This window comes from Agilicoccus flavus (genome assembly GCF_014857905.1).
GTDB classification, from domain to species: domain Bacteria; phylum Actinomycetota; class Actinomycetes; order Actinomycetales; family Dermatophilaceae; genus Agilicoccus; species Agilicoccus flavus.
This window is the reverse complement of record NZ_JACYXE010000003.1, coordinates 113,413-228,755: the sequence shown is the minus strand read 5'-3', so window position 1 is coordinate 228,755 and position 115,343 is coordinate 113,413. Positions and strand designations below refer to the sequence as shown.

The following is a 115,343-nucleotide window of genomic DNA, read 5'->3' as shown; positions in this document are numbered from 1 at the left end:
CGCTGACGACCATGACGCCGGGGGTGAACAGCAGCGCCGCCTTGAGCCGCAGGGCGCTCTGGTTGTGCAGGACGTGCTCCCACCAGTGGCCGACGACGTACTCGGGCACGTAGACGGTGAGCACGTCGCGCGGGTGCTCGGCCCGCAGCCCCTTCACGTACTCGAGCACGGGACGGATGATCTCGCGGTACGGCGAGTCGAGGGCCTTGAGCGGCACGGGGATGCCCCGGCGGTCCCAGTCGCGCAGCAGCTCGCGGGTGCCGTCGGGCTCGACCGCCACCGTCAGCGCCTCGAGGTAGGAGGGTCGTGAGGCGCGCGCGTACGCGAGGGCGCGCATCGTCGGCTTGTGGATCTTGCTCACAAGGACGATGGCGTGCACCCGCGAGGGCATCGCCCGTTCGTCGCGCGGGTCGTCCGACAGGGCCAGCTCGCGGGCGACGGCCGCGTAGTGGCGGCGGATCCCGAGCATGAGGAAGAAGAGCAGGATCATCGCCACGACCGCGTACCCGGCGCCGTGGGTGAACTTCGTGACGAGGACGACGAGCAGGACCGTCCCGCTCATCGTGGCGCCGACGGCGTTGACGGCGCGCGCCCGGGTCATGCGGCCTCGGGCCTTGGTGTCGTCCTCGGCCTCGAGCAGCCGGTTCCAGTGCCGGACCATGCCGATCTGGCTCAGGGTGAACGAGACGAACACCCCGACGATGTAGAGCTGGATCAGCTTGGTCACCTGGGCGTCGTAGGCGACGACGAGGATCATCGCCGCCCCGGCGAGGATGACGATGCCGTTGCTGTAGGCGAGCCGGTCGCCGCGCTGCGAGAGCTGCCGGGGCAGGTACCCGTCGCGGGCGAGCACGGAGGCGAGGACCGGGAAGCCGTTGAAGGCCGTGTTGGCCGCGAGGACGAGGATGATGCCGGTGACGGCGGCGATGAAGAGGACGCCGAGCGGGAAACCGTCGAAGACGGTGTGCGCGAGCTGGCCGATGACGGTCTCCTGGACGTAGCCGTCGCCCACGGGCACGCCGTCCCGGAAGAGCTGGGTGCCCGGGTCCTCCGCGAACTGCAGCCCGGTCACCTTGGCCAGCGCGATGATCGACAGGAGCATCGTCACCGACAGCGAGCCCATGAGCAGGAGCGTCGTGGCCGCGTTTCGGCTCTTGGGGGTCCGGAAGGCCGGCACCCCGTTCGAGATGGCCTCGACGCCGGTGAGGGCCGCGCAGCCCGAGGAGAACGCGCGCAGCAGCAGGAAGACGAGGGCGACGCCGGTGAGGGCCTCGTGACCGGGCTCGGGGGCGATCTCGAAGCCGGCGCTGGGGGCGGGGGGCAGGGTGCCGCTCAGGTGGCGCACCAGGCCCCACGCGGCCATGCCGAGGATGCCGATCATGAACGCGTACGTGGGGATGGCGAACGCGGCGCCGGACTCCCGCACGCCACGCAGGTTGACGGTCGTGAGGACGACGATGACGCCGACGGCGACGGGCATCTCGTGACCCCGGACGAACGGCAGCGCGGCCCCCGCGTTCTGGACCCCCGACGACACCGAGACGGCGACGGTGAGCACGTAGTCGACGAGCAGCGCGCTCGCGACCGTCACGCCGGCCCGGCCGCCGAGGTTCTCCGTCGCGACCTCGTAGTCGCCGCCGCCGGAGGGGTAGGCGTGGACGTTCTGCCGGTACGACGCGACGACGACGAGCATGACGACCGCGACGGCGACGCCGATCTGCCACGAGTGGATCGCCGCGAGGGCGCCGCCCGCGACCGCGAGGGTGAGCAGGATCTCGTCGGGGGCGTACGCCACCGACGACAGGGCGTCGCTGGCGAACACGGGGAGGGCGATCCGCTTGGGCAGGAGCGTCTCTCCGAGACGGTCGCTGCGCATCGCCCGGCCCACGAGCACGCGCTTCAGAGCGCGACTGACGTTCGGCACCCGCTCACTGTAGGACCCGTCGCCGACAAGATCGGACCGCCACCGTGCGCGCCCGCCGACCCGGTGGTCGTCGTCGCGGCGCGGGGGCCCACCGCGCGCCGCGGTGTAGCGTTTCGAGAGTGCATTTCGTGATCATGGGCTGCGGCCGCGTGGGGTCGACGCTGGCGCTCAGCCTGGAGGCGCGCGGCCACGACGTGGCCGTCGTCGACCGTGAACGGGAGTCGTTCCGCCGACTCGGTCCCGAGTTCGAGGGTCGCCGCGTCACCGGGGTGGGCTTCGACCGCGACACCCTCGTCCGGGCCGGCATCGAACACGCCTACGCGTTCGCTGCGGTGAGCAGCGGCGACAACTCGAACATCCTGGCCGCGCGCGTCGCGCGGGAGACGTACGGCGTGGCCAACGTCGTCGCCCGCATCTACGACCCCGGTCGCGCCGAGATCTACCAGCGCCTCGGCATCCCCACCGTCGGCACCGTCCGCTGGACCGCCGACCGTATGCTGCGCCGGCTGCTGCCCCACGGCGCCGTCCCGGCGTACACCGACCCGAGCGGCAACGTGGTCGTCGCCGAGGTGGCCACGCACGCCGAGTGGGTCGGGCGGTCGGTGACCGCCGTCGAGGAGGCCGCGGACACGCGCGTCGCCTTCCTGTCGCGCCTCGGCCAGGGCCTCGTACCCCAGCCCGGCACGATCCTGCAGGAATCCGACATCGTGCACGTCGTGACCGCCTCCGATCGGCTCACCGAGGTCGAGCGGATCCTCGAGCGCCCGCCCGCCCCGCTCGACTGACCGCGCCCGTCCGCACGACATCCAGAGCAGCCGCGAGAGGAAACCACCATGCGCGTCGTCATCGCCGGGGCCGGCAGCGTCGGCCGGTCCATCGCCCGCGAACTCCTCGGCAACGGGCACGAGGTGCTGCTCATCGACCGCGACGCCGACGACGTCCAGAGCAGCCGCGTCCCCGACGCGTCCTGGCTCCTGGCCGACGCGTGCGAGATCACGGCGCTGCACGAGGCCGGCCTCGAGAACTGCGACGTCGTCGTCGCCGCGACGGGCGACGACAAGGCCAATCTCGTCGTGTCGTTGCTCGCGAAGACGGAGTTCGGGGTGCCGCGCACGGTCGCGCGGGTCAACAACCCGAAGAACGAGTGGATGTTCGACGAGGGGTGGGGCGTCGACGTGGCCGTCTCGACCCCACGCCTCATCACGGCGCTGGTCGAGGAGGCCGTGAGCGTCGGCGAGCTGGTCCGGATCTTCGAGTTCCAGCAGTCGGAGGCCGTGCTCGTGGAGATGACCCTGCCGGCCGCGAGCCCCTGGGCGACCCGGCTCGTCGCCGACGTCCCCTGGCCGGCCGACACGGTGCTCACGTGCATCGTGCGCGAACAGCGGGCGCTCGCCCCCTCCCCCGACGACCTCCTCGAGCCCGGCGACGAACTCATCCTCGTGACCCACACCGAGACCGAGCGCGAACTCGAGCTGCTGCTCAACCCGGCTGCGCCCGCCCGTGAGGACGACGACGACGACTAGGGAGCCCACCGAGCCGCGGTGAGCTCGCCGGACCGGATCGGTGTCCTCGCGACCGGGTGTCCGCTCAGGCGACGGCCGACGCCTCGCCCGTGTCCGCACCGCCCGGCGCGCCACCCGATCCCTCGGGCAGCAGCTCGTAGGCGGGGTTGAAGACGGTGGGGCGCCCGCGGCGCAGGCAGACGCGCCCGCGGACCCGCAGCAGGGTGCCGGGCTCGATGCCGCGGATCGAGCGCCGTCCGAGCCACACGAGCACGAGCGTGCCCGTGCCGTCGGAGAGGTCGGCCACGAGTTCCGGCACCCGCTGGCGCGGCGGGAAGGTCAAGGCGCGCACCACCCCGACGACGTCGACGAGCGAGCGGTCCGCGAGGTCGCCGATGTTCGTGTGGGAGGCGCGGCACCGGTCGACGATCTCGTCGGTCTCGAGTTCCTCCGACGGCGCGGACAGCCGATGGAGCAGGCGGCTCACGAAGGACACGTCGCCACCGCCTACCGGGTCTCGGTCATCTCGGGGCCGCGCTCGAAGGGGCGCAGGTCGTCGGTCCCGGTGGCGGCGGAGGGGGCGGCCTCGTCCTGCCCGGCGGGCTCGGGGGCGGGCTCCTGCGCGGGAAGCTGCAGCGGGAGCAGCTCGCGCGGCGCCATCGGCTCGTCGCCGCGCACGACGACGACGAGGGAGAAGAGGTCGAGCAGGGGCGCGGCGACGGCCGGGTCGGAGGCCGCCGGCCCGGACAGGACGCCGCGCAGGAACCAGCGGGGCCCGTCGACGCCGACGAACCGCATCGGCTGCACGATCGTGCGGCCGTCGGCACCCCGGCCGGGGATGCGGGCGAGCACCTCGGTGCCGAACCGGCCGTCGGAGGTCTCGGCGCTGCCGCCCTGCCCGGTGACCCCCGCGACGAGCTCCTCGCGGATCTCGTCCCAGATGCCGGAGGACTTGGGGGCGGCGAAGGCCTGGAGCTGCAGGAGCGAGTCGCCGTGGTGGACGCGCACGGCCGTGACGTCGCCGGTCGTCTCGTCGACCTCCATCGTCAGCATGAGCCCCTCGAACCCGGGCACCCAGACGGCGCCGAGGTCGACGTAGCCGCCGTCGTCGTCGATCTGCGCGCGGTCGAAGGGGCCGAGCTCGGGGTCGGCCGATCCCGGGGCGCCCTGGGCGGGATCCGCCGACGTCGGGGCGGACGTGGCGTCGGCGCCCGTCGCGGGGGCCGGGGCCGGGGAACGCTCCGTCGTCGCGTCCGGGCGCTCCCCCGCCTCCGGGGCGGGCGCGGCGGCGTCGGCCCCGGTCCCGTCGGCGGCGGTCGAGGTCTGCCGCGGCGGGGTCGCCCCGTCGTCGCGTCGCTTGCGGCGGAACCATGCCATGACGTCTCGTGTCCTTCGTGTCGTCGTCGCGCCGCCGGGCGGCGGCGCCGGTCCGCGCGCGGGAGGAGTGCCCGCGCGGGTGGTGCGGTCGTGCCGCGGCCCTCAGGCCGGGGATGCGGCGGACCCGTCCGCGAGCCGGTCGGCGAACCCGCCGGTCGACCCGTGTCCAGTGTCCCCCCGGACGCTGTCGGGGAGCGAGTCGACCTCGACGAGCTCGACCCGGGCCACCTCCTGGACGAGGAGCTGGGCGATCCGGTCACCCCGGCTCACCTCGAAGGTCTGCGTCGGGTCGAGGTTGACGAGGTTGACGAGGATCTCGCCCCGGTACCCCGCGTCGACCGTGCCCGGCGCGTTGAGCACCGTGATCCCGTGCCGGGCGGCGAGGCCCGAGCGCGGATGGACGAGCCCGACGTACCCCGGCGGCAGGGCCAGCGCGACGCCGGTCGGGACGAGGGCCCGCTCCCCCGGCGTGAGGCGGACGGCCCGCGCCGCTCGCAGGTCGAGACCCGCGTCGCCGGGGTGGGCGTACGACGGCGGCTCGAGGTCCGGCTCGAGGCGCCGGATGGGTACGCGCACGCTCAGCTCGCGCACTCCGAGCAGATGAGCAGGCCGTGGTCCTCACGGGCCAACTGGCTGCGGTGGTGGACGAGGAAGCACTTGCCGCAGGTGAACTCGTCCGCCTGCTTGGGGATGACCCGGACGGAGAGCTCCTCCCCGGACAGGTCCGCGCCGGGCAGCTCGAAGCCCTCGGCCTGCTCCGCCTCGTCGACGTCGACGCTCGAGGTGGTGCGGTCGACCCGACGCGACTTCAGCTCCTCGATGGAGTCCTCGTTGAGGTCGTCGTCCTCGGTCTTTCGTGGCGCGTCGTAGTCAGTGGCCATCGATACTCTTCTCCTTGTCGAACCGGTCTGTGCTCCGCGTGACCCGCGGAGCGGTGACAACGCGCCGGGGCCCGAATATGTGCCCGCCGCGGGGATTGTGCCTCATCGGCGGGGTCGGATCGTGCAGCCGGCCCTTTCAACCCCCTCAGACCGCCTCGAAACCGCGCGAATTCGCGTGATTGTGGCCCACATCACCCCGAATGTCGAGTCGTGTCCGCCGAGCCGGTCGCTCGTCCACAGTGCGGGCGCCCGGACCCGCCGTGTCGGTGGTGGCCCGTAGGCTCGGGCGCAGGACGCCACCGGCTCGACGGGCGTCCGGTGGGGCCGTCCGCGAGGCGCTCGACCCGTCGCGGCGGGGTCGGTTCCTCGGGCCGGATCGTCCCCGCCCGTTCCACCGTGTCGCCGTCCGATCCGTTCCCAGGAGGTGCCCCCGTGCCCATGTTGACCGCCCAGCTCCGCGCCCGTACCCACGACGCCCTGTCGTCGTTGCGGACTGCCCACGACGAACACGACGACCACCTCGAGGGCATCCGCCTCGGCGAGCTCGAGTCCCTCGCCCGCACGGCGCTCGAGCACGACGTCGACATCCCCGAGCTCGAGCCGTTCCGTCCCCGGGCGGGCTGAGGACTCAGGGGCGGCCCACGGCCCGGTCCACGAGGGCCACGAGGTCGTTGAACACGGCCGGCCCGGCGGCGATGACGCCGTCGGCGTTGGGCCGGTGCGAACCCACCCCGGCCAGGCGCCCCCCGGCCTCGGTGACGACGAGCCAGCCCGCGGCGATGTCCCAGGCGTTCACGCCCCGCTCGTAGTAGGCGTCGAGCCGCCCGTCGGCGACGGCGCACAGGTCGAGCGCGGCGCTGCCGCCCCGGCGGATGTCGCGCACGACCGGCAGGAGCTCGAGCAGCACCTGCGCCTGCTCGCGTCGTCGCTGCGCCTGATAGCCGAAGCCCGTCCCGAGCAGGGTGAGGTCGAGGCGGTCGGTCCGGCCCACGTGCAGCGCGCGTCGCCCGTCGGGGCCCTCGCGCCACGCTCCCCCGCCCCGGCTCGCGTGGAAGACGACGCCGGTCGAGGGCTGTGCGACGGCGCCGGCGACGGGCTCCCAGGCGCCGTCCCGCGACGGGTCGCCGACGACCGCCGCCACCGACACGGCGAACTCGGGCGAGCCGTAGAGGTAGTTGACCGTGCCGTCGATGGGGTCGAGGACCCACGTGATCGGACCGTCGCCGCTCGTCGTGCCCCGCTCCTCGCCGAGGACACCGTCCCCGGGGCGCTCCGCCGCGAGCCGCGCCACGAGGTAGGCCTCCGCCCGGGCGTCCATCTCGGTGACGACGTCGGAGTCGCTCGACTTCGTCGACGTGGCGAGCCGCTCCGGGCGCTCGTCGACGACGAGTCGTCCGGCACTGCGCGCCAGGTCGGCGGCGAGCGCCTCGAGGGCGGCGAGGTCGCCCGCCGACGCGGCGCTCACGCCGTCACCCCGGCCGGGGCCGCCACGGGCTCGCTGCCGCACAGGGCGGGCCGGTCCCCGCGCAGGTTGGCGCAGCACCCCGGCAGGCAGCGCGGCGGCAGCGCGAGCACGTCGACGTCGCCGTCCCCGCTCGCGGCGTTCGCGGCGGACTGGGCAGGGCCCCCTGCTCCGAGGCGGCCCGGCGCGTCCTGCGCGCGCGCCAGCGCCGCCCGCTCGCGCATGAGCCGCACGAGGCCGGCGACGAACTCGGGGTCGTCGCGGACGGTGGGCACGCGCTCGAACGCGACCCCCGCCTCCTGCGCCGTCCCCGCGGCCTCGTCGTCGAGGTCGTGCACGACCTCCATGTGGTCGGCGACGAAGCCGATGGGCGCGACGACGACGCCGGCCACCCCCGCGTCGGCGAGCCGCCGGATCTCGTCGTTGACGTCGGGCTCGAGCCACGGCTGCGACGGCGGGCCCGACCTCGAGCAGTAGGCGAGGGTCCACGGCACCTCCGTCCCGACCTCGGCGGACACCCGCTGCGCGATCAGCGCGGCCACGTGCTCGTGCTGCGCGACGTAGGCGCCCGACGTGCCGGCCGGGCCCGACGCGTCGTTCATCGCGAGCGGGATCGAGTGGGTGACGAAGACGAGGTGGGCGGGCCCGGGGGTGCGCCGGGTGAGCCGCTCCCACGCCGCCGCCGCGAGTCGGGCGTTCGGGTCCACGAAGGCGGCGTCGGTGGCGTACGGCGCGAGCTTGTCGATCCGCATCCCGGCGGCGACCTCGAGCGGATCGGCCGGCGCGCCGCTGCCGGCCGGGCCGGACGCGTCCTGCCCGGCCGCCACGCCCTGCGTGGCGTCGGCCGCGACCGCCGCGGTGAGCGCATCGGCGAGGTTCTCGCGGTACTGCCGGCACGAGGAGTAGGAGGAGTAGGCGCTCGTCAGCAGGGCGAGCACGCGGTGCGCACCCCGGGCGCGGAGCTGCGCGAGGGTCTCGTCCAGCTCGGGCGGCCCGTTGCGGTTGCCCCACGCCAACGGCGTCGCGCTGCCCTCCTCGTCGAGCCGGGCGCGTAGGCCGGCGAGCAGGGCACGGCACTCGTCGTTGATCGGGCTGCGCCCGCCGCGGGCGTCGTAGTGCTCGGCGACCTCCGCGAGGCGCTCGTCGGGGATGTTCTTGCCGGCGGTGACACGCCGGAGGAACGGCATGACGTCCTGCGGCGCCTCGGGCCCGCCGAACGAGACGAGCACCACGGCGTCGTAGGGGTGCAGGGGGTCCTGGGGGGCGGTCATCGGCTCCTCTTCCTGGCGCCGGCGCGTGGGCGTCGTCCGGCGACGCCGGGGTCGTGCCGCACGACCCGCCGACGTCCACCATTGTCGACCTGCGTGGCCACGGTGAACACCGGGGGGAGGGTGGGGCCGATGGCGGGAGGGTGGCAGACGGCGGCGGGACGGGTGGCAGGGATAGCAGGGGTGGCGGGACGGGTGGCAGGGATAGCAGGGGTGGCGGGACGGGGCGGGAGCGGTCGCGACGGCGACGGAGCGGTGTCCGATACCCTGCCTTCCGACGGCGCGCCACCGGCGCGGCGCGCGCAGGGGTGGCAGAGTCGGCACTGCCGAGAGGTGGCACACGACCGATCACCCGGACCGCGTACGCAGACGAGGACGCCGCCGGGGGAACCAGGACGGACTCCCCGCGGCAGCCCAGACCGACGAACCGACGGAGCCCACGATGCCCGACCTGCACCTGATCGGCGTCCAGGAGGACGGTCGACACCTCCTCCTCCGCGCGGACGGGAGCGACACGGAGTATCGGCTCCCCCTCGACGACGCGCTGCGGGCGGCGCTGCGTCGCGACCACGGCGTGCGCTCCACCGGTTCGGCTCCCGACGAGCCCCTGCGGCCGCGGGACGTGCAGGCCATGATCCGCGCGGGCGCGAGCGCCCAGGAGACCGCCGAGCGGGCCGGCTGGCCCATCGAGAAGGTCCACCGCTACGAGGGCCCGATCCTCGCCGAACGGGCCCACGTCGCGACGATCGCCGGCGACTCCCACGTGCGGGGGCGTACCTCCGGCGGGCCGGTGACCACCCTGCGCGACCGCGTGGCCGACCGCCTCGAGGCCCGCGGCGTCGACCCCGACAGCGCCGAGTGGGACTCGTGGCGCAGCGAGGACGGTCGGTGGACCGTCGAGTTGCGCTTCGCCGCGGGCGGGCGTTCGCGGGTCGCCTCGTGGGCGTTCAGCCGCAGCGCGATGACGGCCGATCCCGTCGACGACGAGGCGAGGTGGCTCAGCGGAGACGACTCCCCGCCCGCCCGTCCGGCGACCGACCACGTCATCGCCCCGGCCACCGGCCCGCGCGGTCCGCTCCGGCCGCAGGGCCCGGCGACGCGCGGCGGGGACGACGATCGCCCTCGGGCCGCCGAGGTCGAGCCGGCGCGGGGCCCGCGGGGCGAGGACCGCGACCTCATGACCGACCTGCGCGAGCGCAGCGCCGCTCTCTCGCGGCGACGCGGCGCACGCCGTCTCGCCACCGGCGGGACCGGGCGGGGCGCGACGCCGTCGCTCGACCTGCCGGGATCGGCGGACCCCCGCCCCCTGGTCGACCCGGCCCTCGAACCGGGTGCCGCGCCGACGACGGTCCGGTCCCCCGCGCACGTGCCGACCGTGGGGGTCGAGCCGGACTCGGACACCGTCCCCCTCGAGCCCTTCGGCTACGACCCCGGCCGCGACGGCCCCCCGCCCGCGGCGCACGACGCCCCGCTCCCCGACGGGCCCGACGCGCACCCCGAGCCGGCCGCGCAGGCCGGTCGTGGCGAGGTCCGCCCGGGGGCGGTCGAGCGCGAGGACGTCGAGCGTGAGGACGTCGAGCACGAGCCGCACGTCGAGATCGACCCGCACGTCGAGCACGTGTCGGCGCGCCGGGTGACCGCGCCGCAGACCCATCTCGACCCCGTTCCCTCGGGATCCGATGCCGTGTCCGACGCCGCGTCCGGGCCCGGATCGTCGGGCGCCCGCCCTGAGCCCGGATCGGAGCCGGGGCCGCGGGTCGCCGCCGACGCGGCACCCGTCCGCGAACGCTCCGTCGCCTCCGCGAACGTGCACGAGCCGGAGCTGCCCCTCGGGCAGGAGTCCCACGTCACCGACGACACAGACGTCATGGACGACACCGACGTCACCGACGACACGGAGGTCGCCGACGCCGAGCCGCTCGACGCCGGTGACGATGCGGCGGTCGACCGTCCCGCCCCCGTCACGGGGACCCGCTCGCAGGCGGCGGGCACACCCGACCCCGAGGTCGTGGACCACGACCCGACGGTCGCCGCTCCGACCACGACGCCGCCCGCGGCACCGACACCGGCGCCGGGCCCACGCACCCGCAGGCGCACGGCGAAGAAGGCCGCCCCGGGCGGGACGACCCGCTCACGCTCCCGGTCGGGCTCACCCGCCGCGACGGGCTCCGCCCGGCCCGCCGCGACCCCCGCGGCGCCGACGCCGAACACGCCCTCGGCGCCGAACACGCCGTCGACGCCGCAGTCGCCGTCGTCGGCCACCCCCGGGCAGGCCGACGAGCCCACGGCGACGGCCACTCCGACCTCTCCGGCGACGACGTCGGCCCCGAACACCCGACCGGCCGCCCACGGCACGGCCGCCCCTGCCGCCCCCGCCCCGTCCACGACGTCGGACCCCGAGGCCGCCGCGGACCCGACCGACGCCACCTCCGCCCCGCGGCCGGCGCCGCGTCCGTCCTCCCGACGCAAGAGCCGGGCGAGCGTGCCGTCGTGGGACGACATCATGTTCGGCGCCAAGCACCCCGACGAGTGAGTCGGCCGCGCGCGGCAGGTGCAGACCTCAGCGCGCGGGCACGCTCAGCAGCGGCACCGACACCTCGTCGAGGCTGAGTGACCCGTGGACGCCGAGCAGCCGCAGCACCTGGGGGCGGTGGACGCGGGAGTCGACGACGGCGCGGGCGCCGCGCATCGCGACGACGACGTCGCCGATGCGGGGCCGCACCCGGTCCTCGAGACCGCCGAACCAGCCGAGGTCGGCGACCTCCTCGCGCGTGGAGACGAACGCGTCGGCGCCGAGCGTCTGCGCCCAGGCGGCGCGGACGTCGTCGGCGGCGCCCTCCTCGCAGTAGAGCTGCGGTGAGCGCGGCTCCCCACCCACGTGCCGCACCCCCGCGGCGAGGACCGGTTCGTGGGCCACGTCCAGGCGCGTCTCGGAGGGGGCGTCGATCATGCCGTGGTCGGCCGTGACGTGCAGGGCCGTGCCGCCGGGCAGGGACCGGGCGAGGCGGTGCAGCTCGGCGTCGACCGCCTCGAGCTCGTTCCCCCACTGCCACGAGGCGCACCCGTGCTCGTGCCCGATCTTGTCGACGTCGCCCCAGTACAGGTAGACGAGGTGGCCGCCCGGACGGCGCAGGACCGACAGCGTCGCGTCGACGCGGTCCGCGAGGGTCGATCCGGCGAGGAACGCCCCGCCGCGCAGCGCGGACTCGGTCAGGCCGGAGCCGTCGAAGAACCGCGGCCCGACGCGGGTCACGTGGATCCCCGCGGCGGCCGCGGACTCGAAGATCGTCCGGTGCGGCTGCCAGACGTGCGGTTCGGGCCCGTCCTTCCAGCTCAGCTCGTTGAAGACCCGGTCGGCGCCGGGGATGAGCACCTCGTACCCCACCAGCCCGTGGGCGCCCGGCGGACGCCCCGTCCCGAACGTCGCCATGCTCGTGGCGGTCGTCGTCGGGAACCCCGCGGTCAGACGCCGCCCGTCGGCCAGCAGGGAGCGCAGGAACGGGGCGTGGCCGCCGCGGCGGCGCAGCAGCTCGTCGCCGAGTCCGTCGACGAGGACGACGACCGCGCTGCGGGACGGCGCCAGGGGCAGGAGCCCGTCGGCGTCCCGCCCGAGCTCGGCCGGAGCGACCCCGAGGGCGGCCGCCACCGACGGCAGGACGGCGGCCAGGCCCCCGCGGTCGTAGGACGGGCCCTGCGGCGCGGAGGTCACCGGGCGATGGCGGCCTGGAGGGCGTGCGCGAAGGCGGTGGCCCGGGCGAGGGCGTCCTCGCCGTCGGCCACCGCGCTGACGCGCACGCTGATGTCGTCGGCCGTGAGCGTCCCCTCGTAGCCGTGGTCGGCGTCGCACTGCGGATCGCCGCACGTCGCGGGGAGCAGGTCGATGCGGCTCACCGAGCCCCATCCGATCGTCACGGTGAGCTCGTGCCCGAGCCGCCCCGGCTCGTAGCTCGACGGCTCGGCCACCACGTGGGTGAGCATGACCCCCCGCACGCCGCTGAGCGGGACGCTCTCGGAGGTGGCCGTCGCCGAGCCCACCCCGCCGTCGTCGTCGTCGGCGTGCACGACCACGAGCCGCGCCTGCGTGAGGGCGAGGACGGTGGCGTGACGCCGCACCGTGTCGTGGTCGAACGTCGTCTCCTGGTGCACGAGGTGCGCCGTGATGTCGTCGCCCGCGAGGGCCGTGGCGACGACGTCCCGGACGAGCGCGGGGTAGTACCCGGCGCGCTCGATGTCGCGGGTGAGCGACGCCGGCAGCGACGCGCGCTCACCGGAGCGGAAGGGGCTCATGCGGGGGTCCTCATGGCTCCATCATCCCCGACCGGGGCCGCCGGGCCGCGGGGGCGCGGCGCGGGGCGCGTCACGACAGGGCCCGCCGTCCGGCGTCGGTGCGGGCGTCCGCGGGGGCCACCTCGACCCTGGCGCCGAGGACGTCGGCGCCGCCGGGGTGGAGGTTGAGCCGCGCGAGGACCATCGAGCGCACGTCGGGGATCTCGTCGGCGAGCACGGAGGCGCGGGTGACGACGTCCTGCAGAGCGGGCAGGTCGACCGGGGGCTCCCCGTCGCGGCCGAGCAGCAGCGGGGCCGCCGCGATGGAGGTGACCAGGGAGTGCACGTCGACGTCGGTGAGCGGGGGGATCCGGTGCGCCACGTCGCCGAGGAGCTCCGACGGCGCCCCGGACAGCCCGAAGCTGACGACGGGTCCGAACAGGGGGTCCTCGGTCGTCCGCAGCACCGTGCCGACCCCGTGGGGCGGCATCTTCTGGACCCGGATGCGGGGGTCCCCGAACGCCGCGAGGTGGGTGCTCAGCGACGCGAACGCCTCCCGCACCGCGGCGCCCGAGTAGAGGTCGGCGCGCAGGCCGCCCGCCCCGGGACGCGACTGCACGCTCGGGATGGCCGAGGTGAGGACCACGGGAAACCCGAGCTCCTCCGCCGCGGCGACCGCGGCGTCGGCGTCAGCCACCGCGACGCGGGGCCAGACGTGCACCCCGTAGCAGCGCAGGAGGTCGCTCGCCTCGTCGTCGGTGAGCTCGCGTCCGTCGGGGGCCTCGGCGAGGACCCGGGCCACGAGGGCCTGCGCGGCGGCCCGGTCGATCCCCGTGGGTCGGATGCGTTCGCCGTGGTCGGCGTCCCGCCACGCCGCGTACGTCGCCGCCGCGGCGACGACCTCGACGAGCGAGTTGGGCGAGTCGTGGACGGGCACGACGCGGCGCCCCGCCTGGGAACCGGGCACGAGCCGACCCGTCCGGCGCATGACCGGGTTGACGTCGCGGGTGCCGATGAAGGCGCTGATGCACGGCTTGTCGTAGCCCCAGGACGCGTGCGACAACGCCGCCGCGACCTCCTCCTCGCCGGAGGCGAGGGGCGCGACGAAGCACGCGGCGACCGTGTCCACCTCGGGGTCGGCGAGGGCCTTCTCGACGGCGACGACGACGTCGCGGGCCCGGACGTCCGTGGGCAGGTCGACGGGCCCGTGGGTCACGCGCAGCCCGGCCTGGGCCGCCGAGTCGGCGATGATCGCCGCCAGCCCCGGCGAGTTGCCGACGACCGCGAGGCGCGACCCGGCGGGCAGGGGCTGGTGACTCATGAACTCGCAGACGTCGAGGAGCCGGTGGATCGACGCGGCGGGGATGACCCCCGCCTGCTCGAGCATCGCGTCGAAGGCGGCGGACCCGACCCGGGTGGCCCGGGCGCGGTGCCCCGGCGGGACGCGCCGGCCCGAGCCGGAGGTGACGCACACGACCGGCTTGCGCAGCGAGAGCTGGCGCGCGATGCGGCTGAACTTGCGCGCGTTGCCGACGGACTCGAGGAACATCCCGACGACCTCGGTGTGCTCGTCGTCGATCCAGAACTGCATGAGGTCGTTGCCGGAGACGTCGATGCGGTTGCCGCCGGCGGCGAACACGCTGACGCCCATCGACCGCCGCGAGGCCTGATCGAGCAGACCGACGCCGATGCCCCCGCTCTGCGCGTACAGGCCCACCGTCCCCGGCTGCGGCGCGATCCGCACCGTCGTCGCGTCGAGGCGCACGTCGGGTCGGGTGTTGACCAACCCGATCGAGTTGGGGCCCACGACGCGCATCCCGTGGGCGCGGGCCCGGCGCAGCAGCCCGGCCTGGCGCTCCTCCCCCTCCGGGCCGGTCTCGGCGAACCCGGAGGAGACGACGACGAGGGTCTTGACGCCGGCCGCGCCGCAGTCGTCGACGACGTCGAGGACGGCCTCGGCGGGCACGGCGACGACGGCGAGGTCGACCGTCTCGGGGATGTCGCTCACCCGCGGGACCGCCTTCAGCCCGCGGAAGGTCCTCGCCTCGGAGTTGACGACGTGGACGGTGCCGGTGAACCCGCCGTCGAGGATCGCGTCGAGGACGACCGAGCCGATGGCCTCCGGGCGGCGGCTCACGCCGACCACGGCGATGACCGAGGGGCTGAGCAGTGCGCCGATGCTGCGGGCCTCGGCGCGGTGCTCGCGCGCGAGCTGAACGGCCTGCGACTCCGCGGTGGGCTCGATCGTGAACGAGACCGAGATGACGCCGTCGTCGAAGTGGTGCTCGACCTGGTAGCCCGCGTCGGTGAAGACCTTCATCATCTTGCGGTTCTGCGGGAGCACGTCGGCGACGAACCGGCGTACGCCGCCCTCGTTGCCGATGGCGGCGAGGTGCTCGAGCAGCACCGATCCCACCCCGCGGCCGTGGAAGTGGTCGGAGATGTTGAAGGCGACCTCGGCGACGGTCGGGTCGTCGAGGCGGTCGTAGCGGGCGATCCCGATGATGTCGTCGCCGACGACGGCGACGAGCGCGACCCGCTGGTCGTGGTCGACGTGGGTGAAGCGGTGCACGTCGCGTTCGGAGAGGTGCTTGATCGGGGCGAAGAAGCGCAGGTAGACCGACTCCGCCGACTGCGCGTCGTGGAAGCGGTGGACCGCGGGCGCGTCGGCCGGGGTGATGGGACGCACGCGGGCCAGCGATCCGTCGCGCAGGACGACGTCGGCCTCCCACTCGCCCGGCGGGGTCGGATCGACCCGGACCGGCTCCGAGGCCGTCGGCGTTCCGGGCGGCGTCGCCGATCCGGGCGCCGGTTCCGGTCGGCCGCCGGCCGCGGGCGCCGTCTCCCCCGTTCCCGGCGACGCGGCGGGTGCATCGCCCGCGGCGGCCGCCCCCTGGCCGGCTCTGTCGGGCTGCTCGGACTGCCCGGTCCGCCTCGGCTGTTGCCCTGCCGGATCCCCCACCGGTCGCGCGTCGTCCATGCCGCCATGGTCCCACGACGGGTCCCTCACGACGGGGCAAGCCCGCCCCCGGCCCGATCCGCGCCGGGCGCCCGGGGGACCTCCCGGCCCCGCGCCGCCCCGTGCCGGGTGTCCCGGCCCGGGTGAGAAGGTGACCGGATGGAGTTCGAGGCGGTCGTGCGGCGCCGCCGGATGGTGCGCCGGTTCGACCCCGACGCCCCGCTCGACCCGGAGGCGCTCCGGCGGATCGTCGCGCGCGGACTGCGGGGGCCGAGCGCAGGCTTCAGCCAGGGCCTCGACCTGCTCGTGCTCCGCCACCCCGACGACCGGGCCCGATTCTGGGCGGCGGCCTCGGACCGGCCCGGACCGGCCGACGCGTGGCTGGCCGGTGTGAGCGCCGCGCCCGCCCTCGTGCTCGTCCTCGCCGACCCGGGCGCCTACCGCGACCGCTACGCGCGCCCCGACAAGGCCGACCGACCGCCGCCCTTCCCCTACTGGGACGTCGACGCGGGGATGGGCGCGTTGCTCGTGCTGCTCTCCGCCGTGGACGAGGGGTGGGGCGCGCTCTTCTTCGGCGTGCCGACGCGGCGGCACGCCCGCGTGCTCGCGGAGTTCGACGCCCCGGCCGACCGCCGCCTCGTGGGCGTGCTCGCCCTGGGACACCCGGCCGCCGACGCCCGGCGCGCGGGCGGCAGCTCCCACACGCGGCGGCGCCCCGACCGCGACCGACTCCACGTGGGCCGCTTCGGCCGCCCCCTGGCCGCGAGCGAGGGCCTGACCGGTCCCACCGGATCACCGGTCGAGGGCGCCGACGAACGTGACGGGTGACGTCGCCGGCGCTGCGGCCGGGGCGGGCGCGACGTCCGCAGACCCCCCACGCACGCGACCCTGCTCGGGTTTCCGCCTAAGCTGACCCGGTCCGGCCGTCACACCGTGGTGCGCACCATCCGTCGTCACCGCCCCGTCACCGCCCGTCCCGGGCCGGACGATCACCGTCGAAGGAAGCCGATGCCGCTCACCATTCCCGCCTTCGTGCACCTGGACCTCGCTGCCGGCGACCGCGTGCAGGCCACGCAGATCCTGGCGCAGTCCTTGCTCGACGACGACCGCCTCAGCGACCTCGACGCGTTCCTGGCGGACGTCCGCGACCGTGAGGAGAAGATGCTGACGGCGCTCCCCGGCGCGGTCGCGATCCCCCACAGCCGCAGCGCGCACGTCCGCAAGGCCGGGCTGGCGTTCGGGCGCAGCGCCGACGGCATCGACTGGGGCGGACCCGACGGGCCGACGCGGCTGGTGTTCCTCATCGCCGTCCCCGACTCCGGTCACACCGACCACCTCGCCGTGCTCGCCAAGCTCGCCCGGCGCCTGACCCGCCCCTCGTTCCGGCAGGCCCTGCTGACGCTCGACGACCCCGCCGCCGTGAGCGACCTCCTGACCGAGCAGCTCGGCGCCTGACCCGCGTCGGCCGACCGGCCTCCTGCCGACCGGCCCGCACGAGGATCGCACCGCGGTCCCGACGCCTCCGCCCCACCGCACCGCTCCCCCGACCGCGTCCCGAAAGGCCTGCGATGAAGCTGACCGCGACCGACGTCGCCCTCGTCACCGGTGGAGGCTCCGGCCTCGGCGCCGCGACCGCCCGCCGCCTCCACGAGGGCGGCGCGTCCGTCGTCCTCGTCGACCTCGAGTCGTCGAACGGTGCCGCCCTGGCGGCCGAGCTGGGCGAGCGCGCCCGGTTCGTCGCCGCCGACGTCCGCGACGAGGACCGGCTCGGGGCGGCCGTGACCGCCGCGACCGAGCTGGGCACCCTGCGGGTGGCCGTGGCGTGTGCCGGGATCGCCCCCGGCGCCCGCATCCTGGGCCGCAAGGGCCTGCACCCCCTGCAGCTGTTCAAGGACGTCGTCGACATCAACCTCGTCGGCACGTTCAACACGTTGCGCCTCGCCGCCCAGGCCATGGCGGAGAACGAGCCGGTCGACGGCGACCGCGGCGTCGTCGTCATGACGGCGTCGGTGGCGGCCTTCGAGGGCCAGCTCGGCCAGTCCGCCTACTCGGCGAGCAAGGGCGGCGTCGCCGCCCTGACCATCCAGGCCGCCCGCGACCTCGCCGACAAGGCGATCCGCGTCGACACCATCGCTCCCGGCACGATGGAGACGCCGATGATGGCCGGCATGTCGGACGCGGTGAAGGACTCGCTGGCCGCGGGCGTCCCCCACCCCTCGCGCCTGGGCAAGCCGGAGGAGTACGCCTCGCTCGTCGCGCACATCGTCGACAACCCCATGCTCAACGGCGAGGTCATCCGCCTCGACGGCGCACTGCGCATGCCGCCCCGCTGAGCGACGCGCCGGGTCGACCGGCCGCAGTGCCTCGAGCTCGACGTGATCGGCCTCGCGTCGCCGTCGTCCCCGGATCGACGCCCGGTGCGGTCCCGGTGAAGCGCCTCTGTTGTGTCTCGGCGCGTCCGCGTGCAACGGATGGGCCGTCGGCGACATTGAACGGGTATGGAGAGTGGCCTCCCGTCGGTCGCGGCACCTACCGCGACCCTCGACTTCGAGCAGTGGGCGCGCGAGCACGCCCCGCGCCTGCTGCGCTTCGCCACGCTCCTGACCGGCCGGCGTGAGCTCGCCGAGGACCTCACCCAGGACGCCCTGCTCGTCGCCTACCAGCGCTGGGACGCGATCGGCGCGATGGAGCATCCGTGGGCGTACGTCGTGCGGACCCTCGTCCATCGGCACCTGGCGGCCCGGCGCAGCGCGGGCCGCGAGACGAGGCGGCTGCGCCTGGCCGCGGCCCCGGAGTCCGTCGATCCCGGGCACGCCGTGGAGGACCGCTCCGAACTGCAGGCCGCGCTCGCCGGCCTCGGCGCCCGGCAGCGCGCCGTCGTCCTCCTGCGCCACGTCGACGACCTGTCCGACGCGCAGATCGCCGCCGCCCTCGGGTGTTCCGTCGCCACCGTGCGCTCCCAGTCCTCCCGAGCGCTGGCGCACCTGCGCGACGCGCTCACCGTCGAAGCGAGGCAGCCGTGATCCCCACCGATCCCCACCCGCGCGGCACCCGGGCCGACGCCCGCCTTCGGGCCGCCCTTCGTCCGACGGACGAGGACCGCGTCGACGCCGCGCGCCTCGTCGACCGCGTCCTGGAAGGGTCCGCGACGTCTCGCCCCCTCCCGGCGCGCGACGCCGCCGCGTCGACGCCGCGACGCCCCCGCTGGGCCGTGCCCCTCATGGCCGCCTCCGTCGCCGCCTGCCTGGCCCTGGCCGTCGGGGCGTTCGCGCAGCTGCAGGCTCGATCGCCCGAGCAGACGGCGGCCCCGACGGCCGCGAGCAGCGACCCGTCCTTCCCGTTGGCACCGGACGCCGACCGTCCCATGGCCCCCGGCAGGGTCAGCGGACCGGAGACGGGCGCGGTGACCTGCAGCTCCACCGGCAGGATCCGGGTGGCGACACCCGTCGTGCGGGCCCGACGCGACGGGGTGCACCTGCGGGTGACGGCCGCGGTGCCGGGCACGCTGTTCAACACGCCTGACGGCGGTGGGTCGGTCCCCGTGGGCACGAGCGACGTCGTCGTCGACGCGACGCCCGGGAAGGTGACCCTGAGCTGCAGCGTCACCGGCACCGCGCCGACGAGCTCGGCGGACCTGCAGGTCGTGGATCCGGGCGGCTCCTGGCTCGGCGGCGCCGGCAACCTCGTCTGCCTCGGCGGGATCGCGCAGCCGTCCTGGGTCGTCGGGCCCGCCACCGGCACGACCCGGCGGGGGGCGGTCGAGGCCCTCTCGGCCCGGATGAACACCGACAGGCCGGTCGCGGCCATCGGCCGCGCCCCCGTCGGCTACGTCGGATCGGCGACGCAGACGTGGACGATCGACGTCACCGGCGCGACCTCCGGCACCGTCGCGACCGTCGTGTCGGTCCGGCCCCTGGGGCCCAATCGGTACGAAGCGGCGCCCGATCGGATCTGCGACCGGGGGACGGCAGGATCGCGGGCCGCACCCGCCGACACCCCGGACGTCGTCGACACCGACGGGACGACGCTCGGGGGACCGCCGCAGCTGTGGTGCCCCGCCATGGCGAAGCTCGACACCGGCGCCGAAGGACGAGGGATGACGCCGCGCGTCGCCGTCCTGGACCTGGCCCGCCGCACCTCGCCGGGCACGCCGGTCGAGGTCGGGCGGGCGCCGATGGGCCCCGTCGAGACGGCATCGCAGGCCTGGACGCTGGCCCACGGCAGGACGAAGGTCACGGTGGTGCAGGTCACCCCGAAGGAGACCGCGTCCTCGCGCTTCGTCGCGAGGCCGGACTTCACCTGCGGCCGCTGACGACCCGGCGGCCGGCCGGCCGCGGTCCGATCGGAGCCCCCGGCGAGCCGTGCGCGGACCGACCGCGGGCATCGGCGAGGATGGGGGGTCGAGCACCGCCGCCCACCGAGAGGACGAGCACCGAGCATGGCGCGCAGGCGAACGAGCGAGCCCACCCTCCCCGACGACTTCGAGGAGCGGATCGTCGACATCGACGTCGAGGACGAGATGCAGGGCGCGTTCCTCGAGTACGCGTACTCCGTCATCTACTCGCGGGCGTTGCCCGACGCCCGCGACGGGCTCAAGCCGGTGCAGCGTCGCATCCTCTACGGGATGCACGACATGGGTCTGCGGCCGGACCGCGGGCACGTGAAGTCGAGCCGCATCGTCGGCGACGTCATGGGCAAGTACCACCCGCACGGCGACGGCGCCATCTACGACGCCCTCGTGCGCGTGGCGCAGCCGTTCACGATGCGCCTCCCGCTCGTCGACGGCCACGGCAACTTCGGCTCCCTCGACGACGGCCCGGCCGCCTCCCGGTACACGGAGGCGCGCATGGCGCCGGCCGCGCTGCAGATGGTCGCCGGACTCGACGAGGACACCGTCGACTTCGTCCCCAACTACGACGACCAGCTCACCCAGCCGGGCGTCCTGCCGGCGGCGTTCCCGAACCTGCTCGTCAACGGAGCCGCCGGCATCGCCGTCGGCATGGCGACGAACATGCCGCCGCACAACCTCGTCGAGGTCATCGGCGCCGCGCGGCACCTCATCGACCACCCCGACGCCGACCTCGACGCGATCATGCGCTTCGTGCCCGGCCCCGACCTGCCCGGCGGCGGGCGCATCATCGGGCTCGACGGCATCCGCGACGCCTACCGGACCGGCCGCGGCACGTTCCGCACGCGCGCGACGTGCCGCATCGAGAACATCACCCCGCGCAAGAAGGGCATCGTCGTCACCGAGCTGCCCTACCTCGTCGGCCCCGAGAAGGTGACGACGAAGATCCAGGAGCTCGTCCGCGCCAAGAAGCTCCAGGGCATCAGCGGGCTCGACGACTTCACCGACGGCAAGCAGGGGTTGCGCCTCGTCATCGAGGTCAAGAACGGGTTCAACCCCGAGGCCGTGCTCGAGAAGCTCTACCGCCTCACCCCGCTCGAGGACAGCTTCGGGATCAACAACGTCGCCCTCGTCGAGGGCCGACCCCAGACGCTGGGCCTGCTCGACCTGCTCCGGGTCTACGTCGACTTCCGCATCGCCGTCGTGCGTCGCCGGACGCAGTACCGCCTGCGGCGCAAGGAGAACCGGCTGCACCTCGTCGAAGGGCTCCTCGTCGCGATCCTCGACATCGACGAGGTCATCCAGCTCATCCGCGGCAGCGACGACGCCGGCGCCGCCAAGGCACGCCTCATCGAGGTGTTCGACCTCTCCGACGCCCAGGCCGAGTACATCCTCGAGCTGCAACTGCGCCGGCTGACGAAGTTCAGCCGCATCGAGCTCGAGAAGGAGCGCGACGACCTCGTCGAGCAGATCGTGCGGCTGCGCGAGATCCTCGGCGACGACGCCGTCCTGCGGGGCGTCGTCTCCGCCGAGCTCGCCGAGGTGGCCGCCGCCCACGGGACGCCCCGACGCACGGTGCTCCTCGAGTCCGCCGGCGGCCCGGCCGGCGACTCCCCCGCCTCGGCGGCGCTGCCGCTCGAGGTGGGCGACGACCCGTGCTGGGTCCTGCTCTCGAGCACGGGGCTGCTCGCCCGCACGAGCGACGGGGGGCCGCTGTCGAACGAGGGGGGCCGCGGCAAGCACGACGCCGTCGTCTCCGCGGTCCGCGCCACCGCCCGCGGCGAGGTCGGACTGCTCACGTCGGCGGGCCGCGTCGTGCGCCTGTCCGTGCTCGACCTGCCGGCCCTGCCGCCGACGAACGGGTCCCCGCACCTGTCGGGCGGCGCCCCACTCGGGCTGTTCACCGAGCTGGCCGGCGGGGAGCGCGCGCTCGGACTGACCACCCTGTCCCCCGATTCGATCGGCCTCGCGCTCGGCACCCGGGCGGGCGTCGTCAAGCGGGTCACCCCCGACGTGCCCGCCGGCCGCGACGACTGGGAGGTCATCGGCCTGCGGGCCGGCGACGAGGTCGTCGGGGCGGTCGAACTGGCCACCGGGAACGAGGAACTCGTCTTCGTCACGAGCGACGCGCAGCTCCTGCGGTTCGGCGCCGACAAGGTGCGCGCCCAGGGGCGGCCCGCGGGTGGGGTGGCCGGCATCAAGCTCGCCGCCGACGCCCACGTCGTGTTCTTCGGCGCCGTCGGGCCCGACGCCGAATACGTGGCCGTGGTCACCGGCGCCGGGCCCGACGCCCGATCGGCGGCGTCCTCCCTCAAGGTCACCCCGTTCGCCGAGTACCCGGCCAAGGGCCGCGCGACCGGGGGCGTGCGCTGCCACCGGTTCGTCCGCGGCGAGGTCGAGCTCGTCCTCGCGTGGGTGGGCCCACTGCCCGCCCGGGCTGCGTCCTCGAACGGCGTGCCCCGCACGTTGCCACCCGCGCAGGGTCGGCGCGACGGGTCGGGCGCGCCGCTCGACGCGCCGATCGCGGCCGTGGCGGGAGCCTTCTCGGCCGGGCAGACCTCCGCCGCCACGCCGGGCTCGCCGACGCCGGAGGACGACGACCCGGCGGGGGCCGACACGGGCGGAGCCGCCCACCCCGGGCCGGGCCTCGCGACCGACCCCGGCGGGCTGTTCGACCTGCCCCCCGCGACACCGCGCCGGCCGCGGCCTAAGGTCGATCGCGAGGACTACGACCCGGACTCGCTCGACGACGTCGTCCAGACCGGGGACGAGTAGGCGGCCCGGCCGCCGGAGAGGAAGACGTCGAATGGAGACCCGGAGACTCGGACGACTCGGCCACGAGAGCAGCGTGCTCGTCTTCGGCGCGGCGGCCCTGGCCGAGGTGTCCCAGGACGTGGCGGACGAGGCGCTCGACCTCGCCCTGGCGGCCGGCATCAACCACCTCGACGTCGCCGCCGACTACGGCGACGCCGAGCTGCGCCTCGGCCATCGGATGCGCCACATCCGGGACCGCGTCTTCCTCGCGACCAAGACCGGGCAGCGCGACCGTGACGCCGCGTGGGCGCAGATCAACCGTTCGCTGGAGCGACTCGACACGGACCACGTGGACCTGCTCCAGCTGCACGCCGTGTGCGACCTCGCCGACCTCGACCGGGTCACCGGGCCGGGGGGCGCGCTCGAGGCGGCCGTCCGGGCCCGCGACGAGGGCCTCGTGGGCGGCATCGGCATCACCGGCCACACCCACGACGCCCCGGTCGTCCACGCCGAGGCGCTCCGCCGCTTCGACTTCGACACGGTCCTCACGCCCCTCAACGTCGCCCTCGACGATCGCCCCGGCTACCGCGACGCCTACGAGGCCCTGGTCGCGGCCGTGCGGGCCGCCGACGTCGGCCTCATGACGATCAAGGCGTTCGCCCGCCGGAACTGGCCGGGCGAGCGCCGCCTGTCCACCTGGTACGAGCCGCTCACCGAGCAGGACCACCTCACCGCCGCCTGCTCCTGGGTCCTCGACGGCCATCCGGAGGTCACGGGCATCGCCACCGCCGGCGAGACGGGCCTGCTGCGGGAGATGATCGCGGCCGAGCGGGACCGCGCGGGCACGACGCCCGAGCGCTCGCGCGAGGTCCTGCGGGCCGTGGAGGGGTACAGCTCCCCCTTCCTGGCCATGCCCTTCTGAGCCGGCCCGTCACCCCGGCCCTGCCTGCCGGCCCCGGCCGGCGGGCCGCACGACGGTCCCTCGGCGGGCCCGCGACGCCGAGCGGCCCGGACCCCCACCGGCCGCCGGTCCCCCAAGAGACCGGCGGTCGGTGCGAGCCCGGGCCGTCCGCTCATCGGGCGCCGGCCCCCTCGCCCCGCCGCTCCCGCCACCACGCGGCCAGGCCCTGCGTGCGCGCCACGAGCCAGGCGTGGCACACGTGCCAGGCCCACTCGATCGGCCCGCGTCGGAAGAACCGCAGCCACAGCGCGCTGCCGAGCAGCAGGAGCGCGCTCACGACGAGCCAGCCGACGATGGTGTTCCACACCCCCACGTCATGTGGCGGGCCAGGCCGAACCCCCAGTCGTAGAAGAGGACCGAGGCGATGAGGTTCTGGCCGATGTAGCAGGTCAGGGCCATCGTGCCGACGTTGGAGACCGCCCGCCCCACGAGGCCCGGGCGGCGCCCGCCCGCGTAGAACGCGGCGACGACGGCGAGGAGGCCGAAGGAGACCAGGGTCGAGGTGAGGTAGCGGTTGAAGGTCATCGTGTACTCCGAGAGCCACAGCCGCGTGCCCCAGTCCAGCGGCAGCCCGACGCCGAACGCGAGGATCATGACCCACCGCCGCAACTGGGCCCCGCGCTCCTCGAACAGGCCGGCCCGATACAGGTGGGCGCCGACGAGGAACAGGCCGAGGCCCATGAGGATCATGATGGGGATCTCGCCGCGGCCCTCCCAGAAGTTGTCCACGCGCCCGGTGACCCCGGCCCAGTAGGAGTCGGTCGGAGTCGTCGTCCCGGCCCCGGGGCCGGGCAGACCGGCGCCCGCGGCGACCGCGCCCGGGTCGGTCCCCGCCGCGTTCCCGGCCGCTCCGGCGTTCTCCGCCGCGATGCGCAGGACCTCCTCCCGGGGCAGGCCGAGCTCCGCCGCGGCCTGCTGCACCTGCGCGGGGGTCAGGGAGGCCGGATCCCGGTGGAGGAGGTCGACCGTGCCGCGGGACACCACCGCAGACGCACCCCACATGGGCAGCGACATGTAGGTCAAGTAGGCGACGTGGGCGGCCAGCCCGAGCCCCATCACCCACGCCTGCACCCGCGGCGAGGCGACGAGCACGACGCAGACGATGAGTCCCGTGATCCCGTACCCCATGAGCACGTCGTACTCGACGAGGAAGACGTAGTTGAGCAGGCCGTCGAGGACGAGCAGGGCGGCCCGCCACGGGTAGCTGCCGAGCCACGTCTCGCCGCGCCGCACCGCCGACCGGCGCTGGATCTCCAGTCCGATGCCGAACATGATCGTCAGCAGCCCGATGAACTTGCCGTCGGTGACGAGGCCGAGGGCGGTGCCGATGGCGTCGTCGAACGGGGTGAGGGAACCGCCCGAGTCGCCGGAGAGGAACACCCCGACGTTCATGCCGAAGGTGCCGAGGATGGCGATGCCGCGCAGGACGTCGAGCGCGACGAGCCGGCGGCCCTCGCGCGCCGTCGACGTCGCGACGTCCGCCTCGGTCGGCGCCGGCCCGTCGACCGGCCGGTCCGCGGCCGCCGCTGGGCGGTCCGTGCCGACCCCGGTGCTCGTGCTCACGATGTGCTGCTCCCTCACGCTCTCGGGAGGGCACGCATGCTCCCCCTCGTCCGGGCTCCAGGTTCGCCCGCGGCGGGGCGGGGGCGCGTCGGCCCGGGGACGGAACGGCGTGGCTGCGCCTCAACCGAACGGTGGAGGCCCGGAGCGCGCCTAAGCTGACGGGGTGCGCCCGGCCCTTTCCCTCGCCGTGGTCGGGCCGATCCTTCTGCTCGCGTATCCCGTGCTGCGCGATCCCGAGCCGTCCCTCGTCCTCGACCTGCTCGCCGCCCTCCTCGCCGCGGGCTTCGTCGGCCTCGCCGTCCGACGCCGCGGCCGGGGTCGATCCGAGACGCCGTGGCTGGTCGCGGCGGCGCTCGTGTGGGTCGCCCTGGCCGCCGCGCTGCGCTCACCCGACGCCCTGACCCGCTGGCCCGTCGCGACCTCGTGGACGCTCGCGGTCGTCGCCGGCGTCGCGGCGAGCGGGATCGAGCCCCTGGGTCCGCGGCGGCGGGTCACCCCCCGCCTGCTCGCCACCGCGGCCCTCACCGTCGTGGCGGCCGCCTCACCCCTCCTCGAGGGCCCCGCGGCGGTCGAGCTCGTCCCGATCATGGTGTTGTTCTCCGCCGCGGCGGTCGGCGCCGGCCTGCTGCACCGCGCCCAGACCCACCGTCTCGCGCGCCAACGGCTCGACGTCCGGGACCGGGAGCGGGAGGCGATGGCGCGGGAACTGCACGACGTCATCGCGCACGAGGTGACGGGGATCGTCGTCCTCGCCCAGGCCGTGCGCCGGCAACCGGACGACCGGGCCGACGACGAGGCGATGGCCCGCATCGAGGCGGCCGGGCGTCGGGCCCTGCGCGACATCCGGGCGATCGTCGCGGCCTCCCGGGACGACACCCGCGGCACCGGCTCGACCTCGGTGCACCCGAGGGGTCTGGCCGACCTCGAGCGGCTCGTCGCGGACTTCGCCCCGACGACGGACGCGCGCACGCACCTCGACGTGCGCGGGGACGGCCAGGTGAGCGCCTCCACCGCGGGCGCGGCCTACCGGATCGTCGCCGAGGCGCTGAGCAACGCGCGCCGCCACGCCTCCGACGCGTCGCGGATCGACGTGGTCCTCGACACGACCGGCCCGGAGCTCGTCCTCGAGGTGCGCGACGACGGGAGCGGGACGACGTCGCCCCGGGACCCGGGCCGCGAGGCGTCGACCCCCGCCGGGCCGGCGCGCAGCGCCGGGTGGGGTCTGACGGGCATCGCCGAGCGGGCCGACCTCGTCGGCGGCACCGTGGAGACCGGGCCGGCCCCCGGGGGAGGCTGGCGGGTGCGGGCCGTCCTGCCGAGCGCGGGGCCGACGGCATGACCATCCGGGTGGTCGTCGCGGACGACCAGGAGATGGTGCGCCTCGGGCTGAGCATGATCCTGCGCGGCGAGGACGACATCGAGGTCGTCGCCGAGTGCGACGACGGCCCGTCCGCCGTCGAGGCGGTCCGCCGGCTGCGCCCCGACGTGGCGCTCCTCGACATCCGGATGCCCCGGCTCGACGGTCTCGAGGCCGCCCGCCTCGTGGCGCAGGACACCCGCGTCGTCATCGTCACGACGTTCGGCGACGACGACCTCGTCGACCGGGCCCTCGACGTCGGGGTCGCCGGCTTCGTCCTCAAGGACGCCGGCCCGCCCATCCTGCTCGCCGCGGTGCGGGCGGCCGCCGCCGGCGACGCGCTCATCAGCCCCGAGGTCACGGTGGCGTTGCTGAAGCGACGGGGCCCGACGGGTCGGCCGGCGACCGACCCGCGACTGGCGGGGTTGTCGGACCGCGAGCTCGACGTCGTCGCCCTCGTCGCCCGGGGGCGCACGAACGCCGAGATCGCCGCGGACCTGTCCCTCTCGGTCGCGACGGTCAAGACCCACCTGGTCAACGCCTCGCGCCGCCTCGGCGTGCGCAATCGGGTCGAGATCGCCGCCCTCGCGTGGTCGAGCGGCCTCGTGCGCTGAGCGGCGCGGCCGCGCCCCTGTCGGGGCGGTTCGACCTACGGCGCGCCTCAGCGCTGACCGTAGACGCGCCGCGCGAGCACGAGGCCGACGATGGAGAGGACGGCGACGCCGATGTAGTAGAAGCTCGGGGCCCGCAGGTCGTACGTGACGAGCCACGCGAGCACCGTCGGCGCGAACCCGCCGAGCAGCGTCACGCCGATGTTGTAGGCCAACGACATCCCCGTCGTCCGGATCTGCACGGGGAACATCGCCGCGAGCAGCGACGGCAGCGGCGCGAAGTACGCGGCCATGAGCGCGCCGAGGATGATCTCGGCGACGATGAGCGTGCTCACCCGGGGCGTGCCCGTGAGCAGCGCGAACATCGGGAACGCGACGACGAGGCCGACGAGCGCGGCCGTGAGCATGATCCGGGTCTGGCCGACCCGGTCGGCCAGCCGCCCCACGAACGGGGAGCCGACGAGGGCGATGAGCCCGGCCACGATCGCCCCGGCGTACCCGCTCCACGGCGGCAGCCCGAGGTTGCGCTGCGCGAACGTCGGCAGGTACGTGATGAGGTACACGCTCATCGTCGCCACGCCGACGCACATCGCCGCGACGAGCACCCGCGGCATGTGCCGCACGAAGGTCGTGCCCAGGGGGGAATCCACGGTCTCCGCCGCGAGAAACTCCGGGGTGTCGTCCATGTGCAACCGGATCCACAGGCCGATGGGGCCGATGAGCAGCCCGAAGACGAACGGCAGCCGCCACGCCCACGCGAGCAGCGTCTCCGGCGAGACGACCGTGTTGAGCAGGAAGCCCGCCGTCGCGGCGAGGAACATCGACGCGCCCTGCGTGGCCACCTGCCACGACGCGTAGAAGGCCTTGCGATCGGGTGAGTTCTCGGTCATGAACGCGGTCGCCGAGCCGAACTCGCCGCCCGCCGAGAACCCCTGGACGAGGCGGGAGACGACGATGAGCAGCGGCGCCGCGATGCCGATCGTCGCGTACGTGGGGGCAAAGGCCATGAGCGCGACGCCGAACGTCATGAGCGCGATGGTCAGCGTCAGGGCGGCCTTGCGGCCGCGCCGGTCGCCGTAGCTGCCGAGGACGATCGCCCCCAGCGGGCGGATGAGGTAGGAGACGCCGAAGAGGCCGAACGTGACGACGAGCCCGAGCGTGTCGCCCAACGCGGGGAAGAACAGCTTCTGGATGACGGGCGCCATGAAGGCGTAGACGATGATGTCGAACCATTCGAGGGCGTTGCCCATCGAGGCGGCGACGACGGCCCGCCGGGCCCGCGCCCGCCCCGCGGCGTCTGTCCCGGTCGACGGCGTCGCGGCCGCGGGGGAGCTCACGCGCGCACCTCGCCCTCGGCCGGGAGCGAGAGGTGCTCGACGAGCGCGGCGACGAACCGCTCGCACGCCTGCACCTGCTCGAGCTCGAGGTACTCGTCGGGGGCGTGGGCCTGGGCGATGTCGCCCGGTCCGCACACCACGGTCTCGATGCCGGAGCCCGCGAACTGCCCGGCCTCGGTGCCGTAGGTGACCTTGCCGCCGTCGTCGAGCGCGCCGAGCCCGACCGCCAGCGCGGCCGCGGGGCTGTCGGGGTCGGCGTCGAGGCCGGGCACCTGGGCGGGTACCTCGACGTCCACGTGGGCCGCCGGGTTCTCGCGCCGCATGGCCTCCTGCGCCTGCTGGGCGAACCCGCGGATCCGGTCGAGGACCTCGGCGGGGTCGACGGCCGCGATCGAGCGGTACTCGAGCTCGACGACGCAGCGGTCGGGCACCGTGTTCGTCGCGATGCCGCCGGACACGACGTTGACGCTCGAGGTCGTGTAGGGAACGGGGTACGCGTCGTCGAACGGTCCGTGCTCGCGCCACGCGTCGGCCATGTCGCGCACGCGGGTGACGAACCGGGCCGCGTGCTCGACGGCGTTGACGCCCTGCGGCGTGAGCGAGGAGTGGGCCGCGACGCCGGTGAACGTCACGCGCACGAGGTTGATGGACTTGTGGGCCCGCACGACGGCCATGTTGGTCGGCTCACCGACGATGCACGCCGAGGGAGCGAGGCCGAGGTCGGCGATCTGTTTCACGATCCGGGCCCCGCCCACGCAGCCGACCTCCTCGTCGTAGGAGAGCGCGAGGTGGATGGGCTCACGCAGCCGCGCCGACACCATCCGCGGCAGCAGGCTGATCGCCACGGCGCTGAACGCCTTCATGTCGCACGTGCCCCGGCCGTAGAGCCGGCCGTCGCGGATCTGCGCCCGGAACGGGTCGCTGCTCCACTCCTGGTCGTCGACGGGGACGACGTCGGTGTGCCCCGAGAGCATGACGCCCCCGGAGCGGGAGCCGTCGGCCGCGGGGACCGTCACGACGAGGTTGGCCTTGCGGCCCTCGTCGTCGGGGAAGACGTGCGGCTCGAGGCCGTGGCCGCGCAGTTCGTCGGCGACGGCGTCGATGAGCTCGAGATTGGAGTTGCGGCTCGTCGTGTCGAAGGCGACGAGCCGCTCGATCCAGGGCAGCGAGGCGGGGGTGGAATCGGACATGTCGTCGATTCAACCACCCGCCCCGCCGCGCCGACCGGACCCCCGGCGCGTCAGGAGACGTCGTCGTCGACCCAGTCGAAGGTCTTCGTCACGGCCTTCTGCCAGTTGCGGACGAGGCGGTCGCGCTCCGCGGGGTCCATCTGCGGCTCCCACCGCTTGTCCTCGGACCAGTTCTTCGTCACGTCCTCCTCACCCTTCCAGAACCCGACGGCGATACCGGCGGCGTACGCCGCGCCGAGCGCTGTCGTCTCGACGACCTTCGGGCGGATGACGGGCACCCCGAGCAGGTCGGCCTGGAACTGCATGAGCGTCTCGTTGGCGGTCATGCCGCCGTCGACCTTGAGCTCGCTCAGCTCGGCCCGCTTGCCGTCGACGTCGGCGTTCATCGCGTCGACGACGTCCTTGGTCTGGAAGGCCGTCGACTCGAGCACGGCCCGGGCGAGGTGGTTCTTGTTGACGTAGCGCGTGAGGCCGACGAGAGCGCCGCGCGCGTCGGAGCGCCAGTGCGGCGCGAACAGGCCCGAGAACGCCGGGACGAAGTAGGCGCCGCCGTTGTCCTCCACCTTCTTGGCCTGGGTCTCGATCTCGGCGGCGTCCTTGATGAGGCCGAGATTGTCGCGGACCCACTGCACGAGCGAACCCGTGACGGCGATAGACCCCTCGAGGGCGTAGACGGGGTCGGCGTCGCCGATCCGGTAGGCCACGGTCGTGAGGAGCCCGTGCTCGGAGCGGACGATCTCGGTGCCGGTGTTGATGAGCAGGAAGCTGCCGGTCCCGTACGTGTTCTTGCCCATGCCGACCTCGAAGCAGGCCTGCCCGAACGTCGCCGCCTGCTGGTCGCCGAGGATCCCGGCGATCGGGACGCCGGCCAGGGGCCCCTTCTCGCGGCCCTCGCCGTACACCTCGCTGCTCGACCGGATCTCGGGGAGCATCGAGACGGGGATCCCCATGTCGGCGCAGATGTCCTCGTTCCAGTCGAGGGTGTCGAGGTTCATGAGCATGGTCCTCGACGCGTTCGTCACGTCGGTGACGTGGACCCCGCCGTTGGGGCCGCCGGTCATGTTCCACACGACCCAGCTGTCCGTCGTCCCGAAGAGGAGGTCGCCGGACTCGGCCTTCTCCTTCGCGCCGTCGACGTTCTCGAGGATCCACGCGACCTTCGGGCCCGCGAAGTAGGTGGCCAGCGGCAGCCCGACCCGGTCCTTGTACTTGTCGGGGCCGTCGTCGCCGGCGAGCCGGTCGCAGATCTTGCCGGTGCGCGTGTCCTGCCAGACGATCGCGTTGTAGACGGGCTTTCCGGTGTTCTTGTCCCAGACGACGGCCGTCTCGCGCTGGTTGGTGATGCCCACGGCCTCGATCCGGTCGCGGTCGATCTCGGCGTCCGCGAGCGCGCGGGCCACGACCTCTCGCGTGTTCTTCCAGATCTCGAGGGGGTCGTGCTCGACCCACCCGGCGCGCGGGAAGATCTGCTCGTGCTCGAGCTGCCCCGTCGAGACGATCGACCCGTCGTGGTCGAAGACGATGGCCCGCGAACTCGTCGTGCCCTGGTCGATGGCGAGGACGTACTGGGTGTCGGAGGTGCTCATGAGCGGCCTTTCACGTCGTTGTGGTGGGGCGTGGTGCGAGGTACCGGCGCGGGTGCGGCCCGGTCAGAAGATGCGGGAGAGGAGGCCGGCGAGGACGCCGCCGACGATGGGCCCGACGATCGGGACCCACGCGTAGCCCCAGTCGTTGCCGCCCTTGCCCCGGAACGGGAGCACGGCGTGGGCGATGCGGGGGCCGAGGTCGCGGGCGGGGTTGATGGCGTACCCGGTCGGCCCGCCGAGGCTGATGCCGATGGCGAGGACGAGGAACGTCACGGGGAGCGGGCCGAGTTCGGCGGGGGTGTGCGCGAACGTGAGGATGATGTAGACGAGCGAGAACGTCCCGATGATCTCGGTGACGACGTTCCAGCCGTACGAGCGGATCTCGGGGCCGGTGCTGAACGTCGCGAGCTTGAGCGCGGGGTCGCACTCCTCGTCGTAGTGCTTGCGGAACGCCGCCCAGGCGACGACGGCTCCGAGGAACGCCCCGAGCATCTCCGCGGACAGGTAGACGAGCGTGCTGCCGAGCGTGACCGGGACGCCCCCCTTCGAGTACTCCTCCGCTCCCGAGGCGAGCAGGCCCAGCGTCACCGCCGGGTTGAGGTGGGCCCCGGAGCGCCAGGCGGCGCACACGCCGACGAAGACGGCGAGTCCCCAGCCGAAGGTGATGACGATCCACCCGGAGTCGAACGACTTCGACTTCGGCAGCAGGACGCCGGCGACGACCCCGACCCCGAAGAGGGTGAGGAACGCGGTGCCGAGCACCTCGGAGGCGAAGACCTGGGTCAGGGACAGCGGCGCCTCGGCGGCGGTGGCGAGTGCGTTCACGGTGGGACCTTTCTGGGGTCGGACGGAGGACGGCCCGAACGGCCGGGCGTCGGGTCGGCTAGCGCACCGCCTCCCCCGGGGTGCTCGGGTCGGTCTCGGTGGCGGACTCGTCCGGCGCCTCGGCGTTCGTCGCGAGGACCTGCGCGACGTCGCCGCGGCGGCCCCGGACGGCCGCGGCGTCCTCGTCGTCGGTGAGCTGCGACGCCTCGTCCTCGGCGGCGCACCGGGCGCGGTAGGCCTCGACCTCGGCGGCGCGCCGGGCGTCGTCCCATCCGAGCGTCTCGGCGGCGAGATCGGCGATCTCGTCGATGGCGCTGAGCCCGTGGCCGCGGACCTCGTAGGTCAGGCGCGTGCGCGTCACCATGAGGTCCTCGAGGTGGGCCGCCCCCTCGTGCGTCATCCCGTAGACGATCTCGGCGCGGATGTAGGCGTCGGCCCCCTCCAGCGGGCGCGCGAGGTCGGGGCGCTCGTCGACGAGGGCGAGCAGCTCCGGCAGCGACGACCCGTACCGGTGCAGCAGGTGGGCCATTCGGAAGCGGTCCCACCCGTACGCGGCGCCGACCTGGTCGGCCCGGGTGGCGTACGCCGGGAAGCCGACGGCGCCCACGAGCGGCGTCGTGTGCGACAGCGACGGGCGCTGCGCGGCGACCTCCTTGCCGAGGACGAAGTCGATCGCGTCCTTGGCCATGACCCGGTAGGTCGTCAGCTTGCCGCCGGCGATCGAGACGAGCCCGGGGGCCGACTCCATGACGGTGTGCTCCCGCGACACCTTGGAGGAGCCGCCGTCGCCCTTCGCCTTCGGCTGCAGGAGGGGCCGCAGCCCCGCCCACGTGCCGACGACGTCGCCGCGGGTCAGCGGGCGCGCGAGGATCCGGTTGGCCTGCTCGAGGACGTAGTCGATGTCCTTCGCGGTGGCCACCGGGTGCACGAGGTCCTCGTGGTAGGCCGTGTCGGTCGTGCCGATGACCCAGTAGCGCGACCACGGGATGATGAAGAGGACCGACGACGAGGTCTGCAGGATGATCCCGCTCTGCCCGTCGATCGCGTCGCGCGGCACGACGATGTGGATGCCCTTCGAGGCGAGGACGTGGAGCCCGGTCGAGGCCTGCGCGAGGTCCTGGGTGCGCTCGGTCCACACGCCGGCCGCGCTGACGACGGTGCCGGCGGCCACGTGGAACTCCTCCCCCGACTCCGCGTCGCGGGCCCGGGCCCCGTCGACCCGGCCCTGGGGGTTCGTCGTCAGCTCGACGACCTCGGCGCGGTTGGCCACGGCGGCACCGTACTGGCGCGCCGTGCGCACGAGGCCGAGGACGAGCCGGGCGTCGTCGACCTGGCCGTCGTAGTACTTGATCGCGCCGATCGCCGCGTCGGAGCGGATGCCCGGAAACGCCTCCTTCATGCCCTTGGCCCCGAGGTGACGGTGGGTGGGCACCGCGCGGTTGTCGGTGCCGACGGTGGCGAGGAGGTCGTACAGGCCCACGCCGGCAGCGACGTACGGGCGTTCCCACTGCTTCTCGAGCGGGTAGAGGAACGGCACCGCCCGCACGAGGTGCGGCGCGAGGCGGTCGATGAGCAGGCCGCGCTCCGTGAGGGCCTCGGCGACGAGCTTGAAGTCGAGCATCTGCAGGTAGCGCAGCCCCCCGTGGACGAGCTTGCTCGACCGGCTGGAGGTGCCGGCCCCCCAGTCCTGCGCCTCGAGCAGCCCGACGGAGAGTCCGCGCCCGGCCGCGTCCAGCGCGATCCCCGCCCCGGTCACGCCCCCGCCGACGACGAGGACGTCGACGCCCTCCTGCGCCATGCGGCGCAGATCCGCGTCTCGGCTCTGCACGGTCAGTCGGTCCGTCGTCATCACGATCTCCTCGGCGCTGCGTCGGCGTGCGGTCCTCCACCCTTTCTGCCCGCTCCGAATTGCGCAACACGGGGCCGGGTCGGGGACCTAGCCGCGCTCGGCCGAGCCCCGCAGCATCGTCACCGTGAGCGTGGTGGGCTCCAGGGCCCGCACGCCGTGCCGGAGCAGCGGGGTCAGGTGCAGGACCTCCCCCGGCGCCAGCTCGATCGAGCGATCCGGCAGGTCGAAGCCCACGCGCCCGCGGATCACCTGCACGAGGATCGGGTGGTGGGCGGCGTGCTCGGCGAGCGCGTCGCCGGTGTCGAACTCGAACACGACCACCTTCGCGGTGTCGACGTCGAGCACGGTCGCGGCGCCGGGCCGCCCGCCGCGCGAGGCCGCCCGGCCGGACAGGCCACCGGTGGGGGTGGCCGTGCCCACGTCCGTGCCCGGGCGCCGCCGGCCCGCTGCACCGGGCCCGGCGGGTCCGACCTCGTCGGGGTGGTCGCTCTCGTTGCTCATCGCCATCTCCGTCCGCCTCGAACGTCCGCTCGCATGCCTCGACGCTAGCGGGAGAGCCCGTCCCCGGTACGGCGAACGGCGAACGGGGCCGCGCCCCTTCGTGGGGCGCGGCCCCGTCCGGGGCGGGGCGTTCGGACTCGGGCTCAGTCCTCGTCCACGTGCCCGCCGAGGGACTCGGGGTGCTTGGCGTACGTGGGCTTGGAGTAGATCGCCCGGTTGATGAACCACGTGAGGGCCCACAGGACCATGCCGACGATGAGGAGCACGCCACCGACCTGGTAGTCGCGCACCGCGCGACCCGAGAGCGGGCTGGCGAGGTAGGCGCAGACGACGGCCCCGATGACGGGGACGGCCGTGGGCGCGCGGAAGTGCTTGTGGTCGACCCGGTCCTTGCGCAGGACGAGCACGGCGATGTTGACGATCGTGAAGACGACGAGCAACAGGAACGACGTCGTGCCACCGAGGGCGGTGAGGTCGGCGAACCAGATGAGCCCGAAGGCGAGCACGGTCGTGAAGATGATCGCGACCCACGGCGTGCGGCGCGTGCGGTGCACGCGACCCAGAACCTTGGGCAGGACCTCCTCGTGCGCCATGCCGTAGAGCAGCCGCGACGCCATGAGCATGTTGATGAGGGCCGAGTTGGCGACGGCGAACATCGTGATGAAGGCGAAGATCGACACCGGGAAGCTCGGGGCGCCCGCGGCGACGACCTTGAGCAGCGGGGCGTCCCCCTCGCCGAGCTCGGCGGGCGGCACGAGCGCCACCGAGGAGATGCAGACGAGGACGTAGATGACGCCGGTGATCGTCAGGCCGATGAGCATGATCTTCGGGAAGATCCGTACCGGGTCCTTGGTCTCCTCGGCCATGTTGACGGAGTCCTCGAACCCGACCATGGCGAAGAACGCGAGCGCCGTGGCGGCGGTGACCGCCGTGAACGCCGTCTCGCCCTCGGGGATGCTGATCTCCATGAGCTTGGACGTGTCGCCCTTGCCGAGACCGATCGCGTAGAAGCCGATCACGATGATGATGGCCAGACCGGTGAGCTCGATGAGGGTGAGCACGACGTTGAGCTTGACGCTCTCGGCGACGCCGCGGAAGTTGACGAGCGCGATGGCCGTCATGAAGAGCAACGCGATGAGGAGCAGGACGGCCCCGGACTTCCAGCCCATGACCTCGCCGAGGTTGCCGGCGAACGCCTTGGACGCGCTGGAGGCGCTCGTCAGGCCGGAGCACATGACGGTGAACGCGACGAGGAACGTGATGAAGTGCACCCCGAACGCGCGGTGCGTGTAGACGGCGGCGCCGCCCGCCTTCGGGTACTTCGTCACGAGCTCGAGGTAGCTGAACGCGGTGAGCATGGCCACGACGAAGGCGCACAGGAAGGGCAGCCACACCGCGCCGCCGACCTCCTTGGCGACCTTGCCGGTGAGCGCGTAGACGCCGGTGCCGAGGATGTCGCCGACGATGAAGAGGAGGAGCAGGCCCGGGCCGATCCGGCGGACGAGGCCGTGTCCCTCCTCCTCCCCGGGGTGCTGGGAGGACTCGGACGGGGCGGCCGCCGATCCTGAACTGTGTGCGGTCATGGAGACACCCTGGCCCTGCGTCGGGCGCAGGTCCAGCGCGGACCCGGTCCACACCCAGTCTTTGCCGAACCGCAACCTCCCCGGGGCGTCCTGAGCACGGCGGGCCCGCGCGCTAGGTTGGGCGCCATGCCTCTCTCCGCCGACGCCTGCTCGATGGCGTGGGACGCGGCCGACGAGCCCGCGTGGGGTACCGCGTCGATCGCCGGGTTCTGGGTGGCGCTCGAGCAGCCGGGGCCGTGGGGCCGGACCGCCTTCGACTCCTCGCGTCTCGACCCCCGGGTGGGCTCGGCCCTCGAACGCGAGTCCGCTGCAGCGGGCGGACGCGCGCTGCTCGTGCGCGCGGTGTCCGGGCGCGACGCCGCCGCCGACCGGGGCGGCCGACCGGCCGGCCGTGACGGCACGCCGCGGTCGCCGGGGCCGGACGAGCGGACCGTCTTCGTCGCGGGGGGCATGCCGCAGGGGCGGCCGTGGCTCCTCGCCGGGACCGTCACCGACCCCGCGCGGGTGATCGACCTGCCGTGGGCCGCGATCGCCGCGGGCGACGCCCCGGCCGTGCTCGCCGCCGCCCCCTGGCTCACCCCCCGGGCGGAGCCGGTGCTGCTCGTCTGCGCCCACAGCAAGCGTGACGTGTGCTGCGCAGTGCGCGGCCGGCCCGTGGCCCGGGACGCCGCCGCGGCCCGGCCCGGCCAGGTGTGGGAGTGCAGTCACACCGGCGGGCACCGCTTCGCCCCGACGGCCGTGCTCCTGCCCCACGGCACGACCCTCGGTCGGCTCGACGCCGGCGTCGCGGTCGAGGCCGTCGACGCCGCCGCCGGCGACCGGCTTCCCGCGGGCCTGGACGTGAGATCGGGCCTGCGGGGGCTGTCCTACCTCGGCCTGGTCGAGCAGGTCGCCGACGCCGCCGTCCGCGAGCACGCCGGGGTCGACGACCTCCTCGCGCTGCGGGTGCGCACCCGGCCGTCGGATCCGTCGGGCCCGACGCGTCGGGTGGAGGTCACCCACGCCGACGGCCGCCGCTGGGCCGTCGAGGTCTCCCACCGCGTCGGCGGGCCCGCCCGGCCCGGCTCGTGCGGGGCCGCCCCCGTCCCCTCGACCTGCTTCGACGCCGACGTCACCGCGCTCTGAGTCGTCCGCGGGCGGCCGGGGCACCCGAGAGGTGGCGGGTCAGGCGTCGATGCGCTCGGCGTCGAGCCGGTCGGCGGCGTCGACGATGAAGTCCTTGCGCGGGGCCACGTCGGTGCCCATGAGCAGGTCGAACACGCGCTCGGCGGCCTCGGCGTCGGCGAGGGTCACCCGGCGCAGCAACCGATGGCGCGGGTCCATCGTCGTGTCCCGCAGCTGGTCCGCGTCCATCTCGCCGAGACCCTTGTACCGCTGCATCGGCTCCTTGATCCGCTTGCCGCGCTTGTGCAGGGACGCGACGGTGCGTCGCATCTCGGCCTCGTTGTACGTGTAGACGAGCTCGTTCTTCTTGGCGCCGGCGTTGACGACCTCGATGCGGTGCAGCGGGGGCACGGCCGCGTAGACGCGTCCGGCCGCCACGAGGGGCCGCATGTACCTGAAGAACAGGGTGAGCAGCAGGGTGCGGATGTGAGCGCCGTCGACGTCGGCGTCGGTCATGATGATGACCTTGCCGTACCGGGCGGCGTCGAGGTCGAACGTGCGCCCGGACCCGGCGCCGATCACCTGGATGATCGACGCGCATTCCTTGTTGCCGAGCATGTCCGTGATCGACGCCTTCTGGACGTTGAGGATCTTCCCGCGGATCGGCAGCAGGGCCTGGAACTCGCTGCTGCGCGCCGCCTTCGCGGTGCCCATCGCCGAGTCGCCCTCGACGATGAACAACTCGGTCCGGTCGACGTCCGAGGTGCGGCAGTCGTAGAGCTTGCTCGGCAGCGAGCTCGACTCGAGCGCCGTCTTGCGCCGCTGCGCCTCCTTGTGGGCCCGGGCCGACACCCGCGCCTTCATCTCGGCGACGACCTTCTCGAGGACGGCCGCCGCCTGCTGCTTCTCGCCCCGCTTGACCGAGCGGAGCAGGGCCCCCAGCTCGCGCTCGACGACGCGGGAGACGATGCCGCGGACCGCGCTCGTGCCGAGCACCTCCTTGGTCTGCCCCTCGAACTGCGGCTCGGCGAGCCGGACGGTGACGACGGCGGTGAGGCCGGCGAGCACGTCCTCCTTCTCGGGCCGGTCGGAGCCGGACTTCAGGGCGCGCGAGCGCTCCTCGACCTGCTTGCGGACCACCTTGAGCAGCGCCGCCTCGAACCCCGCGAGGTGGGTGCCGCCCTTGGGGGTGGCGATGATGTTGACGAACGACCTCACCTTGGTCTCGTACCCGATCCCCCACCGCAGGGCGACGTCGACGGCCGCCTCGCGCGTCACCTCCTGGGGGCTCATGTGGCCGCGCTCGTCGAGCACGGGGACCGTCTCGGTGAACGTGCCGCTGCCCTGCAGGCGCCAGACGTCGGTGACGGACTGGTCGGGGGCCAGGTACTCGGTGAACTCGCTGATGCCGCCGTCGTGGAGGAAGACCTCCTCGTGCGGTCCGTCCGCGCCGGGCGTGCCCGGCAGGCCCCGCTCGTCGCGGATCGTCAGCGACAGGCCGGGGACGAGGAAGCTCGTCTGGCGGGCCCGGTCGATCAGGTCTCCGTAGGAGAACTCGGCGTCCCGACCGAAGATCTGCCGGTCGGCCCAGTAGCGGATCCGCGTTCCGGTGCGCCCGCGCGGCGCCTTCCCGACGACGGGCAGTTCGCTGCGCTCGACGAACGGCGTGAACGGGCTGGCCGGGCCGCGGCCCTGCCCGTCCTCGAACGTGCCGGGCTCCCCGCGGTGGAAGCACATCCGGTAGACCTTGCCGCCGCGGTCGACCTCGACGTCGAGCCGCTCGGACAGGGCGTTGACGACGGACGCGCCCACGCCGTGCAGACCCCCGGAGGCGGTGTACGAGCCCCCGCCGAACTTGCCGCCCGCGTGCAGCTTGGTGAAGACGACCTCGACGCCGGAGAGGCCGGTGCGGGGTTCGACGTCGACGGGGATGCCGCGGCCGTCGTCGCTGACCTCGACCGAGCCGTCGTCGTGGAGGGTGACGACGATGGTGCTCGCGTGGGAACCGAGGGCCTCGTCCACGGAGTTGTCGATGATCTCCCACAGGCAGTGCATGAGGCCCCGGCCGTCGGTCGAGCCGATGTACATGCCCGGACGCTTGCGCACCGCCTCGAGCCCTTCGAGCACCTGGAGGTGGCGGGCGGTGTAGTCGGTCCCCCCACCTCGCCTGGTCGTCGTCGGAGCCGAGGCCACGTGTTCTCCCTTGCCGTTCGCCGGGTGCGGCCCCGCGCGTCGCGCGCGGGGCGGATCGCTCGTCAGGCTAACGCGCGGCACCGACAGCCCCCGCCGCGCCACGCGGTGGCCGGTCGTCGTGGGCCGCCGGCACGGGCGTGGGAGCGGCCACGGCCTGGGGCGGGATGCGGGGGATGCGGGGGACGAAAAGGGTCGATGCCCGCGACGGGCCGGCCGATAGGAACCGTGATCGCGGCGTCGGCACCTGCTCGCGCCGCATCGGTGACCGACACCGGCGCACGCTTCCGCCCGACACGGCGACCGCCCTGGCGAGGCGGGAACGAACGAGCGTGCTTCACTGTTGGCACAGGTGAGCCGGAACGTCCTCCGGGCCGCAGTACGGCGGCTCGGGTTCCGGAGAACGAATGGAAGGCTGACGTGAACGCTGCATTGGCAACGCCCCTGACCTCGGCCGACCGCTGCGACCGCTGCGGAGCCCAGGCCTACGTCCGCGCCCGCCTCGAGAGCGGCGGCGAGCTGCTGTTCTGTGCTCACCACGGCCGTGAGCACGCCCCGAAGTTGGCGAACGTCGCGGTCGAGATCCACGACGAGACGGACCGTCTCCACGAGGACTCGAAGACCCCCGAGACCGCCGGCTGATCGGTCCGGACGACATGGCGGTGGCGACGACCCTCGCCGGCCTCGCGATTCTCGTGGGTCTGGTGGGGATCGTCGTCCCCGTTCTTCCCGGCGCCCTGCTCGTGTGGGGCGCCGTCGTCGTGTGGGCCCTCGTGACGGCCTCGTCGACGGGGGCGGCATTCGCCTGGACCGTGGCGGGCGTCGCGACCGTGATCTTCGCGCTCGGCTGGGGCTTGCAGTACCTGCTCCCCGGGCGACGGCTACGCGCCGCCGGGGTACCCGATCGGACGACGGTCGTCGGCCTCGTGGCCGGACTGATCGGGTTCTTCGTGGTGCCCGTCGTCGGCCTGCCGCTCTTCTTCGTGCTCGGGGTGTACCTGTGCGAGCTGGCCCGCGTCGGATCAGGATCGGCGTGGACCTCGACGCTCGCGGCGGTCCGGGCGGCGCTGCTCAGCTACGGGATCGAGGTCGTCGGCGGGCTCGCCATGGCCACCACCTGGGTTGTCGCGGTGATCGTCGCCGCGCGGGGCGGTTGACCGCACCGACGTTGACCCGCAGCGACGTCGTGGCCCGGTCGTCGCTGATGATCGTGCCTGGTCATCGCGGATGTACACGGTCCAGGCATCGTGGCCGTGTGTCGATACGAGGCTCCGGACTCCGGCCTCCGTACGAGGGTACGAGGCCCCGGCTCAGAAGCCCTGGCCCTCGCGGCGGCGCTTCTCCCAACGGCCCTCCATGCGCTGGGTGAACGACTCCGACGACGCGGCTCCCTTGGCTCCCTTGGTCGAGGAGCCACGCTTGGAGCGGCGCGGGCGGGAGGTGGTGCCGTCGGGGCCCACCGAGGCCGGCCCGCCGCTCTGCCGCGCGGGCGTCACGGCCCAGGCCACGCCGGCCACCATGACGACGAAGCCGACGACCCCCAGCGCCACGAGCTCGGCGGCGACACCGCCGATGACGAGGCCGAGGCCCGCGAGCACCGCACAGGACCCGACGACGATGCGGCGCTTGGACGCCGAGGTCATCCGGCTGCCCTTCATCTGGGAGGCGAAGCGCGGATCCTCCGCGTACAGCGCGCGTTCCATCTGCTCGAGGAGCTTCTGTTCGTTCTCGGAAAGCGGCACCTTGCACCTCCATGACGTTCACGACGGACAACCCCACCCCGGGGCGTACGCCGCCGACCTGACCGATCCCCGTAGAACGCGTGGCCGCCCCGCCGACGCCGCATCGCGTCATCGACCGTACGGACCCGAACCTACGACGGTCCCTCATGCCAGGATAAGCCCCCGACGGCGGGAAGGATAGCGGGGCCGACGGTCCGGACTGCCCGATCTGCGACATTCTTTCGATCATCCATCCGCCGCCGTCGCCCGGGGGCCGGGCCCACGCCCGGATGAGCCCGACCTCAGACGCGGTTGCGCCCGGATCGGACGCGGATCGACGCCGGAACCGACCGCATCGCCCCCCTCACGCGCGGCCCCCACGCGGGGGCGGACGCCGTCCGGAGAGCCCGACGAGGCTGGCGGGGCGCACCACGCCCGATCCGAACCGGGCCCCGGCGCGGTCCACGGCCCGATCGGCCTCACGCCACCCGTGGTCGGGCTCGCCGAGCATCCCCTGCATGGGCGCGCGGTCGGCCTCGACCAGCCCCTCGAGCTTGACCCCGACGAGGCGGACCCGGGCGCGCTGGAGGGCGAGGGCGTCGAAGAGCCGGACGGCGGCCGCGTACACCTCCCGGCTGACGTCGGTGGCCTGCGAGAGCGTCGTCGCCCGCGTGATCGTCGTGAAGTCGGCGAACCTCACCTTGATCGAGACGGTCCGCCCCACGTAACCGGCGGCCCGGGCCCGGGCGCTCGTCCGCTCCGCGAGGCGCAGCAACCGGCGCCTGATCTCCTGCGGGTCGTCGATGTCGTGGGCGAACGTCTCGTCGCTCGAGATGCTCTTCTCGCGGCGCGTCGGCGTCACCGTCCGCTCGTCGCGCCCCCACGCGAGGGCGTGCAGGTGGACCCCCGTCTCGCCGAGGGCCCGCCGCATCGTCTCGACCGGGGTGTGGGCGATGTCGGCGACGGTGCGCAGACCGAGCCGATGGAGCGCCTCCTCGGTGCGCTCCCCCACCCCCCACAGGGCGCCGACGGGAAGCTGTTGCACGAACGGGACCACCTCGTCGACGGGCACGACGATCATCCCGTCGGGCTTGGCCAGGCCCGAGGCGAGCTTGGCGACGAACTTCGTCGGCGCGACCCCGATCGAGCACGTGATGCCCTGCTCGTCGGCGATCGTGTCGCGCAGGGTCGCCGCGATGGTCGCCGGGGGCCCGAGCCGGCGGATCGCCCCCGCGACGTCGAGGAACGCCTCGTCGAGGGACAGTGGCTCGACGAACGGCGTGACCTGCGCGAACACGGCCATGACGGCCTCGGAGATGGCCTGGTAGCGGTCGTGGTCGGGCGGCAGGACCGTGGCCGTCGGACACAATCGCACGGCGCGCGACATGGGCATGGCCGCGCTCACCCCGAACGCCCGGGCCTCGTAGGTCGCCGAGAGCACGACCCCGCGGTGCCCGCCGCCGATGATGACCGGGGTCCCGCGCAGGTGCGGGTGGTCGAGCAGCGTCGCCGACGCGTAGAACGCGTCCATGTCGACGTGCAGGACGTGGCACCCGGTGTCGTCGTCGGAGGTCAGCCGCGGGCGGGGGAACTGACGACGGCTCATCGCTCCCCCCGCCTCTCGCCGTTCCGGCTTCTCGCGCTGCTGTCGGTGGTCCTGTTTCTCGTGGTTCTCGTCGTTCTCGTCGTTCTCGTGGAGCTCGTCGAGCTCGTGGTGACCCTGTCGATCCCGGCGGTCGTGGCGCGGTCAGGCCTTGCGGGCGACGACGTGCGTCGCCGCCGCGACGTGGCCGAGGACCGCGGCGGCCGGGTCCGCCGCGACGGCCGCCTCGAGGTCGAGCAGCGCGGCCCGGTCGGCCTCGGTGTCGAGGAACGCCGCCGGCACGAGGTCGGCGAAGAGGCGCACCCCCTGGACGTGCACGACCTCGAGCCCGGCCCCGGTGACGAGCTCGCGCATCCGGTCGGGATCGAAGCGGCGCGGGAGGGGGTCGTCGGCGCCCCAGCGGCCGTCCGGATCCTCGAGCACCTCCCGGGCCTGGGCGAACCGTCCCGCGAGGGCGCGGGCGAGCACGGTCCCGAGCCGCTGCGCGACGACGAGGCTGAGCACCCCACCGGGCGCGAGGACCGGGGCCACCGCCGCGACGGTCGCCGCCGGGTCGTCGACGTATTCGAGGACGCCGTGGCAGCACACGAGGTCGGCGCCGCCCGCCGGGACGAGGTCGGCGAGCACGGAGGAGTCGCCCTGCAGGCCCGTGATGCGCTCGGAGACCCCGACCTCGCGGGCGCGGCGGCCGAGGGAGGCGAGGGCGTCGGGGCTGGGGTCGACGACGGTGACCTCGTGCCCCGCCTGGCCGAGCGGCACGGCGAGCACGCCCGAGCCCCCACCGAGGTCGACGACCCGGGCGGGGTGCCCCAGCCGCGACCGGGCCTCGTCGGCCAGTGCGAGGACGGACTCGCGGACGGCGGCGGTGCGCACGGACCCGGGGGCGTGGCCCCGACGTCGGCGCTGCGGGTCGTCGGACATCGGGGCGCTCTCTCCTGGGTGTCGACTACGGCGGACACGAGGCCCCGGAGACGTCCGCGGGCGGGCCGGGACGCACCGGAGCTCGTCCGATCACTGTAGTGCCCGGTCCGCGGCGGCCGCCCCGGCGCGCGGGGCCGCGGCGGGACGTCGGGTCCGACCGAGGTCGGGGGCGGGACCGAGACGAGGGCGGAGGCCGGGGCGGAGGCCGGGGCGGGGGCCGAGGCCGGGGCTGCGCGGTATCCGACGAGGGCGCGGTGTCCGACGAGTCGGCCGGACGCGCGGCCGCCCTCCCGGACGGGCGCCGTCGACCTCATCGGCCCGAGCTCCCGGGGCTCGAGTGCCACAGCTTGCGCAGAGGCGCCTGTGCCCCCTCGCCCGCCGGCCGCACGTCGGCGTACGGCGAGACCCGGAACCCCGAGGGATGGACCAGGACGCGGCGAGGCCCGCTCCCCACCTCGGTCCGGCCACCGGCCCCGCCGTGGTGGTCGGCGTCCCCCGACGCGGATCCGGCGATCATCTCCTGCACCGCCGCCGGGCCGCCGGTCTCCCACTCCCGCTGCAACGCCGTGAGCTCCCACGCGCCGGTCGCCCGCACCGACACGCCCATCGGCCCGGTCCGGCGCACCACGCCGCGCACGAGCAGCAGCCAGGACGAGAAGACGGTGGCCGCGTAGGGACCCTGCACGTCCTCGAAGAACGTCGCGTCGATGGGGCCGGTCGCGTCCTCGAGGGTGAGGAAGACGACGCGGCGGCCGGAGCGGATGGGCGGGGTCTGCGTCGCGACCTTCACCCCCGCCACGAGGACCTCGCGGCGGGTGCGCACCTGCCGCAGCCCGGACGACCGGACCACCCCGAGCGTCTCGAGCAGGTCGAGGTAGGGGTCGATGACGTGTCCGGACACGTCGAGGCCGAGGACGTCGAGCTCGGCGTGCACCCGTTCGGCCTCGCTCATGTCGGGCAGGCCCGAGCCGCCGCGTAGCTCCGGGCCGGCCCCGAGGTCGAGGAGGAGCTGCGCCGGCTGCTCCGCGGCCGGCCGCACCGCGGCGGGTGCCTGCGACTGCGCCGCCGCCGACCGCCGCACGTCGAGCGGCCCCGCCGCCCGCCCGGCCCCGCCGCCTCCGCCGCCTGCGTCGTCCCGGCCGTCCCCGTCGCCGTTTCCCCCGAGTCGGACCGTGCCGTCGGACGCGGTGACGACGACGGGGCGACCGGCGCCCCGCCGCCGCCCCGAACGCCCGGAACGCCCGGGCGGGGTCCACCGCTCGAGCTCGGCGACGTGCAGCAACAGGTCGCGACGCGTGATGCCCCCGCGCCGGCCGAGGCCCCCGCCGTCGAGTCCGTAGAGGGCGTCGAAGGCGCCGGCGAGGACGAGACGTTCCGCGACCGGCCGGCTCACACCGCTGCGCGCCCAGAAGTCGGGCAGCCCGACGTACGGGCGGGCGGCCACGATCCGCGCGAGCTCCGCCTCGCTCATCCCCTTGACGTCGGACAACGAGACCCGGATGCCGGGGCGCCCGTCGGGTTCGACCCGCTCGTACCGGTAGCAGCCGTCCGAGACGTTGACGTCGAGCCCGAGCACGGTGATCCCGCCGACGCGGGCGTCGTCGAGGATGAGCCGCTTGGGGTACATGCCCGGGTCGTGGGTGAGGACCCCCGCGAGGAACGCCGCGCGGTGGTGCGTCTTCAACCACGCCGACTGGTAGGTGGGCAGCGCGAACGCGGCGGCGTGGGCCTTGCAGAACCCGAACGAGCCGAACGCCGCGAGGACCTCCCAGATGCGGTCGACGTCGGCGCCCGCGTACCCCCGCGCCCGCGCCGCCGGGCGCCACCACGCCTCCACCCGCTCTCGCCCGGCGACCGTGCCGAGCGCCCGCCGCACCTCGTCGGCCTCCGCGAGGTCGATCCCCGTCGTCGTCGCGACGATCCGCAGCACCTGCTCGTGGAAGACGACGACGCCGCACGTCTCGGCGAGGGCTCCCGCCAGGCTCGGGTGCAGCAGGTCGGGTTCGCTCCAGCCCTGCCGCGCGCGCAGGAAGGGGGTGATCATGTCGGAGTTGACGGGGCCCGGTCGGAACAGCGAGATGTCGATGATGAGGTCGTCGAACGTCTCGGGGGCGAACTTGCCGATGAGCTCGCGCTGGCCGGGGCTCTCGATCTGGAAGCAACCGAGCGTCGCCGCCGACCGGACGAGGTCGAAGGTCGCCGGGTCGTCGAAGGGCACCTGAGCGCGGTCGTCCAGATCGACGACGACCCCGTCGACCCGCTCGACCTCGGCGACCGCGTGGGCCATCGCCGACTGCATCCGGATGCCGAGGACGTCGAGCTTGAGCAGCCCGAGCGTCTCGACGTCGTCCTTGTCGAACTGGCTCATGGGGAAGCCGAGCCAGCTCGCCTCGACGGGGGTGCGGTCGAGCAACGAGGCGTTCGACAGCACGATCCCGCACGGGTGCAGCGCGAGGTGCCGGGGCAGCCCGTCGAGTCGCTCGACGAGGTCGAAGAGCACCTGGAGCTTCGGGCCGCCCAGCCCGAGGGAGGACAGCTCGGGCAGGTCGGCGATCGCCGCCCGGGCGTCGCGGGCGCGGATGTGCGGGAACGCCTTCGCGATGGCGTCGACCTCGACCGGCGGCAGCCCGAGCGCCGCCCCGACGTCGCGGATCGCGTGCCGCACCCGGTAGGTCTCGCTCATCGACACGCACGTGACCCGCTCCCCGCCGAGGCGGTCGAGGATCGCCTCGTACACCTGCGTGCGCCGGGCCGACTCCACGTCGAGGTCGATGTCGGGCAGCTGCGCCCGCAGCGGCGTGCAGAACCGCTCCATGAGCAACCCGTGCCGCATGGGGTCGACGCCGCTGATGCCGAGGAGGTGGTTGACGAGGCTGCCGGCGCCCGACCCGCGCGCCGCGACGCGCACCCCCATGTCGCGGACGAGGTCGACGACGCCCGCGACGGTGAGGAAGTACGTCGGGTACCCGAGGGCCGCGACGACGGCGAGCTCGTCGTCGAGCCGGGCGGCCACCTGGTCGAGGTGGGCGACCGACGCCCCCGGGTAGCGCCGCCCGATCGACTCGTGGCAGCGACGCGCGAGCACCCGCTGCGGATCGTCGCCGGGCGCGAGCCCGATGGCCTCGGGCTCGGGCAGGTGGACGGCACCGATACCGACGTCGCGGCGGGGATCGAGGGCGCACTCCCGGGCGATCTCGACGCCGGTGTCCATGAGCCGGCGCGCCTCGCCCCGGTCGCCGGTGATCTCGAACGCGATCGGGTACATGGCCCGCCCCGGCGCGAGGTACCCGGCCGTGCTCACCCGGTCGAGGTGGCGTTCGTCGAGAATGGCGAGGCGGCGGGCCGCGTCGAGGACGTCGACCGTGGCCGCCTGCTCCGGCGTCGCGTGCCGGACGGCCGCCGTGAGGACGCAGGGCAGCCCCGCCTCCACCGCGAGCGCCCGCATCCGGCGCGCCTGACGGACGCTGCGGGGCGAGCCGTCGGGGGCGCGGTGGTGGACGAGTTCGACGGCGAGGGCGTCGGGCGGCAGGAGCTGCGCCCAGGCCGCCAGCAGCGCCCGGGCCTGCTCGCGCCGCCCGGCGAGGACCGCGCGGCCGACGTCGGAGTCGGGGCCGAGGAGCACGAGCAGGGGCGACGGGCCCGCCGGCGCCGCGGCGTCGCGACCGCGAAGGGGGTCGGTCGGTGCGCCGGGCCGACCCCCGGCCCGGGCGTGTTCGGCGAGCAGGGCCGGGCCGGTGATCGGTCGACCGCGCTCGCCGCGCAGGTGGGTCGCGGTGACGAGGCGGCACAACCGGGCCCAGCCCTCCCCGGCGCCGACGCCGGCGCCCTCGCCCCGGGCGAGGACGACGACCCGGGGGTGGCGCGGGTCGACGGCCATCCCGCCGCGGGCGGGCGCGCGGCGGGTGGGCGCGTCCGCCCCCCGCGAAGGGGCGGGGTGCGGGCCGGAGTCGTCGGGCAGGCAGGCGAGGTCGACCCCGAGGACGGGTGCGAGGCCGGCGCCCGCGCAGGCCTGCACGAACCGCACCGCGCCGTAGAGACCGTCGCGGTCGGTGAGCGCGAGGGCCGGCTGCCCGTGCGCGACCGCCTGCTCGACGAGGTCGGCGGGGGTGCTCACGCCGTAGCGCAGCGACGCCGACGACGCGACGTGCAGGTGGGCGAACCCGTCGCTCACGACGCCCCCACCCTCGCGGGTTCGCGGGCGTGGATCGCGCCGGTCGCCTCCGTCACTCCGAGCGCATCCGTCACTCCGGCCACATCGGTCGCTCCGGTCGCACCGGTCGCATCGCGCGGGTCGGACGCGCCGGTCGCGCCGGGCGCAGGGGGCGCCTCGGGCGCCGGGACGGGGCGCGCGGCACCGGGCTGCGCGCGCGGCGCCCCGGCGACGAGGGCGGGCGCGAGGAGGGGGTCGATCCGGGTGATCGGCAGTCCGAGGGCGGCCTGGACGAGGCCGACGAACGTGTCGGCGGCCCGCAGCGCGTCGTCGGCCTCGCGCGCAGCGGGCCGATCCGCCCCGGCCTCGATCTCGCGCCGGCGCCGGGTGCACACCGCGAAGTGGCCGGCCCACTCGGCGAGCTCCGGGTGGGCTACCGCGAGGGTGGACCACACGTCACCGCCCCGGGCCGCCGACGGCACCCGGCCCCGCGCCGCGAGGAGCGCGGCTCCGGCCCGCAGCGCCCCGAGCTGGGCGTGGGTGTACCGGTCGGTCGTCGTCGTCGCCCGCCCGGACTCGAGCAGGGCCACCCCCGCCCGGTCGAGCAGGTCGAGGGCGGCGCCCACGTCACCGCTCTCGCTCGCCGGCCCTCGCCCCCGGCTCCGTTCCCGCCGGGCCGCGCCGCCCGCCCGGGTATTCGACCTCGTCGTCGTCCTGTACGCCATCGCCGTGCCGCCCCTTCGCCCTCGGCACCGACGATGTCGATGCCTGCCGTGCCGTCGCCTGCCTGCTTGCCGTGCCGTCGCCTGAGTGCTCGCGTGCCGTGCCGTCGCCGCCGGGGCGGCGTGTCGCGGTGCCGCGCGCCCTGGCGGGTCAGTCGCTGACCCGGCGCAGCCGCCAGGGTCCACCGGGATGGCCGGCGAGGTCGTAGACCCCGACCTGGGCGAGCCGGCCCGGAGCCGCCTCGACCCGCCACACCGCCTCCTCGAGGTCGGCGCGGGTGAGGCCCCCCGGCGCGGCGGCGGGCTCCGCGACGACGGGTTCGGCCGGCGGACCGGCCGAGGGGAAGGCCCGGGCGGCTCCCCTCGCGGCGGGGGTGCCCGCGCCGACGCGAGGACGCGGGTCGTCGAGCACGGTGCGCCACCACGGGCGGCGCTCGACCCACCGGCCGAGGACGCGGCGCACGACGTAGAGCCGGCCCCGCCAGACGAAGGCGTCGGGCACGAGCTCGTCGGGCTCCCAGGCCGCCTCGTCACCGTCGCGGAACCCGCCCGCGTCCGCGGCGCCCGGACGACCGGCGGCCCCGTCATGGCCCGCGTGGCCGGCGTGCCCGCTCCGAACGGGGTGGCCGCGGTCACCGTCGGGCCCGGCATCCCCGACGGCGCCCGGGACGACCCCGGGCCCGCGGCCGCTCCGGTCGGGCACCGGCAGTGCCGCCGAGCGCGCCGGCGCACCGACCCTGGCCCGCAGCTCCGCGCCCGGCACGCACCTCACGTCGACGCTCTCGTCGTAGCGACGCATGTCCCTCACCTCTCCCCGGTCCGCTCCGGCACGCGCCGGACGCCTCGATCCCTCACCCCAGCCCCCGTCGACGACGGGGACCCGCCCTCGAACTGATGTTCGATAAACGAGGGTACACCGCTCTTCGCCCGGCCCGTCAAGGAGACGATCGCGCCGCCCGGGAGGTCGATGTGCGCCTCATCCTGGACCCCGCCACCGACAAGGTCGCGACCTGCGAGATCCCGCGCCGCACACCCCCGATGCCCGCCCCTGATCCGCCCCCTGATCCGCCCTCGATCCGCCCCCGATCCGCCCCTGACACCCGCCCCGATCCCCCACGTCCGCCCCTGGCCGCGGATCACTCCCGAGCCCCCGGAATGCCGCCGGGCGCAGCGGCGTTCTCGACAGGTCCGGTCGGCTTCCGCCGCCGGCCGATCCTCCGGCGCCTCACGTCCGGCCGGGATCGACCCGCTCGGATCGGAGTGCACATGGGAGCCGAACTCCTCGCCTGGTCGTTCACCTCGGGCTGGGCCAGCGGCGTCAACGCCTACGCGGTCGTCCTCGTCATGGGCCTGCTCGACCGGTTCGTCCACGTCGCGGCCGTCCCGGACGTCCTCGGTCGCACCGACGTGATCGTCGTCGCCGCGATCCTCTTCGCCCTCGAGGCGGTCGCCGACAAGATCCCCTACCTCGACTCGGTGTGGGACGCCGTCCACCTCGGGATCCGACCGGTCGTCGGCGCGGCGCTCGGATACCTCATCGGGCACGAGTCCTCGACCCTCGCCGGGGCCGTGCTGGCCGCCACCGGCGGGCTCACGGCCCTCCTCACGCACCTGACGAAGTCGGGGGTACGGGCGCGGGGGTCAACCTCTCCCCCGAGCCGGTGAGCAACGTCGTCGTCAGCGGCGCCGAGGACCTCACGGTCGTCGGGGTCCTGGGTCTGGCGGCCGCCGCGCCCCTGGCCGCGGCCGGGCTCGCCGCGGTCCTCCTGCTCGCCGGCGCGGTCGTCGGGATCCTCGCGACCCGGGCCGTGCTCCGCCTCCGCCGAGGGGGCCCACCCTCCGGCCGGGGGTGAGGGCCGAAGATCAGGACTCGGCCCTGCCCCCGCCTCAGACGTCGGCGGCGCGCACCCGGTCCCGCACGGCAATGGCCGCGAGCGCGGGTGGCGAGACCGCGGTCAGGGAGCCGGTGCCCACGAGGGCGTCGAACACCTCCAGCGTGGCCGTGGAGCGGTTCATCGTGATGAAGTGCACGCCCGGGGCGCCCTGCGCGAGCATCCGCTGGGCGAGCTCGGTGGCGATGGCGACGCCCTCGGCGCGCACCGCGGCCGGGTCGCCGTCGACGGCCTCGAGCCGCGCGAGGACGCCGGTCGGTAGCGGGGTGCCCATGAGCTCGGTCATCCGGGCGATCTGCCGCAGGTTCGTCACCGGCATGAGGCCGGGGATGATCGGCAGGTCGCGCCGGGCGGCGACGCCGTCGCGCAGCCGCAGGTAGCTCTCGTCGTCGAAGACCATCTGCGTGACGGCGAACTCCGCGCCCGCGTCGGCCTTGCGCACGAGCGTGTCGATGTCGTCCTGCAGGTCGCCCGACTCGGGGTGGACGTCGGGGAACGCCGCGACCCCGACCGAGAACGACCCGAGGGAACGGACGAGTTCCACGAGCTCGTCGGCGTGGGTGAGACCCTCCGGGTGCGGGGTCCACGTGGCCCGGACGTCGCCGGGCGGGTCGCCGCGCAGCGCGAGCACGTTCTTCACCCCGGCCGCGGCGTACTGGCCGATCACCCCGCGCAGCTGGGTCACCGACGCCCCGACGCACGTGAGGTGGGCGAGCGGGAGCAGCGTCGTCTCGCTCGCGATCCGCTCGGTGATCGCCACGGTGCGGTCCTGCGTCGTCCCGCCCGCGCCGTAGGTCACCGACACGAAGGTCGGCTCGGCCTGCTCCAGCCGGCGGATCGCGGTCCACAGCTGCTCGGCCGACGCGTCGTCCTTGGGCGGGAAGAACTCGAAGCTGTACGAGGGGGTTCCGGAGGCGAGCAGTTCGGGGATCGACACGGGCGCGGGCATACGCCCCAGCGTAGGGCGCGCCGCGACGACGTAGGCTCGGGGTCGACACCGGCAGGAGGCCCCACTTTGACCGTCGCTTGGCACATCGACCTGCTGCGTCGTCGCGTCCAGGAGGAGATCGACCGCGAGCTCGCCCACCAGGGCGACGTGCTCGCCGAGCTCGGCCCCGACGTCCGGCCGCTCGTCGACGCCGTCGCGTCGCTCATGACGGGCGGCAAGCGCCTGCGGGCGGCCTTCACCCACGTCGGCTACCTCGCGGCCGGCGGCCGCGACGAGGCCTCCGCGATCCGCGCCGCCACCGCGATGGAGTTCTTCCAGGCCGCCGCGCTCCTCCACGACGACGTCATGGACGCCAGCGACGTCCGGCGCGGGGCCCCCACGGCGCACGTCGCGCTCGCCGACCTGCACCGGCGCCGGGCGTTCACGGGCGACGCGCAGCGCTTCGGCGAGGCGGGCGCGATCCTCGCCGGCGACCTGTGCCTCGTGTGGTCCGAGGAGGTCTTCGCCACCTGCGGACTCCCCCCGGCCGAGCTCGCGCGCGCCCGGCGGTGCTTCGACGACATGCGCTCCCAGCTCATGGCCGGGCAGTTCCTCGACGTCCTCGATGCGGCCCGCGGTTGGTCGGGCCTGGACGCCGCGGGGCGGATCGAGGCGGCCCGGCGCGTCATCCGCTACAAGAGCGCCCGGTACTCGGTGCAGCAACCGTTGCTCATCGGCGCCGACGCCGGCGGGGTCGACGCGCACGACCGGGCCGCCCTGGCCCGCTTCGGGCTCGACCTGGGCGAGGCCTTCCAGCTGCGTGACGACATCCTCGGCGTGTTCGGTGATCCGTCCACCACGGGCAAGCCCGCGGGCGACGACCTGCGCGAGGGCAAGCGCACCGTGCTCGTCGCGCTCACGCTCGGGCTGGCGGACGCCGCCGGCGCCGCCGACCTCGAGGCCGGACTCGGCGCGGACCTCTCGTCGGCGGACGTCGACCGGCTGCGGGCGATCATCGTGGACTCGGGCGGGCTCGCCGCGCTCGAGGACATGATCGCCGAGCGCACCCGGGGCGCCCGCGAGGCCCTGGAGTCCACGACGCGCCTGCGCGACGGCGGGGTCGACGCGCTGCTCGAGCTCGCGGACCTCTCCACCGTCCGCGCGGCCTGAGCCGGCTCCCGGCGGCGGGCTCGGGCGGGCGCTCCGACGGGCTCGCGCCCGGTCGATCACCCTCTGCCGACTCGGTCGTCAGAAGGCTCGGCTCCTCAGAAGGCCGTCTCCATCGCGCGGCGGCGCACCTCGGTCTTGTGCCCGGCGAGCAGGCAGTTCATGGGCGTGCCCGGCACGGGCAGCGTGTCGTCGGGGGTGAAGAGCCACTCGAGCAGCTCTTCGTCGCTCATCCCGCCGTCGGACAGGACGGTGATGGTGCCTCGCACCTCGGGGCGCGGACCCTCCGCGGTGACGAAGTCCGCCGGCACGTACCAGGCCCGGTTCTTCCCGCGCCGGATCGCGACGAGCTCGCGGTCGGCGACGAGTCCGCGCACGCGCGACAGGGACACCCCGGCCAGCTCGGCGATCTCGGGGTAGGACAGCCACCGGCCGACGAGGGCGTCGAGGGCTCGGCCCCCCGACGGTTCGGCGGACGCGGGCGTCGAGGCGGAGGTCGGGTCGGCGGAGGTGGGGTCGTCGTGCGGCACGAGGACCAGGGTGCCAAAGTCGCGGGCGACGTGCCGCACCGGCTCCCCGGCGACGACCCGGCTCTGGGTTAGGTTTCCGGCGACTCGCCCAACCCGGAAGGACGACCTCCGCCGATGAGCCCCGCCTCGACCCCGGTCGCACACGTCACCCTCCCGTTCGCCGAGCTGTCGCACGTGACGCCCGTGGCGCACGTGCGCGCCCTGCAGGCACGACCCGCCCCCCACGGGTGGGGCACGTACGAGATCCGCTCCTCGGACACCCTCTTCGAGATCGCGCTGCGGCACCGCACGAGCGTCGACGCGCTGGCCGCCCGCAACGGGATGCCCGCCTCGACCGTGCTCCGTCCCGGCCAGGCCATCTTCGTGCCCCGCACCGCGCCGGCCGGCGGCGAGGGCCCCGGCGGGGACGATCGGCGTGCTGGCTCGGGCCGCGACTCCGGCTACGTCGTCCGTCCCGGCGACACGATCGGCGCGATCGCCGAGCGCTTCGGGGTGGGCACCGACGCGCTCCTCGCCGCGAACGGGCTCACCGACCCGCGGCGGGTCCTGCCCGGCCGACGCCTGGTCGTCCCGGCGGGCCGGGACCGCGTCAAGGCGCGGACCGCCTCGGCACGCTCGGACGCGGCGCGGATGCGGACCCGGATCGTCACCGTGCGCCCGGGCGACGGGATCGGCACCCTCGCCGCCCGTCACGGCGTGTCCCGCGCGAGCCTCCTCAAGGCCAACGACCTGGCGCCCGGCGTCACCCTGCACCCGGGCATGCGCCTGCGCGTCGTCGGGGTGCGGGCCGACGCCCCGGCCGCGACCGCCGCCTCCGGCATCCACCCGCGGGTGACCGCGGCCGCCCGGGCCAACCGGGCCCATCTCGAGACGGTGCGCCTGCCGTCGCGCACCCAGGTCCGCGACATGATCGTGGCGGCCGCCCGCCGGCACGGGGTCGACCCGTCGCTCGCGCTCGCGGTCGGCTGGCAGGAGTCCCGCTGGTCACAGCGGGCCGTGTCGGAGAAGAACGCCATCGGTGTCATGCAGTGTCTGCCGTCGACCGGCCGCTGGGTCGGCACCCACGTGGGCCGGGACCTCGACCTGCTCGCCACGCGCGACAACATCACGTGCGGCGTCGGGCTCCTGCGCAGCCTCCTGCGCAGCGCGAGCAGCGAGCGCGAAGCGGTCGCCGCCTACTATCAGGGCCTCGCGTCCGTGCGCGCGAACGGCCTCTTCGACGACACCCAGGCGTACGTGGAATCCGTTCTCTCCCATCGCGAGCGGATGTGAGCACGCCGCCGCGGCCCCACGACGCGCACCGCCGCCTCCCGCGCCGCCGCGGCGCCCGCGCCTAGACTCTGGCCCGTGTCGTCCCCACCCGCTCCCGGGCTGATCGACCGTCTGGTCGACGGCCGGTACCGCGTCGTCCGCCACGTGGCGGACGGTGGGATGGGGTCGGTCTACCTCGCCGTCGACGAGCGGCTCGACCGGGACGTCGCACTCAAGGTCGTCCGCGAGGATCTCGCCCGGGACCCCACGTGCGTCGAGCGCTTCCGCAAGGAGGCGCGCTCGGCGGCGCGCCTCTCGCACCCGCACGTCGTCGCCGTCCACGACCAGGGGCAGGACGACGACGTCGTCTTCCTCACGATGGAGTTCGTCGACGGGTTCACGCTGCGCGACCGCCTCGACGCGGGACCGCTGAGCGTGCGCGAGGCCCTCGACGTCGCGGACGACCTGCTCTCGGCGCTGTCCGCGGCGCACCGCTGCGGCCTCATCCACCGCGACGTCAAACCCGAGAACGTCCTCATCGGCCCCGACGGGGTCGTCAAGGTCGCCGACTTCGGTCTCGCGCGAGCCGTGAGCGCCCAGACGATGACGACGGGGCTCGGCGGCGTCCTCGGAACCGTCGCCTACCTCGCCCCGGAACAGGTCGAGCGCGGGATCGCCGACGCCCGCAGCGACGTCTACGCGGCCGGGCTCGTGCTGCACGAGATGCTGACGGGCCGTCCCGCGGTGACCGGGGACTCCCCCATCCACATCGCCTACCAACACGTGCACGTGGACGTCCCGCCACCGTCCCGGCGGGCGCCCGGCGTGCCCGCCGCCCTCGACGAGGTCGTCGTCGCCGCCACCTCCCGCGACCCGGACGAGCGGTCCGTGGACGCCGCCGCCCTCCGCGCGGCCCTGCAGGCCGCCCGGAGCGGCCTCACCGAGGCGGACCTCGCCTCGCGGCCCGATTCCCACGACAAGGCGGGCGACCCGACCGCCGGGCGCGGCCCCGTCGACACGGGCCGCGTCGCGAGGTCGACCCGCCGCCTGCCGTTGCCGGGCCGATCCGGCGGCGCCACCGCCGGGCCACGGATCGCCGCCGACGCCGCCGCGGCCGACGGCTCGGGTGCGGGCGGTCGCGGCGCCGGGGCGGTCGAGAGCGGGCGCCGGCGGCGACGCGGGCCGCTGGTCGCCGGGATCCTGCTCACGGCTCTGCTCGTCGCCGCCTGGTTCGTGGGGATCGGGCCCGGATCCGCCCGCGCCGTTCCCGACGTGAGCGGCGCAGACGCGGGCAGCGCGGTGGTCTCGATCGAGGACGCCGGCTTCCGGACGGCGACCGCCGAGGAGTTCTCCGAGACGGTCTCGGCTGGTGACGTCGTGACGACGCACCCCACGGCCGGAGAGTCGGGCCACCGCTGGTCGCTCGTCACCCTCGTCGTCTCCCGGGGGCCGGAGCGCTACCGCGTCCCCGACGTCTCCGGCCAGGCCCCCGCCCAGGCCGCGCAGGCCCTCCAGGGAACCAAGCTGGTCGCGGGGGCGGTCACCCAGGCCTTCGACGAACAGGTCCCCGCCGGGCAGGTCGTCGCCGCCACGCCGGCCGTGGGCACCTCGGTCCGGCCGGGCACCCGGGTGGGGCTCGTCGTCAGCAGGGGACGCGAACCCCTCACCCTGCCCGACGTGCGCGGCGACTCCCTGGCCGACGTCCGCGAGCTGTTCGCCGGCAAGGACGTGACGGTCACGGTCTCCGGCGAGGAGTTCTCCACCTCCGTCGACAAGGGCGACGTCGTCTCGCAGAAGCCCGGCCCCTCGACGATCCACCGCGGCGACACCGTGAGCGTCGTCGTGAGCAAGGGCCCCGATCTCGTCGCGGTGCCCACGGTCCGCGGCCTGGACCAGCAGAAGGCCCGGGCGGCCCTCACCGCGGCCGGGTTCGAGGTCAAGATCAGCCGGATCGCGGGCGGGCTCTTCGGCACGGCCCACTCCACCGACCCCGCGGCCGGCGCCCAGGCGCCGCGCGGCAGCACCGTCACCCTGCGCGTGGTGTGAGGGCTCACTCCTGGTGGGAGTACCGCTCCTCGCGCCAGACGTCGCCGGTGAAGTGGTACCCCTGTTGCTCCCAGAAGCCGCGCCGCGGCGCCGTGGAGTACTCGAGGCTGAGGAGCCACTTGGGCCCCTTCCAGCCGTAGAGGTGGGGCAGGATCAGGCGGAGCGGCCACCCGTGCTCCGGCGGCAGCGGCTCGCCGTCGAGGTGGGTGGCGAGCAGCGCCCGCGGCGACAGGAGGTCGTCGACGGTGACGTTGGCGTGGTACCCGTACGCGGCCGCGGCGACGACGTGGACGGCCGACGCGGCCGGCGGCGCCGCGTCGATCAGCGCGCGACACGGGATGCCGCCCCACGTGACGTCCTGCACGGTCCGCCGCGACACGCAGTGGTGGTCCACCGTCACCTCGGTGTGGCCGAGCTCGTTCAGCGTCTCCCACGAGAACTGCGTCATCCCGCCGTCGGCCGTCTCGCCCTCGACCGTGAAGCGCCACCGGTCGAGGGCGATCCGCGGCACCCGGCCGTAGTGGATGGGGCGCAGGACGCCGGCCCGCCGCTGCCCGGGGGGCAGCGGCCGGGGCTGGGTGATGCCCAGCGGGTCGTCGTCGGCGCGGCTCATCGACGGGTCTCAGACCTGGGTGGACCCGGAGCCGCTCACCATGGCTCCCGCGGGGTTGCCCTCGGCGAGCATCTCGGCGACGACGAACGCGAGCTCGAGGCTCTGCTGATGGTTCAGGCGGGGATCGCACACCGTCTCGTACCGGAGTTCGAGGTCGGTGTCGGACAGTTCCATGACCCCGCCGAGGCATTCGGTGACGTCGTTGCCCGTGAGCTCGACGTGGATGCCGCCGGGGTGGGTGCCCAGGGCGCGATGCACCTCGAAGAACCCGCGCACCTCGTCGACGATGTCGTCGAACCGGCGGGTCTTGAACCCGTTGGACGCCTCGATCGTGTTGCCGTGCATGGGGTCGCACACCCACGTCACCTCGACGCCGGCCGCGGTCACGGCCTCGACGATCGGGGGCATCGCCTCGCGGATGCGGCCGGCGCCCATGCGGGTGATGAACGTGAGCCGGCCCGGCGTGCGGTCGGGGTCGACCTTCCGCGCGATCGCGAGGATGTCGTCGGGGTCGGCGGTCGGGCCCACCTTGACACCCACCGGGTTCGTCACCCGCGAGATGTAGTCGATGTGGGCCTCGTCGATGTCGCGCGTGCGCTCGCCGACCCACAGGAAGTGCCCGGAGGTCGCGTACGGCCGCCCAGTGCGGGAGTCGATCCGCGTCAGGGGGCGCTCGTAGTCGAGGACCAGCGACTCGTGGGCCGACCAGAGGTCGACGCGGCGCATGGCCTCGAAGTCGACGCCGCAGGCCGCCATGAAGCGCATGGCCTTGTCGATGTCGCCGGCCATCCGCTCGTACCGGGCGTTGGCCGCGTTGGCGATGAAGCCGCGGTTCCACTCGTGGACGAACCGGAGGTCGCCGAACCCGCCCTGCGTGAAGGCCCGGACGAGGTTCAGGGTGGCGGCGCTCGCGTGGTACGCCTGCACGAGGCGATCGGGGTCGGGGGTCCGGGCGGCCTGGGTGAACTCGAAGTCGTTGACGAGGTCGCCCCGGTAGACGGGGAGGGAGACGTCGCCGCGCGTCTCGGCGTCCTTGCTGCGCGGCTTGGCGTACTGCCCGGCCATGCGCCCGAGCTTGACCACCGGCGTGCTCGCGCCGTAGGTGAGGACGGCCGCCATCTGCAGGAGGGTCTTGATCCGGTCACGGATGTTGTCGGCGGTCGCCGAGGCGAAGGTCTCGGCGCAGTCCCCGCCCATGAGGACGAACGCCTCGCCGCGGGCCGCCTCGGCCAACCGGGCGGCCAGGACGTCGCACTCGCCGGCGAAGACGAGCGGGGGGAACGAGGCCAGGGAGGCCGTTGCGGTGGCGAGGGCCTCGGCGTCCGGCCACGGGGGCTGCTGGCGGGCCGGCAGGTCGGGCCAGGACAAGGGTGCGTTCGTGCTCACCGGACCAGCGTAGACGGCAGGTGAACCCGCCGGTCCACCACCTCGACCGGCGAGACGGACGTTCCGGACGGCCGAGGACGGCTCAGGGCCGCTGCGGGCCCCGCTCGTGCTCGCCCGGGAGCCGGCCGTCGGAGGGGTCGCTGCGGTCCGCAGTGCCGGCGGCGGCGACGTCGCCGCTCTCCCGCGGGGCGGCCACGTCCTCGGCAGGCACGTCGTCGCTCTCCGGCGGCGCGTCCTCGTCCTCCCGCAGCGCGTCGCCGTCCTCCCGGCGCAGCCGGGACCGGGTGCGCGCGGTGCGGACCATCTCCTCGGCGCGGGCGGCGGCCGCGGCCGACTCCGACCTCGCCGTGGTGATGATCTGCTCGGCCTTGGCGGCCGACTCCAGCCGCGCGGTGGCGAGGAACTCCTCCGCCTTGGCCGCGGCGGCGGCTGTCTCGGCGCGGGCGGACCGGACGAGCTCCTCCGCCCGGGCCGCGAGCTGCTCCTTGCGGGTCGCCGCGTACTCGTCGACGTAGGGGCGGTTCGAGAGGCGGGCGAGTTCGGCCATGACCTGGTCGGTGATCTCGCGCTGCACGGCGCGGTCGTCGACCCGGTCGGCGTAGCGCGAGAAGTCCATCGGCTCGCCGAAGCGCACTCCCACGCGGGTGATGTTGGGGATCTTCTGCCCGGTCGGCTGCGCCTTGTCGGTGTCGATCATCGCGACGGGGATGATCGGGACCCCGGCCGTGAGCGCCATCCGCGCCACACCCGTCTTGCCGCGGTAGAGGCGCCCGTCCGGCGAGCGGGTGCCCTCGGGGTAGATGCCGAACAGCTCACCGCGGCGCAGGACGGCGAGGCCGGCCTCGATCGCCGCCTGGCTGGCCGACCCGCCCGAGCGGTCGATGGGGATCTGCCCCGTGCCGCGGAAGAAGAGGGCCTTGAGGCGGCCCTTCACGCCGGGCGCGGTGAAGTACTCCATCTTCGCGGGGAAGGTGATGCGCCGCGAGAGCACGAGCGGCAGGAAGATCGAGTCGGAGAACGAGAGGTGGTTGCTCGCGAGGATCGCGCCACCCTCGCGGGGCACGTTCTCGGCGCCCTCCACCCAGGGCCGGAACAGCAGCTTCAGGGCCGGTCCGAGGACGACGACCTTCAAGAACCAATACAGCATGTGCCGCTCCCTGCGCCGTCGGACCCGCCTGCACTCTACGGGAGGCCACGGGGCGGGCGCAGCGTGTCGTGGGGTGCAAGAATGCGACAGGACCGGGGTCGGGCGGGGTGAGTCGGAGGTGTGGTCACAGGTGTGGAGGTCACGGTCGCGGTCGCACCCGGCCGCCCCGATGCTCGCCGGCGCCGAACCGTTCTCGCACGACGGTTCCGACGTGGGCGTCCTGCTCTGCCACGGCTTCACCGGCACGCCGCAGAGCCTGCGGGGATGGGCCGGCGCCCTCGCCGAGGCCGGTTTCACCGTGCGGCTGCCCCTCCTGCCCGGGCACGGCACCGCCTGGGAGGACCTCGCGCGCACCTCCTGGACGCAGTGGTACGCCGCGGTCGAGGACGAGCTCGCCGACCTGGCGTCCCGCTGCCGCGTCGTCGTCGTCGCCGGACTCTCGATGGGCGGGACCCTCGCCTCGCTGGCGGCCGCGGACCACGCGGACGTCGTCGACGGTCTCGTGCTGGTCAACCCCGCCTTCCGCGTGGACGACCCGCGGATGCTCGCCCTGCCGGTCCTGCGCCACCTGCTCCCCTCCCTCGCGGGCATCAGCGACGACCGCCGCCTGCGCGACGGCGAGCCCGAGCTCGCCTACTCCCGGATCCCGTTGGCGGCGCTGCACTCCCAGACCCGGCTGTGGCGGCACACCGTCGCGCGGTTGGACCGGATCACCTGCCCGGTCCTGCTCATGACCTCAGCCGTCGACCACGTCGTGCCCGCGTCCAGCGCGGCGCTGTTCGCCGAGCACGTCACCGCCGACGTCCGCCGCGTGGAGCTCGCGAACTCCTTCCACGTCGCGACGCTCGACCACGACGCGGATCTCGTCACCGACGAGACGATCGCGTTCGTGCGCTCGCTCGCCGCGCAGCGGGCCGCGTCGTGACCCTCCCCCGCCCCGGCTCCGACGACGGGCCCGACTACGACGCCCTGTTCGCCGACATCGTCTCCCGCTTCGACGAGCCGGCCGCGGGACCGCGCGACGCCGACCGCCCCTCTCCCGGGCCCGCCCCCTCGGCCGGCGGCCCGGACGCCGACGCCGGCGATCCGGACGGCGGTCCCGACAGGGACGATGGCGCCGGACGACGCGACGCGGGTGCCCGCGGCGCGGGTGACCAGGGCGCAGGCGACCAGGACACGGTCGACCACGGCGCGCGTGAGAAGGAGATCCCCGGCGCGCGCCCCGAGACCGCCGACGACCCCCGGGGTTCGCAGCGGCCGGATCACCCGTCCGGCCCGGAGGCCGCCGCCCCGTCCCGCCCACCGGCACACGGGGCCCCGCCCGCGCTCCCGACGCCGCCGGTGGCGGGCGGCGGGCAGGCCGCGTGGCGCGCCCACACCCCGGCGGAGGACGACGAGGGCGAGTTCGTCCCGCCCACCCCGGCGCCGCTGCCGCGCGGCGACCTCACGTTCTGGGGCGCGCTCCTCGGTCTCGTCGTCGGCCCGATCTGGCTGCTCTACCTCGTCGTGGCCCAGCCGTACGGCTCCCGGCTGACCATGCTGCTCGCCGTGCTGCTCACCGTGGGCGGGTTCGGGCTGCTCGTGTCGCGGCTGCCGCGCCGCCGCGCCTCGGAGGACGACGACGAGAACGGCGACGACGGCGCCGTCGTGTGACCGTGCCCGGACGCCGGTGGACGGGTCACCCCGCGGGTCAGCGGGTCGTCGACCGCGCGAGATCGGCCGCCCCGATGAGACCGGCGTCGTTGCCGAGCGCCGCCGCCACCACGAGGGCCTCGGGGCGGTAGCCCCGGCCGGTGAGCTTGCGGCGGAACGTGTCCCGCGCCGGCTCGATGAGCAGCTCCCCGGCGGCACTCACGCCGCCGCCGATGACGAACCGACCGGGGTCGAGCGCGGCGGCGATGTTCGCGATGCCGACGCCGAGCCAGTGGCCGACCTCGGCCAGCAGCTCGCGCGCGGTGGGGTCGCCGGCCTTGGCGGCCTCGGTGATGAGCGGGCCGGTCAGGCCGCCCGCCTCCTGCGCCCGTACCGCGAGGTCCGCGGCGACCGGTGACTGGGCGGCGATCATCGACCGCGCCTCCCGCACGAGGGCGTTGCCGCTCGCGTACTGCTCCCAGCAGCCGCGGTTGCCGCACTCGCAGCGGTGCCCGTCGGGGACGACCTGCATGTGCCCGAACTCGGCGGCGATGCCGAACTTGCCGCGGTGCAGCGCACCGTCGATGAGCAGGCCGCCACCGATGCCGGTCCCCAGCGTGATCATGACGAGATGCGTCTCGCCGCGGGCCGCCCCGAACCGCCACTCCGCCCACGCGGCGGCGTTGGCGTCGTTGTCGACGACGATGGGCAGCCCCACGCGATGGGTCAGCGCGTCGCGCAGCGGCTCGTTGCGCCACGACAGGTGCGGCGCGAAGACCACGGTGGCCATGTCGGCCCCGACGAACCCGGCCGCACCGATGCCGACGGCGCTCACCTCGCCACTCACGTGGCCGCCGGGGTCGGCGGCGTGGGCGCGGAGCTCGTCGACGACCGAGACGATGGTGTCCTCGACGACCCGGGGACTCTTGGAGCGGTCGGGGGTGTCGCGCCGGGCGCGGTGGACGATGCGACCCCCCTCGTCGACGAGCCCGCCGAGGACCTTCGTGCCCCCGATGTCGATCCCGATGGCGTACGACGCGCTCATGCGTTCCCGTCCCGCGCGAGGGCGGCGGCGCCGATGACGCCGGCGTCGTTGCCGAGGCTCGCGAGCGCCCACGTCGCCTCCGGCCGGAAGCCGCGGCCACCGAGGCCGCGGTGGTAGGCCCGCGAGGCGGGTTCGAGGAGCAGGTCTCCCGCGGTGACGACGCCGCCGCCGATGACGTACATGCTCGGGTCGAGGACCGCGGTGATGCTCACCGCGCCCTGCCCGATCCACCCCCCGAGGGTGGCGAGCAGCTCCACGGCCGGCTCGTCGCCGGCCAGGGCGGCCTCGGTGACGTCGGGGCCCGTGAGCTTCTCGGCGTCACCGCCGCAGCGCCGCACGAGCTCGCGGGCCATCGTCGGTGAGCTGCGGACGAGCTCGCGCGCCTCGCGGACCAGCGCGTTCCCGCTCGCGTACTGCTCGAGGCAACCCCGGCTGCCGCACCCGCACAGCAGCCCGTCGGGCACCATCCGGACGTGGCCGAGCTCGGCCCCGATCCCGAAGGCGCCGCGCAGGAGCTGACCGTCGATGACGACGCCGCCGCCGACGCCGGTGCCGACCGTGATGAGCACCATGTCGTCACGGTCGTGGGCGGGCCCGTAGAGGAACTCGCCCCACGCCGCGGCATTGGCGTCGTTCTCGATGACGACGGGCATCTCGATCCGGTCCTCGAGGAGCTTCTTGACCGGGGTGTCCCGCCACGAGATGTTCGGGGCGAAGCGGATCGTGGAGCGTTCGCGGTCGATGAACGCGGCGCACGCGACGCCGACGGCGCTGACCTCGTGACGCGAGCCGAGCTCGCGGGCGAGCTCGGCGGTCGCCTCGATGATCGCGTCGGGGTCCGACGCCGTCGTGGGCGTCCGCGTCTTCTCGACGATGGCGCCGTGCTCGTCGACGACCGCCGCGGCGATCTTCGTGCCCCCGATGTCGATCCCGATCGTCGCGGTCATCGGACGTTCCCTTCGTCGGCGGGGCGCGCTGGGTCCCCTGGGTGTGGATGCGTGTGTCCGTGCTCCGTGCGGTGCGAGTTCGGCGTCGGCCGGCCCGCGGGCGGGTCCGGGTCGGCGTCGACGCGCAGGGCGTCGGCCGCAGCGCGCAGGCCCTGCGCCACGAGGTCGACGGCGTCGGCCAGGGAGGCGAGGGTCGAGGGGGCACGTGACGCCCAGGCCCGACCCGCGCGGCACCACGGGCACGCCGCACGGGTCGCGTCGGGCCGTGCGCCCGGGCCGGCCGCCCCGGTCCGCTCGGCCCGGGGGGCCCCGCAGGTGGGGCAGGCGCGGGCCTGTGCGTCGGTGTCGATCGGCGAGTCCCCGGCGTCCCCGGCGTCCCTGGCGTTCCGGTCCGTGACGCCCGGAGGGCGGCCGGCCTCGGCGTCGTCGCCGGGGGCCCGGCCCCCGGGGGCATCGCCGCGGTCCGCCCGGGGCCGACGTCGTGGGCCGGTCCGACCCGGCGACCCGGCCAGCAGCGCCTCGACGAGGAGCGCGGACTCGAGACCCACGACGTCGGGCGGGGCCTCGTGCGCGGCGCTCACGTGACGCTCACCTCGCCCGCGCGCCGGCGGAGGGACGCCAGCGCGGTCGAGGTGATCGTCTTCTCCGCCCGGCGGCGCAGCATCCCGGGCAGCGGGACGAGCAGGTCGACGGCGAGCCGATAGGTGACCGCCGTCCCACCGCCTCCCCCGGGGCCGCCGGAGTGCGCGAGCGTGTAGCTGCCCTCCATCGCCGACAGCACCCGGCTCGACTCGAGGGTCCAGGACACGACCCCCGTGCCGTCCTCCGCGACGTCCCAGGAGTAGGCGACGACGTAGGTGTCGGACAGTGCGCTCGAGGACACGGTGAACCGCGCCCGCCGGGGCCAGCCCGACTCGTCCTCGTCGAGCGCCTCCGCCGACCGCACCCCGTCCGCCCAGTCCGGGTAGGCCGCGATGTCGCCGATGACGTCGAGGACGAGGTCGGCGGGCGCGTCGATGAGGACGTCGGCCACGGTCTGCTCCGGCATGGGGCCCAACCTATCCGTCCGGGTCACCGGCCACCACGACGACCGGTGGGCCGGCACCCGGCTGACCCCGTTCCCGCCTGCGCGAGCCCGGCGCCCTCCTCGGCCGGGCCCCTCCACGACCCACGGACGCGCTGCTCCGGGGCCCCTCGGGTAGATTCGGGACAGGGCGGCGGACGTCCCGCGACGCACCCCGAGCGGTCGTCGGACCCACGCCGGGCACCCGGTCGTCAGGCCGGGCTCACGGATCCACCATCCCCGACGAAGAGGACCCCATGCGCGAGATCGTCGTTCCCCCGCTCCCCCGGGCCGGGTCCGGCGCGGCCGCGAACCTGTCGGACCTCCCGGTCCACAACGCGAGGCGCTTCCCGGACCGGGTCGTCTTCGGACGCCGCCAGGGCAACCTGTGGCACGACGTCACCGCCGCCGCCTTCCTCTCGGAGCTGACCGGTGTCGCGAAGGGGCTCATGGCCGCGGGCATCGGCCCGGGCGACCGCGTCGGCATCATGAGCCGCACGCGATACGAGTGGACGCTGCTCGACTTCGCCATCTGGTCGGCGGGGGCCGTGCCGGTCCCGATCTACGAGACCTCCTCCGAGCACCAGCTCGAGTGGATCGTGCAGGACGCCGGGATCGTGGCCCTGTTCGTCGAGTCGACCGACCACCTCGTCCTCGCGACGCGGGTGCGGGACTCCCAGTCGCACCTCGCGCACGTGTGGCACATCGACGGAGGCGCCCTGGACGAGCTCACCGCCGCCGGGGCCGAGGTGACCGACGCCGACCACGAGGCCCGGCGGACCGGCGCCACCCTCGACGATCTCGCGACGATCATCTACACCTCGGGCACGACCGGCCGGCCGAAGGGGTGCGAACTCACGCACGGCAACTTCGTCCTCCTCTCGGAGAACGTCTGCGCCTCGCTCCCCGAGATCGTCGCCGGCGAGGGATCCGCCACGCTGCTGTTCCTCCCCCTGGCGCACGTGCTCGCGCGGCTCATCCAGGTCGTCGCCGTCATGTCGGGGATGCGGGTGGGTCACTCCCCCGACGTGAAGAACCTCATGGACGACCTCGGCTCCTTCGAGCCGACCTTCCTGCTCGCGGTGCCCCGGGTCTTCGAGAAGATCTACAACGCCACCGACACCAAGCTGCGGGCCCAGGGCAAGGCCCGGCTCTTCGCGATCGCCTCCCGGACCGCCATCGCGTACAGCCGGTCGCTCGACAGCGGCGGCCCCTCGGTGCCGCTGCGGGTCCGGCACGCCGCCCTCGACCTCGTCGTCTACCGCAAGCTGCGGGCCCTCATGGGCGGCAAGGTGCAGTTCGCCGTCTCGGGGGGCGCTCCCCTGGGCGAACGCCTCGGCCACTTCTTCCGCGGGATCGGGCTGACGATCCTCGAGGGGTACGGGCTCACCGAGACCACCGCCCCCACCAACGTGTGCACCCCGTCGATGACGAAGGTCGGCACGGTGGGCCGGCCGCTGCCGGGCGTGGGCATCCGGGTCGCCGACGACGGCGAGGTGCAGGTCAGCGGGGTCGGGGTCTTCCGGGCCTACCACGACAACGACGAGGCCACCCGGGAGGCGATGACCGACGACGGGTGGTTCCGCACCGGCGACCTCGGTGAGATCGACGACGACGGCTGTCTGCGCATCACCGGCCGCTCGAAGGAGATCATCGTGACGATGGCCGGCAAGAACGTGTCGCCGGCCGGGCTCGAGGACGTCGTCCGGGCGCATCCGCTCGTGGGTCAGTGCCTCGTCGTCGGGGACGGGCGCCCGTTCGTGGGCGCGCTCGTGACCATCGACCCCGAGATGGTGCAGGGGTGGGGCGCCTCGCACGGACGCGCCGACCTGACGGCGGAGTCCGCGGTCGACGACCCGTTCGTGCGCGAGCACATCCAGATGGCCGTCGACCGGGCCAACCAGACGGTGAGCCGGGCGGAGTCCATCCGTGAGTTCGTCATCCTCCCCGGCGACTTCACCGAGGAGAGCGGCCACCTCACGCCGTCGATGAAGCTCAAGCGCAACGTCGTCACCGCCGACTTCGCCGACGCGATCGACTCGCTCTACGACAACGCCCACGTGGGCCGCCAGGGCTGAGCCGGCGCGGCCGCGGCGAGCGGGCCGGGCGATCAGCCGGCGGCGCGCGCCGCCGTCGGCTCGTGGCGCGCTCGCACCGTCATCGCCTCGGCGGTGGAGATGAGACCCAGCGACGCGAACGTGGTCACCGCGTCGGCCTCCGCCGGATCGAGCGGGAGCCCCGTGGTCGGGGCGAGCAGCAACGGTGCGAGGGCGCAGTCACCGCACAGGCGGGACCGGCCGGGGCAGCTCTGGCAGTCGATCAACATGACGGGCCTCCTTGGCGGTCGATGTCCTCGTCGAGAACGACGCTAGGGGCCGCCACCGACAAGGTCGCCGACGTCGGTCCCGCGGCCCTTCTCCCCCCGCTCCGAGAGGGGAAGTCCCGACGACCTTGTCGGTGGCGGCCCCTAGCGTCCGGCCCATGCACGCGGTACAGGGCACGTTCGACGATCTGGGCACCCCGCTGTCCGAGGTGACCTTCGTGGTGGTCGACCTCGAGACGACGGGGTCCGATCCGAGGGGGTGCGACATCACCGAGATCGGCGCGGTCAAGGTCCGCGGAGGGCAGGTCCTGGGCGAGTTCGCGACCCTCGTCAAGCCCGGCGAGACCATCCCGGCGTTCATCGCCGTCCTCACCGGCATCACCGACGCGATGGTGGCCGACGCGCCCCGCATCGCCTCCGTCCTCCCCGGCTTCCTCGAGTTCGCGCGGGGCGCCGTCCTCGTGGCGCACAACGCGCCGTTCGACATCGGCTTCCTCAAGGCCAACGCCGCCCGGCTCGACCTGCCGTGGCCCCGGGCCGACGTGCTCGACACCGTGTACCTCGCCCGCCAGGTCGTCCCGCGGGAGGAGTGCGGCAACCACAAGCTCTCCTCGCTGGCGCGGTACTTCGGCGCCTCCGTCACCCCCGATCACCGGGCCCTGCACGACGCCCGCGCCACCGTCGACGTCCTCCACGGGCTCCTCGAGCGGGTCGGCAACCTCGGCGTCGCCACGCTCGAGGACCTCGCCACGTTCACCTCCCGCGTCACCCCCGCCCAGCGTCGGAAACGGCACCTCGCCGACGCCCTCCCCTCCGCCCCCGGGGTCTACGTGTTCGAGGACCGGCGGGGCCGACCGTTGTACGTCGGCACGTCCACCGACATCCGTCGCCGCGTCCGGACCTACTTCACCGCCTCCGAGACCCGCCGGCGCATGGGCGAGATGGTCGGCCTGGCCGAGCGCGTCCGGCCCATCGTGTGCGCCACCCCGCTCGAGGCGCAGGTCCGCGAGCTGCGCCTCATCGCCGACGCCGCGCCGCCCTACAACCGCCGCTCCACGCGCCCGCATCGTCGGCCGTGGCTCAAGCTCACCGTGGAGGCCTTCCCGCGCCTGTCGATCGTCCACGAGGTCCGCGACGACGGCGCCGTCTACGCCGGGCCCTTCGCGACCCGGGAGGTCGCCCGGTCGGCCGTGAACGCCCTGCACGAGGCGATCCCGCTGCGTCGGTGCACCACCCGGCTGTCCCCGCAGCGCGTCAGCCCCGCGTGCGCGCTCGCCGAGCTCGACCGGTGCGGCGCGCCCTGCGACGGCCGCCAGAGCGTCGCCGAGTACGCCGACGTGGCCGCGCTCGCCGCCGGGATGCTCTCCGGCGACGGGCGCGAGGTGCTCGCCCGGCTCGGGCGCCGCATGAGCGAGCTGGCCGCCTCCGAACGCTACGAGGACGCGGCCGTGATCCGGGATCGCACCCACGCGCTCGTGCGGGCCTGCGCCCGGGCCCAGCGGCTCGCGCCGCTCGCCCGGGCCCCTCAGCTCGTCGCCGCTCGCCGCCGCCCCGTCGGCGGCTGGGAGGTCGTGTGCATCCGCCACGGCCGCCTGGCCGGGACGACCACCTCCCCGCGCGGCGCCGATCCGATGCCGTACATCGACGCCCTGCTCGCCACCGCGGAGGTGGTCGCTCCCCCGGTCGCCCCGGCGCCCGCCGCGCTGCCCGACGAGACCGACCTCCTCCTGCGCTGGCTCGGCGAGGACGGGGTCCGCATCGTGGAGCTCGACGGCACCTGGGCGAGTCCCGCCCACGGCGCGGGCTCCGCGGTGCTGCGGCTCGACCCGCCCCCGCCGAGCCCGGACGGGTCTGGCCCCGTCGACGACGCCGGGTCCGCGTGCGGTCCGCCCGCGGCGGAGCGGCCGGGTCCGGCGCTCGGAGCCGGGCCGGGCGGCGGGTCGCGGTCTACAGTGACGGTGTGATCACCGCCATCGTCCTCGTCAACGCCGACGTCGCCCGCATCCCCGAGGTGGCCCAGGCCCTGGCCGACATCGACGGGGTCAGCGAGGTCTACTCCGTCACCGGCGACTGCGACCTCATCGTGCTCGTGCGCGTGAGCGAGCACGAGCAGCTCGCCGACGTCATCGCCGACCGGATCAACAAGACCCCCGGCGTGACCGCGACCCAGACCCACATCGCGTTCCGCGCCTACAGCCGCGTCGACCTCGAGGCCGCGTTCTCCATCGGGCTCGACTGAGCGGCGCGGTCGGTCGGGTCCGCCCGCTCAGCGCGAGGCGGCCTGCGTGGACACGTCGCGCCAGCGCGCGAGCGTCGCCGACGCGGCGCCGGAGTCGATCGCCTCGGCGGCGCGCACCATGCCGCGTTCGAGCGCGGCCGTGAACTCGTCCTGGTCCGTGACGGGGTCGCCCGAGGCGACGGCGAGCGCGACGGCGGCGTTGAGGACCACCGCGTCGCGGATCGGCCCCGTCGCGCCGCCGAAGACGTCGAGGACGACACCGGCGTTGTGCCGACCGTCACCGCCCCGAAGGCTCAACAGAGGAGCCGGCGACACGCCGAGGCGCTCCGGGTCCACGACGAACTCCCGGACCGAGTCGCCGGCCTCGCCCGAGGCCCACCACACGCGGGAGGTCGTCGACACCGTCACCTCGTCGAGGCCGTCGTCGCCGCGGAACACCGCGGTGCGCTTCCCGCGAGCGGCGAAGACGCCGGCCACGAGCGGCGCCATGTCGGCCCGGGCCACCCCGACCGCCGCGTAGCGCGGCTGGGCCGGGTTGGTGAGCGGACCGAGGACGTTGAAGAGCGTGGGGATGCCCAGCTCGGCGCGCGGCACGGCCGCGTGACGCATCGACGGGTGGAAGAGCTGCGCGAAGCAGAAGGTGATGCCCGCCCGCTGCGCGACCTCGGCGACCCGCTCGGGACCGACGCTCAGGTCGATGCCGAGCGCCTCGAGGCAGTCGGCGGTTCCCGACTTCGATGACGCGGCCCGGTTGCCGTGCTTGACGATGGTCACGCCGGCCGCGGCCACGACCATCGCCGCCATGGTCGAGATGTTCACCGTGTTGGCCCGGTCGCCGCCCGTTCCCACGATGTCCATGCAGTCGCCGGGCACCTCGATCCGGTGGGCGTGGGCGAGCATGGTGTCGGCGACGGCCCGCAGTTCGTCGATCGTCTCGCCCTTGCTCCGGAGGGCGACGAGGAAGCCGGCGACCTGGACCGCGGTGGCGTTGCCGCTCATGATCTCGTCCATGGCCCAGCCGGCGCGGTGCGCGTCGAGGTCCTCACCCGCGAGCAGCGTCGTGAGGACGTCGGGCCAGGTGGTGCGCGGGTCCGGCCCCGTCATCGGTGGGCCCGCGCGGACGGGTCCGCGGCCTGCGTGGGCGTGCCGTCCCGGCCGAGGTCCGCGACCGCCTCGCACAGGGTCACCGGGTCCACGGGCAGCGACACCGCGCGGTCGGCGTAGGACCACGACGCGAGCCAGCCGTCCTGAGGTCGCCCCACGAGCACGATGACCGGGGGGCACTCGTACACGCTGTGCTTGAGCTCGCGGCAGACGCCGAGGCCGCCGTAGGGGACGGCCTCGCCGTCGAGGATGTAGAGGTCGATGCGCGTCGGGTCCGCCGTGAGCACCGCGTCCGAGGTCGCGCACTCGTACCACTCGCCGACCTCGACGTCGCGAGCCGGGCGACGGCCGACCGCGAGGCGAACCGCCTCCCGGGTCGCGACGTCGTCGCTGTAGACGAGGACGCGCAACGACCGGGCGACCGGGCGTGCCCCGGCGCCCGGCGCCGCCGGTGCGGTCGGTGCGGTCGGTGCGGTCGGCGCAGCCGTCGAGGACGTCGTTGCGGTGGCAGTGGCACCGGACTGGGAGGACTCGGACCCGCTCATGCCGCGATCCTACGGTCTCCCCCCGGTCCGGCCGCGACAAGCGCGCGGCGCCGGGCCGACGGGTCGACGGGCCGTCGGGGCCACCTCCGCCTCCCAGGCGACACCCCGGAAGCGCCCAGGCTCCGCCGGTGCGGCTCGGGCACGATGGCGTCGTCGGCCGTGGAGCGAGCGCCGCCGCCGGTCACGACGTCAGGTCACGACTCGGACACGAACCCGTCGTCTCGACGTCGCCGGTCACCGATCCCGTGCGGGGGCGAGCGTCCGGTCCGAACTTCCGGCGCGTCTCGTGACCCCCCGCGCCGCATCCGCGCCCGAATGCGGCCATAATGGTGTGCGTGGCGACCGTTTCCTCGACTCCAGTCCCCGCCGCCGGCGCGCACGGCGGCCATCACCCGCCGACCGCGCCGGGGCACGGCCCCGTGACACGTCCGAACATGGCGGCGGTGGGCACCATCGTGTGGCTCTCCAGCGAACTCATGTTCTTCGCGGGTCTGTTCTCGATCTACTTCACGCTGCGGGCCACCCGCCCCGACGTGTGGGCCGAGGAGACGGCCAAGCTCAACGTCCCGTTCGCGACGATCAACACCCTGATCCTCGTGATCAGTTCGGTGTGGTGCCAGCTCGGCGTCTTCAAGGCCGAGCAGGGCATCCCCTCGCGCACGGGCAAGCTGTTCGACCTCAAGCGCTGGGGCATGCGTGAGTGGTACGTCCTCACCTACCTCTTCGGTGGCGTCTTCGTGGCCGGCCAGGTGTTGGAGTACGCCGAGCTCACGCACGAGAACGTCGCGCTCAACACCGACGCGTACAGCTCCGCCTTCTACATGACGACCGGCTTCCACGGGATCCACGTCATCGGCGGCCTCGTGGCGTTCCTGCTCATCATCGGTCGGAGCTTCACCACGCGGCAGTACACGCACCGGCACGCCACGGGCGCCATCGTCACCTCGTATTACTGGCACTTCGTCGACGTCGTGTGGATCGCGCTGTTCGCCACGATCTACATCCTCAAATGACCCCTGGCGCTGCGTCCCGGCCCGCGCCGGCCGGACGCGCCCTGTCGAACCCCGCCACGCACGCAGCAGCCCCCGACGCCAAGGACAGCCCCGTGAAAGCACTCGCCGCCCGTCGCCGGCACCCCGCGGCCCTCATCGCCCTCCTCGTCGTCGGGCTCATCACCGTCGGCGGGCTCTTCGCCGTCCTGTCCCCAATGCAGCGCGCCCAGGCCGGCGCGCCGCAGGTGAGCGCGCAGGACGTCGAAGCCGGCAAGAAGCTCTTCCTCGCGAACTGCGCCACGTGCCACGGCGCGAACGGCCAGGGTACGAAGACTGGGCCGAGCCTGGCCGGCGTCGGCGCCGCGTCGGTCGACTTCCAGGTCGGCACCGGGCGCATGCCGCTCGCCGCCCCCGGAGTCCAGGCCCAGCGGACCGAGCCCGTGTACTTCAACCAGACGCAGATCGACCAGATGGCCGCCTACGTCACGTCGCTGGGCCCCGGCCCCGGCATCCCCGACGAGAAGTACGCCAGCGGCCAGGGCGGCAACATCGCCCGCGGTGGCGAGATCTTCCGCGTCAACTGCGCCATGTGCCACAACTTCGCCGGATCCGGTGGCGCCCTGACGCGGGGCAAGTACGCCCCGCCGCTGAAGGACATCGAGGGGAAGCACATCTACGAGGCCATGGTCACGGGTCCACAGTCCATGCCGGTGTTCAACGAGACCAACCTCGACCCCGAGGCCAAGCGCGACGTCATCGCCTACCTGCACTTCCTCGACAAGAACGAGAACCCCGGCGGTCACGCGCTCGGCAACTTCGGCCCGGTCGGCGACGGCTTCTTCTTCTGGCTCATCGCCATTCCCGTGATGCTCGGTGCCGCGGTGTGGCTCGGCAAGAAGGCGGCGTGAGCCCCATGACCTCGCATCGGCCCGTAGCGACAGGAACGACACGATGAACGACAACGACAACCGGCCGGCCCACGGCCATGAGTCCCCGTCCGGGGGCACCGCGGTGAGCCTCGAGCACGGACACGTGGCCGGCAGCGGGAACGTGCCCGACCGCTTCGAGAACCCCGGTCTCCCGCCGCACCAGCCGCGCCACGCGGACGTCGACCCCAAGGCGGCCAAGCGCGCCGAGCGGCAGGTGCTGGCCCTGTTCACGCTGTCGATCCTCGGCACGCTCGGGTTCGTCATCGCGTACTTCGCGATCGACATCGAGGCGATGACGTTCTTCCCGTTCTTCGGGCACGTCAGCGTGCTGCACGTCCTCCTCGGCGTCACGATGGCCCTCAGCCTGCTCGGTATCGGCCTCGGCGCGGTCCACTGGGCCAAGACGCTCATGCCTGACCACGAGAGCATCGAGGAGCGCCACCCGATCCACGCGGCGCCCGCCGACCGCGAGGGCTTCGTCGACACCCTCGCCGACGGCGGTGAGAAGGCTCAGCTCGGTCGCCGCCCGATGATCGGGGTCCTCGGTGGTACGGCCCTCGGCCTGTTCGCCGTCCCCCCGCTCCTGCAGGTCCTCGGTGGCCTCGGCCCGGTCCCCGGCAGCCAGCTCGCCGAGACCTTCTGGAAGGGCGGCATGCGACTGGTGCGCGACCCGGAGATGACGCCCATCCGGGCCGACGAGGTCACCCTGGGCTCCGTCTTCCACGTCCTCCCTGAGGGCATCGACGGCGAGACCGTCCACGGGCGCCCCGACTCCGAGACCCGCAACGACGAGGACCTCGGCGTCCTCGAGCGGAAGGCCAAGGCCGTCGTGCTCCTCATGCGTCTCGACCCGAGCCAGTTCCAGTCGCAGAAGGCGCGTGACTGGGGCTACCAGGGCATCGTCGCGTACAACAAGATCTGCACGCACGCCGGCTGCCCCGTGGGCCTCTACGAGCAGCAGACGCACCACCTGCTCTGCCCCTGCCACCAGTCGACGTTCGACGTGACGCAGGACTGCAAGGTCATCTTCGGCCCCGCCAAGCGGCCCCTGCCGCAGCTGAAGATCACGGTCGACGACGAGGGGTACCTCGTCTCGACACAGGGCTTCATGGAACCCGTCGGTCCGAGCTACTGGGAGCGTTCATGAGCACCACCGCCCACGGCGAGTCGGCCCCCGTGGCCGACCGCGGGCCCCGACCGGCCCCGAGCCCCGCCGCCAAGAAGATCGGTGGCGTCCTCGGCTGGTTCGACGACCGCACCGGGCTCGCGAAGCCCGTCCGCTACCTCATGCACAAGGTCTTCCCCGACCACTGGAGCTTCATGCTCGGTGAGGTCGCGATGTACTCGATGGTCGTCGCGCTGCTCACCGGCGTGTTCCTGACCCTCTGGTTCATCCCCAGCGCGGGCCACGTCGAGTACACGGGCTCCTACATCGGGCTCAACGGCATCCACATGAGCGAGGCCTACAAGTCGACGCTCGACATCTCGTTCGATGTCAAGGGCGGGCTGCTCATCCGGCAGATCCACCACTGGTCCGCGAACTTCTTCATCGCGGCGGTCGGTCTGCACGCGTGCCGCATCTTCTTCACCGGCGCGTTCCGCAAGCCGCGCGAGATCAACTGGGTCATCGGCACCATCCTGCTGCTGCTGGCCTGCATCGAGGGCTTCGCCGGCTACTCGCTCCCCGACGACCTGCTCTCGGGCACCGGCATCCGAGTGATGGAGGGCTTCGTCCAGTCGGCCCCGATCATCGGCTCCTACCTCGCCTACTTCATCTTCGACGGCGCGTTCCCCGGTGAGGCGATCATCCCCCGCCTCTACATCGCGCACGTGCTGCTCGTGCCGGCGATCCTCGTCGGGCTGGTCGCCGCGCACCTCGTGCTCGTCGTCGTGACCAAGCACACGCAGTACCCCGGGCCCGGCCGGACCAACGAGAACGTCGTCGGTTTCCCGGTCATGCCGGTGTACGCCGCCAAGGCGGGTGGCTTCTTCTTCATCGTGTTCGGCATCATCGCCCTCACCTCGGCGCTGGTGACGATCAACCCGGTGTGGATGTACGGCCCGTACGACCCGTCACTGGTCACCGCCGACTCCCAGCCCGACTGGTACATGGGCTTCGCCGACGGCGCGCTGCGACTGCTGCCGGGGTGGCTGGAGTTCTCGGCCCTCGGCTACACGCTGAGCCTCAACCTTGCGCTCGGGTCGATCGTCCTCCTGCCGGTCGCGTTCGGTCTCATGGGCGCCTACCCGTTCCTCGAAGCCTGGGTCACGGGCGACAAGCGCGAGCACCACCTGCTCGACCGTCCCCGCAACACCCCGACCCGCACCGCCATCGGGATGGCTGCCATCACCTGCTATCTGGTGATGTTCCTGGCCGCGGGCAACGACCTCATGGCCATCAAGATGGGGCTGTCGATCAACGACATCACCCGCGTCCTGCAGGTGCTGTTCTTCCTCGGCCCGATCATCGCGTTCATCGTCACGAAGCGGATCTGCCTGTCGCTGCAGCGTCAGGACCGGGAGTTGGCCCTGCACGGTCGCGAGTCCGGCCGCATCGTGGCCACCCCGGACGGGCGCTTCTACGAGGCCCACGAGCCGATCGACAAGTACACGATGTGGAACCTCGTCGACTACGACGCGCCCAAGCCGCTCGAGCTCACCTCGGGCGAGGACGCCCGCGGCGTCAAGAGCCCGACCGCGAAGAGCGAGAAGCGGCGCGCGGCCTGGTCGCGGTTCTACTTCTCCGACCGGATCCCCCCGGTGACCCCGGGCGAGGTCGCCGCGGCCCACCACGACGGCCACGGGCACGAGGCCATCGAAGGCGGCCACCGCGAGGCCGTCGGAAGCGGTTCGCACTCCGCGGGTCACTGACCCGGGGGTCATCGACGCAAGCGGCCCGGACGTTCACGTCCGGGCCGCTTCGTCGTTCGTGGGCCCGGCGCCCGAGGTTTGCAGACCGACACGGGTCGAGGCAGTGAGCCGGGTGACACGGAAAGGAGGACCGGGCATGGACAGCAGGGATGTGTCCCGTGAGGAGTTCGAGGATCTGGTCGGCGAGGCGCTCGACGAGGTGCCGGCCCCCATGCTCGACATGCTCGACAACGTCGCGTTCTTCGTCGAGGACGAGCCGGCGGACGGCCAGGGTGAGTTGCTCGGGCTGTACGAGGGCACTCCCCTGACCCAGCGCTACAGCGACTGGGGGGCGCCGAGGCTCCCCGACCGCATCCTGCTCTTCCGCGGGCCGCTGACCCGGGCGTTCCGTGACCTCGACGAACTCCGGCACGAGATCGCCGTGACGATCGTGCACGAGATGGCCCACCACCTCGGCATCGAGGAGGACCGCCTCCACGAGCTCGGCTGGGGATGACCCGGCCGGCGGCGTGCGATCAGGGGGTCGGTGACGCCGAAGCGGAGGTGCGCGCGGGAGGCGTCGCCGGGCGCGTCGTGGCGGCCTGACCCGGGGTCGGCGTGGCCGTGGCCGTCGCGGTGCGGGGCTTCGTCGGGGCCGTGCCCGGCTTGGGGGTCGCACCCGGCGTCGGGGTGGCGGCCGGCTTCAGGGCCGTCGACACGGCGCTCTTGGCCTTCCACTCCGGGAACGAGAACAGCCACACCGACAGGCCGTCGCCGGGCTTCATCTTCCGGGACCCGTTGACGAAGTCGACGACGTCACCCACGAGGCTCGCCTTGAACATCTTCTTGGCGGCCGACGGGCCCATGTTGACGCACCCGTGGGAGACGTTCTTGTTCCCCTGGGCCCAGACCGACCATGGGGCGGAGTGCAGGAACTCCCCCGTGTTCGTCACCCGCATGGCCCAGTTGACCTCGGTGCGGTAGTAGTTGGGGTCGTCCTCGGGGACGCCGAGGCTCGCGGCGTCCATGACCATGAAGGCGCGCTTCTCGGTGATGACCTTGGTGCCGGTGCGGGTCGGGTAGTTCTTCTCGGGACGGCCGTTGCTCACCGGGTAGGTGGCGACCGTCTTCCCGTTCTCGCGGACCGTCATGACGTGGTTGCCGATGTCGACGGTGCTGATCCGGGCCCGCGGAGCGATGGTGAACGATGCTCCCTTGTTCTCGGTCACCCACTTGCCCTCGCCGGTCTGCACCCCCTTGAGCGGCGCGTTGACGGCGACCTTGGTGTTGGGCTTCCAGTACGTGGCGGGCCGCCACATCACCTGGTTGCTGGAGAGCCATCCCCATGAGCCCTGCTGGGCGGGGGTCGTCTTGATGCTCAGCCGCTTCTCGACCGCGGCACGCATGGCGGGCGTCTTGACCGCACTGTCGAAGGTGACCATGACCGGCATGCCGACGCCGACCGTCTCCTTGTCGGGCGTGACCCGGTAGGTGGCCTCCACCTTGGGCGTGAGGGTGGAGAAGGAGATGACCTTCTTGGTCTCCTGGCCGGCCTCGTTGGTGCCGGTCATCGTCAGCTGGTACGGGGTGCCGGGCGCGAGCACGTCCGCGAGACGCCAGGTGCCGTCGACCGACTTGCCACGCAGCTCCTTGCCCCCTCCGCGCAGCTGGACGGCATGCAGCTCGCCCCCGGCCGCTCCGACCGTGACGACGGCGTCGGGGCGCACGTCCTTGGCTCCCGCCCGAACGGAGGTCGTGAACGACACGGGCGGCGTGGCCGGGGTGGAGGCCTCGGGCTGCGCGCCGTCACCGACCAGGGCGGTGCCCGGACCGGCGTTCTGGCATCCCGACAGGCCGAGCGCGACGACGAGAAGGGTCGACATGGACAGGACTGTCTTGGCGGTCGGCCCCCCGGCTGCACCCGTCACCTTGTGGTCCACTTCGAGCTCCCTGGCTGTCACCCGTCGGAGACGTCCCCCGCCCCGATCACACGTTCTCTCTCCCAGAGTAGCGGCGTCAGGTCCGAACAACCTGAACGCGCATGCGAAACGCCCGCCCCAAACGGTCGATCGGGGGCGGGCGTTGCGCGAAAACTGGTGCGGCTCAGGCGAAGTCGCCGGTGAAGTACTCGAAGGCCCAGCCGACGAGAGCGACGATGCCGAAGATGGCGCCGACGACGAAGACCCACCAACCGATGGCCAGCCCGAGGAACAGCATGAGCGCGGCCAGCCCCAGCGGGAGCGGCCACCAGCTGTACGGGCTGAAGAAGCCGTAGTCGCCCGCGGCCTGGTCGATGTCGCCGTCGGGCACGTCCGACGGGCTGACGTCGAGACGCTTGCCGGTCGCGCGGATGTAGACGCCGATCATGCCGGACATCACCGCGAGCAGGGCGAGGCAGACGACGCCGACCGGCTCGGGCCGGCCGTCCACCGCGTTCGACCAGAAGCCGTAGATGATCGCGACGGGAGTGAAGGCGATCACGCCGGCGAGGAACAGACCACTCGAGACCTTCACCGACGGTCTCCCTTCGTCTCGGGGGAACCCTGCAGATCGGGCTCACCGTACAGCTGGTCGAGCACGCCCTGGTCGGGCTTGGGGCTGTCGTACGCCGCGACCTCGGGGTGGTTGAGGTCGAACGCCGGCCGCTCCGAGCGGATCCGCGGGATGCTGTCGAAGTTGTGCCGCGGCGGCGGGCACGAGGTGGCCCACTCGAGCGAGGCGCCGTAACCCCAGGGGTCGTCGGTGTTGACCATGGGGGCCTTCCGCCACGTCTTCCACACGTTGTAGAAGAAGGGCAGCAGGGAGGCGCCGAGGAGGAAGGCGAAGAGCGTCGAGACCTGGTTGAGGAGCTGGACGTCGTCCTCGACGAGGTAGTCGCCGTAGCGGCGCGGCATGTTCTGCATGCCCAGCACGTGCTGGATGAGGAACGTGCCGTGGAAGCCGATGAACAGCATCCAGAAGTGGATCATGCCGAGCTTCTCGTCGAGCATCTTGCCGGTGAGCTTGGGCCACCAGAAGTAGTAGCCCGCGAACATCGCGAAGACGACCGTGCCGAAGACCGTGTAGTGGAAGTGCGCGACCACGAAGTATGTGTCCGACAGGTGGAAGTCGAGGGCGGGGCTCGCGAGGATGACGCCGGTGAGTCCACCGAAGAGGAACGTGACGAGGAAGCCGATCGTCCACACCATCGGGGTCTCGAAGGTGAGTGAACCGCCCCACATGGTGCCGACCCAGTTGAAGAACTTCACGCCGGTCGGGACCGCGATGAGCATCGTCATGATGGCGAAGAACGGCAGGAGCACCTGACCGGTGACGTACATGTGGTGGGCCCACACCGTGACCGAGAGCGCCGCGATGGCGATGGTCGCGAAGATCAGCGTCTTGTACCCGAAGATCGGCTTGCGGGAGAACACCGGGAGGATCTCGCTGACGATGCCGAAGAAGGGCAGCGCGATGATGTACACCTCGGGGTGGCCGAAGAACCAGAACAGGTGCTGGTAGAGCATCGGCCCGCTGTTCTGCGGATCGTAGATGTGCATCCCGAAGAGGCGGTCACCCGCGATGCCCATGAAGGCCGCGGTGAGCACCGGGAACGCCATGAGGACGAGGATCGACGTGACGAGGATCGTCCAGCTGAAGATGGGCATCCGGAACATCGTCATGCCCGGGCAGCGCATGCAGACGATGGTCGTGATGAAGTTGACGGCACCCATGATCGTGCCGAAACCGGTGAGGCCGAAGCCGAGGATCCACAGGTCCCCGCCGAGGCTGGGCGTGAAGGTCGCGTTCGACAGCGGGGCGTAGGCGAACCACCCGAAGGAGGCCGCGCCGCCCGGGACGAGGAACCCGGCCGTGGCCATGAGCCCCCCGAAGAGGTAGAGCCAGTAGGCCAGCATGTTGAGCCGCGGGAACGCGACGTCCGGCGCGCCGATCTGCAGCGGCAGCAACGCGTTCGCGAAGCCCGCGAACAGCGGGGTGGCGAAGAGCAGCAGCATGATGGAGCCGTGCATCGTGAACATCTGGTTGAACTGCTCCAGGTTGTCCACGACCTGCAGGCCCGGCGCGAACAGCTCGGCGCGGATGATCAGCGCGAGCAGACCGCCGATGGCGAAGAAGAACATCGACGTGACGAAGTAGAGGTTGCCGATGACCTTGTGGTCGGTCGTCGTGATGACCTTGACGAACCGCTTGCCCTTGGACTGCGGCGGGCGCCGGTGTTCTCCGCGCTCGGTATGTGAGGCGGGGGGTGCGATAGTCGCCATCAGTTGCTCGCCTTCGCGTTGGGAACGTACTGTTGCTCGATCTTCTGACCCGGCTCGAGGCCGGCCCGGGAGAGGCTGTTGTCCAGCATCCCGGTCTGGCCGGCGTCCCGCAGACGCTGCAGGTGGGCCTGGTACTCCTCGTTGGAGACGACCTTGACGTTGAACAACATCGTCGCGTGGTAGGCGCCGCACAGCTCCGCGCACTTGCCCTGGAACGTGCCCCGGTCACGGGTGGTGACCTGGAAGCGGTTGACCTGGCCGGGGATCATGTCCAGCTTCTGCTGGAACGCCGGGACCCAAAACGAGTGGATGACGTCGCGGGCCGTGAGCACGAACTCGACCCGCTGGTTCTCGGGGAGGACCAGCGTCGGGAGGGTGTTCTGCACGCCCTCCTTGCCCGTGAGCTGGGCCTGCACCCCGGAGTCCCAGACCTGGCCCTCGACGTAGTTGAAGTCCCAGCTCCACTGCTTGCCGACGACGTTGACCGTGACGTCGGGCTTCTGGCTCACGTCGAGCAGGGCGCTCTGGTCGCGCTCGGTGAAGAAGAAGATGACGCCGACCATCATGATCGGCACGATCGTGTAGAGGACCTCGATCGGCACGTTGTAGCGCAGCTGCTCGGGCAGCCCCACGTCACCCTTGCGGCGACGGAACCGGACCATGCAGTAGATGATCAGCCCCCAGACGAGGGCGCCGACGGCCCAGGCCGCGATCCACATGCCCACCCAGAGCGAGCTGACGCGGTCGGCGCCGGTGGTGGCGCCGTACGGCAGCCAGCCGTGCGCGACGTCACCCTTGCAGCCGGTGAGGGCCAGCAGCGCGAGAGCGCCGACGCCGACCAGACCGAGGTTCCGGCTCCGCCGATGGCGGATCGAGGCCGGTGGGACGAGGTGCTGACGCAAGGTGCTGCCTTCCGTTCATGACGTGGTTGTCGGCGGATCACGACGACCGAGGCAGTTCCTCCTCGACGGATCGACCGCCGAGAGGGGCCGGACACAGTCCGACATGCGCGTCGGTGACGAGAGTCACTGCAACCAGGGACGTACGCAGTCAGCATAGTCCCTTCGTCGGCCCCGACGCGGGCGGGGCGCAGGTCAACGAAGCGGCGTGCCGCGACGTTCCCCGGTGGGCCCGGCGGGCCCCGCCCCCGGGTCGTCGACCGGCGCCCGGCGGGCGAATCCGGCCGGGCTGACCAGCGGGGTCGCCCTCCGCACCGCACGCACGTACTCGGAGCGCGGGATCTCGCGGGCCCCCAGCGACGCGAGGTGGTCGGTCAGCCACTGGACGTCGACGAGGCGGGCCGGGTCGCCGTCGTCCGCGACGATCCGGCAGAGGGCGACGAGCGCGACCTTCGAGGCGTCGGTGACGCGATGGAACATCGACTCCCCCGCGAACAGGCCGCCCAGGGCGAGCCCGTAGAGGCCGCCGACGAGGTCGCCGGCGGGGTCGCGCACCTCGACGGAGTGGGCCCAACCCAGCCGGTGCAGTTCGACGTAGGCGTCGTGGATCTCGCGGGTGATCCACGCGCCGTCGCGGCCGGGATCCGCGCAGGCGGTGACGACCTCGGAGAACGACTCGTCGACCGTGACGTCGAAGCGTCGGACCGCCCTGCGCAGCGATCGGCTGACCCGCAGTTCGCCGGGCACGAGGACGCCTCGGGGGTCCGGGGACCACCATCCCGTCGGCGGGCGCCCTCCCGGCCCGGTGCCCATCGGGAACAGCCCGGCCCGGTAGGCGGCGAGGACGGTTCCCGGCGCGAGATCGCCGCCGACCGCGACGAGGTCGGGCCCGCCGGTCGACGCGGGCACCGCGAACTGCCAGCGCGACGGCGGCGGCTCCACCGGATCGAGAGCGAACCGTGACCCCGTCGGCGTGTCGGGCGTCGGCGTGTCGGACGTCGGCCTGTCGGACGTCGGCGTGTCGGACATGGCGGCGTCGTCCGTGTCGTCGGGAGCGGGGGTGTCGATGTCGTGTGCCGGCGGCGTGGCCGTCGAGCCCTCGTGCCTCGGGCCCTCAGGCCACGGTGAGGGCGGCGGGCAGGAGGCCGGCCACCTCGTCGGCCGCGGCGGGCCCGTAAGCGGATCGCAGGCGGGTCAGGAAACCGGGCAGGGCGTCCTCGTACTCCTGGGTCCCGACCGTCTCGAGGGTGAACGTCGCCAGGGTGGACCCGATCTGGGCACACCGCTCGTGGCTCAGACCCCAGGTCAGGCCCGCGAGGAAACCGGCGCGGAAGGCGTCGCCGACCCCCGTCGGGTCCGCGATCCGCGTGGTGGGGACCGCGGGCACGTGGACGGGTTCGGCACCCGGGGCGTAGATGGTCGCGCCGTCCTTGCCGCGTGTGGTCACGCGGACGCCGACGCGCGAGGCGAGCTCCGCGGCGTCCCAGCCCGTCTTCGCCTCGATGAGGTGCGACTCGTATTCGTTGGTGAACAGGTAGGCGGCACCGTCGACGACCCGGCGGATCTCCGGGCCCTCCATGAAGGCGAGCTGCTGGGACGGGTCGGCGGCGAAGGCGTAGCCGCGATCCCGGCTCTCCTGCGCGTGGCGCACCATGGCCGACGGGTCGTTGGGGGCGACGACGACGAGGTCGAGGCCGCCGACGCGCTCGGCGATCGGGGCGAGCTCGATCTCGCGGGCCTCACTCATGGCCCCGGGGTAGAAGGTGGCGATCTGCGCCAGGTCGCGGTCGGTGGTGCACACGAACCGCGCGGTGTGGGCGGTGTTCGAGACGTGCACGTGCCGGCAGTCGACGCCGTGCCGGTCGAGCCAGCTGTGGTAGTCGGACCAGTCCTCCCCGGCCGCACCGACGAGGATGGGCGACAGACCGAGGACCCCCATGCCGAACGTGATGTTACCGGCCACCCCGCCACGCCGGATGTCGAGGTCGTCCGCGAGGAACGACAGCGACACCTTGTCGAGCTGTTCGGCGAGCAGCGAGTCGGCGAACCGGCCCGCGAAGGTCATGAGGTGGTCGGTCGCGATGGACCCGGAGACGGCGATCTTCACCCGCCCAACCTACTCGACCGGTCCCGACCGCTCGCAGGCGCGGACGGCGGGGCCCCGATGCTCGTGGGGCCCCGCCGTCCGCGGGCATGCCGTGCCGTGCCGGCACCGGACCACGTCCGGTGGCCCGATCAGGGCCGGCGGCCGGGCCGGATCAGCCGGAATCAGCTGAAGGAGTCCCCGCACGCGCAGGAGCTGCCGGCGTTGGGGTTGTCGATGGTGAAGCCCTGCTTCTCGATGGTGTCCGAGAAGTCGATCGTCGCGCCCTCGAGGTACGGGGCGCTCATGCGGTCGACGATGACCTCGACGCCGCCGAAGTCGCGCGTGGCGTCGCCGTCGAGCTGCCGCTCGTCGAAGTAGAGCTGGTAGATGAGGCCGGAGCAGCCGCCGGGCTGGACCCCGACGCGCAGCCGCAGGTCGTCGCGGCCCTCCTGCTCCAGCAGGCTCTTCACCTTGCCGGCGGCGACGTCGGTGAGCAGCACGCCGTGGGCGTGGGAGTCGGAGCTCTGGGCCGCCGTGGTGGTCGTGGTGTCGTCCTGAACGGTCATGGATCCTCGTCCTTCGTCGTCGAGCGTCGTCTGTCGGGTCGGGTCCGCCCGCGTGCCGGCGCACTCGGTCCGTGCGTCGTGGTCAACGGCGACCGGTGCCGAGTTTCTTCCCGCTCGGTCCCGGTCCACAGGATCCGGCCCCGATCCCGACAGGTTACGCCCCGCTCACCGGGGGGACCACGTGCGGGCGAGACGCCGGGCCCGGGCGCGCAGGGTCCCCACGGGGTCGGCCATCGACGCCTCCACCTCGCCGGGACGAGCGGCGACCGCGTAGGTGCCGGCGACCCCGATGGACATCGACTCGCGTCGCCCGACCTCGACCCGGCCGGCGAGGACGACGACGGGCAGTCCGCGACGGGCCGCGGCGGCGGACACCCCCGAGACGACGCTGTCACGCAGGGAGGCGTGGTCGAAGCAGCCCTCACCGGTCACGACGAGGTCGGTCCGGGCCAGCCGTTCGTCCATCCCGCACGCCTCGAGCACGACGTCGACCGCGGAGGCGCGCCGGGCCCCGAGCAGGCCCAGCCCGTAGGCGAGCCCTCCCCCGGCCCCCGCTCCCGGTTCCCGCTCGGGTCGGCGGGGCAGTCCGGTGAGGAGGTCGGTGGCGGGCGGGAGCGCGCGGTCGGCGACGTCGACGAACCGTCCGAGGGCGCGCTCGAGGCGTTGCGCGGCCTCCGGGGACGCGCCCTTCGCGACGGCGTGCGTCGCGCTCGTGCCCGAGAACCCGAGCAGCGGCGCCTGGTCGTCGACCGCCACCACCAGATCGACGCCGTGGACCCGGGCACGCAGCTCGCGCAGGCCGACGAGGGACTCGTCGCCGAGGGCGGCGAGCGCGGCCCCACCGCCGCGCAGGGCGGGGTCCTCGAGACCGAGCGCGGCGAGCATCCCGGCTCCCGCGTCGTTCGTGGCGGTGCCGCCGACGCCGACCACGATCCGGTCGGCCCCCTCGGCGAGCGCCGCGTCGACGAGTTGGCCGACGCCGTACGTGCCGGTCCGCTCGGGGTCGCGCTCGTGGGCGGCCAGCAGGTGCAGGCCGGCGGCCTGCGCGGCCTCGACGTAGACGGTCCGCACCCCGCCGGAGTCGACGCGCAGCAGGCTGGCCGGGACGTCCCGGCCGAGGGGGTCGGCCACCGTGGTCGCGACGACCATGCCGGACAGGGCGGCCTCCACGACACCGACGAAACCGGGGCCGCCTCCCGACAGCGGCGCCAGGGTCATCTCGTCGTCCGGGGCCGCCTCCGACCAGCCGGCCGCGATGGCCTGGGCGGCCTGGACCGCGGTGAGCGTGCCCGCGAAGCTGCGGGGGCAGACGAGGACTCGCATCCCCGCATTGTGCCAAGGGGGCACGTGCCGAGGTGGGCGCGGCCTCGGGGCACTCGGGACCGGCCGTTCCGGCCCGCTCCCGCCGCCCGCGCCTCGGCGCGACGCGCCCACGGCGGACCCACCCGGCCGGTCAGCCGCGCGGCCGCGTCTCGCCGAGCCGCTGCAGCAGGAGCGCCTCGGCGAGGCACACCTTCTCGAACTCGGGCACGTGCAGGCTCTCGTTCGCGCCGTGGGCCCGCGTGTCGGGGTCCTCCACGCCCGTGACGAGGATCGCCGCGCCGGGGAACGCCTCCGCGAACTCGGAGATGAACGGGATCGACCCTCCGATGCCGACGTCGACGGGGTCGGTCCCCCACGCCTGCGCGAACGCGGCCCGGGCCGCCTCGACGTAGGGGCCGTCGGTGGCGGTGACGAAGCCGGCTCCGGAGTCCTCCGGCTCGACCTCGACGTGGACGCCCCACGGCGCGTGCGCGCTCAGGTGCGCGGCGAGCAGGCGCATCGCCTCGTCGGGGTCCTGACCCGGCGCGATCCGCATGGACAACTTCGCCCGACAGGCCGGGCTGAGCAGGTTGGCCGCCTCGTCGACGCTCGGGGCGTCGATGCCGATGACCGTGAGGGCGGGCTGGGTCCACAGCCGCGACGTGGTGCTGCCCCGGCCGATGAGGTCGACCCCCGGCAGCGCTCCGGCGTCGGCGCGCAGCTGGGCCTCGTCGTGGTCGACGGTGGTCTCGTCGCTGCTCTCCAGGCCGGCGACGGCCACCGATCCGGCGTCGTCGTGCAGGGTCGCGAGCAGGCGGCACATGGCGGTGACGGCGTCCGGGACGACGCCGCCGAACATGCCCGAGTGGACGCCGTGGGAGAGGGCCCGCACCGTGACCACCGCGCGGACGTTGCCGCGCAGGGTGGTCGTCAGCGCCGGGGTGCCGATCGCCCAGTTGGCGGAGTCGGCGATGACGAGGGCGTCGCAGGCGAGCGCGTCACGATGCTCCGCGAGCAGGGCAGGCAACGACGCCGACCCCGCCTCCTCCTCGCCCTCGACGAAGACGACGACGTTGACGGGCGGGCGGCCGCCGTGGGCCCGCAGGGCCGCGACGTGCGCGAGGATCCCGGCCTTGTCGTCGGCCGTGCCCCGCCCGTAGAGGCGGTCGCCGACACGGGTGGGCTCCCAGACGGGGGTGTCCCAGTCGGCGTCGTCGCCGGGCGGCTGGACGTCGTGGTGGGCGTAGAGCAGGACGGTCGGCGCGCCGGGCGGGCCCTCGACGCGTCCGATGACCGCCGGGTGCCCACCGGCGGTGACGACCTCCACCCGCGCACCCGCGGCGGCGAGCAGCTCGGCGGTCCGGTCCGCGCTCGCGCGCACGTGCCCGGGGTCGAAGGCGGGCAGCGAGACGCTCGGGATCCGGGCCAACGAGACGAGGTCGGCGAGCACCGAGGGCATGAGGTCCGCGACGATGGCGGCGAGGTCGGGCCGGGGCTCACCCCCGACCGGCTGGGCCGGCGGGGTCGCGTCGTGGGCGTCGGCAGGGGCGCGGCGGTCGGTCATGGCGCCCAGGTTACGGGCGCGGACGGGACGGGCCGGCGACGCCGGGCGGGCCCGGTGGTGGGCCGGGCCGATCACCCAGGTGGCTTAGAGTAGGGCGGGTGTTCAGGCGCAAGAAGGACGAAGTGACGGCGGCCACGGGCGAGACCCCGCAGACCCACGGCTCACACGCTGTGCGGCCGGGGGCCAAGAACCGCCCCACCCCCTCCCGCCGGGAGGCCGAGGCCGCCCGCCGTCGCCCGCTCGTGCCCGCGGACCGCAAGGCCGCGCAGGCCCGGTCCCGCGAGCAGGAGCGCGAGCAGCGGCTGCGGCTGCGCGAGGCGATGGCCGCCGGGGAGGAGTGGGCCCTGCCCGCCCGAGACCGCGGCCCCCAGCGCGCCTACATCCGCGACTACATCGACGCGCGGTGGAACGTCGCCGAGTTCCTCCTGCCGATCATGATCATCGGCCTGCCGATCAGCCTCGTCCCGAACGCGATCGCCATCGGGTACTCCCTCGTCTACGGCGCGCTGCTCGTCGCGATCCTCGACGTGACGGTCCTCTGGTTCGGCCTAAAGAAGAGGCTCAGGGCCCGGTTCGGGGAGCCGGAGCGCGGGTCCCTGTGGTACGTCATCTCGCGCGCGATGCAGATCCGACCCGGCCGCATCCCGCGGCCGCGGGTCAAGCGGGGCCAGTTCCCCGCCTGAGCACCGCCCGGTCACGGCCGGATCGGAGCGCTCAGCCGGCCTCGAGCGACATCGGGCCGTAGACCTCGACGTCGCCCCGGCACAGCGTGACCGCGGCGACGCCGTCGTTGCTCAGGTCGGCCCACGCCTCGCCCAGCCAGGCCTCGGCCTCGCCCTGTGTCGGGAACGGGCCGGCGTCCACCCCCGTCACCGGCGCGCCGGCGGCGTCGGTGCCCCGCCAGCGCCACCCCTGCGCGCCGCTCACGCGTCCGCCTCCGCATCGGTCTCCGCCTCGGGCAGGAAGCCGGCGACGTCGCCGACGACGGTGACCGCGGGGCTGCTCGCCCCGGGCAGGTCGCCGGCCGCGGCGCGGCTCAGGGATGTCCGCACGCTGCGGTGACTCGGCAGGCCCGCGTCCATGACGACGGCGACCGGGGTGTCGCCGTCGCGGCCGGAGTCCAGCAGCGCGGCCGCGATGGCCGGCAGCGTGGCGACGCCCATGAGGACGACCAACGTCACGCCGCTCGCACCGAGGCTCGCCCAGTCGACGGTCCCCCGGGGGTCGCCCGGCGGGACGTGTCCCGAGACGACGGCGAAGCCCTGGACGACGCCGCGGTGCGTCACCGGAACCCCGGCGAGGGCGGGCCCGGCGACGGCGGAGGTGACGCCCGGCACGACGTCGACGGGGACGCCGGCCTCCCGGCACGCGAGGACCTCCTCCATGCCGCGGCCGAAGACGAACGGGTCGCCGCCCTTGAACCGGACGACCCGGCGGCCGGCGCGGGCCTGCTCGAGGAGGATCTCGTTGATGCGCTCCTGCGAGGTGAACGCGCCGCGCGGGATCTTGGCGACGTCGATGACCTCGACGTCGGGGCGCAGGTCGGCGAGGACCTCCAGCGGGGCGAGGCGGTCGGTGACCACGACGTCGGCGCTCATGAGCGCGGCCCGGCCGGCCACGGTGAGCAGACCCGGGTCGCCGGGCCCGCCGCCGACGAGGGTGACGCTCCCGACGCCCGCGTTCGGCGCGGCGCCGACCTGCTCGGCCCGGGCTGCGGTGGAGGCGAGGGCCGACAGCACCTCGGCGGCGTCGGCGGACGCGAGGGCCGCGGCGTCGTCGGCGGCGTCGTCGGTGGCGGCCACGAGCAGCCAGGCCCGTTCGAGGTCGTCGGCCCCGGCCTCCCGGGCGTGCCACGTCACGAGGCCGCGCTCGGCCAGGTCGAGCAGCGAGTCGACGACCCGCGGGGCGTAGACCTCGACGCTCGCGCGGGCGGCGAGCAGCCGGGTCACGGCCCCGAGCGCAGCCGCGGCGCCGCCGACGACGACGACGCGCCGCCCGGCCAGACGCAGGCCGGACACGTCGAGCTGCGGTGCCGGCTCAGGCATCTCGACCCTCGATCTCGGCCTGCTCGAACGTCGCGCCCTCGCGCAGGACGCGGGCCGCGCCCTGCACGATCGGCACGGCGAGCACGGCGCCGCTGCCCTCGCCGAGCGCGAGGCGCAGGTCGAGCAGCGGGCGCAGACCGAGGTGCTCGAGGGCGCGCCGGCAGCCGGGTTCGGCCGACGCGTGGCCGGCGAAGAGGTAGCCGCGCGCCTCGGGGGCCAGGGCGTCCGCCACGAGCGCGGCGGACAGCGCGATGACGCCGTCGAGGACGACCGGAGTGCGCAGGGCGGCCGCGCCGAGGACGAAGCCGACGAGCGCCGCGTGCTCGAGACCGCCGACCGCGGCGAGCGCCTCGAGTGGTCGGTCGCGCGAGACGTCGTGACGGGCCAGGGCCCGGGTGACGACGTCGATCTTGTGGGCGAGCATCGCGTCGTCGATGCCCGTCCCGCGGCCCGTCACGCTCGCGGGGTCGGCTCCGGTGAACGCGGCCACGAGCGCCGCCGAGGACGTCGTGTTGGCGATGCCGAGGTCGCCGGTGAGCAGGAGCCGGTTGCCCTGGGCCACGAGGTCGCGGGCGACATCGACGCCGACCTCGATCGCCTGCTCGCACTCCCGCGCCGTCATGGCGGGCGCGACGAGCATGTCGGCCGTGCCGGGCGCGACGTTGCGGGTGAGCAGGCCGGGGCGGGGCGCCACCGGCGCGGCGACGCCGACGTCGACGACGCACACCTCGACGCCGATCCCGCGCGCGAGCACGCTCGTCATCGCCCCCCCGTCGAGCATCGTCGCCACCATCTGGCCGGTGACGGCCTGCGGCCACGGCGTCACGCCCTGGGCGTGGACGCCGTGGTCGCCGCAGAAGACGGCGAGGGCGGCCGGCTCCGGGACCGGCGGCGGGCAGGTGCCGGCGATGGCGGCGAGGCGCTCCGAGACGTCCTCGAGCTCGCCGAGGGCGCCCGCGGGCTTGGTCAGGGTCAGCTGTCGCTCACGGGCCGCCGCGGCGGCCTGCGCGTCGACGGGTTCGACCGCGACGACGGTCTCGTCCACGAGGGACACGGGTTCTCCTCCCGGGAGGCGGCGCGCCCCCCACGTCTCGTGGTGGACGGCCCAGGCCAGGGGGCGACGGCGCGCCCACCCGCTCAGGGCCAGTTCGGGGGCGTCGGCGAAGCGGGTCACGTGCCCCACGCACAGGTAGGCGACGACCTCGAGGTGGCCCGGGAGGCCGAGCTCGGCCGCGAGCTCGGCCGAGTCGAAGAAGCTCACCCACCCGACGCCGAGGCCCTCGGCCCGGGCGGCGAGCCACAGATTCTGCACGGCCGTGGCCACGGAGAACGACGCCATGCGCGGGTCGGCGTGCCGCCCCAGCGTGAACGGGCCGCCTCGCGTCGGGTCGCACGTGACGACGACGTTGACCGGCGAGCACAGGATCGCCTCGACCTTGAGGCCGTCGAACCGGCGGGCCCGGTCGGCGGTCAGGGACGCGGCGAACACGTCCCGCTGCCGGGCGGCCAGGTCGCGCACCCGGCGGCGCGTGACCTCGTCCCGGACGACGAGGAAGTCCCACGGCTGGCTGAGCCCGACGCTGGGCGCCCGATGCGCCGCCTCGAGGACGCGCAGCAGGACGTCGTCGGCGACGGGGTCGAGGGTGAAGTCGCTGCGCACGTCGCGACGGCCGGTGATCACCTGCGCGACCGCGGCGCGCACGTCGGCCGGCAGCGGCGGGACGACGCCGCTCCCGTGCGCGGCGCCGGGGGCCGTGGGATCGCCGGACGACGCCTCCGGGGCGCCGGCGACTCGCGAGTCGATCTCGGGCGCGGTCATCGTGAGCGCTCCTGGGGGGTCGGGGGCCGGTGCGTCCGCCGGGGGGTGCGGGTCGGACGATCCGGATCGGCGGCGGATCCCACGGCGGGAGCGTGGGGGGCCGGAAGATCGGTGAGGCGCGCCAGCGCGGCGGCGAGGGCGTCGACGACCTCGGCCGGACGGACGGCGAAGCGCAGCCACCGATCGTCCAGACCCGGGAACGTATCACCCCGGCGCACCGCGAACCCGGACTCGCGCAACGCGGCGCGCAGGTGGGCGGCCGTCGGGTGCGACGCGAGCACGAACGGGCCCGCGGGCTCAGGGACGACGTCGAACCCGGCGCCGGTCAAGGTGGCGACGAGGTGGGCCCGCCAGGGACCTGTGCGGGCCCGCACGGCCTCGACGTGGGCGTCCCCCGCGGGCGAGTGGGCGGCGCGCAACGCGGCGAGTGCCACGGAGTTGACCGACCACGGGGGCTGGCACTCCCGCAGCCGGGCCACGAGCGCCGGGGGGCCGACGACGAACCCGGCGCGGATCCCCGCCAGCCCGAACGTCTTCGTCAGGCTGCGCAGGACGAGGATCTCGCCGTCGTCGGCGCCCGAGCCGGCGGCGTGGGCGAGAAGGGTCTGCGCCGGGTCGTCGGCGACGTCGAGGAACGCCTCGTCGACGACGAGGACCCGGCCGGGGCGGCGCAACCGCAGGAGGTCGGCGGCGGGGTGCAGGCGCGAGGTCGGGTTGGTCGGGTTGCCGACGACGACGAGGTCCGCCCGTTCCGGCACCGCGCCCGGGTGCAGGGCGAACCCGTCGTCGCCGGTGAGCACGTGGCGGGCCACCTCGTGCCGCGCGGCGGCCAACGCGGCCTCCGGCTCGGTGAACTGGGGGTGCACGACGAGCGGGTGCCGCCACGCCCGCGCGGCCGCGACCAGCCCGAACGCCTCGGCCGCGCCGTTCGTCAGGAGCAGGCAGGCCGGGTCGAGGCCGAGCCGGGCCGCGACGTGGCCACGGACCGCGCGCTCGTCCGGGTAGGCGGCCACGCCCGCGAGGGCGTCGACCATCGCGAGCCGCACGACCTCCGGGGGGCGGGAGACGGCCACGTTGACGGCGAGGTCGACGAGGCCCGAGCCCGTCTCCGCGTCGCCGTGATGGCGCAGCGCGTCGAGCGGCCCCCCGTTCTCCGCCGCGTCCGCCGCCCCGACCGACGCCACGTCGCCCGTCCCGGACGTCGTCGAGGCCGCGCCGACGCCGAGCGCGGCCGTGCACGCGTCACCGATCGTCTTGCGCACGAGCAACCGCGCGCCCGCGGCGACGACCGCCGCCTCGGCGACGGAGGCCAAGGGTCGGCCCGTCACCCCGGTGAGGGCGGCGACCTGGGCCGAGGGCGTGGGGACCTGCGCCGCGGCGCGCTCCAGCCCGGCCTCGTCGACCGCCACGATCCGGGCGCCGAGAGCCGCAGCGGCGTGCTGGACGGCCGGATGGTCGAGGTGCCGCTCCCGCGTCGCGAGCGCGACCGCCGCCGGCACACCCGAGAAGGTCGGTGCACCCGAGCGACGCCCGGGGCTCGACGTCCCCGACACTCCCGGTTCGCCGACCTCCGCGCCTGTCCCCCCTTTCGTCGGCGGGCCCGAGTCCGCCTTCGCCGCGGCGGGGACGGCGAGCACGACCCGGACGACCGACAGGACCGCCTCGCCCGTGGCGCCCCGGCGCACGCCGACCCCGACGACGAGCTCGGCGCCGTCGGGCGCGCGGTCGAACCCCACGCCACCCTCGACGTGCGCCTGAGCCCCAGCCGTTTCGACGCTGGTCACGGCGTCCATCCCCCGCACGCCGCGACGAACTCGGCCGCGGCCCGCGGACGCCCGGCCCAGTTGGTGTGGAGGTACGAGGCGTGCGTCCGCCCCACGACGAAACCCTCGACCTCGGGCTGACCGTCACGGTCCCAGCCCCAAGCTCGCGGGTGGTCGCCGACGACCTCGACGCGCGTGCGGTGGAACTCGTGACCGTGGAACCGGGCCCCGGCGGGCCCGAGCACGCTGTCGGCCAGGGCGACGGCGTGGCGGTAGCCGAGCACGAGCCGGGGCGACATGCTCGCGCGCACGTTGATGACGCCGCACATCGGCACCCCGTCGAGTTCCCGCCCCAGGTAGAGCAGCCCGGCGCACTCGGCGCTGACGGGGCCGCCGGCCGCCGCGAACGCGGCCACGTCCTCGAGCAGGCCGCGGTTCGCCCCGAGTGCGCCCGCGTGCACCTCGGGGAAGCCGCCGCCGACGACCACGCCGTCGGTGCCTGCCGGAAGGGCCTCGTCGCGCAGCGGGTCGAACGGCACCACCTCGGCGCCGGCGGCCGCGAGCAGTTCGGCCGTCTCGGCGTAGGCGAACGTGAACGCCGCTCCCCCGGCCACGGCGATGCGCGGCGACCCGGCCGGCGCCGGGGCCGCGCCCGCCGCCCGCACCTCCGCGAGCGCCGCGGCGGGGTCCCACGCGGGCTCGTCGAGGTCGCCGGCGGTGGCGGCGACGGCGAGGATCGCGTCGAGGTCGAGGTAGTCGTGGGCCATGCGGGCCAGGGCGGCGACCGCGGACAGGGCCTCCGGGTGACGTTCGGCGGCCGGGATGAGCCCGAGGTGACGGCTGGGCACGACGACGTCCGGCAGGCGGGGTACGGCCCCGACGACGGGAACGCCCGCCTCGGCGACCCCGGCGCGGGCCTCGGCCTCGTGCCGCGGGGACGCGACGTTGTTGAGGATGACCCCGCCGATGCGCACCTTCGGGTCGAAGCGGGAGAAGCCGTGGACCACGGCCCCCACGCTGCGCGAGGCGGCGGCGCAGTTGACGACGAGGACGACCGGCGTGCGGGTCAGGGTCGCCACGTGGGCGCTCGAGGCGAAGCCGCCCGACCCGAGGGCCCCGTCGAACAGGCCCATGACCCCCTCGATGACGGCCACGTCGGCGGGCCGGGGCGTGGCCGCCCCGTGGCGCAGGAGCGGCACGAGCCGCTCGGGGCCCACGAGGTGGGCGTCGAGGTTGCGCCCGGGCCGGCCGGCGGCGGCCGTGTGGTATCCGGGGTCGATGTAGTCGGGGCCGACCTTGTGCGGCGAGACGACGAGGCCGCGCTCGCCGAGGGCCGCGATGAGGCCGGTCGCGAGCATCGTCTTGCCGCTGCCCGAGGCGGGCGCCGCGACGAGGACGCGCGGAAGCGGGGAGGCGCTCACCACTCGATGCCCCGCTGACCCTTCTGGCCGTCGTCCATGGGGTGCCGGATCTTCGTCATCTCGGTGACGAGGGTGGCGACCTGGAGGAGACGGGGGTCGGCGTCGCGTCCGGTGACGACGACGTGCTGCTTGCCGGGGCGGTTCGCGAGGGTCTCGCACACCTCGTCGACGTCGACCCAGCCCCACTTCATCGGGTAGGTGAACTCGTCGAGCACGTAGAGATCGTGCCGCTCCTGCGCGAGACGCCGCCGGATCTCCTGCCACCCCTCGAGGGCATCGGCCGCGTGGCGTTCCTGCGTGTCCTCGCCGCTGCTCGTGCGGGTCCAGCTCCAGCCCGAGCCCATCTTGTGCCACTGCACGGGCCCGCCCTCCCCGGTCTGCTCGTGCAGCTCGTGCAGGCGACGGAAGACCTCCTCCTCGCCGACCTTCCACTTCGCGGACTTGACGAACTGGAACACGCCGATGTCGAAGCGCTGGTTCCAGCCGCGCAACGCCATCCCGAACGCCGCCGTCGACTTCCCCTTGCCGGGACCGGTGTGCACGGCGGTGATCGGGCGGTTGCGGCGCTGGCGCGTGGTCAGGCCGTCGTCGGGGACGGCGTCGGGGCGACCCTGGGGCATGCGTGGCTGCCTTCCTCGAAGGTCCGCGCCTTCGGGAACGTGGACGGCCAGAGTTCCTGACTCCCCCGGCGCCGCGATGCGCGGACCGGGGACACAGTGGCGGGACCGTGCCGGCGTCGCACCGGCTTCCTCTGATCCACCGTCCGTGAAGCGGATGGGTGTCGGCCCGCAGGCCGGCTCGCGCAGCCTACCCGAGCCCGCTCATCGAGCGGCGGGCTCCTGCGCCACGGCCAGCTCCGCCAACCGCTTGCTCTCATCGAACTCGGCCTGCGTCGCCGCGTCGGGGCGATACGTGGCCAGGCTCAGACCCACGGCCACGACGAGGTTGGCCACGAAGCCGGGGAGGATCTCGTAGAGCTCGAAGACGCCGCCGGACTGCGCGCCCCAGATGCCGACCACCGCCGCGCCGACGATCATGCCCGCCAGGGCACCGGTCGCGGTGAGCTTGCGCCAGTACAGCGCCAGCAGCACGGTCGGCCCGAACGCGGCGCCGAACCCGGCCCAGGCGAACGCGACGAGCTCGACGATCGTGCCGCCCTTGTTCCACGCCATGGCCGCCGCGACGAGCGAGACCGCGAGAACGGCGAGCCGCCCGAGCAGCACGTACCGCGCGTCGGCCTGCGGCTTGCCGATCACCTTGTAGAGGTCTTCGACGAGCGCCGACGCGGTGACGAGGAGCTGGCTGCTGATCGTGCTCATGATGGCCGCGAGGACCGCAGCGAGCATGAGCCCCGCGATGAGCGGGTGGAAGAGCAGTTGTCCGAGGCGGATGTACACGGTCTCCGGGTCGGCGATGGCGAGCTCGGGGTGCTGGACGAAGTAGGCGATGCCGACGAGCGCGGTGCAGATCGCGCCGACGACGGAGAAGAGCATCCACCCGATGCCGATGCGGCGACCGGCCTTGGCCTCCTGGGCGTTCCGCAGCGCCATGAAGCGCACGATGATGTGTGGCTGGCCGAAGTACCCCAGGCCCCAGGCGAGCGAGGAGATCACGCCGATCGCGGTGGCGCCCCGGATCATGTCGAGGTGCGAGGGGTCCACGTGGCGGATGGCCGTGCCCACCTCGCCGGGGCCGCCCACCGCCACGAGGCCGACGAGCGGCACCGCGACGAGGGCGGTGACCATCATGACGCCCTGGACGAAGTCGGTGTAGCTGACGGCGAGGAAGCCTCCGAAAAGCGTGTACGCCACCGTGACACCAGCGACGACGAGCATGCCGGTGCGGTAGTCGAGCCCGAACGAGCTCTCGAAGAAGACGCCGCCGGCGACCATCCCGGAGCTGACGTAGAACGTGAAGAACACGAGGATGATCGCGCCGGAGGCGATGCGCAGCAGGCGGGAACCGTCGTGCAGGCGGTTCTCGAGGAAACTCGGCACGGTGATGGAGTTGCCGGCGACCTGGGTGTAGGACCGCAGCCGGGGTGCCACGACCTTCCAGTTCACCCACGCGCCGATGGTCAGACCGACGGCGATCCACGCCTCGACGAGCCCGCTCGCGTACACCGCACCAGGCAGGCCCATGAGCAGCCAGCCCGACATGTCCGACGCGCCGGCCGACAGAGCCGCGACGGACGGGGAGAGATCACGACCGCCGAGCATGTAGTCGTCGAGGTCCTGCGTGCGCGTGTAGGACCACCAGCCGATACCGAGCATGGCCACGAGGTAGATCAGCATCGCGGCGATCTGCCACGCGGAGTCGCTCATCGTCGACGTCCTTTCGGGGGAAGCGGAATTCGAGGAAGCCTATCGCCGACCGCGGACTTTCGGCGGGGTCGGTGGCGGACCGGCTGGTATAACTCGGGCGTGCACACTCCGGCCGAGTCCGTCACCCTCCGTTTCCTCGCCGCCCCGACCGACGCCGGGTACACCGGGACCGTCGGCGCGGGCCGCGTGCTCGAGTGGATCGACAAGGCGGGCTACGCCGCGGCCGCCGGGTGGGGGCACACGTACGCCGTCACCGCGTACGTCGGCAACGTGCGCTTCACCCGGCCGATCCCCGTGGGGCACATGGTCGAGGCCCGCGCGCGGATCGTCCTCACCGGCCGCAGCAGCATGCACATCCGCGTCACGGTCGCCTCGGGCGACCCGCGCGAGGGCCGCCTCGAACCGGCCACGGACTGCCTCATGGTCTTCGTTGCGATGGACGCCGACCGTCGGCCGACCCCGGTCGACCAGTTCCGGCCCGACAGCGACGACGAGCGGGAGCTGGAGTCCTCGGCGGCGCGGCGCGTCGGGCTGCGCAGGCAGATCGAGGAGGCGATGGCCGAGCAGACGTACTCCGACGCGGGGACCGCGCCGCGGATCGTCCTGCGGTTCCTTGCCGCGCCGACTGACATCAACTGGGGCGGCAAGGTGCACGGCGGCATCGTCATGCGCTGGATCGACGAGGCCGCGCACGTCCTCGCGACGCGATGGACCGGCAACGCCTCGACGGTCGCCGTGTACACCGGCGGCGTCCGCTTCTACCGGCCCCTGCAGATCGGGCACCTCGTCGAGGTGGAGGCCCGGTTGCTGCTCACCGGCACCTCGAGCATGCACATCAGCGTCCACGTCCGCTCCGGCGACCCGACGACCGGCGCGCTGGAGGAGACGACCCACTGCCTGACGATCTTCGTCGCCCTTGACGAGGACGGCCGCACCGTGCCGGTGCCCGCGTGGGCGCCGGCCTCCGACGAGGACGCGGCGCTCGCGGCGCACGCCCGGCACCTCGTCGAGCTCCGCACCGCCGTCGACGCCGTCTCCTGACGGCCCACCCGGGCGGCCGCGGCCTCGAGCCGCCGCTCCGTCGAGGAGCTCGACAAATCCGTCGATCCCCGCAGGTCGCAGTCCGGGGGCGACGCCACGGCGGCGGGCGTCCCGCCTACCGTGGGTGGGTGACCACGAGCGCCGCCGACCGTTCCCCCGATCCCTTCGCGAAGGCCGGCCGCCTCCGGGACAAGCTCCTCGCCACGCCGGGGCTGCGGACCGTGCACCGGCCGGTGACCTCCGCCTCGGACGCCACGTTCCCGCTGCGCTACGTGCGCACACCGACCACGGCGTCGTCCGGAGCGGGTGGGGCGATCCCGCCCGTGCTGTTCATCCCCGGCGGACCGGGGATGGCGTCGGTGGCGCCCTACTCGTTCCTGCGCGCGCGGGCCGCCGCCCGGGGGCTCGACACGCTCATGGTCGAGCACCGCGGGGTCGGGCTCTCGCGGCGCGACGAGGCCGGGCGCGACCTGCCACCGGCGGCGATCGACATCCGCGCCGTGGTCGGCGACCTCGCGGCGGTCCTCGACGACGCCGGCGTGGGGCGGGCCGTCGTCTACGACGCGAGCTACGGGACCTACCTCGCGCAGGCGTTCGCGGCCGACCACCCCGAGCGCGTGGCCGGGCTCGTCCTCGACTCGCCGATGCTGTCCGCCCGCGACTCGGCGGTCGTCAAGGAGAACCTGCGCTCGATCCTCTGGGCGGGCGACACCCCGGCGACCCGCGAGTCCGCCCGCATCGTGCGCGAGCTGCACGCCGCCGGCACCTACCCCGACGACCCGGGGGCCGCCGTCCCCCGCGCCGTCTACGAGTTCGCCGGGCCGAGGACGTGGGAACACCTCGCGGTCGCCCTGTCCCAGGGGCGCGGCCGCCGGGCCTACGACGAGATCCTGCACCTCACCGCGCGGGAGACGCAGGCGCCGACCCCGTACATCATGGAAATGGACCTCGTCGGGCGGATCGCCTACGAGGAGCTCGACTACGCGCCGGCCCCCGACGGCCTGCCCTTCGACCCGGACGTCGTGCTCGCGCACGTGGGCGAGCGATTCGGGCCGTTCTCCGGTGAGCCGTACGACCTCCCCGCGGCGCTGGCCCGCTTCGCGGGGCCGGTGGCGGTCGTCTCGGGCGAGTACGACCTGCGCACGCCGCGGGTCGTCGCGCAGCGCGCCGTCGACCTCGCCCCGGACGGCATCCTCGTCCCGCTGCGCGGGCTCGGGCACAGCGCGCTCGACTTCCACCCCCTCGCCGCGATCGCCGTGGCCGCGGGCCTCGCGGCGGGCGGCCACCGACGACTGCCGGCGCTCGCCGACCGTATCGCCGCGCTCCCCCGCCCGCTGCCGAGCCGCGGGCTGCAGACGATCTTCCGCGCCCGCATCTCCGCCGCACGGCTGGGGCTGTAGCAGCGGGCCGACGCACCAGCGGAGCGCGACCCGACCGGTCGGGACAGTGGGACGAAGAACCATTCGGGCCGGGTCGATGGCGCGGCCGGAGCAGCTTCCGCGCGAAGGTGCAGGTCAGAGAGTTGGGCCCGGCCGACGGGTCAGGTCGACCCGGCCCGAATGGTTCGTCGACCCCGGAGGAGAGGCGACGGTCGTCAGATGCGGGCCCAGGTGGTCGATCGGAGGCGCGAGACGCGTGATCCGGGAGGCGGGGTGGAGATGGGTGACGGTGACGAGCGGTCGCGGCGACCTGCGGGGTCGGACGGCCGCGCCGTGCGGATGCCGATCGGGCCGCTGACGCCGGGCGATCGGCGCCTGCTGCAGGAACACTGCGGGTACGCGTTCGACTGGCCGCCGTCGGACGGCGCCTCGGTGCCCGCCGCCGCCATGTTCGTCAGCTACGCCCGGCTGGCGCAGCTGCAGGAGGGTGGGTTGCGCGACCTCTTCGACGACCTGCAGTCGATGCGGGCCTCCTACCAGCGGCTCACCGGCGAGACTCCCGTCGGCGACGACTTCCTGGTGCGCGTCGCCCGCACGTCGACCTCACCGCTGGCCCGGGCGTTCCTCGACGCCGGGGGAACGAGTCCGCGCTACGCGTGAGCGGCCGACCGGCCCGGGCGCGCGACCGCCCTCGACGAGGGTGAGGTCGACGACGGGAATTCCGGAGTAGCCGACGTCCCCGGGTGCGACGTGCCGGTCCAGCACGGGGCCGAGGACGCCCCACGCCGCCGGGTGGGCGGCGGCGTAGGCGGACAGGGCGGCCGCACCGTCCCGGGGCGCGAGCACCCGGGCGACGGCGGGGGCGGCGCGGTGCCACCCGACGTCGAGGAGCACGTCGGGGCAGCGCTCGACGTTGCGCAGCCACTGCGCCTGCCGGCCGAGGCCGGCGACGACGCGGTAGGTCGGGGGGTCGGGCCGACCGATGACCTCGAGGACCGCCTCGCGCGGGAGGCCCGAGCGCCGCCCCGTGTGGGTCAGGCGCAGGAAACGTCCCGCGAGCACCCAGCCGAGGCCGGACCGGAAGAGCGGCAAGGGCGCCCGGACGAGCATCGGCGTCCGCAGCACCCGGTCGATGATCGCGGTCCTCGTGCCGGCCGCCCACGCCGTCGCCCGGGTCACAGCAGGCCCGCCTCGTGGGCGAGGACGGCGAGCTGGGTCCGGTTCACGAGGCCGAGCTTCGTCCGCAGGCTCGAGACGTGCGTCTTCACCGTGCTCATGCCGATGTGCTGCTCGCGCGCGATCTGCGCGTTCGACTCGCCGCGGGCGACGGCGAGCGCGACCTCCCGCTCGCGGGGGGTCATGCCGGCCAGGGCCGACCGGGCCCGCGCCCGGGACTCGGCGAGGTCGACCGCCTGGTGGACGAGGCGGCGCGTGATGTCGGGCGAGAGGATCGGCTCCCCCGCGTGGACCCGCTCGACCGCGCGCACGATCTGGGCCGGCTCGGTGTCCTTGACGAGGAACCCGTCGGCCCCGACGCGCAGGGCCGCCATGACGTTCTCGTCGGAGTCGAAGGTCGTGAGCACGATGACGGCAGGGGGCTCCGGGCGGGCGAGCAGGGCCCGCGTGGCCGCGACGCCGTTCACCCTCGGCATCCGCAGGTCCATGAGCACGACGTCCGGCCGCGTCCGCACGACGGCGTCGACCGCCTCGGCCCCGTCGCCGGCCTCCCCGACGACGGACAGGCTGCCGGCCCCGTCGAGCATCATGACGAGGCCGCTGCGCACGAGCGGGTCGTCGTCGACGATGAGCACGCGGATCGGCGCTGCGTCGCCGACCTGCGCATCGCTCCCGGCGCTCAGGTCGGCCATGGCAACCACACCTCCAGCACGAACCGGTCGGATCGCGCGTCCGTCGTCATCGTCCCTCCGAGCAGCGCGACACGCTCGGCGAGACCGAGCAGGCCGGACCCCGACCCGCGGGCCGCGGCCGGTTCAGCGGCGAGTGCGCGATCAGCACCGGGCGCCACGGCCGGGCCGGGCGGCCGAGCGTTCGCCACCACGATGTCGAGGCCGGCGCCCACGCGCCCGTCGATGCTCACCTCGACGTGCGCCCCGGGCGCGTGGCGCCGCGCGTTCGTCAGCGCCTCCTGCACGACGCGGAAGGCGGTCCGGCCCGTCGTCGCGGGCACGGCGGCGGCGTCGCACGCCACTCGCGGCCGCACGGCAGTGCCGGCGGCGCGGGTCTCGTCGACGAGGGCGGGGACGCCGCGCAGGGTCGGCTGGGGCGCGGCCAGGCCCGTCGGGTCGGCGCCGACGTCCGCCGCGCCCCCGGCGGGTCGGCCGCCCGGCGACCCGGTCTCGGGCGCCTCGGGAGGGTCCCGCAGCAGGCCGATGACGTCACGCAGCTCGTCGAGGGCCTGGTGGACCCCCTCGCGGACGACGCCCGCGGCGCGGACGATGCGCTCCGGTGAGGCGTCCGGGCGGTACTCGACCGCCCCGGCGTGCGTGGCGATGAGGGAGAGCCGGTGCGCGAGCACGTCGTGCATCTCGCGGGCGATCCGCGCCCGCTCGGCGCGGCGGGCGAGGTCCACCTTCGCCGCCTGCTCGGTCTCGGCCCGCTCGGCGCGCTCGCACAGCGCGGCGAGCACGTCCTGGCGTGCCCGGGCCCACCGGCCCCAGCCGACGAGCATCGCGTACGCCGCGACGACGAGCAGGGCCCACCACGCCCACGTCAGGCCGGGGTAGGGCCGCCACGCCGCGAGGACGAGGTGCCCGCCGATCCCGACCGCCGCGGCGGCCCCGACGGAGCGCCGGTCGTCGGCCCTCGCGACCCACAGCATGGCGGCGCTCGCGACGGGGGTGGCCACCGGCGAGAGGGCGGCCAGGGCACCGGCGGCGAGGGCCGCCGCGAGCGGAACGCCCGGACGGAAGGGACGGACGGGACGGACGGGACGGACCGGAAGCAACACCAGCAGCGCCAGCAGCGCGAGCAGCACGACGGACACGCCGACGTCGAGCGCGAGCTCCGCCGGTGTCGGTGAGGATCCGAGCGCGGCCACGAGCTGTGCGACGACGAACAAGGCGAGTACGAGGACCGCGGCCATCCCCGCCCGGCGGGATCGAGCGGTCGGTGCCGGCCGACCGTCCGCCCGCCGCAGGCCTGGGTTTCCCTGACACGGGTCCGGCACGGATCCCACGCTACTCACGCCCGACCGACCGGGCTCCGGCGTTCGCCCACGACGGCGCCGGCGGCCGGGCTGCACGTGCACGCGCGTCGGCTGGGGATGCCCACGACGAGGATCGCCGCCACGACCGTGTGCAGCACGGCGAGACCGGCGGCACCCGGGAGGCTCGTCGCTCCGAGGACGCCGAGCAGGGAGAGGGCGTAGACGGTGCCCGCGATCGCGCGCCACACGATCCGGGCGTGGGTCGTCACGGACCGCAGCAGGGCGAACAGCCCCCACCCGGCGAAGCCGGCGCCCAGGCTGACGAGCGTGACGGTCAGGCCGTTCGGGGCGGTCGTCGTCCCGCCGGGGCCGACGACCGAGAGGTCGAGACGCAGGCCGGTGTGCAGCACGGCGTACGTGAGGTTCGCCGCCGCCATCGCGAGCACGACGCTGACCCAGCGGGGGTCGAGGTGCAGGTGCGCCCCGCGGTGGGGGGCGTCGGTCGGGTGTCGTGTCGTCGTCATGCCCCGAGGCTGCGCCCGGGCCGGCGGCGCGCACCACGGTCGTCGGGTCGGTCCGTCCCCGTCGAGCGGGGGAGGGCGCTCCCCGATGGGAGGACCGGGTCGCCGCGCCTCAGGCCGCGCCGGGGTGCCGCCGCGGGCGCGCGGCCGAGGCGAGGTCGACCTCGTCGAGCGGCAGGAGGCGCGCGCCGAGGACGCCGGCGAGGTCGCGGGCCAGGTGCAGGCGCACGCCCCGGGGTGACTCGCAGTCGAGGACGACGCTGCTCACCCCCATCCCGGCGATGCGGGCCGCGGCGGCCCGCGAGCGGGCGACGGCGTTCGCGCCGTGCGTGGCGCGTCCGTCGGTGAGGACGACGAGCAGGGGCCGGCGCAGGGGGTCGCGCGCCTTCTCGCGGCGGATGAGGTCCGCGGCGGCGGTCAGGCCCTCCGCCAGGGGGGTCCGGCCGCCCGTGCGCGCGGCGTCGAGGCGGGCCCGGCCCATCTCGACGCTGCCGGTGGGCGGCAGCAGCACCTGGGCGGCGCCGCGGGCGAAGGTGACGACGGCGACCTTGTCGCGCCGCTGGTAGGCGTCGACGAGGAGCGAGAGGACGGCCGTCTTCACGTCGGCCATGCGCCTGCGCGCCCCCATCGACCCGGACGTGTCGACGCAGAAGACGACGAGGTTGCCCTCCTTGCCCTCGCGCAGGCTGCGGCGCAGGTCGGAGCCGGCGAGGACGAGCGGCGCCGCCACGTCGCCCGCGGCGCGACCCCGGGCGAGCTGCTGCCCGGCCGCCGCGCGGATCGTGTCGCCGACCGCGACGCCGCGGCCGCGCGGATCCGCCGCCGGCACGCCGCGCAGGTGCCGACCGACGGTCGTCAGCGCCCGCGATCGTCGGCCGCCGGCCCCGCGGCCCACCCGGTCGAGGGTGAGGAGGCGGGCCGCGAACGGCGCCCCCGCCCGCTGCGTCGCCTGGGGACGCGCGGCCCCCGGGCCCGCCGGCGCGTCGGGCGTCTCGGGCTCGTCGGGCTCGTCGGGCTCGTGGGGACGGGATGCGTCCTGCGCGCCGTCGGCGCGCTGGGCGCCGTCCGGCCGGTCCGCGTCGGACGCCTCCGACGAGGGCGGCGGCTGCGGCGGCTCCGGCGGCGCGGTGTCCGGGGGCGGTGTTCCCCCGTCGTCCCCGCTCCCGTCGTCGCGTCCGCCGTCGTCACCCGCACCGGGCTCGTCGCGCGCGTCGGGCCCGTCCGGGCCCTGCTCCGGGTCCTGCGGGTCGGGGTCGTCGGGCGGCGGCTCGGGCCCGAGCACGCGGTCGAGGATCTCCTCGAGCTCGGCGGCGGCCGACTCGGGCGTGTCGAAGGGGTTGCGGCGGCGGCGGTGCGGCAGCGCGAGACGGGCGGCCGCGCGGATGTCGCGGTCGGCCACCTGCGCCACGCCTCGCCACGCGGCGTGGGCGAGCGCCGTCCGCGCCGTGACGAGGTCGCCGCGGAGCCCGTCGACGTCGAACTCGGCGCAGATCGTCGCGATCTTCGTCATCGCCGCGTCGGGCAGGCCCACACCGGGCGCGGCGGCCCGGGCGCGCGCGATCCGCTCGGTCAGCCGCTCCTCCGACGCCGCGTACCGCGCCGCGAACCCCGACGGGTCGGCCTCGAAACCGAGGCGGCGCCGCATGACCTCGACGCGGGAGCGGGGGTCGCGGCTCGCGGCGACGTCGACGACGAGCCCGAAGCGGTCGAGGAGCTGCGGGCGCAGATCCCCCTCCTCGGGGTTCATCGTCCCGACGAGGACGAACCGGGCCGCGTGGCCGACGGAGACGCCCTCGCGCTCGACGCGGGCGGTGCCGGTGGCGGCCGCGTCGAGCAGGGTGTCCACGAGGTGGTCGGGCAGGAGGTTGACCTCGTCGACGTAGAGGACCCCGCGGTTCGCGGCGGCGAGCAGCCCCGGCTCGAACGACACCCGCCCGCTCGAGAGCAGGGCGTCGAGGTGCAGCGACCCGACGACGCGGTCCTCGCTCGCACCCACGGGCAGCTCGACGAGCGGCGTCGCGCGCTCGACCGCCGGCACGGCCGTCTCGTGGCGATCGGTGTCGGGGCAGGCCGGGTCGGGGCGGGCCGGGTCGCAGCCGAACCGGCACCCGCGGATGACGGCGTGGCGCGGCAGGACCCGCGCGAGCCCGCGGACCATCGTCGTCTTCGCGGTCCCCTTCTCACCTCGGACGAGGACGCCGCCGATGGCCGGGCTCACGGCCGACAGGCACAGCGCGAGCCCCAGGTCGTCGGCGCCGACCACCGCGGTGAACGGGAAGAGGACCGGTCCCCCGCCCTTGGCGGGTCCGTCGGCCGAGCTCCCGCCGCCGACGCTCCCGACGATGCCGGCGGCGCCGCCGGCCCCGGCCGTCACTTCGCCTCCTCCAGGTCGCCCTCGGTCTGCAGGTAGGCGGTGCGCAGGGCCTCGAGCGTCTCGGGCTCGGGCGCCGCCCACATGCCGCGGTCGACGGCCTCGAGGAGCCGCTCGCTCATCGCGTGCAGCGCCCACGGGTTCGACGCGGCGAGGAACTCGCGGTTCTCCTCGTCGAGGACGTACTCGGCGGTGAGGCGCTCGTACATCCAGTCGGCGACGACGTCGGTCGTCGCGTCGTACCCGAACAGGTAGTCGACGGTCGCCGCCATCTCGAACGCCCCCTTGTACCCGTGGCGGCGCATCGCCTCGAGCCACTTGGGGTTGACGACCCGGGCGCGGAAGACGCGCGAGGTCTCCTCGAGCAGCGTGCGGGTCGCGACGTGCTCGGGGCGGGTGGAGTCGCCGATGTAGGCCTCCGGGGTGGTCCCCGACAGCGCCCGCACCGTCGCCACCATGCCGCCGTGGAACTGGAAGTAGTCGTCGGAGTCGGCGATGTCGTGCTCGCGGGTGTCGATGTTCTTGGCCGCCACGGAGATCCGCCGGTACGCGGCCGTCATCTGTTCGCTCGCGGGCACGCCGGCGAGGTCGCGCCCGTAGGCGAACCCGCCCCACGTCGTGTACACGGCGGCGAGGTCGGCGTCGGTGCGCCAGTCGCGGGAGTCGATGAGCTCGAGCAGGCCCGCGCCGTACGTGCCGGGGCGGGAGCCGAAGATGCGGGTCGTCGCGGCCCGGTGCTCGACCCCGGCCGCCACGTCGGCCTCCACGTGGGCGCGGACGAAGTTCAGCTCGGCCGGCTCGTCCTGCTCGGCCGCGAGCCGCACGGCGTCGTCGAGGAGGGCGACGGCGTGCGGGAACGCGTCGCGGAAGAAGCCGCTGATGCGCAGGGTGACGTCGACCCGCGGCCGGCCGAGCTCCTCGGTCGACACGACCTCGAGGCCCTTGACCCGCCGGGAGGCGTCGTCCCAGACCGGGCGGATCCCGAGCAGCGCGAACGCCTCGCCGATGTCGTCGCCGGCGGTCCGCATCGCCGACGTCCCCCACAGGGACAGGCCCACGGACGCCGGGACCTCGCCGCGGTCGGCCACGTAGCGGGCCACGAGCGACTCGGCGAGGGCGCAGCCCGTCTCGTAGGCGAGGCGGCTGGGGATCGCGCGCGGGTCGACTGCGTAGAAGTTGCGACCGGTCGGCAGGACGTTGACGAGCCCCCGCAGCGGCGAACCCGAGGGCCCCGACGGGACGAAGCCGCCGCCGAGGGCGTGCAGAGCGGCGTCGATCTCGGCGTCGGTCCCGGCGAGGCGGGGCACGACCTCGCTCACGGCGAAGCCCAGGATGGCGCGCACGGCCTCGTGGTCCACTTCGCCGCCGGCGATCGCGGGCCGGGCGGTCGCCGCCACCTCCTCGATCGCGTCCGGCGACCAGCCGCGCGCCTCCATCGCCTCGACGAGGTCGCGCGCCACGGCCTCCACCGCGTCGACGTCGGTGCGGTTGCGGGGCCCGGAGCGCGACTCGTCGAGGCCGAGGGCCTCGCGCAGCCCCGGCAGCGCCTTCGTGCCGCCCCAGAGCTGGCTCGCCTGGAGCATCGCGAGGACGAGGGCCACCCGCGGCTCCCCCTCCGGCGCCTGCCCGAGGATGTGCAGGCCGCCGCGGATCTGGACGTCCTTGATCTCGCACAGCCAGCCGTCGACGTGCAGGACGAGCTCGTCGAAGGCGTCGCCGTCGGCGAGGTCGGGGCCGTCGCCGCGCAGGCCGAGGTCGTGGTCGAGCTTCGCGGCCTGGAGCAGCGTCCAGATCTGCTGGCGGACGGCCGGCGCCTTGGCCGGGTCCATCGCCGACACGATGCCGTACTCGTCGAGGAGTTGCTCGAGGCGGGCGATGTCGCCGTAGCTGTCGGCGCGCGTCATCGGCGGCACGAGGTGGTCGACGAGGACGGCGTGGCCGCGCCGCTTGGCCTGCGTGCCCTCGCCGGGGTCGTTGACGAGGAACGGGTAGACCAGCGGCAGGTCGCCGAGGACGGCGTCCGGCGCGCACGAACTCGACAGGGCCGCCCCCTTGCCGGGCAGCCACTCGAGGTTGCCGTGCTTGCCGATGTGGACCACGGCGTCCGCGCCGAACCCGCCGTCGTCGCCGCGGGCCTGCAGCCACCGGTAGATGCCGAGGTAGTGGTGCGTGGGCGGCAGGTCCGGGTCGTGGTAGATCGCGATCGGGTTCTCGCCGAACCCGCGCGGCGGCTGGACGAAGAGGACGACGTTGCCCGCCCGCAGACCGGCGTAGACGAGGTCGGAGCCGTCGGCCCCCTCGTGGACGTACAGCTCGCCGGGGGCCTCGCCCCACGTGCGCTCGACGTCGGCCCGCAGATCGGCGTCGACGTCGGCGTACCAGCGTCGATAGTCGGCGACGGGCACGCGCAGCGGGTTGTGCGCGAGCTCGTCGTCGGTGAGCCACGCCTGGTCGTAGCCGCCGCGGGCGATGATCGCGTGGATGAGCTCGTCGCCGTTGCCGGACTCGAGGCCCGGGAGGGCGTCGGGGCCGGTCAGCGGGCCGACGTCGTACCCGGCCTCCGCCATCGCCCGGATGAGGGCGATCGTGCTGGCGGGGGTGTCGAGGCCGACGGCGTTGCCGATGCGGGCGTGCTTCGTCGGGTACGCCGACAGGACGAGGGCGACGCGCCGCTGCGAGACCGGCACGTGCCGCAGGCGGCCGTGGGCGACGGCGATCCCCGCAGCGCGGGCGCACCGCTCCGGGTCGGGGACGTAGCGCGGCAGCCCGGCCGGGTCGTCGGGGTCGATCTCCTTGAACGAGAACGGGACCGAGATGATCCGGCCGTCGAACTCGGGCACGGCGATCTGCGTGGCCGCGTCGAGCGGGCTGACGCCGTCGCCGTTCGCCTCCCACTGCGCGCGGCTGTTCGTCAGTGCGAACGCCTGGATGATCGGCACGTCGAGGTCGGCGAGTGCCCCCGCGTCCCAGGCCTCGTCGTCGCCGCCCGCCTGGGCGGCGGCGGGGGTCGAGCCACCGGCGGCGAGCACGGTGGTGACGATCGCGTCGGCCTCACGCAGGGTCGCCAGCAGCTCGGCCTCGGGCGCACGCAGCGACGCGACGTACAGCGGCATGGCCCGCCCGCCGGCGGCCTCGACGGCGTCGGCCAGGGCGGCGACGAAGTCGGTGTTGCCGCTCATGTGGTGGGCCCGGTAGTAGAGGATCGCGACCGTCGGCCGCGACGTCTCGGCTCCTCGCCACGCCCGGCAGGCGGCGACGCCGCACGCGCTGCGCGGTCCGGGGGTCGCGGCGCAGGCGCCCGTGCACCCCAACGATCCCCACGAGGGGGCGCTGGAGGGCGGGTCGAACCCGAGGCCGGTGAACAGGACGGTGTCGGAGAGGAACGCGCCGAGCCGGCCGAGGTTCTCGGTGCCGCCGTGCGCGAGGTAGGCGTGGGCCTGGGCGGCGATGCCGGCGGGCACGGTCGAGGCGCTCATCAGCTCGGCGTCGGGGGCCTGCTCGCCGGTGAGGACGACGACGGGCCGCGGCTGGTCGGGCGCGAGCAGCGCGTCGAGGCCCTCCTCCCAGGCGCGGCGCCCACCGAGGAGGCGGACGACGACGAGGTCGGTCCCTTCCAGGAAATCGGGCAGGTCCTGCACGGACGTGCGGGTCGGGTTGGCGTAGCGCCACCCGACCGGCGCGTCGGCCTCGTTCGCGGCGCGCGCGGAGAGCAGGTCGGTGTCGGAGGTCGACAACAGCAGGAACACGTGGCTCACGCCTCTCTCGGGGTCCGCGCCCCGAACCGGGATGGGACGGCCGGGAGTCTCTGGCTGCCGCGGACGCTCGTGCCGCGGGACACAGTGGCGGGACCGCGCCGGACTCGCACCGGCTTCCTCCCCCATGGCCGTCCAACGTCGGGGCCGGATCCGACCCCGACGCGACAGTATCAGCGGGTCGAGGTCGACCCCCGGGAGCGGGACGGCGTGCGGGGGCGGCGGCGGGCCGTGCCGTGCCTCCCGTCGCGGTCGAAGGAGACGTCGACGTTCTGGAACCCCTTGAGCGACTGGGTCTCGACGAGGTGGGTGTAGGCGAGCCGGTCGGCCGGGGTGAGCTCGACCCGGTCCGACATCGGCGTGAGCAGTGCCCGCGGGTAGAGGCGGCGGTCGAGGACGACGTCGAGCTCCATGCACAGGACGAGGGCCATTGACGCGATGTAAGCCACGCCATGAGACCGAGGACGAGCGCGAACACCCCCTCGGTCGCGCCCACGCGGCCGACGTACCCGCGGATGAACAGACCTCCGCCCGCCTGCAGGGCCTGCCAGAGCACGGCCGCGAGGATCGCCCCGGGCCAGACCTGGCGCCACCGCAGGTCGAGGGCCGTGCCGATCCGCGCGACGAGGGCGAAGAGGAGCCCCGAGAGCACGAGCGACCCGGCGAGCGCGAACGCCTGGGTGCCGCCGGAGAGGCGGTTGGTCGTCGACTCGAGGGCGCCGCCGACCTGCGAGAGGACCGTCGTCGCGAGGACGAACAGCCCGAGGCAGCACAGGAGCACCACGCTCTTGAGGCGCAACACGACCGGGTTGGGGCGTTGGCTGCGGCGGACGTTCCAGGCGACGTTCATCGCGTTCTGGATGGCCGTGGCGACGGCGATCGACCCGTACGTGGCGCCCGCGACGCCGATCGCCACGGCCGAGACGTCCCCCGTCAGGGCCCGGCGCTGGATCTGGGGCCCGAGCACCGGCACCTGCTGGACGGCCGAGTCGATGATGGCGTCCTGCAGCGCCGGTTGGCTCTGCAGGACGAAACCGAGCACCGACGCGAGCAGCAGGAACATGGGGAAGATGGAGAACGCCGCGTAGAACGCGATGAGCGCCCCGAGGTAGGCGCCCTGGTCGTCGAGGAACTTGTAGAGGACGGCGAGGGGCACCCCGAACGCCGGGTGACAGCGGTGGAAGGCGTCCAGCCGGTGAAGGACCGACATGATCGGCGTCCTGGGGGTCGGGCCCGCGGGCGGGCGGAGGGGCGACGAGTGATGTTCTCACGTCGACGGGTTCGCCGGTGCCGCGAGCGAGGCTCGCCGAGGTGTCCGCGGAGCACGTGCGGGGGACGCGGGAGCGCGGCGGGGTACGGCCGGGTGCGTCGGAGGGTGGTCTGCCGGTACGCCCTTCGACCGGGTCTGGTCCGGGCGCGGGCCGCCGCGGTGTCATCGACGGGTGCGGAGACGTTCACCCCGTCCGGGGCGGCCCGTCCGCACGGACCACGACGCTCACGAAGGAGAACCTCATGCCACTCACCCGACGACAGGTGGTTCGCGACAGCAGTGTGGCGGCGCTGGGGGCGGTGGCCTTCGGCGCGAGCGCCACCGGGGCGACCCGCGCCGACGCCGCAGCGACGACGCCGCCGACCCCGGCCCGCGGCCCCGGCGGACGCGACGGCTACACCTTCGAGCTCGACGAGTCGGTGACGCGGTCGCGGGTGCGGTTCCGCAACCGGTACGGGATCGAGGTCGCCGGCGACCTGTACGTCCCACGCGGCGCTCGCCGCCGCGGCCGGCGTTGGCGATCAGCGGGCCGTTCGGCGCCGTCAAGGAGCAGTCGTCGGGCCTGTACGCGAACGAGCTCGCGCGTCGGGGGTTCGTCACGCTCGCCTTCGACCCCTCCTTCACCGGGCAGAGCGGTGGTCGGGTTCGCGACGTGGGATCCCCCGAGATCTTCACCGAGGACTTCAGCGCCGCCGTCGATCACCTCGGGCTGGCCGGCGTCGTGGATCGCGACCGCATCGGGGCGCAGGCGATCTGCGGACTGAGCGGCATGGCGATCACCGCGGCGAGCGGCGACAGCCGCATCAAGGCGGTCGCCGCCTGCTCCATGTACGACATGGCCCGGAGCATGTCCCGTGGCCACGAGGACTCGTACGGACGCCCAGCGGCGCCGGATCATCGACCACCTCAGCGCGCAGCGCTGGGTCGACGCCGAGAAGGGCCGTGTCGCGCGCGGACCCCACGAGATCGCGTTCGACGCCCGCGGCGAGATCGTCACGGGGAACCGGGTGCTCCCGCGGACGCTGCCGGCCGACGCGGACCCGGTCACGTCCGCGTTCTTCGACTACTACCGGACGGATCGCGGCTACCACCCGCGCTCGATCAACTCGACCACCGCGTGGACGGCCACCACGCCGATGCCCTTCTTCGAGTTCGACCTCATGAGTCACCTCGAGCTGGTCGCCCCGCGCCCCGTCATGCTCGTGGCCGGAGCCGACGCGCACTCGCGTTACTACTCCGAGGACGTGAAGAAGCGAGCTCCCGAGGTCGTCGACCTCGTCGTCGTCCCCGACGCCGACCACGTCGACCTGTACGACCGGTTCGACAGGATCCCGTTCGACCGGCTCGAGGCGTTCTTCGGCGACCACCCGGGGTGAGCCGCGGTGGCCCCGGTCGTCCGGGCGGCGGGACGGGGCCGGAGTGTGGCGGGCAGCGGCACCTAAGCTCGTCCCCGTGTCCGCAGCTCGTCCTACCCCCGAGAACCCGGCCGCCGCACCAGCGGCGAACACAGGTGAGCTTGCGAGCCGCAGTGAGCGCGACAGTCGGCATCCAGCGGCGAACACAGGTGGGCTTGCGAGCCGCAGTGAGCGCGACAGTCGGCATCCAGCGGCGAACGCAGGCGAGCTCGCGAGCCGCAGTGAGCGCGACAATCGCCCTCCAGCGGCGAACGCAGGCGAGCTCGCGAGCCGCAGTGAGGTCGACCTGCGGAACCGGGTGGGGGTGGTCGGGGGCGTGCGCGCCGGCGACGACCACTGCCCCGGCGTCGTGCGCCTCCACGAGGCGGCGGACGGTCCCCTCGCCCGGCTTCGGATCCCCGGCGGGCTGCTCACCGCCGCTCAGGCGGGCGCGCTCGCGGACGTCGCCGACGAGCTCGGTGACGGGCGGGTGCGGCTCACCGCGCGCGGGAACGTCGAGCTGCGGGCGATCCGCGACGCGACCGCCCTCACGGACGCGCTGAGCGACGCGGGGCTGCTGCCGTCGGTGGAGCGCGACCGGGTGCGGAACGTCGTCGCCACCCCCCTGGCCGGCCTGGACGGCCGGGGCCACGCCGACGCGACCTCGTGGATCGCGCTCGTGGGCGCCCTCGACGCCGCCCTCGTCGGCGAGCACGGCCCCGCCGGGCTCTCCGGCCGGTTCCTCTTCGGTCTCGACGACGGCCGGGGCGACGTCGCCGCCCTGCGGCCCGACGTCCTCGCCACGCTGACCGGCGACGGACGCGCGAGCCTCACCGTCGACGGCGGGGGCGATGCGGTCGTCCTGGGCCGTGACGCGGTGCCCGCCGCCCTCGTCGCCTCGGCCGTCGCGTTCGTCGCGTGCACGGCCGGGGCGACCGGCGACACCCCGACGGCGTGGCGGCTGCGCGACCGGCCCGGCGACGATGCCCTGCGCACGCGGCTTCTCGACGCGGCGCGCGCGGCCGCCTCCGGCGCGGCGGCGACGCCCGCCGCGGCGGGGGACGCGTCTGTCAGGACCGAGGCTGCCGATCTGACGGACACGGCCGGCGCTGCCCACGTGGCCGAACCGGCCGGGACCGCCCACGTCGCCGCGCACACGGAGAACCCTGAGGTCGCCGGGAAGACCGAGCCTTCCCAGCTCGCCGGAACGACCCAGCCTGTCGACGTCGCCGGAACGACCGAGCCTGCCGACGTCGCCGGAACGAGCGGGCGTGTCGACGCCGCCGGAACCAGCGGGCGTGTCGGCGCATCCGGCCGGGCGGCGACGCCCGGGGATGCGGCGACCGACGCGACGACCGGCACCGCGGCGACGGACGCGCCGGCCGCCGGCAGCGGGATCCGCCCGGGCCCCTTCGACGGGCCGACCGGCGGGGGCCTGGTCGCGCTCCTGCCACTCGGCGAGTGCGGGACGCCGGCGTGGCGGGCGGTGGCGGCCCTCGCCGCGGCCGGCGACGGGGTGGTGCGCACGACCTCCGAGCGCGGCGTCGTCGTCGCCGGGTTCCCGACCGCCCATGCTGGCGCCGCCCTCGCCGCGTGGGCGCGGGCCGGCCTTGTCGTCGACGCCGACGACCCGATGGACGGGGTGAGCGCCTGCGTCGGGCGGCCGGGGTGCGCCCGCGCCCGCGCCGACGTGCGCGCCATGGCCCGGGCCGGCCTCGCAGCCCGTTCGCGGGTGGCCCCGGGCGAGCGCCCGCTTGTCCACTTCTCGGCGTGCGAGCGCCGCTGCGGGCACCCCGGCGTCGTCCACGACGAGGTCGTCGTCGCCGCCGACGGCATCGACGTCGGCGTGTGGCGCCCGCCCGCCGAGCCGGGCGACCGCCCCGGCGCCGACGGGTGAGGCGGTCCGCGCGCACCCCGACGGCGCGCGGCCCGGCCCGGGTGGGGCATCATCGCCGATGACGTCGGCGCACCCCGCCGCGCCGGCGCACCGCGCCACCCCGCCCGCCGCACGACCCCGTGCCGGCAGCCCATCGCAGCATCCCCGCAGGAAGGACGACGGTGAAGCACGACTACGTGACCGACGGCGCCGAGATCTATCGGCGCTCCTTCGCGACCATCCGCGCGGAGGCGGACCTGTTCGGGCTGACCCCGGACGAGGCGCGGGTCGCGGTGCGGATGATCCACGCGAGCGGCCAGGTCGACCTCGTCGACGACATCGCCTTCTCCCCCGGCGCCGTCGCCGCCGGCATGGCCGCGCTGCGCGCCGGGGCGCCGATCCTCACCGACGTCCACATGGTCGCGAGCGGCGTGACCCGGCGGCGGCTGCCCGCCGACAACGACGTCGTCTGCGCCCTGAACGACCCCGCCGTCACCGAGATCGCGACTCGCATCGGCAACACGCGCACCGCGGCCGCCGTCGAGCTGTGGCGGGACCGCCTCGACGGCGCGGTCGTCGCGATCGGCAACGCCCCCACGGCCCTCTTCCACCTGCTCGAGCGGCTCGCCGAGTGGGACGTGCGGCCCGCCGTCGTGCTCGGGATCCCCGTCGGGTTCATCGGCGCCGCCGAGTCGAAGGTCGCTCTCGCCGAGAACGACCTCGGCCTGGAGTACGTCGTCGTCCACGGCCGCCGGGGCGGGTCCGCGATCACGTGCGGCGCCCTCAACGCCCTCGCGAGCACGAAGGAGTGAACGTGACCGCGCCGCCCACCTCACCCGGCACCCTCGTCGGGGTCGGCGTCGGCCCCGGCGACCCGATGCTGCTCACCCTCGCCGCCGTCGACGCGATCACCCGCGCGGACGTCGTCGCGTTCCACAGCGCCCGGCACGGAGTCTCCGTCGCCCGCGGCATCGTCGAGGCGCACCTGCGCCCCGACCACGTGGAGGAGCACCTCGTCTACCCGGTGACGACCGAGGCGACGACCCACCCGGGCGGTTACGCCGGGGCGCTCGCCGATTTCTACGACGCGGCGACGGCGCGCCTCGCCGAACATCTGGCGGCGGGCCGGAGCGTCGCCCTGCTCGCCGAGGGCGACCCGTTCGTCCACTCCTCCTACCAGCATCTGCACGCCCGCCTCGCCGACCGGTTCCCCACGCGGGTCGTCCCGGGGATCAGCTCGATCACCGCGGTCGGCGCGAGCCTGGGCCGCCCCCTCGTCGAGTCGACGGAGACGCTGTCGGTCCTGCCCGGCACGCTCGGCGAGGAGGAGCTCGCCGCCCGCCTCGGGGAGGCCGACGCGGCCGTCGTCATGAAGCTCGGCCGCACGTTCTCGACGGTCCGCGCGGCGCTCGCCCGCGTCGGCCGCCTCGAGGACGCCTGGTACGTCGAGCGGGCGAGCACGCCCCGCGAACGGGTGCTCCGGGTCGTCGACGTCGACCCGGCGCAGGTCCCCTACTTCTCGCTCGTCGTGCTGCCCTCCCGCACCGGCGACCCGGCCGCCAAGCGCGCCCTCGACGCGGCGCGCCACGCGGCCGCGCGGGAGATCGACGCCACCGGGGCGGACGTGACGGCGGTCGCGCCCACGGTTCGGGAGACCGTCGACGCCTCCGCCGGCGACGGCCCCGCCGCCACGGGTTCCGACGCCACCGAGTCCGACGCCACCGGATCCGACCCCGGCGAGAGCGTAGCGGTCGGCGAGGTGGCCGTCGTCGGGCTCGGTCCGGCGGGCCCGCTGTGGCTCACCCCCGAGGCGAAGGCGGCGCTGCAGGCGGCCACCGACGTCGTCGGCTACACGACCTACGTGCGCCGGGTGCCCGCCCGGCCCGGGCTCGCCCGCCACGACAGCGACAACAAGGTCGAGTCCGAGCGGGCCGAGTTCGCGCTCGACCTCGCCGCCCGCGGCCACCGGGTCGTCGTCGTCTCCTCCGGCGACCCCGGCGTCTTCGCCATGGCGAGCGCCGTCCTCGAGGTCGCTTGCGAGCCGGCCTACGCCGACGTTCCCGTCCGGATCCTCCCCGGGATGACCGCGGCGCACGCGGCCGCCGCCCGTGTCGGGGCGCCGCTGGGCCACGACTACGCGACGATCTCGCTCTCCGACCGGCTCAAGCCGTTCGACGTCGTCCGGGAACGTGTGCGCGCCGCCGCTCGGGCCGACCTCGTCATCGCGATGTACAACCCGGCCAGCCGGGAACGCACGTGGCAGGTGGGCACGATCCGCGAGGACCTCCTCGCGATCCGCGACCCGTCGACGCCGGTCGTCGTCGCCCGCGCCGTCGGCGCACCCGACGAGTGCGTCCGCGTGACGACGCTCGGCGAGCTCGACCCGGACGTCGTCGACATGCGCACGCTGCTGCTCGTCGGGTCGAGCCGAACGGTGGCGGCCCGGCGTGGGAGCAACGGGCAGGACGTCGTCTACACCCCGCGCCGCTACCCGGGCTGACGCGCCCGAGTCGGCCGGGGGCGGGATCACTGTCGCGTTCGGCAGGACTCGCACGGTCGCCCTACCTCACCGCTACGCGCGGCGCCGGGTGACAGGCCCACGTACGTTGGGGAGGGTGAACCTCCGTGATCTCCTGGACCGCCTGCCCATCGACCCCGCGCTGCTGCGCAAGGTGCCCGTGCCCGGCCTGCAGGGGCGCGTCCTGCTCGAGCTCGACCTCGACCGGGGCGCCGCCGAGGCCGACCCCGAATCGCCGATCGCCGCGATCCGCCAGCGCAACACGCCCACCCTGCGCGCCCTCGTCGACGGCCTCGAACGCGGTGCCCGCGACGACCGGGTCGTGGGCCTCATCGCGCACACGACCGGGCTGCGGGTGCCGCACACGGCCGCCGACGAGATCCGCGACGCCGTGCTCGCCTTCCGCGACTCCGGGAAGCCGACGCTCGCGTGGACCGAGACGTTCGGGGAGGTCACCGGCGGGATGACGCCCTACTCGGTGGCGAGCGCCTTCGATCAGGTCTGGCTCCAGCCGACGGGCGAGCTCGCGCTGACGGGGGTCGTCGCCGGGTCGCCGTTCGTGCGGGGAGCCCTCGACCGGCTCGGTGTCGTCCCCCAGTTCTCGACGCGCAAGGAGTACAAGACCGCCGCCGACCTGTTCCGTCGCGAGAACATGAGCGAACCCGCCCGGGAGATGTACGAGGCGATCGTCGGCTCCCTCACGCTCACCTTCGTGACGCGGGTCGCGCGCGGCCGGGACCTGCCCCCGCAGGTGGTCTGGGACGCCATCGACGAGGGCCCGATGCCGGCCCGTCGAGCCCTCGAGCAGGGGTTCGTCGACCATCTCGGCTACCGCGACGAGGCGTTCGCGGCGATGCGGG

At 74.5% G+C, this 115,343-nt stretch carries 102 protein-coding genes, 1 pseudogene and 2 riboswitches (2 of these 105 only partly in view); of the genes and pseudogenes, 40 read left to right on the top strand and 63 right to left on the bottom strand.

Going from position 1 to position 115,343, the window contains the following annotated elements; translation table 11 throughout:
• A protein-coding gene (locus ICW24_RS06850; protein ID WP_264176343.1) for an APC family permease crosses the window boundary here: on the bottom strand, positions 1-1,876 show its 5' portion. Its footprint begins 110 nt before the window's first position; only the first 1,876 of its 1,986 coding nucleotides appear in the window; the start codon lies at positions 1,874-1,876; its stop codon lies off the left edge, out of view.
• A gap of 167 nt (positions 1,877-2,043) precedes the next feature.
• On the opposite strand from ICW24_RS06850, the gene ICW24_RS06845 reads away from it, so the two are divergent.
• Complete coding sequence (locus tag ICW24_RS06845) at positions 2,044-2,709, top strand: potassium channel family protein (protein WP_226344971.1); 666 nt, start codon at positions 2,044-2,046, stop codon at positions 2,707-2,709.
• 48 nt (positions 2,710-2,757) lie between these two features.
• Positions 2,758-3,447 carry a potassium channel family protein gene (locus tag ICW24_RS06840; RefSeq protein ID WP_226344970.1) on the top strand — a complete coding sequence of 230 codons (690 nt, stop codon included), beginning with the start codon at positions 2,758-2,760 and terminating at the stop codon, positions 3,445-3,447.
• A 64-nt stretch (positions 3,448-3,511) separates the two neighbouring features.
• Here ICW24_RS06840 and ICW24_RS06835 read toward each other — a convergent pair whose 3' ends face one another.
• The 4 genes from ICW24_RS06835 to ICW24_RS06820 form a co-directional block, all read right to left on the bottom strand.
• Positions 3,512-3,913, bottom strand: a complete 402-nt coding sequence (locus ICW24_RS06835; protein WP_226344969.1) for an OB-fold nucleic acid binding domain-containing protein — start codon at positions 3,911-3,913, stop codon at positions 3,512-3,514.
• Between the two features lie 20 nt (positions 3,914-3,933).
• Positions 3,934-4,803 (bottom strand): DUF3710 domain-containing protein, encoded by an 870-nt coding sequence (locus ICW24_RS06830; RefSeq protein WP_226344968.1) that lies wholly within the window; start codon positions 4,801-4,803, stop codon positions 3,934-3,936.
• 102 nt (positions 4,804-4,905) lie between these two features.
• Entirely contained in the window at positions 4,906-5,379 is a 474-nt protein-coding gene (gene dut / locus ICW24_RS06825; RefSeq protein ID WP_307781305.1) for a dUTP diphosphatase, read from the bottom strand.
• Positions 5,380-5,381: 2 nt separating this feature from the next.
• Entirely contained in the window at positions 5,382-5,684 is a 303-nt protein-coding gene (locus ICW24_RS06820) for a DUF4193 domain-containing protein (RefSeq protein ID WP_226344966.1), read from the bottom strand.
• Between the two features lie 438 nt (positions 5,685-6,122).
• On the opposite strand from ICW24_RS06820, the gene ICW24_RS06815 reads away from it, so the two are divergent.
• Entirely contained in the window at positions 6,123-6,308 is a 186-nt protein-coding gene (locus ICW24_RS06815; protein ID WP_226345081.1) for a hypothetical protein, read from the top strand.
• A 4-nt stretch (positions 6,309-6,312) separates the two neighbouring features.
• On the opposite strand, the gene ICW24_RS06810 is transcribed toward ICW24_RS06815, so the two are convergent.
• Both ICW24_RS06810 and ICW24_RS06805 read right to left on the bottom strand, forming a co-directional pair.
• Positions 6,313-7,149: an inositol monophosphatase family protein gene (locus ICW24_RS06810; RefSeq protein WP_226344965.1), complete on the bottom strand. Its 837-nt coding sequence runs from the start codon at positions 7,147-7,149 to the stop codon at positions 6,313-6,315.
• Complete coding sequence (locus ICW24_RS06805; RefSeq protein WP_226344964.1) at positions 7,146-8,417, bottom strand: ferrochelatase; 1,272 nt, start codon at positions 8,415-8,417, stop codon at positions 7,146-7,148. The genes ICW24_RS06810 and ICW24_RS06805 overlap by 4 nt, the downstream gene beginning before the upstream one ends.
• Positions 8,418-8,856: 439 nt before the next feature.
• On the opposite strand from ICW24_RS06805, the gene sepH reads away from it, so the two are divergent.
• Positions 8,857-10,947: a septation protein SepH gene (gene sepH / locus ICW24_RS06800; protein WP_226344963.1), complete on the top strand. Its 2,091-nt coding sequence runs from the start codon at positions 8,857-8,859 to the stop codon at positions 10,945-10,947.
• 27 nt (positions 10,948-10,974) lie between these two features.
• Here sepH and ICW24_RS06795 read toward each other — a convergent pair whose 3' ends face one another.
• The 3 genes from ICW24_RS06795 to ICW24_RS06785 all read right to left on the bottom strand — a co-directional run bounded on the left by ICW24_RS06795 (position 10,975) and on the right by ICW24_RS06785 (position 15,660).
• Entirely contained in the window at positions 10,975-12,123 is a 1,149-nt protein-coding gene (locus ICW24_RS06795) for an alkaline phosphatase family protein (RefSeq protein WP_226344962.1), read from the bottom strand.
• Positions 12,120-12,701, bottom strand: a complete 582-nt coding sequence (locus ICW24_RS06790; RefSeq protein ID WP_226344961.1) for a DUF5998 family protein — start codon at positions 12,699-12,701, stop codon at positions 12,120-12,122. The genes ICW24_RS06795 and ICW24_RS06790 overlap by 4 nt, the downstream gene beginning before the upstream one ends.
• Before the next feature lie 70 nt (positions 12,702-12,771).
• Entirely contained in the window at positions 12,772-15,660 is a 2,889-nt protein-coding gene (locus ICW24_RS06785) for a bifunctional acetate--CoA ligase family protein/GNAT family N-acetyltransferase (protein WP_226344960.1), read from the bottom strand.
• 138 nt (positions 15,661-15,798) lie between these two features.
• On the opposite strand from ICW24_RS06785, the gene ICW24_RS06780 reads away from it, so the two are divergent.
• From ICW24_RS06780 to ICW24_RS06750, 7 genes are all read left to right on the top strand, one after another.
• Positions 15,799-16,467, top strand: coding sequence for a nitroreductase family protein (locus tag ICW24_RS06780; RefSeq protein WP_226344959.1), 669 nt, complete (start codon positions 15,799-15,801; stop codon positions 16,465-16,467).
• A 180-nt stretch (positions 16,468-16,647) separates the two neighbouring features.
• A complete protein-coding gene (locus tag ICW24_RS06775; protein ID WP_226344958.1) occupies positions 16,648-17,094 on the top strand; it encodes a PTS sugar transporter subunit IIA in 447 nt (148 codons plus the stop codon).
• Positions 17,095-17,207: 113 nt separating this feature from the next.
• Positions 17,208-17,972 carry an SDR family NAD(P)-dependent oxidoreductase gene (locus ICW24_RS06770; RefSeq protein WP_226344957.1) on the top strand — a complete coding sequence of 255 codons (765 nt, stop codon included), beginning with the start codon at positions 17,208-17,210 and terminating at the stop codon, positions 17,970-17,972.
• Between the two features lie 165 nt (positions 17,973-18,137).
• Positions 18,138-18,662 (top strand): RNA polymerase sigma factor, encoded by a 525-nt coding sequence (locus tag ICW24_RS06765; protein ID WP_226344956.1) that lies wholly within the window; start codon positions 18,138-18,140, stop codon positions 18,660-18,662.
• Positions 18,659-19,951, top strand: a complete 1,293-nt coding sequence (locus tag ICW24_RS06760) for a hypothetical protein (protein ID WP_226344955.1) — start codon at positions 18,659-18,661, stop codon at positions 19,949-19,951. The genes ICW24_RS06765 and ICW24_RS06760 overlap by 4 nt, the downstream gene beginning before the upstream one ends.
• Before the next feature lie 126 nt (positions 19,952-20,077).
• Positions 20,078-22,762, top strand: coding sequence for a DNA gyrase/topoisomerase IV subunit A (locus ICW24_RS06755; protein WP_226344954.1), 2,685 nt, complete (start codon positions 20,078-20,080; stop codon positions 22,760-22,762).
• A gap of 31 nt (positions 22,763-22,793) precedes the next feature.
• Positions 22,794-23,663 carry an aldo/keto reductase gene (locus ICW24_RS06750; RefSeq protein WP_226344953.1) on the top strand — a complete coding sequence of 290 codons (870 nt, stop codon included), beginning with the start codon at positions 22,794-22,796 and terminating at the stop codon, positions 23,661-23,663.
• A 151-nt stretch (positions 23,664-23,814) separates the two neighbouring features.
• Here ICW24_RS06750 and ICW24_RS19245 read toward each other — a convergent pair whose 3' ends face one another.
• Positions 23,815-24,009, bottom strand: a complete 195-nt coding sequence (locus tag ICW24_RS19245; RefSeq protein WP_307781304.1) for a DUF418 domain-containing protein — start codon at positions 24,007-24,009, stop codon at positions 23,815-23,817.
• Complete coding sequence (locus ICW24_RS19665; protein ID WP_307781303.1) at positions 23,976-25,265, bottom strand: DUF418 domain-containing protein; 1,290 nt, start codon at positions 25,263-25,265, stop codon at positions 23,976-23,978. The genes ICW24_RS19245 and ICW24_RS19665 overlap by 34 nt, the downstream gene beginning before the upstream one ends.
• 163 nt (positions 25,266-25,428) lie before the next feature.
• Between ICW24_RS19665 and ICW24_RS19660 the strand changes: the two genes are divergently transcribed.
• Both ICW24_RS19660 and ICW24_RS06735 read left to right on the top strand, forming a co-directional pair.
• Complete coding sequence (locus ICW24_RS19660) at positions 25,429-26,604, top strand: sensor histidine kinase (protein WP_226344952.1); 1,176 nt, start codon at positions 25,429-25,431, stop codon at positions 26,602-26,604.
• Complete coding sequence (locus ICW24_RS06735) at positions 26,601-27,236, top strand: response regulator transcription factor (RefSeq protein WP_226344951.1); 636 nt, start codon at positions 26,601-26,603, stop codon at positions 27,234-27,236. The genes ICW24_RS19660 and ICW24_RS06735 overlap by 4 nt, the downstream gene beginning before the upstream one ends.
• A gap of 47 nt (positions 27,237-27,283) precedes the next feature.
• Here the strand turns inward: ICW24_RS06735 and ICW24_RS06730 are convergent, their stop codons facing one another.
• The 7 genes from ICW24_RS06730 to ICW24_RS06700 form a co-directional block, all read right to left on the bottom strand.
• Positions 27,284-28,570 carry an MFS transporter gene (locus tag ICW24_RS06730; RefSeq protein ID WP_226344950.1) on the bottom strand — a complete coding sequence of 429 codons (1,287 nt, stop codon included), beginning with the start codon at positions 28,568-28,570 and terminating at the stop codon, positions 27,284-27,286.
• Entirely contained in the window at positions 28,567-29,760 is a 1,194-nt protein-coding gene (gene argE / locus ICW24_RS06725; protein ID WP_226344949.1) for an acetylornithine deacetylase, read from the bottom strand. Before argE ends, ICW24_RS06730 begins: the two co-directional genes overlap by 4 nt.
• Positions 29,761-29,810: 50 nt before the next feature.
• Complete coding sequence (gene glpK / locus ICW24_RS06720; protein ID WP_226344948.1) at positions 29,811-31,346, bottom strand: glycerol kinase GlpK; 1,536 nt, start codon at positions 31,344-31,346, stop codon at positions 29,811-29,813.
• A 63-nt stretch (positions 31,347-31,409) separates the two neighbouring features.
• Positions 31,410-32,171, bottom strand: coding sequence for an MIP/aquaporin family protein (locus ICW24_RS06715; protein ID WP_226344947.1), 762 nt, complete (start codon positions 32,169-32,171; stop codon positions 31,410-31,412).
• Between the two features lie 58 nt (positions 32,172-32,229).
• Complete coding sequence (locus tag ICW24_RS06710) at positions 32,230-34,020, bottom strand: glycerol-3-phosphate dehydrogenase/oxidase (RefSeq protein ID WP_226344946.1); 1,791 nt, start codon at positions 34,018-34,020, stop codon at positions 32,230-32,232.
• A gap of 87 nt (positions 34,021-34,107) precedes the next feature.
• A complete protein-coding gene (locus tag ICW24_RS06705) occupies positions 34,108-34,521 on the bottom strand; it encodes a cupin domain-containing protein (protein WP_226344945.1) in 414 nt (137 codons plus the stop codon).
• A gap of 143 nt (positions 34,522-34,664) precedes the next feature.
• Positions 34,665-36,104, bottom strand: coding sequence for an APC family permease (locus tag ICW24_RS06700; RefSeq protein WP_226344944.1), 1,440 nt, complete (start codon positions 36,102-36,104; stop codon positions 34,665-34,667).
• 126 nt (positions 36,105-36,230) lie between these two features.
• Here ICW24_RS06700 and ICW24_RS06695 point away from each other — a divergent pair, with 126 nt between their 5' ends.
• A complete protein-coding gene (locus ICW24_RS06695) occupies positions 36,231-37,229 on the top strand; it encodes a ferredoxin family protein (protein ID WP_226344943.1) in 999 nt (332 codons plus the stop codon).
• A gap of 39 nt (positions 37,230-37,268) precedes the next feature.
• On the opposite strand, the gene ICW24_RS06690 is transcribed toward ICW24_RS06695, so the two are convergent.
• Positions 37,269-39,401, bottom strand: a complete 2,133-nt coding sequence (locus ICW24_RS06690) for a DNA gyrase/topoisomerase IV subunit B (protein WP_226344942.1) — start codon at positions 39,399-39,401, stop codon at positions 37,269-37,271.
• Positions 39,402-39,818: 417 nt separating this feature from the next.
• Between ICW24_RS06690 and ICW24_RS06685 the strand changes: the two genes are divergently transcribed.
• Both ICW24_RS06685 and ICW24_RS06680 read left to right on the top strand, forming a co-directional pair.
• Positions 39,819-40,040, top strand: coding sequence for a DUF7455 domain-containing protein (locus tag ICW24_RS06685; protein ID WP_226344941.1), 222 nt, complete (start codon positions 39,819-39,821; stop codon positions 40,038-40,040).
• Between the two features lie 14 nt (positions 40,041-40,054).
• Positions 40,055-40,555 (top strand): DUF456 domain-containing protein, encoded by a 501-nt coding sequence (locus tag ICW24_RS06680; RefSeq protein ID WP_226344940.1) that lies wholly within the window; start codon positions 40,055-40,057, stop codon positions 40,553-40,555.
• Positions 40,556-40,708: 153 nt separating this feature from the next.
• Here the strand turns inward: ICW24_RS06680 and ICW24_RS06675 are convergent, their stop codons facing one another.
• The 6 genes from ICW24_RS06675 to ICW24_RS06650 all read right to left on the bottom strand — a co-directional run bounded on the left by ICW24_RS06675 (position 40,709) and on the right by ICW24_RS06650 (position 49,314).
• On the bottom strand, positions 40,709-41,140 hold the full coding sequence (locus ICW24_RS06675) for an SCO2097 family morphological protein (protein WP_226344939.1): 432 nt from the start codon (positions 41,138-41,140) through the stop codon (positions 40,709-40,711).
• A 343-nt stretch (positions 41,141-41,483) separates the two neighbouring features.
• Complete coding sequence (gene dinB / locus ICW24_RS06670) at positions 41,484-42,725, bottom strand: DNA polymerase IV (protein ID WP_226344938.1); 1,242 nt, start codon at positions 42,723-42,725, stop codon at positions 41,484-41,486.
• Positions 42,726-42,866: 141 nt separating this feature from the next.
• On the bottom strand, positions 42,867-43,643 hold the full coding sequence (locus ICW24_RS06665) for a methyltransferase domain-containing protein (protein ID WP_226344937.1): 777 nt from the start codon (positions 43,641-43,643) through the stop codon (positions 42,867-42,869).
• A gap of 310 nt (positions 43,644-43,953) precedes the next feature.
• On the bottom strand, positions 43,954-47,814 hold the full coding sequence (locus ICW24_RS06660; protein ID WP_226344936.1) for a DNA polymerase III subunit alpha: 3,861 nt from the start codon (positions 47,812-47,814) through the stop codon (positions 43,954-43,956).
• Positions 47,811-48,419, bottom strand: coding sequence for an SAV_6107 family HEPN domain-containing protein (locus tag ICW24_RS06655; RefSeq protein ID WP_226344935.1), 609 nt, complete (start codon positions 48,417-48,419; stop codon positions 47,811-47,813). The genes ICW24_RS06660 and ICW24_RS06655 overlap by 4 nt, the downstream gene beginning before the upstream one ends.
• A gap of 247 nt (positions 48,420-48,666) precedes the next feature.
• Complete coding sequence (locus tag ICW24_RS06650; protein WP_226344934.1) at positions 48,667-49,314, bottom strand: DUF6504 family protein; 648 nt, start codon at positions 49,312-49,314, stop codon at positions 48,667-48,669.
• Between the two features lie 467 nt (positions 49,315-49,781).
• Here ICW24_RS06650 and ICW24_RS06645 point away from each other — a divergent pair, with 467 nt between their 5' ends.
• Together ICW24_RS06645 and ICW24_RS19235 are read left to right on the top strand one after the other, a co-directional pair.
• Positions 49,782-50,180: a DUF4126 domain-containing protein gene (locus tag ICW24_RS06645; protein ID WP_264176297.1), complete on the top strand. Its 399-nt coding sequence runs from the start codon at positions 49,782-49,784 to the stop codon at positions 50,178-50,180.
• A complete protein-coding gene (locus ICW24_RS19235; protein ID WP_307781302.1) occupies positions 50,177-50,368 on the top strand; it encodes a hypothetical protein in 192 nt (63 codons plus the stop codon). Before ICW24_RS06645 ends, ICW24_RS19235 begins: the two co-directional genes overlap by 4 nt.
• 34 nt (positions 50,369-50,402) lie before the next feature.
• Here ICW24_RS19235 and metF read toward each other — a convergent pair whose 3' ends face one another.
• Complete coding sequence (gene metF, locus ICW24_RS06640) at positions 50,403-51,356, bottom strand: methylenetetrahydrofolate reductase [NAD(P)H] (protein ID WP_226344933.1); 954 nt, start codon at positions 51,354-51,356, stop codon at positions 50,403-50,405.
• A 66-nt stretch (positions 51,357-51,422) separates the two neighbouring features.
• Between metF and ICW24_RS06635 the strand changes: the two genes are divergently transcribed.
• Positions 51,423-52,505 carry a polyprenyl synthetase family protein gene (locus ICW24_RS06635; protein ID WP_226344932.1) on the top strand — a complete coding sequence of 361 codons (1,083 nt, stop codon included), beginning with the start codon at positions 51,423-51,425 and terminating at the stop codon, positions 52,503-52,505.
• A 95-nt stretch (positions 52,506-52,600) separates the two neighbouring features.
• Here ICW24_RS06635 and ICW24_RS06630 read toward each other — a convergent pair whose 3' ends face one another.
• Positions 52,601-53,071, bottom strand: coding sequence for an Rv2175c family DNA-binding protein (locus tag ICW24_RS06630; RefSeq protein ID WP_307781301.1), 471 nt, complete (start codon positions 53,069-53,071; stop codon positions 52,601-52,603).
• A 75-nt stretch (positions 53,072-53,146) separates the two neighbouring features.
• Between ICW24_RS06630 and ICW24_RS06625 the strand changes: the two genes are divergently transcribed.
• Positions 53,147-54,304, top strand: a complete 1,158-nt coding sequence (locus ICW24_RS06625) for a LysM peptidoglycan-binding domain-containing protein (protein ID WP_226344931.1) — start codon at positions 53,147-53,149, stop codon at positions 54,302-54,304.
• A 75-nt stretch (positions 54,305-54,379) separates the two neighbouring features.
• Positions 54,380-56,329 (top strand): Stk1 family PASTA domain-containing Ser/Thr kinase, encoded by a 1,950-nt coding sequence (pknB, locus tag ICW24_RS06620; RefSeq protein WP_226344930.1) that lies wholly within the window; start codon positions 54,380-54,382, stop codon positions 56,327-56,329.
• A 4-nt stretch (positions 56,330-56,333) separates the two neighbouring features.
• Here the strand turns inward: pknB and ICW24_RS06615 are convergent, their stop codons facing one another.
• The 3 genes from ICW24_RS06615 to ICW24_RS06605 form a co-directional block, all read right to left on the bottom strand.
• Positions 56,334-56,942 carry a molybdopterin-dependent oxidoreductase gene (locus ICW24_RS06615; RefSeq protein WP_226344929.1) on the bottom strand — a complete coding sequence of 203 codons (609 nt, stop codon included), beginning with the start codon at positions 56,940-56,942 and terminating at the stop codon, positions 56,334-56,336.
• A 9-nt stretch (positions 56,943-56,951) separates the two neighbouring features.
• On the bottom strand, positions 56,952-58,328 hold the full coding sequence (locus tag ICW24_RS06610; RefSeq protein WP_226344928.1) for a class II 3-deoxy-7-phosphoheptulonate synthase: 1,377 nt from the start codon (positions 58,326-58,328) through the stop codon (positions 56,952-56,954).
• Between the two features lie 82 nt (positions 58,329-58,410).
• Positions 58,411-59,475 carry a lysophospholipid acyltransferase family protein gene (locus tag ICW24_RS06605; RefSeq protein ID WP_226344927.1) on the bottom strand — a complete coding sequence of 355 codons (1,065 nt, stop codon included), beginning with the start codon at positions 59,473-59,475 and terminating at the stop codon, positions 58,411-58,413.
• 211 nt (positions 59,476-59,686) lie between these two features.
• Between ICW24_RS06605 and ICW24_RS06600 the strand changes: the two genes are divergently transcribed.
• Positions 59,687-60,400 carry an alpha/beta hydrolase gene (locus ICW24_RS06600; RefSeq protein WP_226344926.1) on the top strand — a complete coding sequence of 238 codons (714 nt, stop codon included), beginning with the start codon at positions 59,687-59,689 and terminating at the stop codon, positions 60,398-60,400.
• Complete coding sequence (locus ICW24_RS06595; protein ID WP_226344925.1) at positions 60,397-61,128, top strand: hypothetical protein; 732 nt, start codon at positions 60,397-60,399, stop codon at positions 61,126-61,128. Before ICW24_RS06600 ends, ICW24_RS06595 begins: the two co-directional genes overlap by 4 nt.
• A gap of 37 nt (positions 61,129-61,165) precedes the next feature.
• On the opposite strand, the gene ICW24_RS06590 is transcribed toward ICW24_RS06595, so the two are convergent.
• Genes ICW24_RS06590 through ICW24_RS06575 form a run of 4 tightly spaced genes read right to left on the bottom strand, consistent with a single transcriptional unit; the run spans position 61,166 to position 64,147 of the window.
• Positions 61,166-62,152, bottom strand: coding sequence for an ROK family glucokinase (locus ICW24_RS06590; RefSeq protein WP_226344924.1), 987 nt, complete (start codon positions 62,150-62,152; stop codon positions 61,166-61,168).
• Positions 62,149-63,099, bottom strand: coding sequence for an ROK family glucokinase (locus tag ICW24_RS06585; protein WP_226344923.1), 951 nt, complete (start codon positions 63,097-63,099; stop codon positions 62,149-62,151). The genes ICW24_RS06590 and ICW24_RS06585 overlap by 4 nt, the downstream gene beginning before the upstream one ends.
• On the bottom strand, positions 63,096-63,680 hold the full coding sequence (locus ICW24_RS06580; RefSeq protein ID WP_226344922.1) for a hypothetical protein: 585 nt from the start codon (positions 63,678-63,680) through the stop codon (positions 63,096-63,098). The genes ICW24_RS06585 and ICW24_RS06580 overlap by 4 nt, the downstream gene beginning before the upstream one ends.
• Positions 63,677-64,147 (bottom strand): SRPBCC family protein, encoded by a 471-nt coding sequence (locus tag ICW24_RS06575; protein ID WP_226344921.1) that lies wholly within the window; start codon positions 64,145-64,147, stop codon positions 63,677-63,679. Before ICW24_RS06575 ends, ICW24_RS06580 begins: the two co-directional genes overlap by 4 nt.
• Before the next feature lie 272 nt (positions 64,148-64,419).
• Between ICW24_RS06575 and ICW24_RS06570 the strand changes: the two genes are divergently transcribed.
• On the top strand, positions 64,420-66,240 hold the full coding sequence (locus ICW24_RS06570; protein WP_226344920.1) for an AMP-dependent synthetase/ligase: 1,821 nt from the start codon (positions 64,420-64,422) through the stop codon (positions 66,238-66,240).
• 32 nt (positions 66,241-66,272) lie between these two features.
• On the opposite strand, the gene ICW24_RS06565 is transcribed toward ICW24_RS06570, so the two are convergent.
• The gene (locus tag ICW24_RS06565) at positions 66,273-66,488 is read right to left on the bottom strand and encodes a hypothetical protein (protein WP_226344919.1); all 216 of its coding nucleotides are present in this window, start codon (positions 66,486-66,488) and stop codon (positions 66,273-66,275) included.
• 155 nt (positions 66,489-66,643) lie between these two features.
• On the opposite strand from ICW24_RS06565, the gene ICW24_RS06560 reads away from it, so the two are divergent.
• Both ICW24_RS06560 and ICW24_RS06555 read left to right on the top strand, forming a co-directional pair.
• Positions 66,644-68,449, top strand: coding sequence for a DEDD exonuclease domain-containing protein (locus ICW24_RS06560; protein WP_226344918.1), 1,806 nt, complete (start codon positions 66,644-66,646; stop codon positions 68,447-68,449).
• Positions 68,446-68,724 carry an Lrp/AsnC family transcriptional regulator gene (locus ICW24_RS06555; RefSeq protein WP_226344917.1) on the top strand — a complete coding sequence of 93 codons (279 nt, stop codon included), beginning with the start codon at positions 68,446-68,448 and terminating at the stop codon, positions 68,722-68,724. The genes ICW24_RS06560 and ICW24_RS06555 overlap by 4 nt, the downstream gene beginning before the upstream one ends.
• Before the next feature lie 27 nt (positions 68,725-68,751).
• Here the strand turns inward: ICW24_RS06555 and trpD are convergent, their stop codons facing one another.
• Positions 68,752-69,828, bottom strand: coding sequence for an anthranilate phosphoribosyltransferase (gene trpD / locus ICW24_RS06550; RefSeq protein WP_226344916.1), 1,077 nt, complete (start codon positions 69,826-69,828; stop codon positions 68,752-68,754).
• Entirely contained in the window at positions 69,825-70,373 is a 549-nt protein-coding gene (locus tag ICW24_RS06545; RefSeq protein WP_307781300.1) for a hypothetical protein, read from the bottom strand. Before ICW24_RS06545 ends, trpD begins: the two co-directional genes overlap by 4 nt.
• A gap of 326 nt (positions 70,374-70,699) precedes the next feature.
• Here ICW24_RS06545 and ctaE point away from each other — a divergent pair, with 326 nt between their 5' ends.
• The 5 genes from ctaE to ICW24_RS06520 all read left to right on the top strand — a co-directional run bounded on the left by ctaE (position 70,700) and on the right by ICW24_RS06520 (position 75,661).
• Positions 70,700-71,386: an aa3-type cytochrome oxidase subunit III gene (gene ctaE, locus ICW24_RS06540; protein ID WP_443588041.1), complete on the top strand. Its 687-nt coding sequence runs from the start codon at positions 70,700-70,702 to the stop codon at positions 71,384-71,386.
• Between the two features lie 92 nt (positions 71,387-71,478).
• A complete protein-coding gene (qcrC, locus tag ICW24_RS06535) occupies positions 71,479-72,273 on the top strand; it encodes a cytochrome bc1 complex diheme cytochrome c subunit (protein ID WP_226344915.1) in 795 nt (264 codons plus the stop codon).
• A 43-nt stretch (positions 72,274-72,316) separates the two neighbouring features.
• Positions 72,317-73,441, top strand: a complete 1,125-nt coding sequence (gene qcrA, locus ICW24_RS06530; RefSeq protein WP_226344914.1) for a cytochrome bc1 complex Rieske iron-sulfur subunit — start codon at positions 72,317-72,319, stop codon at positions 73,439-73,441.
• Positions 73,438-75,165: a cytochrome bc1 complex cytochrome b subunit gene (gene qcrB / locus ICW24_RS06525; RefSeq protein ID WP_226344913.1), complete on the top strand. Its 1,728-nt coding sequence runs from the start codon at positions 73,438-73,440 to the stop codon at positions 75,163-75,165. The genes qcrA and qcrB overlap by 4 nt, the downstream gene beginning before the upstream one ends.
• Positions 75,166-75,301: 136 nt before the next feature.
• Positions 75,302-75,661, top strand: coding sequence for a metallopeptidase family protein (locus ICW24_RS06520; protein WP_226344912.1), 360 nt, complete (start codon positions 75,302-75,304; stop codon positions 75,659-75,661).
• Positions 75,662-75,680: 19 nt separating this feature from the next.
• Here the strand turns inward: ICW24_RS06520 and ICW24_RS06515 are convergent, their stop codons facing one another.
• From ICW24_RS06515 to ICW24_RS06475, 9 genes are all read right to left on the bottom strand, one after another.
• The gene (locus ICW24_RS06515; RefSeq protein ID WP_226344911.1) at positions 75,681-77,027 is read right to left on the bottom strand and encodes a L,D-transpeptidase; all 1,347 of its coding nucleotides are present in this window, start codon (positions 77,025-77,027) and stop codon (positions 75,681-75,683) included.
• Positions 77,028-77,247: 220 nt separating this feature from the next.
• On the bottom strand, positions 77,248-77,658 hold the full coding sequence (locus ICW24_RS06510) for a cytochrome c oxidase subunit 4 (RefSeq protein ID WP_226344910.1): 411 nt from the start codon (positions 77,656-77,658) through the stop codon (positions 77,248-77,250).
• Entirely contained in the window at positions 77,655-79,406 is a 1,752-nt protein-coding gene (gene ctaD, locus ICW24_RS06505) for an aa3-type cytochrome oxidase subunit I (protein ID WP_226344909.1), read from the bottom strand. The genes ICW24_RS06510 and ctaD overlap by 4 nt, the downstream gene beginning before the upstream one ends.
• Complete coding sequence (gene ctaC / locus ICW24_RS06500; protein ID WP_226344908.1) at positions 79,406-80,308, bottom strand: aa3-type cytochrome oxidase subunit II; 903 nt, start codon at positions 80,306-80,308, stop codon at positions 79,406-79,408. The genes ctaD and ctaC overlap by 1 nt, the downstream gene beginning before the upstream one ends.
• Positions 80,309-80,500: 192 nt before the next feature.
• Positions 80,501-81,334, bottom strand: coding sequence for a leucyl/phenylalanyl-tRNA--protein transferase (aat, locus tag ICW24_RS06495; RefSeq protein ID WP_226344907.1), 834 nt, complete (start codon positions 81,332-81,334; stop codon positions 80,501-80,503).
• A gap of 85 nt (positions 81,335-81,419) precedes the next feature.
• On the bottom strand, positions 81,420-82,412 hold the full coding sequence (locus ICW24_RS06490; protein ID WP_226344906.1) for a carbohydrate kinase family protein: 993 nt from the start codon (positions 82,410-82,412) through the stop codon (positions 81,420-81,422).
• Positions 82,413-82,573: 161 nt separating this feature from the next.
• Positions 82,574-82,957 (bottom strand): HesB/IscA family protein, encoded by a 384-nt coding sequence (locus ICW24_RS06485; RefSeq protein ID WP_226344905.1) that lies wholly within the window; start codon positions 82,955-82,957, stop codon positions 82,574-82,576.
• A gap of 165 nt (positions 82,958-83,122) precedes the next feature.
• Complete coding sequence (locus tag ICW24_RS06480) at positions 83,123-84,280, bottom strand: glycerate kinase family protein (protein WP_226344904.1); 1,158 nt, start codon at positions 84,278-84,280, stop codon at positions 83,123-83,125.
• A 130-nt stretch (positions 84,281-84,410) separates the two neighbouring features.
• The gene (locus ICW24_RS06475; RefSeq protein ID WP_226344903.1) at positions 84,411-85,823 is read right to left on the bottom strand and encodes a dipeptidase; all 1,413 of its coding nucleotides are present in this window, start codon (positions 85,821-85,823) and stop codon (positions 84,411-84,413) included.
• Positions 85,824-85,921: 98 nt separating this feature from the next.
• On the opposite strand from ICW24_RS06475, the gene ICW24_RS06470 reads away from it, so the two are divergent.
• On the top strand, positions 85,922-86,506 hold the full coding sequence (locus ICW24_RS06470) for a DUF3043 domain-containing protein (RefSeq protein ID WP_226344902.1): 585 nt from the start codon (positions 85,922-85,924) through the stop codon (positions 86,504-86,506).
• 31 nt (positions 86,507-86,537) lie between these two features.
• Here the strand turns inward: ICW24_RS06470 and ICW24_RS06465 are convergent, their stop codons facing one another.
• The 7 genes from ICW24_RS06465 to putP all read right to left on the bottom strand — a co-directional run bounded on the left by ICW24_RS06465 (position 86,538) and on the right by putP (position 95,195).
• Complete coding sequence (locus ICW24_RS06465) at positions 86,538-86,750, bottom strand: hypothetical protein (RefSeq protein ID WP_226344901.1); 213 nt, start codon at positions 86,748-86,750, stop codon at positions 86,538-86,540.
• Positions 86,747-87,868, bottom strand: coding sequence for a uroporphyrinogen-III C-methyltransferase (cobA, locus tag ICW24_RS06460; protein ID WP_226344900.1), 1,122 nt, complete (start codon positions 87,866-87,868; stop codon positions 86,747-86,749). The genes ICW24_RS06465 and cobA overlap by 4 nt, the downstream gene beginning before the upstream one ends.
• A complete protein-coding gene (cobT, locus tag ICW24_RS06455) occupies positions 87,861-89,687 on the bottom strand; it encodes a nicotinate-nucleotide--dimethylbenzimidazole phosphoribosyltransferase (protein ID WP_226344899.1) in 1,827 nt (608 codons plus the stop codon). The genes cobA and cobT overlap by 8 nt, the downstream gene beginning before the upstream one ends.
• Positions 89,684-91,471 (bottom strand): Rv2231c family histidinol phosphate aminotransferase CobC, encoded by a 1,788-nt coding sequence (gene cobC / locus ICW24_RS06450; protein ID WP_226344898.1) that lies wholly within the window; start codon positions 91,469-91,471, stop codon positions 89,684-89,686. Before cobC ends, cobT begins: the two co-directional genes overlap by 4 nt.
• On the bottom strand, positions 91,468-92,871 hold the full coding sequence (locus ICW24_RS06445) for a cobyrinic acid a,c-diamide synthase CobB (RefSeq protein ID WP_226344897.1): 1,404 nt from the start codon (positions 92,869-92,871) through the stop codon (positions 91,468-91,470). The genes cobC and ICW24_RS06445 overlap by 4 nt, the downstream gene beginning before the upstream one ends.
• Complete coding sequence (gene cobO, locus ICW24_RS06440; protein WP_226344896.1) at positions 92,868-93,491, bottom strand: cob(I)yrinic acid a,c-diamide adenosyltransferase; 624 nt, start codon at positions 93,489-93,491, stop codon at positions 92,868-92,870. Before cobO ends, ICW24_RS06445 begins: the two co-directional genes overlap by 4 nt.
• Before the next feature lie 28 nt (positions 93,492-93,519).
• Positions 93,520-93,650: riboswitch (cobalamin riboswitch) on the bottom strand.
• 42 nt (positions 93,651-93,692) lie between these two features.
• Positions 93,693-95,195, bottom strand: a complete 1,503-nt coding sequence (gene putP / locus ICW24_RS06435) for a sodium/proline symporter PutP (RefSeq protein ID WP_226344895.1) — start codon at positions 95,193-95,195, stop codon at positions 93,693-93,695.
• 99 nt (positions 95,196-95,294) lie between these two features.
• Here putP and ICW24_RS06430 point away from each other — a divergent pair, with 99 nt between their 5' ends.
• The 3 genes from ICW24_RS06430 (at position 95,295) to ICW24_RS06420 (ending at position 98,275) form a co-directional block, all read left to right on the top strand.
• A complete protein-coding gene (locus ICW24_RS06430; RefSeq protein WP_226344894.1) occupies positions 95,295-96,236 on the top strand; it encodes an acyl-CoA thioesterase in 942 nt (313 codons plus the stop codon).
• A gap of 128 nt (positions 96,237-96,364) precedes the next feature.
• Positions 96,365-97,636: an alpha/beta fold hydrolase gene (locus ICW24_RS06425; protein WP_226344893.1), complete on the top strand. Its 1,272-nt coding sequence runs from the start codon at positions 96,365-96,367 to the stop codon at positions 97,634-97,636.
• Between the two features lie 252 nt (positions 97,637-97,888).
• A complete protein-coding gene (locus tag ICW24_RS06420) occupies positions 97,889-98,275 on the top strand; it encodes a hypothetical protein (RefSeq protein ID WP_226344892.1) in 387 nt (128 codons plus the stop codon).
• Here ICW24_RS06420 and ICW24_RS06415 read toward each other — a convergent pair.
• The 9 genes and pseudogenes from ICW24_RS06415 to ICW24_RS06375 form a co-directional block, all read right to left on the bottom strand.
• The gene (locus ICW24_RS06415) at positions 98,219-98,794 is read right to left on the bottom strand and encodes a nitroreductase family deazaflavin-dependent oxidoreductase (RefSeq protein WP_226344891.1); all 576 of its coding nucleotides are present in this window, start codon (positions 98,792-98,794) and stop codon (positions 98,219-98,221) included. The genes ICW24_RS06420 and ICW24_RS06415 overlap by 57 nt on opposite strands.
• Positions 98,791-99,483 carry a response regulator gene (locus ICW24_RS06410; RefSeq protein WP_226344890.1) on the bottom strand — a complete coding sequence of 231 codons (693 nt, stop codon included), beginning with the start codon at positions 99,481-99,483 and terminating at the stop codon, positions 98,791-98,793. The genes ICW24_RS06415 and ICW24_RS06410 overlap by 4 nt, the downstream gene beginning before the upstream one ends.
• On the bottom strand, positions 99,471-100,718 hold the full coding sequence (locus ICW24_RS06405; RefSeq protein WP_226344889.1) for a sensor histidine kinase: 1,248 nt from the start codon (positions 100,716-100,718) through the stop codon (positions 99,471-99,473). The genes ICW24_RS06410 and ICW24_RS06405 overlap by 13 nt, the downstream gene beginning before the upstream one ends.
• Positions 100,719-100,816: 98 nt before the next feature.
• Positions 100,817-101,305: a DUF6069 family protein gene (locus ICW24_RS06400; protein ID WP_226344888.1), complete on the bottom strand. Its 489-nt coding sequence runs from the start codon at positions 101,303-101,305 to the stop codon at positions 100,817-100,819.
• A 109-nt stretch (positions 101,306-101,414) separates the two neighbouring features.
• A complete protein-coding gene (locus ICW24_RS06395) occupies positions 101,415-103,676 on the bottom strand; it encodes a VWA domain-containing protein (protein ID WP_226344887.1) in 2,262 nt (753 codons plus the stop codon).
• Positions 103,673-107,419, bottom strand: coding sequence for a cobaltochelatase subunit CobN (gene cobN, locus ICW24_RS06390; RefSeq protein ID WP_226345077.1), 3,747 nt, complete (start codon positions 107,417-107,419; stop codon positions 103,673-103,675). The genes ICW24_RS06395 and cobN overlap by 4 nt, the downstream gene beginning before the upstream one ends.
• Before the next feature lie 53 nt (positions 107,420-107,472).
• A riboswitch (cobalamin riboswitch) is annotated at positions 107,473-107,548 on the bottom strand.
• 50 nt (positions 107,549-107,598) lie between these two features.
• Positions 107,599-107,874 carry a hypothetical protein gene (locus tag ICW24_RS06385; RefSeq protein ID WP_226344886.1) on the bottom strand — a complete coding sequence of 92 codons (276 nt, stop codon included), beginning with the start codon at positions 107,872-107,874 and terminating at the stop codon, positions 107,599-107,601.
• A 53-nt stretch (positions 107,875-107,927) separates the two neighbouring features.
• Positions 107,928-108,635 (bottom strand): annotated as a pseudogene (locus tag ICW24_RS19900) (YihY/virulence factor BrkB family protein); the annotation flags it as partial.
• A gap of 759 nt (positions 108,636-109,394) precedes the next feature.
• Positions 109,395-109,532, bottom strand: coding sequence for a hypothetical protein (locus ICW24_RS06375; RefSeq protein ID WP_226344885.1), 138 nt, complete (start codon positions 109,530-109,532; stop codon positions 109,395-109,397).
• Between the two features lie 17 nt (positions 109,533-109,549).
• Between ICW24_RS06375 and ICW24_RS06370 the strand changes: the two genes are divergently transcribed.
• From ICW24_RS06370 to sppA, 5 genes are all read left to right on the top strand, one after another.
• Entirely contained in the window at positions 109,550-110,071 is a 522-nt protein-coding gene (locus ICW24_RS06370; RefSeq protein ID WP_226344884.1) for an alpha/beta hydrolase, read from the top strand.
• 355 nt (positions 110,072-110,426) lie between these two features.
• Positions 110,427-111,986, top strand: coding sequence for a ferredoxin-like domain-containing protein (locus ICW24_RS06365; RefSeq protein ID WP_226344883.1), 1,560 nt, complete (start codon positions 110,427-110,429; stop codon positions 111,984-111,986).
• A 161-nt stretch (positions 111,987-112,147) separates the two neighbouring features.
• Positions 112,148-112,777 (top strand): precorrin-8X methylmutase, encoded by a 630-nt coding sequence (locus ICW24_RS06360; protein WP_226344882.1) that lies wholly within the window; start codon positions 112,148-112,150, stop codon positions 112,775-112,777.
• Entirely contained in the window at positions 112,774-114,465 is a 1,692-nt protein-coding gene (locus ICW24_RS06355) for a precorrin-2 C(20)-methyltransferase (protein WP_226344881.1), read from the top strand. Before ICW24_RS06360 ends, ICW24_RS06355 begins: the two co-directional genes overlap by 4 nt.
• 115 nt (positions 114,466-114,580) lie before the next feature.
• Positions 114,581-115,343 carry the beginning of a signal peptide peptidase SppA gene (gene sppA / locus ICW24_RS06350; RefSeq protein ID WP_226344880.1) on the top strand. 1,118 nt of this gene lie beyond the right edge of the window, so the window shows 763 of its 1,881 coding nt (coding positions 1-763); it begins with the start codon at positions 114,581-114,583; its stop codon lies beyond the right edge, outside the window.

Excerpts from the sequence above, each read along its gene's own strand:
- ctaD (WP_226344909.1), bottom strand. The coding sequence starts at position 79,406 with ATGGCGACTATCGCACCCCCCGCCTCACATACCGAGCGCGGAGAACAC.
- ICW24_RS06815 (WP_226345081.1), top strand. The coding sequence starts at position 6,123 with ATGTTGACCGCCCAGCTCCGCGCCCGTACCCACGACGCCCTGTCGTCG.
- glpK (WP_226344948.1), bottom strand. The coding sequence starts at position 31,346 with ATGAGCACCTCCGACACCCAGTACGTCCTCGCCATCGACCAGGGCACG.
- ICW24_RS06545 (WP_307781300.1), bottom strand. The coding sequence starts at position 70,373 with ATGAGCGGGTCCGAGTCCTCCCAGTCCGGTGCCACTGCCACCGCAACG.
- cobO (WP_226344896.1), bottom strand. The coding sequence starts at position 93,491 with ATGCCCCAGGGTCGCCCCGACGCCGTCCCCGACGACGGCCTGACCACG.
- argE (WP_226344949.1), bottom strand. The coding sequence starts at position 29,760 with ATGTCCGATTCCACCCCCGCCTCGCTGCCCTGGATCGAGCGGCTCGTC.
- ICW24_RS06590 (WP_226344924.1), bottom strand. The coding sequence starts at position 62,152 with ATGAGCGCGTCGTACGCCATCGGGATCGACATCGGGGGCACGAAGGTC.
- qcrA (WP_226344914.1), top strand. The coding sequence starts at position 72,317 with ATGAACGACAACGACAACCGGCCGGCCCACGGCCATGAGTCCCCGTCC.
- ICW24_RS06785 (WP_226344960.1), bottom strand. The coding sequence starts at position 15,660 with ATGGACGACGCGCGACCGGTGGGGGATCCGGCAGGGCAACAGCCGAGG.
- ICW24_RS06665 (WP_226344937.1), bottom strand. The coding sequence starts at position 43,643 with ATGTCCGACGACCCGCAGCGCCGACGTCGGGGCCACGCCCCCGGGTCC.
- ICW24_RS06770 (WP_226344957.1), top strand. The coding sequence starts at position 17,208 with ATGAAGCTGACCGCGACCGACGTCGCCCTCGTCACCGGTGGAGGCTCC.
- ctaE (WP_443588041.1), top strand. The coding sequence starts at position 70,700 with ATGGTGTGCGTGGCGACCGTTTCCTCGACTCCAGTCCCCGCCGCCGGC.
- ICW24_RS06565 (WP_226344919.1), bottom strand. The coding sequence starts at position 66,488 with ATGTTGATCGACTGCCAGAGCTGCCCCGGCCGGTCCCGCCTGTGCGGT.
- ICW24_RS06755 (WP_226344954.1), top strand. The coding sequence starts at position 20,078 with ATGGCGCGCAGGCGAACGAGCGAGCCCACCCTCCCCGACGACTTCGAG.
- ICW24_RS06515 (WP_226344911.1), bottom strand. The coding sequence starts at position 77,027 with ATGTCGACCCTTCTCGTCGTCGCGCTCGGCCTGTCGGGATGCCAGAAC.
- ICW24_RS06750 (WP_226344953.1), top strand. The coding sequence starts at position 22,794 with ATGGAGACCCGGAGACTCGGACGACTCGGCCACGAGAGCAGCGTGCTC.
- ICW24_RS06375 (WP_226344885.1), bottom strand. The coding sequence starts at position 109,532 with ATGTCGTACATGGAGCAGGCGGCGACCGCCTTGATGCGGCTGTCGCCG.
- ICW24_RS06485 (WP_226344905.1), bottom strand. The coding sequence starts at position 82,957 with ATGACCGTTCAGGACGACACCACGACCACCACGGCGGCCCAGAGCTCC.
- ICW24_RS06650 (WP_226344934.1), bottom strand. The coding sequence starts at position 49,314 with ATGCGTCGCTACGACGAGAGCGTCGACGTGAGGTGCGTGCCGGGCGCG.
- ICW24_RS06705 (WP_226344945.1), bottom strand. The coding sequence starts at position 34,521 with ATGAGCAACGAGAGCGACCACCCCGACGAGGTCGGACCCGCCGGGCCC.
- ICW24_RS06585 (WP_226344923.1), bottom strand. The coding sequence starts at position 63,099 with ATGACCGCGACGATCGGGATCGACATCGGGGGCACGAAGATCGCCGCG.
- ICW24_RS06680 (WP_226344940.1), top strand. The coding sequence starts at position 40,055 with ATGGCGGTGGCGACGACCCTCGCCGGCCTCGCGATTCTCGTGGGTCTG.
- ICW24_RS06765 (WP_226344956.1), top strand. The coding sequence starts at position 18,138 with ATGGAGAGTGGCCTCCCGTCGGTCGCGGCACCTACCGCGACCCTCGAC.
- putP (WP_226344895.1), bottom strand. The coding sequence starts at position 95,195 with ATGAGCGACTCCGCGTGGCAGATCGCCGCGATGCTGATCTACCTCGTG.
- ICW24_RS06780 (WP_226344959.1), top strand. The coding sequence starts at position 15,799 with ATGGAGTTCGAGGCGGTCGTGCGGCGCCGCCGGATGGTGCGCCGGTTC.
- ICW24_RS06840 (WP_226344970.1), top strand. The coding sequence starts at position 2,758 with ATGCGCGTCGTCATCGCCGGGGCCGGCAGCGTCGGCCGGTCCATCGCC.
- ICW24_RS06710 (WP_226344946.1), bottom strand. The coding sequence starts at position 34,020 with ATGACGACGGACCGACTGACCGTGCAGAGCCGAGACGCGGATCTGCGC.
- qcrB (WP_226344913.1), top strand. The coding sequence starts at position 73,438 with ATGAGCACCACCGCCCACGGCGAGTCGGCCCCCGTGGCCGACCGCGGG.
- ICW24_RS06625 (WP_226344931.1), top strand. The coding sequence starts at position 53,147 with ATGAGCCCCGCCTCGACCCCGGTCGCACACGTCACCCTCCCGTTCGCC.
- aat (WP_226344907.1), bottom strand. The coding sequence starts at position 81,334 with ATGTCCGACACGCCGACGTCCGACAGGCCGACGTCCGACACGCCGACG.
- ICW24_RS06700 (WP_226344944.1), bottom strand. The coding sequence starts at position 36,104 with ATGACCGCACACAGTTCAGGATCGGCGGCCGCCCCGTCCGAGTCCTCC.
- ICW24_RS06475 (WP_226344903.1), bottom strand. The coding sequence starts at position 85,823 with ATGACCGACCGCCGCGCCCCTGCCGACGCCCACGACGCGACCCCGCCG.
- metF (WP_226344933.1), bottom strand. The coding sequence starts at position 51,356 with ATGCCCGCGCCCGTGTCGATCCCCGAACTGCTCGCCTCCGGAACCCCC.
- cobA (WP_226344900.1), bottom strand. The coding sequence starts at position 87,868 with ATGCCTGAGCCGGCACCGCAGCTCGACGTGTCCGGCCTGCGTCTGGCC.
- ICW24_RS06775 (WP_226344958.1), top strand. The coding sequence starts at position 16,648 with ATGCCGCTCACCATTCCCGCCTTCGTGCACCTGGACCTCGCTGCCGGC.
- ICW24_RS06830 (WP_226344968.1), bottom strand. The coding sequence starts at position 4,803 with ATGGCATGGTTCCGCCGCAAGCGACGCGACGACGGGGCGACCCCGCCG.
- ICW24_RS06405 (WP_226344889.1), bottom strand. The coding sequence starts at position 100,718 with ATGGCCGCGGTCCTCGTACTCGCCTTGTTCGTCGTCGCACAGCTCGTG.
- ICW24_RS06560 (WP_226344918.1), top strand. The coding sequence starts at position 66,644 with ATGCACGCGGTACAGGGCACGTTCGACGATCTGGGCACCCCGCTGTCC.
- ICW24_RS06820 (WP_226344966.1), bottom strand. The coding sequence starts at position 5,684 with ATGGCCACTGACTACGACGCGCCACGAAAGACCGAGGACGACGACCTC.
- ICW24_RS06695 (WP_226344943.1), top strand. The coding sequence starts at position 36,231 with ATGCCTCTCTCCGCCGACGCCTGCTCGATGGCGTGGGACGCGGCCGAC.
- ICW24_RS06790 (WP_226344961.1), bottom strand. The coding sequence starts at position 12,701 with ATGAGCCCCTTCCGCTCCGGTGAGCGCGCGTCGCTGCCGGCGTCGCTC.
- ICW24_RS06480 (WP_226344904.1), bottom strand. The coding sequence starts at position 84,280 with ATGCGAGTCCTCGTCTGCCCCCGCAGCTTCGCGGGCACGCTCACCGCG.
- ICW24_RS06400 (WP_226344888.1), bottom strand. The coding sequence starts at position 101,305 with ATGACGACGACACGACACCCGACCGACGCCCCCCACCGCGGGGCGCAC.
- sepH (WP_226344963.1), top strand. The coding sequence starts at position 8,857 with ATGCCCGACCTGCACCTGATCGGCGTCCAGGAGGACGGTCGACACCTC.
- ICW24_RS06575 (WP_226344921.1), bottom strand. The coding sequence starts at position 64,147 with ATGCCGGAGCAGACCGTGGCCGACGTCCTCATCGACGCGCCCGCCGAC.
- ICW24_RS06645 (WP_264176297.1), top strand. The coding sequence starts at position 49,782 with ATGGGAGCCGAACTCCTCGCCTGGTCGTTCACCTCGGGCTGGGCCAGC.
- cobT (WP_226344899.1), bottom strand. The coding sequence starts at position 89,687 with ATGACCGCGCCCGAGATCGACTCGCGAGTCGCCGGCGCCCCGGAGGCG.
- ICW24_RS06570 (WP_226344920.1), top strand. The coding sequence starts at position 64,420 with ATGCGCGAGATCGTCGTTCCCCCGCTCCCCCGGGCCGGGTCCGGCGCG.
- ICW24_RS06805 (WP_226344964.1), bottom strand. The coding sequence starts at position 8,417 with ATGACCGCCCCCCAGGACCCCCTGCACCCCTACGACGCCGTGGTGCTC.
- ICW24_RS06605 (WP_226344927.1), bottom strand. The coding sequence starts at position 59,475 with ATGCTGTATTGGTTCTTGAAGGTCGTCGTCCTCGGACCGGCCCTGAAG.
- ICW24_RS06735 (WP_226344951.1), top strand. The coding sequence starts at position 26,601 with ATGACCATCCGGGTGGTCGTCGCGGACGACCAGGAGATGGTGCGCCTC.
- ICW24_RS06410 (WP_226344890.1), bottom strand. The coding sequence starts at position 99,483 with ATGGCCGACCTGAGCGCCGGGAGCGATGCGCAGGTCGGCGACGCAGCG.
- ICW24_RS06520 (WP_226344912.1), top strand. The coding sequence starts at position 75,302 with ATGGACAGCAGGGATGTGTCCCGTGAGGAGTTCGAGGATCTGGTCGGC.
- dinB (WP_226344938.1), bottom strand. The coding sequence starts at position 42,725 with ATGAGCCGTCGTCAGTTCCCCCGCCCGCGGCTGACCTCCGACGACGAC.
- ICW24_RS06615 (WP_226344929.1), bottom strand. The coding sequence starts at position 56,942 with ATGAGCCGCGCCGACGACGACCCGCTGGGCATCACCCAGCCCCGGCCG.
- trpD (WP_226344916.1), bottom strand. The coding sequence starts at position 69,828 with ATGACGGGGCCGGACCCGCGCACCACCTGGCCCGACGTCCTCACGACG.